This is a genomic window from Erythrobacter sp. SDW2 (assembly GCF_021431965.1).
In the GTDB taxonomy this organism is placed as follows: Bacteria; Pseudomonadota; Alphaproteobacteria; order Sphingomonadales; family Sphingomonadaceae; genus Parerythrobacter.
On sequence record NZ_CP090370.1, the window covers coordinates 2,790,001 to 2,899,755 of the forward strand.

A 109,755-nucleotide genomic window follows, 5' to 3' on the forward strand; every position below is an offset into this window, starting at 1 on the left:
ACAAGGGATGATGCGGCTATCGCGCCAATTGTCTTCATGCTGGAGATCGGTCTTGGCCAGCGCTCCGATCAGGCTGTCATCACCGATCAGGTCTTCGGGCAAACGCAATCCACTGCCGCGCAGGCGGGCGACGAAATCGCCACTCAGTGCATAGAGATCGCCGAACATGCCATGCTGCTCGACAATGCTGCGCTGGTAGGCCCGCGCCTGGCGGCCGTTGGCGGGCAAGCCCGAGGCCGCGTTGGCTCCCGGCGTGGCGAGGCCTTCGATCAGCGCTTCGATCGAGCCGGGAAGCACTTGCGCATCGCCATCGACGAAGATGAAGGCATCGCCCCCGACCCCGGGCGTGTCGAACATGATGCGGTTCCAGCTGCGTGCCTTGCCACCCTGCTGCCAGTCATGCACTCTCGCCCCCGCAAAGCCACGGGCAATCTCCGCCGTGCGGTCGGTTGAGCCATTGACCACCACATGCACGGCCATGCCGGGCTCGGTGCAAGGAAGGCTGGCAAGGCAGGCGCCGATCCGCGCTTGCTCGTTGTGTGCCATTACCACCACGCAGGCGCGCGGCTTTTCGGCGAGAGCAGGATCACGCGGTTGGTCGGTCACTCGGCGCCCTTACTCGATTCCCGCTGGAGCGAATATCGGATTAACCTTCCATGGTGTCACGAAATGTATCGGTTTGGTCCGCCGCGACGAAAGTGATATTCTCGGGATCATGCGACGGCCACCACGGCAGGCCGCGCGGGAGAGGAACGCAATGCGCAAACGGCTCCTTGGATGTGCAACCCTGTTGGCAGTCGCTCCGCTCATGGCTGCAAACAGCGGGAATTTCCCGCCGGCTGCAGAAGCGCCCGCAACCGAAGTCGTCGCTCCTGACGTCTTGCAGGCCGAGCGCGATCGCTACGAGCGTCTGACCGTGCCCGTCACCATCGACGGAAATGGGCCGTTTCGTTTCATGGTCGATACCGGTTCGCAGGCAACGGTTGTCAGCCGGACGCTATCCGAGCAGCTCCAGCTGCCGCCCCTGGGCAAGGCCACGCTGGTGGCGATGGGCAGCCGGCGCCAGGTCGACATGGTCCAGCTCGACGGGCTCGAATTCGCCGGGCGGCTGTTCGACAATCTCGAGGCTCCGCTGCTGGAAGCCTACAATGTCGGTGCCGATGGTATCCTGGGCCTCAACTCGCTGCAGGATATGCGCGTGCTGATCGATTTCAAGGAAGACCGGCTGACGGTCGCCGATGCGGATTCGCTGGGTGGCAATCGCGGGTATCAAATCGTGGTCCGCGCCCGGCGGCGGTTGGGCCAGATGATCATCACCAATGCCAAGATCGATGGCGTCAAGGTCGCGGTCATCATCGACACCGGGGCGCAGAACACGGTCGGAAACATGGCGCTCAAGAGTAAGCTGCGGGCAAGGGGCGACGTGCTGGTCCAGTCGACCGACGTTAACGGGGTCAAGCTCTACGGCAACCTGGGGTACGCCAAAGAGATGACCATTGGCGGGCTGACCATGGCAGGAATACCGATCACCTTTGCCGACAGTCCGGCGTTCGAAGCGCTTGAGCTGGAAGACAAGCCGACGCTGATCATGGGTATGCGCAATCTGCAGAATTTCGAGCGGGTCGCGATCGATTTTTCGACCGGCCAGGTGCTGTTCGATTTGCCTTCGGGCTCGCACACCACACTGCCTTATCAGCGGCAGTTCTTCCCCACGCGCATTCCGGGGCAATAGTGTGGCCATTGCGCCGGTGGGCGCAAGCGCCCATCTTGCGCGGCAATGGCGCACCCGCTTCCCACATCCGACGATAAAGATCCGAGCCCCGGCGATGTCGATGGCTGGGGCACGATGCGCCGTTTCATCCCCTACCTCTGGTCCGAGGGTCGATCTGACCTGAAGCTGCGTATCGTGGGTGCGTTGGCGCTCGTGCTGCTGACGAAGGGCATCATCCTCGCGACCCCGCTCGCCATGAAGCGGGTGGTCGACACCATGGCTTCGCAAGGCGACGCGCTGCTGTGGGTGGCGCTAAGCTTCGTCATTGCCTTCACCGCCGGGCGTTTCCTCGGCGGGGCCTTCGACCAGGTCCGCAATATCGTGTTCGAGCGGGTCGGGCAGGAAGCGACACAGAACCTAGCCGAGGACACCTTCCAGCGGCTGCACAATCTGTCGCTCCGCTTCCACCTTTCGCGCCGCACGGGCGAGGTAACCAAGATCATCGAGCGCGGAACCAAGAGCATCGACACCATGCTCTATTTCCTGCTGTTCAACATCGTCCCGACGATCATCGAGCTGATCGCGCTGGGAGTGATCTTCTACACGCTGTTCGGGTTCGAGCTGGTGCTGGCGACCGCGCTGACGGTGGTGGTCTATATCGCCCTGACGCGCTGGATCACCGAATGGCGCACCGCGCTGCGCAAACGGATGAACGATCTCGACGGCACGGCGCTGGCCCGCGCGGTCGATTCGCTGCTCAATTACGAGACGGTCAAATACTTCGGCGCCGAGCGGCGCGAGCAGGAACGCTATTCGCAAAGCGCGAAGGCCTACGCCGAAGCCGCCATCAAGTCGGAGAACTCGCTCGGCTTGCTCAACATGACGCAGAGTTTCGTCATGAACGCGCTGATGCTGTTTGCGCTGGGTTTCACGGTCTACCAGTGGAGCCTCGGCAAGCTGACCGTCGGCGACCTGGTGGCGGTGCAGACCTATCTCACCCAGCTGTTCCGTCCGCTCGACATGCTCGGCTTCGTCTACCGCACGATCCGGCAGGGGCTGATCGACATGGCGGCCATGTTCCGCCTGATGGATACCGCGGTCGAAGTCGAGGACGTGCCCGGCGCCCCCGCCCTCATCGCCAGCCCCCCGACCATCGCCTTCGAGGACGTGGTGTTCGGTTACGATCCTGATCGCACCATCCTCCACGGGCTCAGCTTCGAAGTGCCCGCCGGGGCGCGGGTCGCCATCGTCGGGCCGAGCGGCGCGGGCAAAAGCACCATCGGACGGCTGCTGTTCCGGTTCTATGACCCGCAGGCCGGGCGCATCCTGATCGCCGGGCAGGATATCGCCAAGGTGACCCAGGAATCCCTGCGCGAGGCAATCGGGATTGTCCCGCAGGACAGCGTGCTGTTCAACGATACGCTGGGCTACAACATCGCCTACGGCCGGGACGGCGCCAGCCATGACGACGTCGTCGCCGCCGCCCGCGATGCCGCGATCCTGCCTTTCATCGAGAAGCTGCCCGAGGGCTTCGAAACCCAGGTCGGCGAGCGCGGGCTGAAGCTCTCAGGGGGCGAGAAGCAGCGCGTCGCCATTGCCCGCACCCTGCTCAAGAACCCGCCGATCCTGCTGTTCGACGAGGCCACCAGCGCGCTCGATTCGCGCACCGAGCAGGATATCCTCGCCACGTTGCAACGTGTCAGCCGCGACCGGACGACGCTCGCCATCGCGCACCGGCTATCGACGATTGCCGATGCCGATACGATCCTGGTGCTCAACGAAGGGCGGCTGGAGGAACAGGGCCGCCACGCCGACCTGCTGCGTAAGGGCGGGCTCTATGCCGAAATGTGGGCGCGCCAGCAGGCCGAAGGCGACACGCTGGTGGAAGCGGCGGAGTAGCTATCCGCTCGACGGGAATCGCTGGAATTGCGGTAAGGCGTGAAGGGTTGCCTCCCACTCGAGCGCATCGGCCATCTGGACGTGCTTGTCCGGCGGGTAAGATTCGGGCTCGTCGAGCGTGGCGGTCTGGATATCGACGGCACCGGGCGAGACGTTCTCGCTGACATACCAGAGCCCGGTGCCGCACCGGTCGCAGAAGTAGCGTTCGACATCGGGGGACGAGCGGTAAAGCGCGGGCTCACCCTGTTCGATGGCGAAATCGTCCGCCGCCACCCCGATCCACGCGACCCCGGTCGCGCCGGCGCAGCGGCGGCAATCCTCGCAGTGGCAGACCGACGAATGCCGCACCCCGCCCTGGAACTGGTACACGACCGCGCCGCAATGGCACCTGCCTGTGGGCATTTCCTGTCCTCCACGCTGTCAGCGCAGAGAATGCTGCAATTCCTTGAGCAAGGCCAGCGCTTCGTCGGCCCGATCGGCCGGAACGAAGGCATGATCGTGGCGCAGCGCCGCGACCATGTTGCAGGCGATTCCGGCCCCTGCCAGCGCGCCGGAAACGGCCGCGGTCAGGCCGACGCCGTCGAGCGCGGAATGCACCCGCAAGGTGATGCGCGCATAGGGATCGGCCTCGATCTCGTTGGCGAGCGCGACCTCGTGAGGGACAATCAGCGACAGCCCCTCCTCCTCGCGGAAGGTGGCGAGCGCGTGGCCCATCAGCTGGAACACCACCTCGGGGTCCTCGCCACCGACGAAGCTCCAGAGCCGAGAATCGAGCACCGGGTCCATTCCGGCGATCATCGCAGCGGTATCGGCGACCGGTTCGCTCACAGGATATACTTCGACAGGTCGGTGTCCTGCGCAAGGCCCGCCAGCCGCTCCTTCACGTAAGCGGCATCGATGACGATGGTCTCGCCCTGGTGATCCTCGGCCTCGAAGCTCAGTTCCTCGAGCAGGCGCTCCATCACGGTCTGCAGGCGGCGGGCACCGATGTTCTCGACGCTTTCGTTGACCTGCGCGGCAATGGTCGCGACCTCGCGGATGGCGTCTTCGGTAATCTCCACCGTGACGTTCTCCGTCCCCAACAGCGCGCCGTACTGCTCGACCAGGTTGGCGCGGGTCTCGCTGAGGATGCGAACGAAGTCCTCCACCTCGAGCGCGCGCAGTTCGACCCGGATCGGCAGGCGGCCTTGCAGTTCCGGCAGCATGTCGCTCGGCTTCGAAACATGGAACGCGCCGCTGGCGATGAACAGCACGTGATCGGTCTTCATCGGGCCGTATTTGGTCGCCACCGTGGTCCCTTCGATCAGCGGCAGCAAGTCACGCTGTACGCCTTCGCGGCTGACGGAGCCGCCGCGCACATCGCTGACCGCGATCTTGTCGATCTCGTCGAGGAAGACGATCCCGTTGGTCTCGGCATTTTCCAGCGCGACCCGGGCGACATCGTCCTGGTCCATGCGCTTCTCGGCTTCCTCGTCCACGAGGCGATCCCATGCATCGGGGACCTTGAGCTTGCGCCGCTTCTTGGGCGGGCCGCCAAACGCCTTGCCCATCATTTCCGACAGGTTGATCATGGTCGCCCCGCCGCCCATACCGGGGATGTCCATCTGCATATTGCCGACTTCGGCAACTTCTACCTCGACCTCGACATCGTTCATGGCGTTCTGGACGATCCGCTCACGGAAGCTTTCGCGGGTCGCCTCGCTCGCGTTTTCGCCCACGAGGGCATTGAGCAAGCGGTCCATCGCCGCCTTGCTCGCTGCATCGCGCACCGCCTCGCGGCGGCGGTCCTTCTCCAGCCGGATCGCTTCTTCGACCAGGTCGCGGGCGATCTGCTCGACATCGCGGCCGACATAGCCGACCTCGGTGAACTTGGTCGCCTCGACCTTGACGAAGGGCGCGTCGGCCAGCTTGGCCAGTCGCCTGCTGATCTCGGTCTTGCCGCAACCGGTCGGCCCGATCATCAGGATGTTCTTGGGAGTGACCTCGTCGCGCAGTTCGACGCCGAGCTGCATCCGCCGCCAGCGATTGCGCAGCGCCACGGCAACAGCACGCTTGGCGTCGCGCTGGCCGATGATATGCTCGTCGAGAGCGGCAACGATGGCTTTGGGGGTAAGTGCTTCGGTCATATGAAGAAGTACAATTCCGTTCGGTTCGAGCGAAGTCGAGAACCCTGCGCTTGCCGTGTCTCGACTTCGCTCGACACGAACGGGTTTGGGGAGGCTACACGACTTCTAACGTCACCTGGTCATTGGTGAAAACGCAGATATCCGCCGCCACGGCCATGGCCTTGCGCGCTATCTGTTCGGCATCGGTTTCATAGTCCGCCAGGGCCTTGGCCGCAGCGAGCGCATAGTTGCCGCCGCTGCCGATCGCGGCAATCCCGCCTTCGGGTTCCAGCACGTCGCCATTGCCGGTCAGCACCAGCAGCACATCCTTGTCCGCGACGATCATCAGCGCTTCGAGGTTGCGGAGATACTTGTCGGTGCGCCAGTCCTTTGCCAGCTCCACCGCGGCCCGCATCAGCTGTCCATTGTACTGGTCGAGCTTCTTCTCGAGCCGTTCGAACAGGGTAAAGGCATCCGCCGTCGCGCCGGCGAACCCGGCGACAACCTTGCCGTCACCGATCCGCCTGACCTTGCGGGCATTGGGCTTCATCACCGTGTTGCCCATCGAGACCTGACCATCGCCCGCGACGACAGTCTTGTCGCCGCACTTGACGCCGATGATGGTGGTGCCGTGCCAGGGCGTCAGCCCGTGCGCATTGGGAGTATTGTCCATGCCGCGCGATATGGGGCGCGGATATGGCGGGTCAAGTGAGCCCGGCCGGAAGCGTCAGCCGCCGCCCGGTGCCCCGGCACCGGGTGCACCAACGGTGCCGATGTTGCCGAACAGGTCTTCCAGGAAGCTGCGCTCGCGGCCCAGCGTCGGGGTTTTGTCGCCATCGGGCGAAAGATAGACCACCTGGTCGATCCCCGTGGTATCGGCAGCGATAACATTGCCCGCGGCATCGAACTTCACCGCCAGCACCTGATGGGTCTGGATCTTGGTCCGCACGAACGGCCTGCGGCCGGTCACGCTTGACACATAGTACCAGGTCGGCTCGCCGAACTGACTGGTGAAGGTCGGACGGCCCAGCGTCGCTTCGACGGACTGCTGGTTGTCGATACCCGGCTGGACCGAATTGACCAGCAGCTGGTCGACGACATAGCCTTGGCTTTCGCGGATCGTGCCGCAACCGCTGGACGCAAATGCCAGCGAAAGCACCAGCGCCGCGCCTGCAACCTTGCCAAGAACCATCGAAAACCTTCCTTCGTATTCGCTTGGGAGCCAGCGCCTCTTTCGCTGCGCGGCGCTTTCCCTATATCGGCGGCAAGCCTTAGGGCGAAGCGCGGCGCACTGCAACGCCGCATCACCGATTGGCTGTGCGTGAGGTGTGCTTGCGCAGCGCGGCTTGAATTGTCGCTGAACGCAAGCGTCTGGATAGAGGGATACGATGAAGCTGCTGAGCCGCCTGTTCCACCGCGAGCCCGACCCGAAAGAGGCGCTGCGCCCGTTGTGGCACGAGCTGGTCAAGGTCGCCCGCAGCCGCGAACTCTATGCCGAATGCGGCGTGGCCGACACGCTGGACGGACGGTTCGACATGCTTTCGACCGTGCTGGCGGTGGCGATGCTGCGGATGGAACGCGATGTCGAGACCCTGCCAGCGTCCGCCCGGCTGACCGAACTGTTCGTGGACGATATGGACGGCCAGCTGCGCGAGGCGGGCATCGGTGATCCGACCGTGGGCAAGCAGCTCGGCAAGCTGGTCAGCGCCCTGGGCGGCCGCTGCGGCGCGCTGCGCGAAGGGCTGGCGCAGGACGACGACGCGGCGCTGGTGGCGGCGATCGAGCGCAATGTTTCCTTCCGCGAAGGCGGTTCGGCTGCCTGTGTCGCGCCCAGGCTGCGCCGCTTTGCGGCAAGCCTCGATGCGCTCGACTACGAGCAATTACTGGCTGCGGAGCTGCGCCTGTGAGCGCGGCCGAACTGAGCCGCCCGATCAAGCTGCGGGCGATCAAGAATGATACCGTTCTGGTCGAAGCGGACGAAACCGAACGCGCAGCGCTGGCCACCCGGCTCGGCCTCACCAGCATCGAGTCGCTCCGGTCCGAAGTCACGCTCGATCCCGACGGGGCCAAGGTCGCTGCCACTGGCTGGCTTCACGCCGAGCTGACGCAGGCCTGCGCCATATCGTTCGAAGACTTCCCCGTCACCATAAACGAACCGCTGGCGTTGGTATTCGTCCCCGCGCAGGCCGAGACCGCCCCGGCCTATGACGAGGAAATCGAACTGGGGGCCGAAGATCTCGACCAGATCGAATATGAAGGGGACAGCTTCGACCTCGGCGAAGCAATCGCACAAAGCCTCGCGCTGGCGATCGATCCCTATGCCGAAGGACCGAACGCCGATGCCACGCGCGCCAGGGCCGGGATCATCACCGACGATACGCCAGGGGGGCCGCTGGCCGATGCGCTGGCGGCGTTGAAGAAGAACTGATCAGAACGGAATATCGTCGTCGAGATCGTCGTAGTTCGAGCCGCCGCCCGAACCGCCCGAACCGCCACCACCCTGGTTCCAGCCGCCGCCCTGGTCGCCGCCGCTGTAGTTGCCGCTGCCACCGCCGCCCGAGCGCTGGTAACCGCCACCACCGCCGCCCTGCGCTCCGTCCAGCATGGTCAGCGTGCCGTTCATGCCGCGTAGCACCACTTCGGTGGTGTAGCGGTCCTGACCGTTCTGGTCCTGCCATTTGCGGGTCTGCAGCTGGCCTTCGACATACACCTTGCTGCCCTTCTTGAGGAAACGTTCGACCACACCGACGAGACCTTCCGAGAAGATCGCGACGCTGTGCCACTCGGTCCGCTCCTGCCGCTCGCCGGTGTTGCGATCCTTCCACGTCTCGCTGGTGGCGATGCGCAGGTTGGCGACCTTGCCGCCGTTCTGGAAGCTGCGGATTTCCGGGTCGGCACCCAGGTTTCCGATCAGCATGACTTTGTTCAGAGACCCGGCCATCGATATTCCTTCGCGTTACAGTCCGAGCGCCACCGCGCTCCAATAGGTGATTCCCGCGAAGACATAGGCCAAGCCAAACAGGTAGGCCAACATGAACAAGGGCCATTTCCACCCATTCGTCTCGCGCCGGGCGACAGCGATGGTGGAGAGGCATTGCGGCGCGAAGACGAACCACGCCAGGAATGCCAGCGCGGTCGGCAGGCTCCAGCGCCCGGCCAGCGTTGCGGCGAGGCCTTCGGCAGCCTCCTCCTCGTCATCGGCATCGATGGCATAGGTCGTCGCGAGCGAGGCCACCGCCACTTCTCGGGCGGCCATGGCGGGAACGATGGCGAGGCTCATCTCGCGATTGAAGCCGATCGGTTCGAGCACGACATGCAGCCCGCTCGAAATCTGGCCGGCAAAACTCGCATCGAGCTGGCGCTCGCCTTCGCCCGCCCTTGGGAAAGTCAGCAACAGCCACAGGATCACCGTCGCAGCGAAGATGATGGTCCCGGCGCGGCGCAGGAACACCCAGGCCCGCTGCCACAGGCCGATCAACAGGTCCTTGAGCAGGGGCATCTGGTAGCGCGGCAGCTCCATGATGAAGCCCGAAGCGTCGCCCTTGGTGACCGAGCGGCGCAGCACCAGGGCCACTGCCAGAGCGCCGAGAATGCCCGCAACATAGAGCACGAACAGCACCAGCCCCTGCAGACCGATGACTGCGAATCCCTCGGGCCCTACGGTGGCCTTCGGAATAAAGGCGGCGATGATCACCGCATAGACCGGCAGCCGGGCCGAGCAGGTCATCAGCGGGGCGACGAGGATGGTCGTCAGCCGGTCCTTGGGATCGGCGATGCTGCGGGTCGCCATGATGCCCGGAATGGCGCAGGCGAAGCTGGACAGCAGCGGGATGAAGCTGCGGCCGGAGAGGCCGACGGTCGCCATCAGCCGGTCCATCAGGAAGGCTGCGCGGGCCATGTAGCCGCTCGCCTCCATCACCAGGATGAAGGCGAACAGGATCACGATCTGCGGCAGGAACACCACCACCGAGCCGACCCCGGCAATCACGCCCTCGGTGATGAAGTCACGCAGCAGACCTTCGGGCAGCGAAGCGGTGACAAGGTCTGACACAGCGCCTGCCGCACCGTCGATGGCATCGGCGAACGGCGTCGCCCAGGCGAACACGGCCTGGAAGATCAAGAACAGGATCGCGAACAGGATGACCGGGCCGATCCACGGATTGAGCAGGACCTTGTCGAGATTGCTCTCGATCACATGCCGCGCGGAGGAGGACAGAATCGTGCCCTTGGCGATATTCTTGGCCTCCAGTCGCCGCTCGGTCAGGTCGAGATGCGGGCGAGGATGGGGTTCCGATGCGCTGACGGCTGCGACCGCCGCGACAAGCTCGTCCAGCCCGCGGCGGCGCACCGCCACCGTCGGCACCACCGGAACGCCGAGTGCCTTGCCCAGCGCCTCGGGATCGAGCGTAAGGCCGTCCCGTTCCGCCAGGTCGATCATGTTGAGCGCCACCACCGTCGGGCGGCCAAGCGCAATCACTTCCTGTGCGAAGACGAGATGCTGTTCCAGGTTCGCAGCGTCGAGCACCACCACCAGCGCATCGGGCCGGCGCTGGCCCTCCTGCTCGCCGAACACGACCTTGCGGGTCACCTCCTCGTCGGGGCTGGCAGCATCGAACGCATAGCTGCCCGGCAGGTCGAGCAGTTCGACCGGCTCGCCCGAGGGGAGCACCAGCCGCCCGGCCTTCCGCTCGACAGTCACGCCCGGATAGTTGGCGATCTTCTGCCGCGCGCCGGTCAGCTTGTTGAACAGCGCGCTCTTGCCCGCATTGGGATTGCCGACGAGGGCGATGGTTCGCGGCGTTGTCATGGGGCGCTTAGTCCAGTTCGATCGAAACGGCGGCGGCATGCACCCGGCGCAGCGCCACGGTCATCCGGCCCAACTGCACCGCCAGCGGATCACGCCCGCCGAACACCCCGCGATGGGCGACGGACACTTGCACCCCGGCATCGAAGCCCAAGGCACGCAGACGCTTCCCGTCATCTTCGGGAATCCCGACCCAATCGATCGAGGTAATGGTGGCACTGCGGCCCGGTTCGAGCGCTTCGAGAGTCATGTGCGACCCGCTGCCAGATGCGCGGCGTTATTGCAACTAATTCTCAATAGTGAGTCGGATCACTGTGCGGGATAGCGCAACCGGCCGAGGAAACGCGTGACGCTGAAGGTCTCTCGTTCGCTGTTGAGCAGCTTCGCCTTGACCTGCTCGAACTTCATCACGCCTTCGATCCGGCGGTCGAGGAAGGCGCGCGTCTCGGCCTTGCCTTCGCTCTCGTCGTTGATGAATTGGGTCAGCGTCGCGGCGTAGATGCCGGCAAGGATCGTGCGCTTGGTGTAGTGGTTGTAGTCGGTCGCCGTGTCGCCGGCGAGCCGCCACATCAGGTCGGCGCTGCGCCAGCCGATCCGCAAGGCCTCGGCGGCGTTCTGTGGCATGGCCATGATCGCCATGGCGCGGCGCACGGCCTCTTCCTGCCCTGTCACCGCATCGAGCCGGAACTGCACCAGCGTGCGGATGCGCTCGCGAATCTTGAGCTGGCCCAGCTTTTCCCGCGGCCATTCCGCCGCCATCGTCGCATCGACGCCATCGATCCAGGCGCGGATCATCTCCATAGAGCCGCCCTTGAAGGCGAGCCGGGCGACATCGATATCGACGCCTTCGATCTCCGCAGCCATCACCAGCGCCGCGTCGCTCCACCCGTCGAACACGGCCGAATCGGCGATGGCCGGAGCGAGTGCGAGGCGCAGCTCGTCGAGCGTAAGGTCGGCCGCGTTTTCGATCATGCGATCAGAGCCCCGGTCCATAGGTCGAGGCGGTCTGCCCCTTCCTCTTCTCGTCGGCGGCTTCCAGCTCGGCAGTCAGCCGCCGGTCAGCCATGATTTCGATATAGTCACGCGCCGAGCGCCCCGAGTTGTCGTTGCGGTCAGGGTCGGCCCCATTGGAGAGCAACAGCTTGATCATCGCAAAATCGCGCCGGTGCGTAGCGGAGATCAGCGGGGTTTCCCCCAGGCTGTCCTGCTCGTCGATGCGCGCGCCGGCCTTGAGCAGCGCCTCGACCCCGTCGACATTGCCCTTGGCCGCGGCCAGCATCAGCGGCGTCACGCCCTTCTTGTTGGCGAGATTGGGGTTGGCACCATTCTGCAGCAGGAACTTGATCCATTGCGCATTGCTGTCACGCCCCGCGACGATGATGAGCGCGGTGTCGCCGGTTACGAGATCCCGCGTGTTGATCAGCGTATTGCCCGGCTGCTGGACGAATTTGGTCACCAGCGTCCCGTCCTCGTCGCGCACGGCCTCGAGGAATTCATGGCTTTCCGTGTTGAACTGGGCCGAGGCAGGCGCAGCCAGCGCGGACACCATCAGGCCGAAGGCAAGAACCGATTTGCGAAAAACAGGCTGCGACACCTTTGCACACTCCGCTAGAATTCTATGTGAGGGGGTGACTCGCCCCTTGGACAAACCCTGATAGCAGAGGCTGAACGCTTTCGCCATGCCCGCCCCCATTCGCTTTCTCGCCCTTCCCGCAGCGCTGGCGCTCGCCGCCTGTTCCTCCGCCCCGCCCCCTCCCGGCCCCACGACCGATGGCGTCGACATGCGCGACGGTACGATCGGCGGCGACTTCACCCTGACGGGCAGCAAGGGCCAGAAGGTCAACTGGGCGGATTTCAAGGGCAAGTACCGGATGGTCTATTTCGGCTTCACCAATTGTCCGGCGATCTGCCCGACCGACGTGCTCCGCATGTCGCAGGGGCTGGAATTGTTCGAGAAGGAGCATCCGGAGCTCGCCGCCAAGGTGCAGCCGATTTTCATCAGCATCGATCCCGAGCGTGACACGCCCGAAAAAGTCGGCGAGTTCGTCGGCAATTTCCATCCCCGCCTGGTCGGGCTGACCGGCTCGCCGGAAGACATCGCCGCTGTTGCCAAGGCCTTCGGTACGAGCGCACAGAAGGAATCGCCCGACGAGACCGGTTTCTACAATGTCGCCCATTCGACCTTCGTTACCTTGTTCGGCCCCGATGGCGAGCCGCTCGGCATCCTCCCTACCGACAAAGGTCCGGAAGGCCTCGCCCGAGAACTGGAAGCATGGATTCGCTGAGGGACCGCTTCTGGGAACTGCCGCTGGCGGCTCTCACCGAACCCGAATGGGAGGCGCTGTGCGACGGTTGCGGCCGCTGCTGCCTGCACAAGATCGAGGATGAGGATACCGGCGAGATCGCCGCCACCAATGTCGCCTGCAAGCTGCTCGACATACCGACGGCGCGGTGCAGCGACTATGCCAATCGCAAGGCCTTCGTGCCCGATTGCCTGCGGCTGACGCTCAGGATTGTCGAGGATGTGCAGTGGCTGCCGCGTACCTGCGCTTATCGCCTGCGCGCCGATGGCGACCTGCTGCCCAGCTGGCATTACCTGATCAGTGGCGACCCGATGGCAGTGCACACCCGCGGCGCCGGGATCGCCGGGCGCGCGGTGTGCGAGACCCGCGCCGGGCCGCTCGAACACCATATCGTCGAGTGGGACGAGACCGATTGGGACGAGGAGGAATGATCGACTGGCTCCGCCGCAATCCGGCCGATCTGACGGTGAGCGTGGGGGACGCCACGCTACCGGTCGAGATCCGCCGTCACCCGACCGCGCGGCGGATGGTTCTGCGGCTGGCCGACGATGGCGCGAGCGTGCGGGTCACCTTGCCGCGCTGGGGCCGCACCGTCGATGCCGTCGAATTTGCTGCAAGCCGCACCGATTGGCTCGCCTCGCAGCTGGCAGGACGTCCTCGGACCTGCGCGCCGCAGGCAGGGGGAACCTTGCCCTATCGGGGCCGGCACTTGCGGATCGCCTGGGAGCGCGCCCACCCGCGCAAACCGCGTGTCGAGCAGGGGCATGTCCTGCTCGGCGGACCGGAGGAAACCCTCGGGGCACGTCTCAAACGCTGGCTGCAGGCCGAGGCGCGCGAGGCTCTTTCCGACGATCTCGCCTGGTACGCCGGCCGCGCAAACCTGCCCGCCCCGCCGCTGTCGCTCAGCAATGCACGGCGGCGCTGGGGCAGTTGCTCGGTGACCGGCCATATGCGGATCAACTGGCGGCTGATCATGGCCCCCGACCATGTCCGCCGCTCGGTCGCGGCGCATGAGACCGCGCACCGGCTCCATTTCGACCATTCCCCCGCTTTTCATGCGGCACTGGGCAAGCTGTTCGAAGGCGACCTCAAGGCCGCCGACCGCTGGTTGAAAGACCATGGCCGCAGCCTCTACGCGCCGTTCGGCTGACGACTCCACTGGCATCACTGCGCTCCTGCCCCTATGTTGGCGCGCATGAGCATGCTCACACGCTTCAACCCCACCGGCGGCATCGCCGATTTCTGGAACGAGTTCCGCAAACCCACGCCCTATCGCTGGCCGATCCTCTTCGTGTCCTTCGCGATCCCCCTGTGGGGTCTCTACATGCTGGCGCAGGAACGCCACCTCATCCCGCCCGAGCGACCGACCATCGAATACATCACCAGTTTCGAGCCGGGCCGCACCGACGAGGAAATCATCGCCTCCAATATCGAGAACCAGAAGCGCAAGGAGGCCGAGGCTGCCCGCATCGCTGCGCTGGAGGAAGAAGCCAAGGAAGCCTACCGCGCGCTGGGCCGCGCAACCGGCGTCGATGTCGACGCGATGGAGCGCAAGATCGCTGAAGAGAAGGCCCGCGAAGAAGCCGCGAAAGAGGCCCGCCGCAAGGCGGCCCAGGCGGCAGCGGAGAAGCGCGAAGCAGCACTGCAAGGCAGCGAATGAGCCTAGCCGGGCGGGGGGACAGCGACTGGCTCGCCGCCGCCGCACGGCTGGCTGCGCGTGCCCGCCCGCTCAGCCGCCCCAATCCCGCCGTCGGCTGCATCATCGTCAGGCACGGGATCGTTGTCGGGCGCGGCTGGACCCAATCGGGCGGCCGCCCCCATGCCGAGGCTGTCGCCCTGGATCAGGCCGGAGAGAAGGCGCTGGGCGCGACCGTGTATGTCACGCTGGAGCCCTGTGCCCACCGGTCCGAACGCGGGCCCTCGTGCGCCGACCTGCTGATTGAGGCCAAACCTGCCCGTATTGTCATAGCCGAGATCGACCCCGACAGCCGCACTGACGGTGCTGGTGGCGAACGCCTGCGCAAGGCAGGTATCCGAGTCGATCACCTGCCCATCCCCGAAGCTCACGCCAGCCTTGCCGGTTTTCTGATCCGCCAGCGGCTCGGACGTCCGCATGTGACGCTCAAGCTGGCCATGTCGCTCGACGGCTGCATCGCGCTGGCGGACGGGACCAGCCAGTGGATCACCGGCGAGGAGGCCCGCGCCCACGTCCATTCGCGCCGGGCGATCGCCGATGCGATCCTGGTCGGCGGCGGCACTTGGCGGGCCGATCGACCGCGGCTCGACGTGCGACTGCCCGGTCTCGGACATCGCAGCCCCCATCGGATCGTGCTGACACGCGGCGACGTGCCGCCCGACGTCCGGCGCATTGCCGCGCCAGCGGACATCGCTGGGCTTGATAGCGTGCAGTATCTATATGTCGAAGGCGGGGCCAGGACTGCCGCGAGTTTCCTGGCCGAAGACCTCGCCGACCGAATCGAAATTTACCGCGCCCCGATCGTCATCGGCGATGGCTTGCGCGCCGTGGAAGCGCTTGCCGTCGCGGACCTCGCCTCGACCCATGGCCGCTGGCAACTCGCCGAGCGCCGCCAGCTTGGCAGCGATTGCTTCGAAGCCTATGCGCGGGCCAGGACTTAAGGAGTTCCCATGTTTACCGGCATCGTCACCGCCATCGGCACCATCGCCAGCGTCGAGGAAAAGGGCGACCTGCATATCCGCATCGCCTGCCCCTATGACCCGCATAGCATGGCCATCGGCGCATCGATCGCCTGTTCGGGCGTGTGCCTGACGGTGGTCGAACGCGGCGGAGAGAAAGGCGATGCCTGGTTCGCGGTCGATGTCTCGGGCGAAACGGTGAGCCGCACGGCGCAGGACCAATGGACCGAGGGCCGCAGGCTCAACCTCGAACAGGCGCTCAAGCTGGGTGACGAACTCGGTGGACACCTCGTTACGGGCCATATCGATGCCGTTGGCCGCGTGGCGAAAATGCAGGACGAAGGCGGCTCTATCCGCATCGACATCCGCGCGCCTCAAGCCATTGCGCCCTATGTGGCAGAGAAAGGCTCGATCACAGTCGATGGCGTCTCGCTGACGGTCAACAGCGTGGCCGACCAGCCCGATGGCGATGTGATCTTCGCGCTCAACATCATCCCTCACACCGGCGAAGTGACCACGCTCGGCACGCTGGCAGAGGGCGACGCGGTCAATCTCGAGATCGACGTGCTGGCACGCTACCTGAAGCGGATGGAGAGTTTGCGGGGGTAGCAAATCTCTCTCCGCTTGCAGGAGAGCTACGGAGACTTGCGAACTTTTTCGCCAGTCGAAGTTGAGAGGGGGCTGCGCCGCCTGAGGCGGGAGTTGCCCTGCCGAGCCCTCTCCCTACCCTCTCCCGCAACAGGAGAGGGCAAGTAGTTCGGCTCGCTTCTTTTTCCCTAATCCGTCACGGAACACAAAATGGAACCCCTCCTCACCTCCACCGCCGTGGTCGCGCTGGCCGAGATCGGCGACAAGACCATGCTGCTGGCCATTGTGCTGGCGACGCGGTTCCGCAAGCCGCTGCCGATCATCCTCGGCATCCTGGTGGCGACACTGGCCAACCACGGCATCGCCGCCTTCCTCGGCCAGACGGTTGCCGGGCTGCTCGAAGGGGCATGGTTCCGCTATGCGGTGGGCGCGGGCTTCATCGCCATGGCGGCATGGACGCTGGTGCCCGACAAGCTGGATCATGACGAGGAGCCCGAGCCGCCCCGCTTCGGGGCTTTCCTGACCACCACCATCGCCTTCTTCATCGTCGAGATCGGCGACAAGACCCAGGTCGCGACCATTGCGCTGGCGGCGCAGTTCCGGGATGTGCTGCTGGTGACAGTCGGCACGACGGCGGGAATGATGCTGGCCAATGTGCCCGCGGTGTGGTTCGGGCAGAAGATCGTCGACGTCGTGCCGCTGAAGGTGGTGCGAACCATTGCGGCCGCACTCTTCCTTGCCATCGGTATCTGGGTGATCGCGGAGGCAGCGGGCTGGCTTTGAACGAGACCTAGTCCTGGGCCAAGGGGCCCGCGGCAAAACTGTCGCGGGTAATTTCGTAGATCACATGGCGATGCGCCACCCCGGCCATCACGGTGATGTCCTCGCGGTCCGTCAGCACGCCGCCGATATTGGCCATGGCGCGGCGCGAGATGACATTTGTTTCGCCGACACGAAAGTCGACCCGTTCGACAGATTGCAGGGCGTGCTCGAGCATCAACCGCTTCATCTCGGCATTGTAGCCCCCGCCCCACAGCCGCCGCGCAAGGAAGGTCCAGCCGATCTCGACGGAACCGCCATCAGCGGGGTCGTAGCCCTGAAAGCGCGAGGAGCCGACGATGGTGCCGCTGGACTTCTCGATCACCGTCAGCGCCCCGCCCTGCGCCAACGCATCGGCGAAGAAAGCGCGGAACACAGGTTCCTGCCACCGGTCATTTGCCGGATGCACCGCCCAAACCTGCGGATCAGAGGCGACCGCGAAGAGCCCGTTCCAGTCCTCTTCGCCCAGAGGCCGAAGCAGCAGCCGCTCTCCTTCGAGGACCGGCTGCCGTTCCATTCAAGCGGTCACTTCTGCCAGGGCGGAAATGAACTTGTCGATATTGCCGACTGTCAGGCCAGCCACGTTGATGCGGCCCGAACCGGCCATGTAGACTGCGTGCTCGTCGCGCATGCGCTGGATCTGTTCCTTGCCCAGCGGCAGAATGGCGAACATTCCGCTCTGGCGGCCCAGTGCGGTCAGGTCGAGACCGGGCACTTCATTGTCGGCCTGGGTCAACCTTTCGCGCACCCAGCGCAGCCGCGCGCGCATGCTTGCGAGCTCGTCGAGCCAGATCCGGGTCATGTCCTCGTCGCGCAGGATCAGGCGGATTGCCGCACCACCGTGGTCAGGCGGCATCGACCAGTTGGCGCGCGCCAGCGCCGCAGCGTTCGACATCGCCACCGGCAAGTGATCCTTGGTGTCGCTCTTGACGTAGAAAGCACCCACCCGGTCGCGATAAACGCCGAAGTTCTTGTCGCAGCTATAGGCCACCAGCGCTTCGGGCACCCGGGCCAGCAGCCCGCGCATTCCGGCAGCATCCTCGTCCAGCCCGTAGCCGAGCCCGTGGTAGGCGAAGTCGACAATCGGCAGCACCGGGCTGGTCGCGAGCACGTCGGTAATGGCCGCCCAGTCATCCGCGCTGTAATCGACACCGGTGGGGTTGTGGCAGCAGCCATGGATCAGCACCGCGTCGCCCTCACCGGCATCGGCCAGCGCGCCGAGCAAGGCATCGAGATTGGCACTGCCGTCAGCGCTGGCGTGCTCGAACGCGACAACCTCCAGATCGAGATCGGCGAGGATCTGGGCATGGTTGGGCCAGCTCGGCACGCCCATCAGGACACGCTTGACGCCGCCCTTCTTGGCGAGCGCGAAGGCAAGGCGGCACGCGCCGGTCCCGCCCGGGGTCTGCATTCCCTCGATCCGTCCGCCCATGGTGGCATCGGCGCCGAAGATGTAGGGCATCAAGCCGTTGACGAAACCCAGGTCGCCTTCCGGGCCGAGGTAGCCCTTCGAATCCTGCTCATCGACCAGCTTCTGTTCGGCGAGCTTGATCGCCTTGAAAACGGGCGTCGCACCGTCGTCGGTGCGATAGACCCCGACACCGAGGTCGATCTTGTCCGCCCGCGTATCGGCGGCATAGAGCTTGATCAGCGCCAGCAGCGCGTCGGGGGCTTGGGTTTGGAGAGCGTCGAGCATGGGCGGGCTATTGCCCGCGTGGGGCAAGGCTCGCAACCTGAATTCGTATCGATCCGGCCTTCGTCGGCCGCGATTTTTCTAGTGCGCCCAGAAGGCCCGATGCCCCGGCATCTAGAACGGGAGCCAGCGCTGCTTCTTGGAAAACTTCATGTAACCGGCGTTGACGCCGAGCCGCAGCCCCGCGCCAACGCGGATCGGGATCAGCACCACGTCACCCTTGCGCAGGTAGCTCGCGGTGACCCCGCCAACCAGATAGGCCTGCCCCTCGCCCGCCGGGTAGCGTTCGTAGAGCTCTTCGGTGTCATAGAGGTTGTAGACCAGGACGAAGGTGTTGCCGGCGTTGGCCCCGACATCGAAACCGATCGAAGGGCCCGTCCAGTATACGGGTTTCTCGCCTTCGACCTTGTGGAACAGCGTACCCGAACCATAGCGGGCGCCGACGATGAATGCGCCGCCCGCCTCGCGTCCGACGATATAGCCGTTGGGTTCGCCCTGCTCGGCGAGCAATTTCTGGATCATCTTGGCGAGACCTTCGGCACCCTTGCCGAACACCCCCTCGGCTGCACCGATCAGGTCGTCCTCGCCATAGGTCGTCTTCTCGACCTGCTGCGCGCCGGCGGTGCTGGTCGGGTCGGTTACCGTCTGCGCGCTCCAGCCTTCCACTTCGCCGGGGTTGGACCAGCTGGGCGCAACCGGAGCTTCGTCTTCCGGTACCCGGTTTTCGAACGTCGGACCAGCATCGGCGGGCGCGGCATAGACCGAAGGCTCGCCCGGCTGTTCGGCCAGATCGCCATCGATCGCGCTGTTGGGATCGATCGTCTCGACCGGCTGCGCGGCCAGCGGAGCCGCTGCCATGGCCAGGCAGGCCGCAACGGCGGCGATGGTCGAGCGGATGGAGCGCATCAGCGTAGTCATTTTCGATCCTGGTTCGGAGCTGCATGCCCCTCGCGCGTCAAAAGAATCCTTCTGCCCTTACGCAGCAATGAACGAACGACGAAGCGAATCGAAAATGCGGCAAGGCGAGTCGATTTCACGGCCATTCCATCGAATTCGGCCTGCTTTGCCCCTGGCGCATTGTTCCCCTTGCCCCGCGCCAGACCCCTAGCTATAGCGCGCCCCTCGCAGCCGCCCGTTGGCAGGGCCAGCGCGCATGCGGAGACGTGGGTGAGTGGCTGAAACCAGTTCCCTGCTAAGGAACCGTACTCGAACTGGGTACCGAGGGTTCGAATCCCTCCGTCTCCGCCATTTCTTTCCCGCTTGGAAAGCGTGAAACATGGCCCGCTCCATCGAGATCGTCGAAGTCGGCCCGCGAGACGGTTTGCAGAACGAAGCAGCGACTGTCTCGACTTCGGACAAGGTCGAGCTTATCCGCCGCGCCACCGGCTATGGCGCGAGGCGGATCGAGTTGGCGAGCTTCGTCAATCCCAGGCGCGTGCCGCAGATGGCCGACGCCGAAGACGTGGTGGCCGCGCTCGGCATGACCGAGGGCGTGACGCGGATCGGACTGGCACTCAATGAGCGCGGCGCAGAGCGGGCCCTGGCCTGCAGGATCGACCAACTGGGCGCAGTGGCAATGGCGATGCGATCTTCGCCCGGCTGGCAGAGGCGATGGGCGAACCGGAGCTGGCGCGCGATCCGCGCTATGCCACCCATGCCGCGCGCGGCCAAAATCAGGCTGAACTGGACGAACGGATCGAACGCTGGACGCTGACGCTCACGGTCGACCAGCTCGAAGCGCTGATGATCGAGTATTCGGTCCCCGCCGGGCGGGTTTACACCGGCAAGGAAATGTTGGCCGAGCCTCACTTCGCCGAACGCGACGCACTGATATCGGTCGAACACCCGCAACACGGCAGCAACCGGATGCAGGCGCCGATGCCCAAGCTGTCCGACACGCCGTCCGGCTTGCGCCGCCGCGCTCCGGATTTCCCGGGCCAGCACAATACGGAGGTCTAGGCGAACTGCTGGGCCTCGGTCCCGATGCGCTTGACGAACTGCGACTTCGCGGGATTATCTGATTCAGCAACCGACCAGCAGGAATTTCCTCGATGACCGCACACCCGCGCTATCCGCACGTCTTTTCGCCGCTCAAGGTCGGGCGCACCACCGTCAAGAACCGCATCCTGATGGGTTCGATGCACACCGGCCTGGAAGACCTGCCCGACGCCGGCGAGCGGCTCGCGGCCTATTTCGTCGAGCGCGCCAAGGGCGGCGTTGGCATGATCATCACCGGCGGGATCGGCCCGCATCCGACCGCCGGATTCGGCGCGAAGATGCTCGACGACGATGACGCTGCGATGCACCGGCAAGTGACGGACGCAGTGCATGACGCTGTGCCCGATGTTAAGATCGTCATGCAGATCCTACACACCGGACCGTTGGCGGGTACGCCCGATTGCGTCTCGCCTTCAGGCGTCAAGTCCCGGATCGGGCGGCACCAGCCGCAAGAGCTGACCGAGGAAGGCATCGAGGAGCAGATCGCAGCCTTCGCCAATTGCGCCCGGCTGGCGAGGCAGGCGGGATACGACGGGGTCGAGATCATCGGCTCTGCCGGCTATCTGATCTCCACCTTCCTCGTCGAGAAGACCAACCTCCGCACAGACAAATGGGGCGGCACGTGGGAAAACCGCATGCGCTTCCCGGTCGAGGTGGTTCGCGCGGTACGCGCGGCAGTGGGCGAGGACTTCGTCGTCATCTTCCGCATTGCGGCGATGGACATGCTGCAGGGCGGCATGGCGTGGGAAGAGGTGGTGAGCCTCGCCAGGGCGCTGGAGGCCGAGGGCGTGGACGTCATCTCGACGCACTTCTGCTGGCACGAAAGTTTCGTCCCCACCATCGCCACCATGGTCCCGCGGGCGGCCTTCACCCAGGTGACCGGGCGGCTACGCAGGGAACTCGGCATCCCGCTCATCACCAGCAACCGGATCAACATGCCCGATGTGGCCGAGGAGGTGCTGGCACGGGGCGATGCCGATCTGGTCAGCATGGCGCGACCGATGCTGGCCGATGCCGAACTGGTCAACAAGGCGTTCGACGGGCGCGAGGACCAGATCAACACCTGCATCGCCTGCAACCAGGCGTGTCTCGATCACACCTTCACCGGACGCCTGACATCCTGCTTGGTCAATGCCCGGGCGTGCCGGGAGGTCGATATCAGCATCGAGCCTGCCGCTGCGCGCAAGTGCATCGCGGTGGTCGGAGCCGGGCCTGCCGGTCTCGCCTATGCCACCATTGCTGCCCAGCGCGGGCACTCCGTGACCCTGTTCGACGCGGCGGACGAGATCGGCGGCCAGTTCAACCTCGCCAAGCGCATTCCGGGCAAGGAAGAGTTCCACGAAACCCTGCGCTATTTCGCGCGGATGATCGAGGTGCACGACGTCAGGCTTCGGCTCGGCACGCGGGTCGATGCCGACATGCTCAAGGACAAGGGCTTCGACGAGGTGGTGGTGGCGACCGGGATCAACCCGCGCACGCCCGGCATCGAAGGCATCGATCACCCCAAGGTGGTCCGCTATATCGATGTCATCCGGGGGCAAGCCGAAGTTGGCCGGAAGGTCGCGATCATGGGGGCGGGCGGGATCGGCTTCGACGTTGCCGAACTGATCAGTCATGAAGGCACCAGCGCGGCGCTCGATATCGATGTCTTCGCCCGCGAATGGGGCATCGATTTCAAGAACCATCCGCGCGGCGGGGTGACCGGGATCGAACCGCAGGTCGCCAGCAATGGCCGCGAAGTGACCTTGCTGCAGCGAAAGACCACACCCGTGGGCCAAGGACTGGGCAAGACCACCGGGTGGACCCACCGCCTGACGCTTCAGCGGCGGGGGATCAGGATGGTCTCGGGTGTCGAGTACGGCAAGATCGACGATGCCGGGCTCCACTGCACCATCGGCGGTGAACCGACGGTGCTCGATGTCGATACGGTGATTGTCTGTGCCGGACAGGAGCCTGAGCGCAGCCTTTATGACGCCCTCGTCGCGGCCGGGGTCCGGACGCACCTGATCGGCGGCGCCTTCGAAGCCGCCGAACTCGATGCCAAGCGCGCGATCCAGCAGGCAACCGAACTGGCGGTGGCGGCCTAGGCACACGCCAGCCCAACCGACGGATGCGCACGGATGCGTGATTGCATCGAGGCTGGTATCACCTCTGCCATTGGATTCGCGGCCAGGCATCGCTAGAGCGCGCGCGACACGATCGAATATCGGAGAGGAATAATCATGCGCCAGGTCGATCACTTTATCGCCAAGGGACCTGGGGGTGAGAGCCCTGCCCCCACTCGCAAGCACCGGATCTGGAACCCGTCGACCGGCGAAGTGCAGGCCGAAGTGGCGCTGGGCAATGCAGCGCTGTTGGCGCAGGCAGTCGAGGCCGCGAAGAAGGTCCAGCCCGAATGGGCCGCGACCAACCCGCAGAAGCGCGCCCGGGTGATGTTCGAGTTCAAGCGGCTGGTCGAACTGCACAAGCAGGAGCTGGCCGAGCTGTTGTCCAGCGAACACGGCAAAGTGGTCGATGACGCCCATGGCGACGTGCAGCGCGGGCTTGAAGTGATCGAATTCGCTTGCGGCATCCCCCAGGCGCTCAAGGGTGAATACACGCAAGGCGCAGGTCCCGGCATCGACGTCTATTCGATGCGCCAGCCGCTCGGTATCGGTGCGGGGATCACCCCGTTCAACTTCCCGGCGATGATCCCGATGTGGATGTTCGGCATGGCGATCGCGGCGGGCAACGCCTTCATCCTCAAGCCCAGCGAGCGCGATCCCAGCGTGCCGGTGCGGCTGGCCGAACTGTTCCTGGAGGCTGGCGCGCCCGAGGGGCTGTTGCAGGTGGTGCACGGTGACAAGGAAATGGTCGACGCCATTATCGACCATCCCGATATCGCCGCCATCAGTTTCGTCGGTTCGAGCGATATCGCGCAGTATATCTACGCCCGCGGCACCGCCAATGCAAAGCGCGTGCAGGCCTTCGGTGGGGCCAAGAACCACGGCGTGGTGATGCCCGATGCCGATCTCGACCAGGTGGTGAACGACCTTGCCGGGGCCGCATTCGGCTCGGCTGGCGAGCGTTGCATGGCGCTGCCGGTTGTCGTCCCTGTCGGCGAGGACACGGCCGACCGCCTGCGCGAAAAGCTGATTCCGGCAATCCGCGCGCTGCGGGTCGGCATCTCGACCGACAAGGACGCGCATTACGGCCCTGTCGTCACCCCCGAACACAAGGCGCGGGTCGAAGGTTGGATCGACACCGCTGAAAAAGAAGGTGCCGAGGTCGTCATCGACGGGCGCGGTTTCACCTTGCAAGGCTACGAGAAGGGCTTCTTCGTCGGTCCGACCCTGCTCGACCGGGTGACGCCCGCCATGACCAGCTACCAGGAGGAAATCTTCGGCCCGGTCCTCCAGATCGTCCGCGCCCATGATTTCGAGGAAGCGCTGCGGCTGCCGAGCGCGCATCAGTATGGCAACGGCGTCGCCATCTTCACCCGCAACGGCCACGCCGCGCGCGAATTCGCCAGCCGCGTCAATGTCGGCATGGTCGGGATCAATGTGCCGATCCCGGTCCCCGTCAGCTATCACAGCTTCGGCGGGTGGAAGCGCTCGGGCTTCGGCGATATCGACCAGTACGGGATGGAGGGCCTGCGCTTCTGGACCAAGACCAAGAAGGTCACCCAGCGCTGGCCAGACGGCGGCGGGGACGGTAGCAATGCGTTCGTCATTCCGACGATGGGATAGAGCCGATGGGTCGCCATTTCCTGATCGCCGCCAGTTTGTTGGCCCTCGCCGCCTGCTCTTCCGAGCCGGAGCCGCAAGAGACGGCGGATGATTTTGCCGACCGCATCGGCACCGGCCAGCCGCTGGCACCTGACGCGACGCCGACCAGTTCGCTCAAGCCCGGCCCCAAGGCCCCGATGGCGAAGCTCGGCGCGCCCAAGCCCGTTCCGGCCAAGTTCCAGGGCACGTGGGATTTCGTCGACGGCGATTGCAGCGCGCAGTCCGATCTGCGCATCCGCGTCGGCACCAACAGCGTGCAGTTCTACGAATCGACCGGCGTGGTGAACGGCTTCGAGCAGCCGGACGAGAACACCGTCATCCTCAACCTCTCGATGGAAGGCGAAGGCGAGAAGTGGGAGGAACGCTTCCGGCTGGCGCTGGTTGATGGAGGCAAGTTCCTCGAGGCGAGCGAACAGAGCGGCTATGGCGCGGGGCAGGCGATGCGGCGCAAGCGCTGCGGATGATGGAGGCAATCATGAAGCATCTGGCAATTCTCCCGTTCGCGGCGCTGGCGATGGCCTGCGTACCCGTGGCTGAACCGGGCGAACCGGCCCCGCCGACCGAGCAGATGCCGGGCGACGATGGCGCCTGCAATGCCGATGGCGCGCAGCAGTACATCGGCCAATACGCCAGCAAGACGGTGGGCGAGCAGATCGTCGCCGCGACCGGTGCGCGCATGTTCCAGTGGGTTGGGCCGGGCATGGCGGTGACGATGGATTATCGCCCGGACCGTGTGCGCGTCAGCTACGACGAGCAGTACAACATCACGTCGATCCGCTGCGGCTGACGATGCGCCAGCGTGCCAAATCCGGCTCGCCCTATGAGGAACAGTTCGGCTTTTCCCGCGCGGTTCGCGAGGGCAACCGGATCGTGGTTGCCGGAACAGGACCGATCGAGGATGACGGTTCCACAACCCGTGGCGATGCCGCCGATCAGGCTGCGCGGTGCTGCACACTGATCGTGCGGGCCATAGAGCAGCTGGGCGGCACCGCGGCGAATGTGGTGCGCACGCGAATGCTGCTGACCGACTCATCCGATCAGGACGCCGTCGGCGCGGTCCATGCGCGCTTTTTCGGCGAGGCCGCGCCGGCCGCAACAATGCTAGGCGTGGCATGGCTTTGCCGACCGGAATGGAAAGTCGAAATCGAGGCCGAAGCAATCGTTCCGGACTAGACCGCACAGCCCTTCCCTCGCCCTTTTTGCGGCGCTAGAGCCAAGGTCATGACCGGACAATTCCAGCTCACCGACGACCAGCTCGCGATCCAGGAAATGGCGCAGCGGTTCACTGCCGACAACATCACCCCCTTCGCCGCCGAATGGGACGAGCAGCACCACTTCCCGCGCGACGTGATCAAGCAGACCGCCGAACTCGGCTTCGGCGCGATCTACGTCAGCGAGGAAAGCGGCGGCATCGGCCTCGGCCGGCTGGAGGCGGCGCTGATCATGGAGGCGATGGCCTATGGCTGCCCCGCGACCAGCGCCTTTATCTCGATCCACAATATGGCCGCGTGGATGATCGACGCTTTCGGCGGGGCCGAGGTCAAGGCGAAGTACCTGCCCGACCTCGTCACCATGGAGAAGATCGCCAGCTATGCCCTGACCGAGCCGGGCAGCGGCTCCGATGCGGCGGCGCTCAAGACCAGCGCAAAGCTGGACGGCGACCACTATGTGCTCAACGGCACCAAGCAGTTCATTTCGGGCAGCGGCGTCAACGACGTCTATGTCTGCATGGTCCGCACCGGCGACCACAAGTCGAAAGGCATCACCTGCCTGGTGGTGGACAAGGACACCCCTGGCGTCAGCTTTGGAGCGCCCGAGCGCAAGCTCGGCTGGAACGCCTCCCCCACCGCGCAGCTGATCTTCGAGGACGCGCGGGTGCCGGTCGCCAACCGTGTCGGCGACGAAGGCGAAGGCTTCCGCTTCGCCATGATGGGGCTCGATGGCGGACGGCTCAATATCGGCGCCTGTTCGCTCGGCGGGGCGCAGCGCTGCCTCGACGAAGCCATCGCCTACACCAAGGAGCGCCAGCAGTTCGGCCAGCCGGTGGCCGATTTCCAGAACACCCAGTTCATGCTGGCCGACATGGCGACCGAGCTGGAGGCGGCCCGCGCCCTGCTCTATCTCGCCGCTGCCAAGGTCACCGACGGCGCGCCCGACAAGAGCCGCTTCTCCGCCATGGCCAAGCGGCTGGCGACCGACAGCGGGAGCAAGATCGTCAACGACGCGCTGCAGCTGTTCGGCGGCTATGGCTATCTCAAGGATTATCCGATCGAACGCTTCTGGCGCGACCTCAGGGTCCATTCGATCCTCGAAGGCACCAACCAGGTGATGCGGATGATCGTCGGGCGGGACCTGCTGCGGCAATGACCTGCCCCCCAAGAACCTGCCTCGCGATGACCGCGCTGGTGGTGCCGGACTATGACGAGGCCATCGCCTTCTTCACCGGCGCGCTGGGCTTCACGCTGGAGGAAGACAGCGACATGGGCGGCGGCAAGCGCTGGGTCGTGGTCAGCGGCGATGGCGGCGGCAAGCTGCTGCTCGCCCGCGCGGCCAATGACGCACAGCGTGCTGCCGTGGGCAGCCAGACCGGCGGGCGCGTGGGCTGGTTTCTCAACACCGAAGATTTCGCCGCTGCCCATGCGCGGCTGATCGAACATGGCGTGGCATTTAGCGATGGCCCGCGCCACGAATCCTATGGCACAGTGGGAGTCTTCAGCGATCCATGGGGGAATCGCTGGGACCTGATCCAACCGAGCAAGGCGGCATGACCGAAGACGTCCTGATCCACAAACACGGCCGCGTCGGCCATATCAGCCTCAACCGGCCCAAGGCACTGCACGCGCTGACGCTGGAGATGTGTCACGCCATGAGCGCGGCGCTGACGGCCTGGGCCGATGACGACGAAGTCGAAGCGGTCATCCTCGACCATTCCGAAGGGCGCGGTTTCTGCGCCGGGGGAGATATCGCTTTCCTGCGCAGCTCGGCCCTCAACGATGGCGGCGCGAGCGGGCGCCGGTTCTTCCACGACGAGTACCAGCTCAACCACCAGATGTTCACCTATGCCAAGCCCATCGTGGCCTTCATGGACGGCATCACCATGGGCGGCGGCGTGGGCATTTCGCAGCCGTGCAAATTCCGCGTCGCAACCGAACACACCCGCTTTGCCATGCCCGAAACTGGCATCGGTCTGTTCCCCGATGTCGGCGGCGGCTGGTATCTTTCCCGGCTCGGCGGGCGTCTGGGGCAATTCCTCGCCCTGACCGGCGCGCGACTCGACGGAGCGGAATGCCTGTGGACCGGCCTCGCGACCCATTACGTGCCGAGCGAGATGCTGGCCGAGATCAAGGCCCGCATCGTCGAGCATCCGGACCGCATCTCCGGCATCCTTTCCGAGCCGGTCGGCACCCCGCCCAAGGCCCGGATCGAAGGCAATGCCGACAAAATCGCCAAGCTGTTCGCCTCCGATCGCTATGAGGACATTCTCCTCGCGCTGGAAAAGGACGACAGCGACTGGGCCCGGACCGAGCGCGATACGCTGGGCACCAAGAGCCCGCAGACCTGCAAGGTCGCCTTGCGTCAACTGGCGACAAGCGCGCAGCTGACCGATTTCGCCGACAACATGCGAATGGAATATCGCATCGCCAGCCGCGTGCTGGTCCGCCCCGACTTTGCCGAGGGCGTCCGCGCGGTGATCGTCGACAAGACCGGCGACCCCAAATGGGACCCGGCGACACCCGAAGGCGTGACTGACGAACTGCTCGACAGCATTTTCGCGCCGCTTCCCGCCGAGGAAGAATGGGTGCCGCTGCAGTAGTCGTCATCCCAGCGAAGGCTGGGATCGCTGTCCGCCTGGTCGGACATGATCTGAAACGACCCCGGCCTTCGCTGGGGTGACGGAGTAAAGAATGGCTTACGAAACGATCCTCACCGAAACCGACGGTGCCGTGACGATCATCACGCTCAACCGGCCGCAGGCGTTGAATGCGCTGTCGAGCGTGGTGCTGGAGGAACTGATCGACGCTTTCGCCGCCTATCAGGCCGACGACAGCCAGCGTTGCGCGATCCTGACCGGCAGCGGCGACAAGGCGTTCGCCGCCGGGGCCGACATCAAGGAGATGGCGGACAAGGCGGCGGCTGACTTCTTCCTGCAGGATTTCTTCGCCCGCTGGACCAGCCATCTGGTCAAGACCACGCGCAAGCCGTGGATCGCGGCCGTCAACGGCTTTGCCCTGGGCGGCGGCTGCGAGCTCGCCATGATGGCCGATTTCATCATCGCCAGCGACAATGCCAAGTTCGGCCAGCCCGAGATCAAGCTGGGAGTCGCTCCCGGCATGGGCGGCAGCCAGCGGCTGACCCGCGCCGTGGGCAAGGCCAAGGCGATGGAGATGTGCCTGACCGGCCGCATGATGGGCGCGGAGGAAGCCGAGCGCAGCAATCTCGTCGCCCGCGTCGTGCCCCATGCCGAACTGATGACCGAAGCGAAGAAGACCGCTGCCCTCATCGCATCGATGCCGCCGATGGCCGCGATCGCGAACAAGGAAATGGTCAACGCGGCCTATGAGATGACGCTGGACCAGGGCCTGCTCCACGAACGCCGCCTGTTCCAGATTCTGACCGCCAGCGAGGACAAGACCGAAGGCATGGCCGCCTTCATCGAGAAGCGCGAAGGCGTGTGGAAGGGGCGGTAGCCATCTTTCCCTCTCCCCTTCAGGGGAGAGGAGGGAGCGCCGAAGGCGCGGAAGGAGAGGGGCCAGTGGCGCGAAAGCTCGCTGCGCTCGCCCCCTCTCCCAACCCTCTCCCCTGAAGGGGAGAGGGCTCAAGAGGAGAGTGACATGAAAATCGCCTTTATCGGCCTCGGCAATATGGGCGGCGGAATGGCCGCCAACCTTGTGAAGGCAGGCCATGACGTTCGCGCCTTCGACCTCAGCGAGAGCGCAGTGGCCAAGGCGCAGCAAGCGGGCTGCGCCACATTCGACAGTGCCACGGAAGCGGTGCAAGGGGTCGATGCAGTCGTCTCGATGCTGCCCAACGGCCAGATCGTCAAAGGCGTCTACACCAGCGAAGTGATCGGTCACGCACCGACCGGTGCGATCCTGCTCGATTGTTCGACCATCGACGTCGCCACCGCGCGCGAAGTTATCGCGGCCGCCGAAGGTGCAGGTTACGACATGGTCGATGCCCCTGTCAGCGGCGGGATCGCGGCGGCCAATGGCGGCACGCTCACCTTCATGGTCGGTGGAACCGACGCCGCATTCGGGCGCGCCAAGCCGATCCTCGAAGCCATGGGTAAGGCGGTCATCCACGCCGGGGCGGCGGGCAACGGGCAGGCGGCCAAGATCTGCAACAACATGCTGCTCGGCATCCATATGATAGGCACCTGCGAGGCCTTTGCCATGGCCCAGAAGCTCGGGCTCGATGCGCAGACGTTCTACGACATTTCGTCTGTCTCCAGCGGCCAGTGCTGGTCCATGACGAGCTATTGCCCGGTCCCCGGCGTGGGCCCGGCAACCCCGGCCGACAATGACTATGAGGGCGGTTTTGCCACCGCACTGATGCTCAAGGACCTGCGGCTGGCGATGGAGGCAGCAGAATCCTCCGGTGCGGCGACGCCGATGGGGGCACGGGCGACCTCGATTTACGAGGACTTCGCCGGTGCAGGCCACGGCGGGCTCGATTTCTCGGCCATCATCAAGATTTTGTGATTGGGGAATGGTTGCACCGCGACTGCAACTGCGCTTGGGGTGGGCGACCTGAAGGGCGCGAGGCAGCCGCGGTGCAGCTCAGTCTGTAACCATTCCATCCCTCGATTGACAGTATTAACTCAGGGTTCGACGCGACTATCCCCCGCTTTGACGCAAATCTCGTCGATCACCCTGTTCAGCCACACCCGTGGCGCCTCGCGCCTTCCGAGCGGAGCGACGAACTCCTGTCCCCTGGCGACGCTTTGCAGTCGCCCGTCGGAGAGCCAACGGTCGGTGCGGTCATGGTAGGTAAGCTCGCCGCGCCGGAGCCAGGCGGGGCGTTGCCACAGGCTGGGCGGACCATCCGGCACCGTCAGCCGAAGCTGGTCGCTAGCACGCGATGCGGTGCGTCCCTCGCCGCGGTAGATGACATCGTTGGAAGCGTGCATCCCCAGCGCATGGGGATGGCCGAGCGCCGATAATTCGGCGCGCCGCCGGCCGTCGCAGCGGGCAAGGTCGATGATCTCCTCGATCCGCAAATAACCGAAGATCCGATGGTGCGGCTCGCCCCTGGCCTCTTCGCGGAACAGGCCGAAGAACAGGAACACGTCGCCTTTGCGAACGCCCTGATTGGCAAGATGCGTCTGTGCCGCGCCGCACTGGCCGAACAGGCAGGTGCCATCGGGCAGGAACATCGGGTCATGGTGGCAAGGATCGTCTGCCCGAACCTTGCCCCGGCTGGCGTGCTCGACAGCATTGCCCAGCCCCAGATCCGCATAGCTGGTCTGCGACCAGCCACCGCTGGGGATGGGCAGGGTGACCGGGCGGCCATTGACTATCGGCGAAGCGCCCCCACCTGCGGCGCTGTCGAACCCCTTGCGGCTAAAAATGATACGCATCTGTGAAACGATGTTTCCGGTGTAAAGCTAACCGCGCTTGCCTCGCGGCAAACTTACGATAGGAAGCCGCTCAATGACCAGGCAAGCCCTCCCGATCAAGTCCGCTAGTCCGTTTGCCGAGCCGCGCGGCTGAGCGGAAGCGGGCTATGCGGCGTATCTTCCAGAACATGGGCTGGCTGCTCGGCGGGCGCGGCCTCAACGCGGTCTTGAGTCTGGTCTACCTCGCGCTGGCGACACGGACGCTGGGCCTGGCCGAATTCGGGCATTTCGCCATCATCGTGGCGCTCGGCCAGACGGTCACCGGCCTGGTCAATTTCCAGACCTGGCAGTTCGTGGTGCGCTGGGGTGCCGGGGCCGACGGTCCGGCCCGTGCGGCAGGCTTCGCCGTCGCGCTCGATCTGCTGTCGGCCACAGTCGGCACCCTTGTCGCGGCAGGCCTGGTTGCCAGCGCCCCGCTGTGGCTGCCCTTGCCGGAGGAACTGCTGTGGGTCGCCTTCGGCTATTGCGCCATTTCGCTGCTCTCGATCCGCTCGACCCCGACAGGCTTGCTGCGGCTGCGATTCGAGTATCGCAGGGCGACCACAGCAGAGGCGGTTCAACCGATTGTGCGCGTCACCGGGGCCATTCTGGCATGGTTGTTCATGCCCACCGTGACCGGCTTCATCCTCGCCTGGGCAGCGGCGGAGGTGGCGGTTTCGATCTCCTTGTGGATCGCCGCGCTGAAAGGACACAAGCCCGATTTCAGCCAAGTCAGCCTCACCACCATCCCCCGCGCCAATCCCGGCGCGTGGCGGTTTGTGCTCTCCACCAACGCCCTTGGTAGCCTGCAGGTCGCGGGCAAGCAGGTCATGATCCTGCTCGTCGGAGCCATCGGCGGCGAGGCCTTTGCCGGGGGATTCCGCGTCGCCAGCCAGCTGGGCCAGGCGCTGGTGCAGCTGGCGCAGACCGTGTCCAAGGCGATCTATCCCGAACTGGTCCATGCGCAGGACCGCGCGCTGCAGATTGCCCGGCGGATGGCCAATATCGCGCTGATTGGAGGTGCCTTGGCGGTGCTGGTCGCGATCTTCGTCGGACGCGAGGCGCTGGTGCTGATCGCGGGCGAGGAATTCCGCATCGTTTACTGGGCCATGGTCATCCTCGCCGTCGGCGGCGCGGTTGAGCTGGTCGGGGCGAGCCTTGAATCGCTGCTCGTCAGCGCCGGGCGCGCCGGGACGGCCTTCCTTGTCCGCGCGGTGCCGATGGCGATTGCTTTCGCCGTGCTGGAGACCGCAATGGGCTGGCAAGGCCTCAAAGGCGCAGCGCTGTGCATGCTCGGCGCCAGCGCATTGGCGGTGATCGGCTTCTGGGTCGCGATCCTCGACCAGGCCAGGATCAGCATCGAATTCGACGGGGAAGAGAAGAGGCCGGCGGAGTAATCCCCGCCGGCCCAATAGCCTATTCGCCCTCGCTCCACGCCAGCACCGGCTTGCGTGCTGCGGCTGTCTCGTCGAGGCGGCGACGCGGGGCATAATAGGGCGCCTGCTTCAGGCTCTCGTCGCCGGCCCTGGCCCGCTCTGCCACACTGCGGAAGGCACCGATGAACTGGTCGAGCGCGGCCTTGCTCTCGGTCTCGGTCGGTTCGACCAGCATGGCGCCGTGCACCACCAGCGGGAAATAGACCGTCATCGGGTGGTACCCTTCGTCGATCATTCCCTTGGCCAGGTCGAGCGTGGAGAGGCCGTTCTCGAACCCGCGATCGCTGAACAGCGCCTCATGCATGCAAGGCCCACTGGCGGCGAAAGGCGCGTCGAGTACGTCCTCGAGACTGCGCAGGATGTAGTTGGCGTTGAGCACCGCGTCTTCCGCTACCTGCCGCAATCCGTCTGCTCCGTGGCTGAGGATATAGGCGAGCGCGCGGGTGAACATGCCCATCTGTCCATGGAAGGCAGTCATGCGGCCGAACGACTGTAGCGGCCTGCCAAAGTGCTCACGCGCAAAGGCATCGGCTTGCTCTTCCTCGACCAGATGCACCACGCCGTCCTTGGTCCGCGCGGTATAGGGCAGCGGGCCGAACGGGCTGAGCGCTTCGCTGAGTACCACCGGGCCGGAACCCGGGCCGCCTCCGCCATGCGGGGTGGAGAAGGTCTTGTGCAAATTGATGTGCATGGCATCGACGCCGAGATCGCCCGGGCGCACCTTGCCGACAATGGCGTTGAAATTCGCCCCGTCGCAATAGACGAAGCCGCCGACGGCATGGACCGCGTCGGAAATCGCCTTGAGGTCGCGTTCGAACAGGCCGCAGGTGTTGGGGTTTGTGATCATTACCCCGGCGACATCGGGGCCCAGCCGGGCCTTCAGGGCTTCCAGGTCCACGCGGCCTTCGGGCGTGGCAGGGATATCCTCAACACGGTAGCCAGCGAAGGCAGCGGTGGCAGGATTGGTGCCATGCGCACTTTCAGGGACGAGGATGACCTCGCGGGCATCGCCGCGCGCTTCGAGCGCGGCGCGGATGCACAGGATGCCGCACAGCTCGCCGTGAGCCCCGGCCTTGGGGCTCATCGCCACGCCATGCATGCCGGTCAGCTCGATCAGCCAGTGCGCCAGCTCGTTCATCACCTCCAGCGCGCCCTGCACGGTCGAGACCGGCTGGAGCGGGTGGACATCGGCAAAGCCGGGCATCCGCGCGACCTTCTCGTTGAGGCGCGGGTTGTGCTTCATGGTGCAACTGCCGAGCGGGAACAGGCCCAGATCTATGGCATAGTTCTGGCGGCTGAGGCGGGTGTAGTGCCGCACCGCCTCAGGCTCGTGCAGGCCCATGAGGCCGATCGTTTCCGTTCGCTCGAACCCGCCGAGACGGTTCGGGCCGGGCTGGATTTCGGGCAGGTCGACGCCGGTCTCGTCGGCATGGCCGATTTCGAACAGCAGCGGCTCTTCCAGCATCAGCGCGCGGTTGCCGGTGGTCGTCGCCGGGCCGGAGTGCATGCCGTCAGAGCTGGCCGGGGTCATTTCGGGCTTCCACCCGGATGCGTTGGGAGCGTTCATGCCAGCACCTCCTCAAGAGCTGCACCGAGGGCTTCGATATCCTCCTCGGTGGTGGTTTCGGTGGTGGCGACGACCAGCGCTTCCGCCAGCCCGTCGACACCGGGGAACAACCGCCCGAGCGACACGCCAGCGAGCACGCCCTTGTCGGCCAGCTTGCGCACGACTGCGCGAGCATCCTGCCCCAGCGTCACCGTGAATTCGTTGAAGAAGCTGGCGTTGAGCACCTTCACCCCGGGCACCTTTGCCAAGCGATCGGCGGTGAGGCAGGCCAGGCGATGGTTCTCCGCCGCCAGTTGCCGCAAGCCCTTCTCGCCCAGCAGCGACATGTGGACGCTGAAGGCCAGCGCGCACAGGCCGGAGTTGGTGCAGATGTTGCTGGTCGCCTTCTCGCGGCGGATATGCTGCTCCCGAGTCGAGAGGGTGAGGACGAAGCCGCGCTTGCCCTCGGCATCGACGGTCTCGCCGCACAGCCGCCCCGGCATCTGGCGCACATGCTTCTTGTCACGCACCGCGAACAGGCCGAGGTAGGGCCCGCCGAATTGCAGGCCGACCCCGATCGACTGGCCCTCGCCGACGACGATATCCGCACCCAGCTCGCCGGGCGACTTGATCGCGCCCAGGGCGACCGGTTCGGTGTTGACGGCAATCAGCAGCGCGCCATTGGCATGCGCCGCTTCGGCCACCGCCGAAAGGTCGGAGATGCGGCCGAGGATATCGGGATATTGCACCACAACGCAGCTGGTCGTCTCGTCGATCCGCGCGATCAGGCCTTTGAGGTCGGCCTCGGGCTGGATCGAAGGCTGCGCGTCGGCAATCTCGTCCTTGGTGAACTTGGCCATGGTCCTGACGACCTCGGCATAGTGGGGGTGAAGCGCGCCCGACAGAACGACGCGGTTGCGCTTGGTCACCCGGCTCGCCATCGCCACCGCTTCCCAGCACGCGGTCGAGCCGTCGTACATCGAGGCATTGGCGACTTCGCAGCCATAGAGCCGCGCGACCTGCGTCTGGAACTCGAACAACATCTGCAGCGTGCCCTGGGCGATTTCCGGCTGGTAGGGCGTGTAGGCGGTCAGGAACTCGCCGCGCTGGATGATATGATCGACCGTTGCCGGGACATGGTGGCGATAGGCCCCTGCCCCGAGGAAGAACGGCGCATCGGCGGCGGCAAGGTTCTTCTTGCTGAGCGCGCGCATGTGCTTCTCGACCGCCATCTCGCTGGCGTGCATCGGCAGGCCAGCGATGGGGCCGCTGAGGCGCGCTTCCTCGGGCACGTCGACGAACAGGTCGTCGATCGAGGACGCGCCGATTTTGGCGAGCATATCGCCACGGTCGGTATCGGTCAGGGGTAGGTAACGCATGATAGCTTGGTCACTTCCTAAACAGTGATGCCAGTCCCAGGATCTTCGGATCAGCCAAGGTTTCTGACCGATCAGTACAAACGGCGATAATTTCTGCTTTGGGATCGCTTACGCACTTCCCGGTGAATGTCGCTGCGACGACAACTTCTTGGCCACGGAACCGTTCGGCTGCGTAATCAAACTCATCCGACTTACCGATGCTCAGCCAATAGCCATCAGCAGCCCTCAAACTACAGCTAAGCGGTTGGCAATCAGAGAGGGTGCCGATGACGTTGATACGTTGCCCTTCCAGCTCTGAAGAATGGTCGACGACTTCGGAAACGGTAAAGGTATTTTCAGCCCGACCCGGCGCGATGCACCCGGCAAGCGCCAAAGAGGCAAGGAGAACCACCCCGTCCCGCATTACAGCTCGTCGCAGAACGCCTTGTAGGCCGCCGCGGTCGGTATCGGTCAGGGGTAGGTAACGCATCTAAATTCCCTCAAATTTGACTATTATTGGTTCCAAATAGCCAACTCGATCAACACATATTGTGTTTTTGTCATTCCTACATGTCACAACAACCTTCGCTTTCAAAAGTATTTTACCTTCTTCTGGCAAATGAACACCCTTGTCTGTTTTGATTGCATGAGCCGAATTATTGATAACGCCTCTTTTAGCTTGTGATCTATGCGCAAAAAGACCGCAGACTTGATATTCAATCTCGCATCCGCCTACCCAACCGCGCACCCAGATTTCTTGCCCGTCCAATACCTCAAAACGAGCAAGCAGACTGGGAACCGTAAGTGCGCGCGCAGTCAGGCCGAGATCAGTGGTTTGGCATGCCCCCAAAAGTGCCACCAGAGAAAGAGCACCCCCGCGCATCAAAGCTCGTCGCAGAACGCCTTGTAGGCCTTGGCGTCCATCAGCCCTTCGAGCTCGGCCTTGTCGGCCACGGTCATGCGGAAGAACCAGCCGTCCTCTTCGGGCGAGGTATTCACCAGCGCCGGATCTTCCTCGAGCGCGGCGTTGGCTTCCATCACTTCGCCGGTGATCGGGGCGTAGACGTCGCTCGCGGCCTTGACGCTTTCGACCACGGCAGCCTCGCCGCCCTTTTCGACCGTGGTGCCGACTTCGGGCAGTTCGACGAAGACGATATCGCCCAGCTGGCCCTGCGCGTAATCGGTGATGCCGACCGTGGCGAGATCGCCTTCAAGGTCGATCCATTCGTGTTCGTCGGTGAAATAACGGGCCATGCCTACTTGCTCCCTCGATAGTAGCGGTGGGGTACGAACGGCGTCGGCACCACCGTGGCGGCGAGACGCTTGTTCCTGACTTCGATTTCCAGCGCGGTGCCCGGTGCGGCGTGTTCGCTCGCGATAGTGGCCATGGCGATGGGATAGCCGAGCGAGGGCGAAAAGCCGCCGCTGGTGACGATACCGACCTTGGCCTCGCCCGCATAGACCTCTGCGCCTTCGCGCGCGGGCATGCGGCCCTCGACCTTGAGGCCGACCCATTTGCGCGCCGTGCCTTCCGCGATCTCGCGGTTGATTCGCTCTGCCCCTGGATAGCCGCCTTCGGTCCGGCGGCGCTTGTTGATCCCGAAGATGAGCCCCGCCTCGATCGGTGACGTCTCGGGCGAAAGATCGTGGCCGTATAACGGCAGACCCGCCTCCAGCCGCAGACTATCGCGCGCGCCCAGTCCGATGGGCTTCACTTCAGGCTCGCCGCACAGCAGCGTGGCGATCTCCTCGGCCGCCTCTGCGGGCAGCGAAATCTCGAACCCGTCCTCGCCGGTGTAGCCAGCGCGGGCGATGGTCACATCGTGCCCGGCGATGGTAAAGCGGCCAAACTTCATGAAGGTCAGCACCGAGAGCGGATATTCCCCCTCGGCATGGCGCGCCAGCGCGTCCGCCGCCTTGGGCCCCTGCAGCGCCAGCAGGGCGCGATCGTCCAGATGGTTGAGGGTGATCTCGTCGGGCAGAAACTCGCGCAGATGGCCGATATCGTCCCACTTGGTCGCACCGTTGACGACGAGGTAGAGCGCCTCGGGCCAGCGCGAGACCATCAGGTCGTCGAGCACGCCGCCGTCCTCGTCAAGCAGCAGCGAGTAGCGCTGCTGGCCGAGCTTCAGCGTTGAAAGGTCGATCGGCAGCACCGCCTCGACCGCCGCATCGAGATCCGGCCCCGACAGCAGCAGCTGGCCCATGTGGCTGACGTCGAACAAGCCTGCGCTCGTGCGGGTCCATTCGTGCTCGGCGACAATCCCTTCATACTGGATCGGCATTTCATAGCCGGCGAAGGGCACCATTCGCGCGCCTTGCGCGCGGTGCCAGGCATCGAGCGGCAGCTTGCCCGGCTCGATCACTTCATCGTCGGAATCGATATCGATATCGCTCATTACAGTCCCCGAACCAGCGCCATCCCGGGATCGAGACACCGCACCGCCCCCTCTGTCGGGAAACCTGAGAGCTTCATGCCGCGCGAACGCCGCACTTCTTCCTTCGGTGGCCGCTACGCTTGGCAGCAACGCTTTCCAGAGTGTCAGCCGGTCCAGCGGTCCTTTGGCCTGAGAGATTCCGGGGCGGTTGCTCCTTCGGCGCCCTGCCCGAAAGGCAAGGTCTCTCCCGCTGGTCCGTCCGGCAGAATCGCTCCTGCCGGAAGACGATTTGCGCATGGGCGATTGCAATCGCTGCGTCAATCGCACAGCCGTGTCGATAGCGAAGAAATTGCGCAGCGAAAGGTGTGCCGCTAGAGGGCCGATATGACAACGACCACGGCGCCTGCGCGGCACTCCATTGTCGGTGAGCGGGCGATCTGGTTCTGGGCCGGATGTGCCGCCATCAGTGCGGGCATCGTGCTCCATCTGCCGATGCTGGTTCACGCGCACCACATGATGGGCAACCGGCTGGTCGGCATGCCGATGGACCCTTGGATGCATCTGGGTATGGCGCTGATCCTGCTGGGTGTGCCGCTGGCTTGCTGGGGCGCGCTGCCGAGGCATCGTGCGCCCCATGGCAGCGAGGCCGGTACCAGTTACGAGGCGCCCGATACGACCCAGCTCAACCGGTGGCACGCGGGGGTTCTTGCGGTGCTGACGCTCGGCCTCGTCATCGATGTAATGAAGCCTGCCACGCTTGGATTTGTGCTGCCGGGACTGCGCAACGAGTATGGCATCGACCCGTCGACAGCCGCCTTGCTCCCGCTGGTTGCGCTGACGGGGACAACGGTCGGCTCGTTCGTTTGGGGCTGGCTGGCCGACGTCTACGGCCGCCGCGTATCGATCCTGCTCTCGACCATCCTGTTCGCCTCGACCGCCATCTGCGGGGCCATGCCCTCGTTCGAGTGGAACCTAGTCATGTGCTTCCTGATGGGCTGTTCGGCCGGGGGCATGTTGCCGGTAGTCTATACGCTGCTGGCAGAGGTCATGCCGCCGCGCCATCGATCCTGGGTGCTGGTGCTGGTTGGCGGGACGGGGCTGATCGGCGGCTACCTGGCGGCGAGCGCGGCCGCCCACGCCTTCGAGCCCCAATTCGGCTGGCGGGTGCTGTGGCTGCAAGGCTTTCCGAGCGCGCTGCTGCTCCTGGCGCTGGCCCGTTTGATCCCGGAATCGCCGCGCTTCCTGGCCGAACAGGGCCGCGATGCGGAACTGGCTCAGATGCAGCAGCGATTCGGTATCGTTCCCCGGCCCCGGGTCGATGCACCAGCTGATGCCGATATCGCGCATCACCGTCACGGCCGATTGACCGCTGCCCTCTCAATTGCGGCGCTGGCCTGGAGCTTCGTCAATTTCGGGCTGCTGCTGTGGCTGCCGAGCGATCTGCAGGAACGCGGTTACAGCGCCGAGCTAGCCAGCGGTATCCTTGCCAGCTCGGCATTGCTAGCCCTGCCGACGATCGTGCTGGCCGCTTGGCTATACAGCCGCTGGAGCAGCAAGTGGACGCTGGTCGGCACGGTGCTGCTGACGCTGGCCGGGCTCGTCGGCGCGCTGCTGCCGGCGCCTGTGCTGGCATCGCCGCCGGTGCTGATCGCGGTGATCGCCACGTTGATCGTCGGCACCAACGGGATGATCGCCGTGCTGCTGCCGTATACGGCGGAGAACTACCCGCTGGGTGTCCGCGGGCGGGCGACCGGGTTGGTGGCAGGGGCGAGCAAGTTCGGCGGCGTGGCCGTACAGGGTTTTGCCTTGATGGGCCTGATCCCGACGTTGGGCGGCGCAGCCGTGGCCTTGCTGGCACCCATGGGGGTTTCGGCGGCGCTGATCGCCTGGGCGGGCCGCGAGACCCGCGGGCGCAGCTTGCGCGAACTGGAAGCCTGATCCACGCCTAGTCGAGATTGGGCCGCAGCCAGCGTTCGGCCTGTTCCACGCTGACACCGCGCCGATTGGCATAGTCCTCGAGCTGGTCTCGGCCGATGCGGGCGACGCCGAAATACTGGCTCTCAGGGTGCGCGAAATAGAACCCGCTGACGGCCGATGTCGGCCACATGGCGAAGCTTTCGGTCAGCGTCAGCCCGGCGTTTTTCGGCGCATCGAGCAGGTCGAACAGGATCGGCTTGAGGCTGTGATCGGGGCAGGCCGGATAGCCCGGCGCAGGGCGGATACCGCGATACTGCTCCTTGATCAGCGCTTCATTGGTCAGCTGCTCGCCCGGGGCATAGCCCCACAGCGTGGTGCGGACATGCTGGTGCAGCCGCTCGGCAAAGGCTTCGGCAAAACGGTCGGCCAGCGCCTTGAGCAGGATATCCGAGTAATCGTCCTTGTCTGCCTGGAAGCGGGCGATATGCGGTTCGATGCCGTGGATGCCCACAGCAAAGCCGCCGATCCAGTCACCCGCCGGATCGATGAAGTCGGCGAGGCAGAAATTGGCCCGGTCGCGGCTCTTCTTGACCTGCTGGCGCAGGAACGGGAGCACCACGTGCTCCTCCTGCTCGGGCAGGTGGATCGTGACATCGTCGCCGTCCCGCGCGCAGGGCCAGAAGCCGCACACGCCCTTGGCAGTGAGCCACTTCTCCGCGACGCTCCGGTCAAGCATCGCCTGCGCATCGGCAAACAGGCTGCGCGCGCTTTCGCCCACCACCTCGTCGTCGAGGATGCGCGGATAGGTGCCGTGCAGTTCCCAGGCGCGGAAGAACGGGGTCCAGTCGATGCATTCGCGCAGGTCTGCCAATGACCAGTCGTCGAACACATGCACGCCGGGTTGCTCCGGCGGGGCGGCCTTGTCGCTCAGATAGGCGTCGTAGAAATTGGCCCGCGCTTCGTCGAGCGTGAACAGCTCGCTCTGCCCCTTGCCTTCGCGCACGTCGCGGACATGCTGGTAGTCGGCGGCGGTGGTTTCGACGAATTCGTCGCGCTGGGTGTCGCTCAGCAAGCGGCTGGCGACGCCGACCGCGCGGCTGGCGTCGAGCACATGGATCACCGGGCCTTCGTAGGCGGGATCGATCCGCAGCGCGGTGTGGACCTTGCTGGTGGTGGCCCCGCCGATCAGCAGCGGCATGGTCATCCCCGCGCGCTGCATTTCCTCGGCCACCGTGACCATCTCGTCGAGCGAGGGGGTGATAAGGCCCGACAGCCCGATCATGTCGGCCTGGTTCTCGTTCGCGGCCTTGAGGATGTCCTGCCAGGGAACCATCACGCCCAGATCGACGACGTCGTAGCCGTTGCACTGCAGCACCACGCCGACGATGTTCTTGCCGATATCGTGGACGTCGCCCTTCACGGTGGCCATGATGATCTTGCCCTTGGCCTTGCGGTCCTCCTCGGGCAGCAGGTCTTTCTCCGCCTCGATGAAGGGGATGAGATGGGCGACCGCCTTCTTCATCACCCGGGCAGATTTGACCACTTGCGGCAGGAACATCTTGCCGCTGCCGAACAGGTCGCCGACAACGTTCATGCCGTCCATCAGCGGGCCTTCGATGACCTCGATCGGGCGACCACCGCGCCCGGCCGTTGCAGCGCGCAGTTCCTCCGTATCGTCGACGACATGCGCGTCGATGCCCTTGACCAGCGCATGTTCCAGCCGCCGCTCGACCGGCCAGCCGCGCCATTCCTCGGCCTCCTTCTCGGCCCTGGCGTCCTTGCCCTTGTAGCTTTCGGCCAATGCGATCAGCCGCTCGGTAGCGTCCGGGCGGCGCATCAGGATCACGTCCTCTGTCGCCTCGCGCAGCGCCGGTTCGATATCGTCGTAGATATCGAGCTGGCCCGCATTGACGATGGCCATGTCGAGCCCGGCGGGGATGGCGTGATAGAGAAACACCGAATGCATCGCCCGGCGCACGGTCTCGTTGCCGCGGAAGCTGAAGCTGAGGTTGGAGAGTCCACCGCTGGTGCGCGCATAGGGGCACGCGGCCTTGATCTCCTGCACCGCTTCGATGAAATCGAGGCCATAGCGGTCGTGCTCCTCGATCCCCGTCGCGACAGCGAAGATATTGGGATCGAAGATTATGTCCTCAGGCGGGAAGCCGATGCCGGTCAGCAGCGCATAGGCACGCTGGCAGATCTCGACCTTGCGCGCTCTGGTATCGGCTTGGCCCGTTTCGTCGAAGGCCATCACGACCACCGCCGCGCCATAGTCCATGCACTTGCGGGCATGTTCGAGGAACGGCTCCTCGCCTTCCTTCATGCTGATCGAATTGACGATCGGCTTGCCCGAAACACATTTCAGGCCCGCCTCGATCACCTCCCATTTGGAGCTGTCGATCATCACCGGCACCCGGGCGATGTCAGGTTCGGCAGCGATCAGCTTGAGGAAGGTCGTCATGGCGTGGACCGCATCGAGCAGGCCCTCGTCCATGTTGACGTCGATCACCTGCGCGCCGTTCTCGACCTGCTGCCGCGCGACTTCCACGGCGGCGGCATAGTCGTCCGCCATGATCAGCTTCTTGAACGCCGCTGATCCGGTGATGTTGGTGCGCTCGCCGATATTGACGAAGCGGGCGGTCGAAACTGTGTCGGTCATGTCAGGCAGCAATCGTAAAGGGTTCGAGCCCCGCTAGCCGCATGTCGCGTGCGACCCTGGGCACGCGGCGGGGGCTGAGGTCCTTCACCGCATTGGCGATCCGGGCGATGTGATCGGGGGTGGAACCGCAGCAGCCGCCGAGGATGTTGACCTGCTCGTTCTCCGCCCATTGCCGCACCAGCCCCGCGGTCGTCTCGGGTGCCTCGTCATATTCGCCGAGCTCGTTGGGCAGCCCAGCATTGGGATAGGCCAGGATCAGCGTATCGGCGATGCGCGAGAGCAGCTGGACATGCGGGCGCAACTGCTCCGCGCCGAAGCTGCAATTGAGCCCGATGGTCACGGGCTGCGCATGGCGCACCGCGTTCCAGAAGGCCTCGACCGTGTGCCCGGAGAGGTTGCGACCAGACAGGTCGGTCAGCGTCATCGACAGCATCAGCGGCACTTCGCGGCCCAGTTCGCGCTCCAGCCGCTTGACCGCGAAGATGCCGGCCTTGGCGTTGAGCGTATCGAAGATCGTCTCGATCAGGATGAAGTCCACCCCGCCCTCGACGAGCGCGGCAGCCTGTTCGTGATAGACGTCGGCCAGCCCGTCGAAGTCGATCTCGCGGAAACCGGGATCCTCGACATCGGGGCTGAGCGAGAGGGTCTTGTTGGTCGGCCCGATCGCGCCCGCGACGAAGCGGAGCCTGCCGTCGAGCTTCTCGTATTGGTCGGCCAGCTCGCGTGCGATGCGGGCCGAGGCGCGGTTGATGTCGCCCACCAGCCCTTCAGCCGCATAATCGGCCTGGCTGATGCGGTTGGCGGAGAAGGTGTTGGTCGAAACCACGTCCGATCCGGCATCGAGATAGGCACGGGTGATGTCCTCGATCACATCGGGCCGCGTCAGCGCGAGGATGTCGTTGTTGCCCTTCTGGTCGGACTTGAGGCCTAGATCGCCGGCATAGTCCTCTTCCGACAACTTGCGATTCTGGATCTGCGTACCGAACGCGCCATCGAACACCAGCACGCGCTTGGCGGCTTCGGCCTGCAATTTTTGGCGCGGGGTCATGCGGCATCTCCCTTGGGCCGCATGCCGAGCATGTGGCAGATGGCATAGCTTAACTCGGCCCGGTTGAGGGTGTAGAAGTGGAACTGGCGCACGCCGCCGGCATAGAGGCGACGACACAGCTCGGCAGCGATGGTCGCGCTGACCAGCTGGCGCGCCTCGGGGCGCTCGTCGAGCCCCTCGAACAGGCCTTCCATCCATCCAGGGATGGCCGTTCCGCACAGGCCCGACATGCGCTGCACAGCGGCGAAGCTTATCACCGGCATGATCCCCGGAACGATTTCGCCCTTGATCCCGGCCGCCGCAGCGCGGTCGCGGAAATCGAAGAAGCAGCGGGTGTTGAAGAAGAACTGGGTAATCGCCCGCGTCGCCCCGGCATCGAACTTGGCCTTGAGGTTGTCGATATCGGCCTGTGCATCGGGGCTGTCCGGGTGGACTTCGGGGTAAGCGGCCACGGAGATCTCGAAATCGGCCACCTGCTTGAGACCGGCGATGAGTTCCACCGCATTGCCATAGCCGCCGGGATGCGGAGTGTACTTGCCCGAACCGTCAGGCGCATCGCCGCGCAGGGCAACAATGTGCCGAATGCCCTCTGCCCAGTAATGGCTCGCGACTTCATCGACTTCCTCGCGGCTCGCACCCACGCAGGTAAGATGCGCCGCCGCCGGAATGCCCGCCTCGTTCTGGATCCGCACGACCTGCTGGTGGGTGCGCTCGCGCGTGGTCCCGCCCGCGCCATAGGTGACCGAGGCGAAGCGCGGCCCGAGGGGCTTGAGCGTTTCGACGCTCTGCCACAGCGTTTCCCCCATCTTCTCGGTCTTGGGCGGAAAGAATTCGAAGCTGACCTCTATATCCCCCGGCAGGCCGGAGAACAGGGGAGCCTCGAGCGCGAGCTGGCCCTCGCGCATCTGCTGGACGGTCGGGCTCATCAGGCCGGTTCCTTGCGGGGTGAGGGGATGGTTTGCGTGGCGCGGGTGCCGAGCCAGACCTTGACGATCAGCTCGCCGCCCTCGAGCGCCATCGGCTTGGCAGGCGTGAAACCAGCATGCTGCAGCAGCTCGCGCATCTGCCTGTCGGCAAAGCCGAGGCGGACATGCTGGTACCGCTCGCGCAGTTCCTCGCGGGTGTGGGCGGCGAAATCGACGATGGCGATGCGGCCGCCGGGTTTGAGCACCCGTGCCGCTTCGGCCAGCGCCCGCTCGGGCTCGGCGGTGAAGTGGAGCACCTGGTGCAGCAGCACGGTGTCGAAGCGCGCATGGGCAAAGGGCAGGCCGAGGAAATCGCCCTGCACCAGCTCGACCCGGTCGGGCGGCAGGTGCTGCAACTTGGCGCGGGCGACGCGCAGCATCTCGAGGCTCTTGTCGAGCGCGACGATATGATCGGCGCTGGCGCCGAACAGTTCGGCCATGCGCCCGGTGCCGGTCCCGATGTCGAGCAGCTCGCCGAGCGGGGCCTTGCCCAATGCCGCGACCAGCGCCTGCTCCACCGCATCGTCCGGCGTGTGCAGGCGGCGCAGCTCGTCCCAGCTCTCGGCATTGGCGGCGAACCAATCGGCAGCGCCTGCCTCGCGCGCCTGCCGGATCGCCGCGAGGTGGCGCCGGTCCTGCGCACATTGGCGCTCGAATTCCTCGTCGTCGGCCTCGGCTGCCACCAGCACGCGCGCCACCGCCTCACCCAGCGCACCGCTCTCGGCATCGGCCAGCCGCGAACGCAGGAACACCCAGCTGCCCTCGCGTCGCCGCTCGGCGAGGCTGGCATCGCACAGGATGGCGACATGGCGAGAGACACGCGGCTGGCTTTGTCCTAGAACCTGCGCCAGCTCGCCCACGGCAAGCTCCATCGTGCCCAGCAGCTGCATGATCCGCAGCCGGGTCTGGTCCGCCAGAGCGCGCATGGTGGCTTCGAGCTTCATCGCTACCTGCATATAAAGATATCGTTATATGTGCAAGTCCGCTTCGCACTTGTTCGCGCTGACGCAGCAATGTTACGTCTTGGCCCGTCCCAAGGAGAGGTTTCATGCAATACGCCCAATTCGGCCGCTCGGGCCTCACCGTCTCGCGGCTGTGCCTCGGCTGCATGAGCTTCGGCGATGCTGCCGCCGAGGGACATGACTGGACACTGGGCGAGAACGAGGCCCGCCCCTTCTTCCGCCAGGCGCTCGAGGCCGGGATCAATTTCTTCGACACCGCCAACATGTATTCGGGAGGCACGAGCGAGGAGATCACCGGGCGAATCCTCAAGGACATGGCCCGCCGCGACGAAATCGTGATCGCGACCAAGGCGCATTTCCGCTGGCGCAACGCGCCCAACACCGGAGGCCTCTCCGCCAAGGCGTTGATGCATGCGGTGGACGACAGCCTGCGCCGGCTCGGCACCGACTATATCGACCTCTACCAGATCCACCGGCTCGACCCGCTGACCCCGATGGATGAGATCGTCGAGACGCTCGATGCCATCGTGCGCAGCGGCAAGGTCCGCTACCTCGGCGCCTCCAGCATGCATGCGTGGCAGTTCCAGAAGCTGCTGCACATCGCCGACAAGGCGGGCCTGAAGAAATTCATCTCGATGCAGAATTACGTCAACCTGCTCTACCGCGAGGAAGAGCGCGAGATGCTGCCGCTGTGCCGCGACTACGGAATTGCGGTGATGCCATGGAGCCCGCTCGCCCGCGGCAAGCTCGCCCGGCCTGCTGACGCCGAAAGCACGGCGCGTTCCGAAACCGACCGTATCCAGTCGCTGCTCTACAGCCGCACGGAGGAGGCCGACCGCAAGGTGATCGACGCGGTCGAGGCCATCGCCAGCGAGCGCGGCGTGCCAATGGCGCAGGTGGCGCTGGCGTGGGTGCTGCAGGTGCCGGGCGTCACCAGCCCGATCATCGGCGCGACCAAGCAAAGCCACATCGGCGATGCGGTGGCGGCGCTCGACATCGAATTGACGGAAGCCGAGTTGAAGGCGCTGGAAAGCCCCTATGTGCCGCACGCAGTGGTGGGGATGTTCGACCTGCCGGGGCCGGAGTTGAAGGTGAGCCTGGTGTAAAGGAAATGGTGCCGCTTACGTGACTCGAACACGTGACCCCATCATTACGAATGATGTGCTCTACCAACTGAGCTAAAGCGGCACTCTTGCAGTGCTGAAGGTGGAGGCCCGAGCCGGAATCGAACCGGCGTGCAAGGATTTGCAGTCCTCTGCGTAACCACTCCGCCATCGGGCCGAGCCCGCGCCTGCCACTGCCGCAGCGCGCGGGAAGCGGCCCCCTAGCGCCCTTCACGCGCCAGTTCAATGGCCATTCCGCGCCCGGGCGCCGTTGGCGAAGGAAGGGTGGCGATTTGCAATCCCTTCGCTATGGACCGTGGCCATGTCGATTGCCGCACTGCTTGCCCCGATCACTGCCGAAGGCGGTCCCGTCACTCTCCCGGCCGAGGGCTGGATGCAAGGGCGCACGCTCTATGGCGGGGCGGGTGCCCTGGTCGCCTATACGGCCGCGACGCGGGCCTTCCCCGATCTGCCGCCGCTGCGTTCGGCCCAGGTCGGCTTTGTCGGGCCGGTCGGGACAGAGATAGCCACGCGGGTCGAGATGGTGCGGCAGGGACGCAATGTCGCGATCGTGCGCAGCGAGCTGCTGGTCGAAGGCAGCGTCGGGCTGACGGCGCTGTGGGTGTTCGGGACGGAGCGCGAGCCCAATGCGGTGCATCCTGCGCCAAAGGTCGAGCCCTGGCCGGGCGCTCCGGAGGAATACGAATCGCTCCCCGTGCCGCCGGGCAACCACTTCATCGCGCGCTATGACATCCGCCGGGCGCAGGACACCAGCGGCCCCGGTGCGCCGCTGGTGCGCCGATGGTTCCGCCTGCGCGAGCCGGAGGCGCTCGATCCGGTCTCGACCATGATCCTGATGGGCGACACGCTGCCGCCGGGCTCGATGCGGGCGATGCAGCGGCAAGGGCCGTTCAGCTCGATCAACTGGTCGTTCAACGTGCTCGACCCTGTGGCGACTACGCGCGACGGGTGGTGGCTGGCCGAGACCGCCAGCGACCATGCCGACCACGGCTATTCAAGCGAGCGGCTGCGGCTATGGAATGCCGGGGGCCAGCAGGTGCTGGCCGGACAACAGGCGATGGCGATCTTCGGTTGAGCCCTAGACGTCGGCGTAGCTGGCCTTGCGCTTCTGCATCCCGGCTATCACGGCCTCGATCTGGTTGGGCTTGCGGATGACGGCGTCCTGCTCGACGCTTTCGGCCATCAGCAACTCGGCGCCGCTGGCATCATACATCATGTTCGTGATGCGCTTTGCCGCCTGCATGGCGTGGGGATTCCGGTCGGCGATCACGCGCGCGAGATCGATCGCCTTGCCGAGCGGATCGTCGCTGACGTGCGTCGCAAGGCCCAGGGCTTGGGCTTCCTGGCCCGTAAATTCGCGATTGGTGTAGATCAGCTCGCGCAGCACATCGTCGCGCACCAGCCCGCGCCACAGCGGATAGCCGCCCATGTCCGGCACCAGCCCCCATTTCATCTCCATGATGGCCATGCGAGTGGCGGGGTGGACCACGCGGATGTCGGCCCCGCTGGCGATCTGCAGCCCGCCGCCGAAGCACACGCCGTGGATGGCGGCGATCACCGGCACCTTGAGCTTGCGCCACTGGGTCGCGACCTGCTGCGCGCGGTTGGAATCGCCATGCGTACGGTCCGCCAGCGTGCCGCCGGCGGGGCTGTTGCCCGAATTGGCATTGCCGAAGTTCGACAGGTCGAGCCCGGCGCAGAACGCCCGCCCCTCGCCCGAAAGCACCACCGCGCGCACGCCGGGCTGGGCCTGCAAGGCGTCGCCCGCCGCGATCATGGTTTCGAACATCGCAGCGTCGAGCGCGTTCATCTTGTCGGCGCGGATGAAGCGCACCTGCGCGACACCGTCATCCTCGAGCGTGATCGAGACGCGATCGTTGGTCTGGAAGTCCATGGAAATTCTCTCCTGCAACTGCTTGTGCGGAAGAGTTGCCGATCAGGACTGGTCTGTCCAGCCTCTACCTAGGTTCAGGCGAGCATTCCCGCGGCAGCCATGCTGAAGAAGCGGGTGCGGGTGAAGATAAGGTGGTCGATCAGCGTCAGCTCCAGAGCCTCGCCCAGTTCCTGCAGCCGGCGGGTCGCCCGGATATCCTGCGGGCTGGGATGGCATTTGCCGGACAGGTGATTGTGCGCCATGATCAGGCCCCCTGCACCGATGGTCAGGGCGCGAAGAACCAGCGGTCGCGCCTTGAGCACCAGCTGGTGCTCGCTGCCGATGATCAGCGTTTCGTCATGCAGGTAGCGCTGCTCGCTATCGCAATAGACGATGTGCAGGCGCTCTTCTGCTGCGGTATCGAACCGGCTATGCAGGTAGTTCAGGAACAGCGGGTCGGCCAGCGACGAGGGCATGCCCTGCAGCTTGTCGGCGATGACGCCGGCAAAGGCGCTCTCGGCCACGACGGGTGCCTGCATGCCCATCACGAATACCTTGCCTGCCGCGTTGCCGGGGCGACGGGGCGCCAATCGCGATAGCGACCGAGAATGCCGGCCCGCTTGCCGTGCCGGGCGATCCCGATCGCGAGGATGATCAGCTGGAACCAGAACGGGATGGTGAAGAGCAGATAATACGAAAGGCTCGACACCGGTTCCGCAACGCCCCTGACGATGTGCGAGGTAAAGGCCACCAGCTGCGCCGCGGCGATCGCCAGCGGATAGAACCGGTTGGCTCGCAGCGCGATCGTCACCAGCACGACCAGGCCCGCCGTATCGAGCGTGAAATGCCACAGGTCGAAATGGTGGAACGAGCGCGACGGGCCGAACCACGCATGGTAGCCGAGTTCCGCCGCGATCATCCCCACCAGAGTGCCGGCGCAGGCCCGCTCCGGGCCGCCTCCCTTCCACAAGGCAGCTACCAGCAGCAGCACGGCAAAGGCGTTCTGGATCGAAGTCCTGTTGTCTAGGAACAGTTCGAACATCGACCTTGCAGGCTCGCTCCCGTCAGGCAGTGACGGGAACGGCCGGCTCCTCGATCGCGCTCGGGGCAATATAGGTCTCGCCCTCTTCCTGGCCCGGCCCCATGTATTCCCGGCTGACCTTGTTCAGTTCCTCATGGACGCGCAGGAGGTTGGTCGACATGGCCAGGGCCTGCTGTTCGGCCTGCATCAGGCGCAGCATGGCCTTCTGCGCGGCATCGACACCGACTTCCGGGTTCTGGCGAGCCCTGAGAATGACCTGCTTCAGCTTTGAGCAGGCGATCATGGCCTCGTCGGTGACGGCTTCCGCTTCGCGGATGTGCTTGCGGATCAGTTGGGCATCTTCAAGAATGCGTTCGGACATGACAGTGGCTCCGGTCAGAGAGGCGGCCTGCTCGTCTCCGCCTGGACAGCTTGTTCACGGGTTCCGAACTGTTTGCCGCCCGACGCCTCACTCACGGAGAGTGCCGCCGTCACCACCAGAATGACCAATACGATGAACGCAAAGGCCAAACCGATGATGACGGCTAGGCGATAGAGGACAGCATGATCGCCGTCGAGCACCCCGGGGACGACCCGGGGCTCGTTTCTGACCATCCATGGCGCCTCGATCGCAAGTGGCGCCACATCGGCCAGGACGAACTCCCCGGGTGCGACCCGGTCTTCTGGTTCGTCGATTCTTTGCCTTTGCGGCACTTCAGAATTTATCGATGCAGTTTTTCTGTAGGGTGCAGCTTCGCCCGCAGCCTCTGTTTCAGCCCTGTAGGAATCGCACAGGTCGTTGAGGTTGGAGACCTGGTAGACATCCTTAAGTGCACGGATATGCTGGTTTACCCGGCTTTCGGAAACGTCGAGTTCAGCCGCGATCAGCTTGATCGGCATCCGCCGGTCGAGCCTGACCAGAACATCCTTTTGCCTATCCGTAAGGGAACGGAAGCGGGGCGACCCCATGGCAGCACACTCCTAACTACAGCCTGTCGTTAAGCGAATTCCGCCGAATCGGCAAACGAATCGCTAACATTGAAGAGGCGGAACCGGGCCTAATCCGGTCCGCTGAGGCGCGCGCGGTCAGACGGCGCCGGCGTTGACGCCCTTGTTGGCGAGATAGCGCTTAATGTTGCGCGCCGCCTGGCGCAACCGCTGCTCATTCTCGACCATGGCAATTCGGACGAAACCTTCACCCTCTTCGCCATAGCCAACGCCGGGCGCCACGGCGACTTTGGCGTGGGTCAGCAGTTCTTTGGAGAACTCCAGGCTGCCCATATGTGCCAGCGCCGGCGGTAGCGGGGCCCAGGCGAACATGCTGGCCGGGGGCGGCGGGATATCCCACCCGGCCCGGGCGAAGGATTCGACCATCACATCGCGCCGCTTGTGGTAGATCAGCCGGTTCTCCTCGACCACGTCCTGCGGCCCGTTGAGCGCCGCGCAAGCCGCAGCCTGGATCGGGGTGAAGGCGCCGTAGTCGAGATAGCTTTTCACCCGCGTCATGGCGGCGATCAGCTGCTGATTGCCAACGGCAAAGCCCATCCGCCAGCCGGCCATGCTGTAGGTTTTCGACATGGAGGTAAACTCCACCGCTACGTCCTTCGCGCCCTTTACCTGCATGATCGAGGGGGTCGGCTTGCCGTCGAACCACAGCTCGGAATAGGCGAGGTCGGAAAGGATCCAGACCTGGTTCTCCTGCGCCCAGGCGACCAGCCGTTCGTAGAATGCCAGATCGACCGTCTCGGCCGTCGGGTTGGAGGGATAGTTGACCACCAGCACGCTGGGCCGCGGGACGGTGAAGGCCATCGCCTTGTCGAGGCTGCGCCAGTAATTCTCGTCAGGCGTGGTCGGCACGCTGCGGATCGTCGCTCCGGCAATAATGAAGCCGAAGGTGTGGATCGGATAGCTCGGGTTCGGGGCCAGCACCACGTCGCCAGGCGCGGTGATCGCGGTGGCGAGGCTGGCGAGTCCTTCCTTCGAGCCCATGGTGACGACCACTTCGCGCTCCGGATCGAGCTCCACCCCGAAGCGGCGGGCATAGTAATTGGCCTGTGCCTTGCGCAGCCCGGGAATGCCCTTGGACTGCGAATAGCCATGTGCATCGGGCTTGGCCGCGACTTCGCACAGCTTGTCGATCACATGCTGCGGCGGCGGACGGTCGGGATTGCCCATGCCGAGATCGATGATGTCCTCACCCGCCGATCGCGCCGCATGCCGCATCGAATTGACTTCTGCGATGACATAGGGTGGCAAGCGCTTGATGCGGTAGAAGTCGGTATTCATGGGATCCCTGTGTGTTCCTCGCGCCCTGCAGTCTTGCAGGAAAGCCCTAGTGACGCAAAGCTGAAGGGCGCGCAATCGAATGCGCGGTTGGGCGCAACAAAGTGCCACTTGCGGGCAGGGTCACGAACGCGCAAGAATCGCAGGGCAGGAGAATCTCGCATGAGCGAAACGAATGATCCCACCGGTGCCTTCTCGAAACTGTTCGACCTGCAGGACGAGGCTGCCCGCTCGATCTTCGGGCAAATGATGCCCGGTGCCATGCCGACCGGCCTGCCAAGCCTCGCCAGCCTCGGCGAGGCCGGCGAATGGGCCAAGAACGCCAGCACCATGCAGGCGATGTGGCTCTCGTTCCAGGCCGAGCAGGCCGCCAAGCTCAGCAAGGAACTGCCTGACCCGACGCGCTGGATGGCCTATCTCGACAGCTTCCACAAGCGGATGCCGATGGTCGATCTGTCGGCGCAGAAGGCGTTCTGGGGAGAAGCCCTGCAGATGTGGCAGGGCGTGCTGGGCCAGTTCGGCGGGCGGTTCGGTGACAATTCCGAGGCCAGGCCCGAGCTCCCCCGCAAGGACAAGCGCTTCCGCGACGAGCGCTGGAGCAGCAACCCGGTCTTCGCCCTGATCCACCAGTCCTACCTGCTGATGGCCGAGCAGCTGGAGGGCATGGTCGACCAGATCGACGGAGTGGACAAGGACAAGCGCGAACAGCTGCGCTTTGCGGTCAAGGCGGTGATCGATGCGCTGAGCCCGGCCAATTTCGCCGCCACCAACCCGGTGGTGCTGGAACGCACGCTGGAAACCAGGGGCGAGAACCTGGTCAAGGGCATGCAGCACATGCTCGACGACATGCGCCGCGGCCAGCTGACCCATACCGACCCCGACGCCTTCAAGCTGGGCGAGAATATCGCGGTGACACCGGGCAAGGTCGTGCACGAAACCCCGCTCTACCAGCTGATCCAGTATTCGCCTTCCACCGACAAGGTGATCGAGACACCGCTGGTGATTTTCCCGCCGTGGATCAACCGGTTCTACATTCTCGACCTCAACCCGAAGAAGAGCTTCATCCGCTGGGCCGTCGAGCAGGGGCTGACCGTCTTCGTAGCCAGCTGGAAGTCGGCCGATGCCTCGATGAAGGACGTGGTGTGGGACGACTACATCCGCGCCCAGATGGATGCGATCGATCATATCCGCGCGCGGCTCGACGTGCTGAGCGTCCACACCATCGGTTATTGCGTGGCCGGCACCACCCTCGCCGCGACACTGGCGATTCTGGCCCGGCGCGGCGAGCAGGACAAGGCGAAGAGCGCGACCTTCTTCACCGCGCAGGTCGATTTCTCCAAGGCCGGCGAGCTGCTGCACTTCATCGACGACAAGCAGTTCGCCGCGATCGAGGCGCTGTCGGGCGGAGGCTATCTCGACGGGCGCTACATGGCGGCAACCTTCAACCTGCTGCGCGGGACGGATCTGATCTGGAACTACGTCGTCAACAACTACCTGCTGGGCGAGGACTATCCGGCGTTCGACCTGCTGCACTGGAACGGCGACGTCACCAACCTGCCGGCCAAGTGGCACAAGGCCTATCTTGAGCAGCTCTATCGCGACAATCTGCTGGTCCAGCCGGACGCGCTGAGCGCCGACGGGACGCCGATCAACCTGTCGCTGGTCTCGGTCCCGACCTATGTCCAAGCCGGCAAGGAAGACCACATCGCGCCCGCCGAGAGCGTATGGAAGATCCGCGACCACTTCACCGGACCCATCCGTTTCGTGCTGGCAGGCTCCGGCCATATCGCCGGGGTGGTCAACCCGCCCGACAGCGGCAAGTACCAGTACTGGATCAACGAGGACTCCAACGTCGAATCGCTCGAGCAATTCCGCGAAGGTGCGGTCGAGCATCCCGGCAGCTGGTGGCCCGACTGGATCGAATGGATCCGCGCCCAGGGCGGCAAGACCGTCAAGGCTGATGGCAAGCGCAAGCCGGGTGAAAGCAAGGGCGATATGGTGATCGAGGACGCGCCCGGGCGCTATGTCATGAGCCGCTGATCGCCATTACAGCTTTGCTTTTCCATACCTTTTCGGTTTATTGTGCACTGCACAAAAAATCCTTGACTTCGCAGCCGCAATGCCTATTTTGTGCACTGCAACATAGAACTGCAGACCAAATTTCAAGGATACCGCCATGGCCGATAACGCCACCAGCAAGATCGATGCCGCTGCCGAGAAGGCCTTTGCCGAAGCAGCTGCCAAGAATGTCAGCGCCGCGAAGGTCGAGAAGGCTGTCGAGGCAGATCCCAAGCCTCCGGTGAAGACCGACGCTGTTGCCAAGGCCGTCGCCACCCCGGCGAAGAAGGCTCCGGCCAAGAAAGTTGCTGCCAAGAAGCCGGCAGCGAAGAAAGCTGCGACCAAGCCTGCCGCCAAGAAGGCGCCGGCAAAGAAAGTCGCTGCCAAGACCGCTCCAAAGAAGGCTGTCGCCGCCAGTAAGGCTGCGCCGGTCACCTCCACCGTTTCCAAGATCAAGGACACCATCATGGCTACCGACACCACCAAGATCACTGAAGCTGCCAAGACCTTTGCTGCCGACGCGCAGACCCGCCTCAAGGGCGCCTACACCAAGGGCTCCGAGCTGGCCGGCGAAGTCGTCGAATTCAACAAGGCGAACCTCGAAGCCGTCGTCGCTTCGGGCAAGGTCCTGGCCGCCGGCATGCAGACCATGGCCCGCGAAGGCTTCGAAGAGAGCAAGAAGGCTGCTGAAGTCGTGACCGCCGACGTCAAGGCGCTGACCGCCGTCAAGTCGCCGACCGAGCTGGTCAAGCTGCAGGGCGAACTGGCCCGCCGCAACTTCGACGCTGCCGTCGCTTTCGGCTCGAAGAGCACCGAAGCCTGGCTGAAGCTCGCCAATGAAGCTTTCGCCCCGATCTCGACCCGCTACAGCGAAGCCGCCGAGAAGTTCTCGAAGGCCGCCTAAGCGTCGCAAGAACAGCTTGCCAAGAAACAGCTAGACAGCCGGGTAACCTCTCCTCTCCCACCCGGCTGGATACTGGAAGGGCTGGATAGCGAAAGCTGTCCGGCCCTTTTCTATGTCCGGTGCCGCAACCGCTCCCGCCGGTCAGTCTTCCTTAAGCACCAGCCGCCATCTTGCATCACCATCTTGCATCAGCGCGCACCGATACGATATTGCAGACCCGATGACCGAACACCCCGCCCTGCCCCTGGACCTTGTCTCCGCCGCCATCCGCATGGCCGGCGCGGACGACGCACAGGGCGGCGACGGTGACGGCGACAGCCAGGTCGGCATCGCCACCAAGACCCGGGCCAAACCCAAGAAGCCGAGCCAGTACAAGGTGCTGATGCTCAATGACGACTACACCCCGATGGAATTCGTGGTGATGGTGCTCAAGCGTTTCTTCCGCATGGATCTCGACCAGGCCACGCGGGTCATGCTGCATGTCCACCAGAAGGGCGTCGGCGTCTGCGGGATCTTCCCTTACGAAGTGGCCGAAACCAAGGTGAACCAGGTGATGGACTTCGCCCGCCAGAACCAGCACCCGCTGCAGTGCACGCTCGAGAAGGCCTGATCGATCTTCCTGCACGACAGGGCATGACCTTGCCGGGATTTGTCGCTAGAGCCACTGGTATAGCCACCTGAACCACGCGAGCGACGAACCTTTCCGGTGTTCAAATTCCTTCCTTCCATCGACCGGTACATCCTGCGGCTGACCATCGTGCCGATGATGTCGGTGTTCGTGCTGGCGGCCTCGCTGCTGCTGCTCGACAAGATGCTGCGGCTGTTCGATTTCGTCGCGGTCGAAGGCGGCCCGATCGGCGTCGTGTTCAAGATGCTCGGCGCGCTGATCCCCGAATATGCCAGCCTCGCCATCCCGCTCGGCCTGCTGCTCGGCATCCTGTTCGCTTTCCGCAAGCTGGCAACGACCAGCGAGCTCGACGTGCTGCGCGCCGTCGGCATGAGCTATGGCCGGCTCCTGCGGGTACCCTATGTCATCACCGCCATCCTGATCGCGGTCAACGTGGCGCTGGTGTTCTATATCCAGCCGGTCAGCCGCTACACCTACGAGCAACTCGAATACGAGTTGCGCTCGGGCGCCTTGGGCGCGTCTATCAAGGTCGGCGAGTTCACCGGCCTCGCCGACCGCATGGCGCTGCGGATCGAGGAAAGCGAAGACAACGGCCGCCAGCTCAAGGGAATCTTCGCCCGCGTCGCCAACAGCAAGGGGCAAGTGCTGTCGATCAGTGCCCGGCAAGGCCAGTTCCTCTCCACCAGCGACAGCCCCGACACGATTGTCCTGCGGCTGACCGACGGCACCATCATCCAGGACAGCGGTGAAGAGACGCCGCGCGTGCTCAGTTTCACCCGCCACGATTTGCCGATCGACCTCCCCAAGATCGACGAATTTCGCCAGCGCGGCGATGCCGAGCGGGAATACATCCTGCCCGAACTGCTCAGTATCGGCTGGGACAGCGGCGAAACCCCGATCAAGCGCGACGCCAGCCAGGCCAGCTTCCATTTCCGGCTGGTCGAGGTCGTCATGATGCTGCTGATGCCGCTGCTTGCGGTGGCACTGGCGGTTCCGCCCAAACGATCGAGCAGCGCGCTCGGCGTGTTCATCTCCATCGTGATGGTGGTCGCCTATCACAAGGTGAACCAGTACGCGGAAGATATCGCTGCTCTGGGGCGGGTCGATCCGATCCCCGCGCTGTGGGGGCCATTCGTGGTCTTCGCCGCCCTCATCCTGTGGATGTACTGGACGCTGGCGCACAAACCAGGCGGACAGCCGATCGGCGCGCTCGAGAACGTCTTCGCCAAGCTGTCCAAGCGGATCGGCAAGCTGTTCCGCCGCCGTCGCCACCGGGCCGACGATTTCGCCTCGCCCGCCGCGCCAGAACCAGCCGAGTAGGTCCGGATGCATCTCGACTTCTTTCCGTCGCGCACGCTGACGCTGTACCTCGCCAAGATGTTCATCGTCCGCATTCTGGCGGTGCTGGTGATGCTGGTGCTGGTACTGATGATGCTCGACCTGCTGTCGACCAGCGGCGACATTCTGAAGGTACCCGGCAACGGCCAGGGCGAGCTGTGGACCTATGCCACCCTGCGCATCCCGCAGCTGATCCAGCGATTCCTGCCCTATTCGGTGCTGCTGGCGACGATTATTGCGCTGATCACCCTGAACCAGAACAGCGAAGTCATCGCCATGAAGGCGGCCGGGCTTTCGGCCCATCAGGTCCTTGCCCCGCTGCTGCTGACGGCGCTGCTCGTTTCGGTGAGCAGCTTCGTCTTCAACGAGCGGGTCGTGACCCGTGCGACCGCGACGCTCAAGGCGTGGGAGGCGACCGAATACGGGGCCTTGCCGCAGGAGGCCAAGGTCAAGGCCAATGTCTATCTGACCGACGGGACCAATATCCTCACCGCCAGGACCGTGACCGGCAGGGGCAATGCCATCAGGCTGGGCGATGTGACCTGGTACCGGCGCGGCCCCGGTGGCAGCATCGAGCAGCAGATCCGTGCCCCGCGCGCCAGTTTCGTCAATCCCGGCTGGCGGCTCGAAGAGGCCGAGCAGTTCGATGTCACGACGGCCGCGACAAAGCAGGTCGAAACCATCGTGGTCGGCAAGGCGCTGAGCCCGGCCCAGATCGAGCTGGAAACGATCGACCCCGATGCGGAGCCGTTCTGGAACCTCGGCGGTGCCATCGATGCCTATGAGGCGACCGGCCGCCGGACCAGCGAATTGCGCGCCAAGTGGTGGCACAAGCTGGCGGGGCCACTGAGCGCTTTCCTGATGCCCTTGCTCGGAGCGGTCGCGGCGTTCGGCCTTGCCCGCTCGGGCCAGCTGTTCGTCCGCGCGGTGATCGGCATGGCGCTGGGCTTCGCCTATTTCGTGGTCGACAATGCCGCGCTCGCCATGGGCAGCTTCGGTGGCTACCCGCCGTTGCTCGCCGCCTGGGCGCCGTTTTTCCTGTTCCTGCTGGTGGGCGAAACGGTGTTGATCCGGACCGAGGAATGAGCGACTTCACGCTGCGGCTGGCGCTGCCGGGCGATGCCGAGGCGTTCCACCGGGTCGAGGATGATGCCGCCGGCCTGCTGCGCGAAGAGCCCTCGCTTTCCGGTGTGCCGATCCCGCCAACCGCATCGGTGGCGGATCACGCCAAGGTGATCGCCAAGGGACGTTCGCTGACCGCATTGGTGGGCGACGAAGTGGTCGGTTTTGCTGCCGCCGCCCCGGTGGGGCGGGAACTGCACTTGCACGAGCTGAGCGTCGCCCGGGCACACCAGGGCCGCAAGATCGGTGCGACCCTGCTCGAGGCGCTTGCCGTCGATGCCCGCAATTCGGGCTACCGGGCGATCACGCTCAACACCTTTCGCGACATTGCGTGGAACGCGCCCTTCTATGCCCGTCATGGCTTCGTCGAGGTCGAGAATTTCGAGGGCCGGCCGCATCTGGCGGAGTCGCTGGCCAGCGCCACCGCAGTCGGCCTCCCGGCGGAGCGGCGTTGCGCGATGATCCGGTTTCTGGAGTAGAATCTAGCGCGCGGTCATGGTGCTGCGGGCGATCCGGCTCACCAGATGCAGCATGCCGGGATGGTTCGCCCCTTCGTAGGCCGAACCCCGCCCGAGCTCCCGACGCAGGCGGCGATGCGCCTCGGGCAGGTCGTGATAGGGCATCGAGGGCATCAGGTGATGCAGCGCATGGTAACGCAGGCCCACCGGTGCCCAGATCTCGGCCGCAATGCCGGGCGGCGGCACGTTGACGCTGTCGAGGAACTGTGCGGTGACGGTCATGGCTTCGCCATCGTTCTCCCACAGATGCGCCACCAGCGTACGCAGTTGGTTGAGCACGGCGGTAAGCGAAAGGACCGCTCCAGCGGTGAGCAGCGGCGCCCAGCCGAAAGCGAAGATGCTGCTAATCAGCGCCCATGACCACAACATGCCGCCGACTTCCTGCCACATTACCCGGCCGCGGAAATCCCCTTCGGGCGGGCGGCGGCGGAAGTCGGGGTTGATCGACAAGGCGCTGGCGCGCTCCCACACCAGCTTGCGGATCGGCGGCACAATGAAACCGAGCGGCACGAGCACGGCGAAGCGGATGATGAGGCCGACCGGTGCCAGCAGCGCCACCAGCACGAACACCGGCAGACTCCATGGCTTCATCAGCGCCAGCGGCAGGTACTCGGGGTCCTCGATCGTGCCGTACTGGGTGCGCTTGTGGTGCAGCGTGTGGACGTTCTCGTACATGAAGGACGGCACCAGCAGCGGGATGCCGACCAGCAGGTTCCAGCCCAGCCGGAAGCCGGGCAGTGCGTCGCGGTGGATATGGGTCAGTTCATGGATGAACATCAGCGCACGATAGAACGCCAGCGCACCGATCAGGCCAAAGGCCAGCTTCAGCGCCATACCGCTGGCCAGGATCGCACCGGCAACGCCGGCATATCCGACGACGGCAGAGGCAATCATGTCGGGCCAGTAGATTGCACCCTTCGCTTCTCCCAGGTCCTTGGTCAGGTCGCGGGCGGCACGCAGCATGTCCTTGTCGTCGGGCAGCTGGGCGTGCCAGCTGCCGGCTGCAGCCTTGAGCGCGGGTTGCGCAGGGTCGAGAGTCTGTTCGATGCTCATGGTATCTGTCTCGTGGGGGCCATACCGCAATCTGCGGACAAAGGACAACGCGGCGTTCCTACCAGAGTAATCGACGCCGTCGCTTGACTTGGAGCAAATAGCGCACACAGGGAAACCACAAGCTGAACGAGGTTGCGCGACTGTGAGCACCAGCCAGATAGATATTCACCCCGTCACCGACAAGGCCGGGCGCAAGGCCTTCGTCAGACTGGGCCGGGCCTTTGCCGCGCGCGAGCCGCATGCCGTGCCGCAGCTGTTCTCCGAGATGATGGAGTTGATCGACCCGGACACCAACCCGTTTTTCGGCCATGCCACGGCGCAGCTCTTCATTGCTTATCGCGACGGGCAGCCGGTCGGGCGCATTTCGGCCCATATCGACCATCTCGCCCTCGAAATCCCGCCGGAACAGGGGATGGGTCCGGGCACCGGCATGTTCGGCTATTTCGATGCCGAGGATGCCGCCGTCGCGGCCGCCCTGCTGGCCCACGCCGAGCAATGGAACCGGGACCAGGGCATGACCAGGGTGCTTGGTCCGATCTCGATGTCGATCTGGGAAGAGCCGGGCCTGCTGGTGCGCGGCCAGGACCATTCGCCGATGATCATGATGGGGCACCACCCGGTCCACTACAAGGGATGGATCGAGGCCGCCGGTTTCACCAAGGTCAAGGCGCTGCAGACCTATGACCTGGACGTCACCCACGGCTTCCCGCCGCTGATCCAGCGTATAGTCCAGTCGGGCGAGCGCAATCCGCGGATCAATATCCGCCCGGTCGATCTCGACCAGTTCGAGCGCGAGATCGAAATCGTGCTCCGGATCCTCAACGATGCCTGGTCGAAAAACTGGGGCTTCATCCCTTTCACGCCGGAAGAAGTCGCCTATGCCGGCAAGAAGTTGAGGCAGATCATCCACCCGGAAATCAATCGCATCGCCGAGCTGGACGGCAAGCCGGTCGCCTTCATGCTGACCTTCCCGGACATCAACGGCGTGCTGAAGAAAGTGGACGGCAAGCTGCTGCCATTCGGCTGGTTCCACCTCCTGCGCTGGCTGCGCAAGCCGGTCAACGCGGGCATGCGGGTGCCGCTGATGGGAGTGGTCAAGGAGCTGCAGAATTCGCGGCTCGCCAGCCAGCTCGCCTTCATGATGATCGAGGACATCCGCCGCGTGGCTATCAGCGCATATAATACACAGCGGGCCGAGATCGGCTGGATTCTCGACGACAACCAGGGGATGGTCGCCATCGCCGACGCCATTGGCAGCAAGGTCAACCGCGAGTACTGGATTTTCGAAAAGGCACTTTGAAAGCCGCCCTAAAGGTGAAGGCCCCCGCTCCGGGTCGGGAGCGAGGGCCTTACGGGATCGTATCACTGCCGTTTGGACGGGAGGGGGGTCGCGGCGGTGATAACAGGAAAATGCACCGCTGTGCCGCTGGTTCCCGAAGTGCGAAAAAAATTCTCCCGTGCTCTCGCGAATTCGCGGGCCGCTGGCGGAACCGACCGCCGTACGGTTCGTTTGATGTCCAAATCTTCAAGGGAAGGGAATCCATGTCAGTATCGCAATTGGTCGCCAGCCATCTCCCGCTGTTGCGTCGCTATGCCCGCGCCCTCAGCGGATCGCAGCAAACCGGCGACACCTATGTCCGTGCCACTCTGGAAGCGGCGCTGGCCGACGATGGCCTGCGCGGGGAAATCGCCGAGGGTCGCGTAGCGCTCTATCGCGCCTTCACCGCACTGTGGTCGAGCAGCGCGCTGGAAATCGAACCCGTCGGCGGCCAAGCAGGCGGTCACGAGGCTGCTGCCAGCGAGCGTCTGGCGTCAGTCACCCCGCTGTGTCGCCAGGCGTTGCTGCTGACGACCCTGGAGGACTTCTCGGTCGAAGAAACCGCGACCATTCTCGACATGTCACCCGAGCAGGTCGAAGATCTCGTCCGCGAGGCCGTGGCGGAAATCGACCGCGAGTCCACCACGCGCGTCCTGATCATCGAAGACGAGCCGCTGATTGCGATGCAGCTGGAAGACCTTGTGCGCGGTCTTGGCCACGACATCGCCGGGACGGCTGCGACCCGCACGCAAGCAGTCGATGCGGTAGGCGAAGTGACGCCCGGCCTTGTCCTCGCCGATATCCAGCTTGCCGATGGCTCCTCCGGTCTCGACGCGGTCGACGATATCCTGCAGCAGTTCGATGTGCCGGTGATTTTCATCACCGCCTACCCGGAACGTCTCCTGACGGGTGACCGGCCCGAGCCGACCTACCTCGTTACCAAGCCGTTCCAGGAAGCCAGCGTCCGCGCGGCGATCAGCCAGGCGCTGTTCTTCAACTCGAGCAAGCCGCTCTGATCATCCGGCTGTATTAAGGCCGGCGCCAAACCGGGCGCCTGACCGGTCCGATCAAGCCTGGCGAGGTGCGCGGATTGCGAACTCGCTGGGCTTGCGGACCGGAACGCGCAGCACGCAGCGCACACCCTCTTCTGCAAAATCCAGTTCGACGGGGTGGCGCAGCTCATGTGCCACGATCCGTTCGATCAGCTCGGTGCCGAAGCCACGCGGCCGCTCGGTCGGCACCCTGGGTCCACCGCTCTCGCGCCACTCGACACGCACGGTATCGTTGTTCTCGCGCTGCCAGTTTATCGAAACCATGCCGCCCTCAGCGCTCAGGGCGCCATACTTGGCGGCATTGGTCGCCAGTTCGTGGATCGCCAGCCCGAACGACAGCGCATCGTTGGGCGCCAGTTCGACGTCCGGCCCGTCGAGCTCGATCATGCTTGCATCGCTGCTGGCATAGGGCGCCATTTCCGCGACCACCACCTGGCGCAGGGGCGTGGTCCCCCATTCGGACTGGGTCAGCAGGTCATGGGTCGCCGACAGCGCCCGGATGCGCCCGTCGAGACCCTGGGCGAAATCGTCGAGATTGTCGGTCCGGCGCCGCGTCAGGGCGATGATCGAGAGGACATTGGCAAGCGTGTTCTTGACCCGGTGATTGAGCTCGCGGGTCAGCGAATTGCGGATCGAGTTCTGCTCCGCGTAATATTCGATGGCTGCGAGATCTTCCTGCGCCTGCTGGGTCAGCAGCCGCGCCACCAGCATCGACAGGCTGGCCACCGCGAGCCCGAACAGCAGCGTCAGCATCGACATGGAAGTCAGCGAGTTGCCATCGGCCGATTGCACTTGCACGGTCATTGGCCGGTTGCCGACCATGATCCGCACTTCGCTCGTCTGCCCGACGCCGTTGGCCTCCTGATGTGTCGCGATGAGATTGGCACCAACCCGGGGACCATCGAACAGCCGCACGGTGCGCTGCCCGATCAGCCCCGAATACATGGCGCCGTTGAGAAATTCCTGCCCGTCGAAAGGGCTGTAGATGAAGCCGCGCAGGGCGCGCTCGTCGCCGGCCTGGCCGTAAACCGGCATGAAGATCACGAACCCCGGACGCGGTCCGTCTCCGCCACTGACAAGGATGACCTTGCGCGATGCGATCGGCTCCTGATTGCGCGCGGCTGTCTCCATCGCTTCCCGGCGCACGGGCTCCGAATACATATCGAAGCCGATCGCGCGCTGGACCCGTTCGGAATCGGGCAGGCTGTAGGCAACCGGAACGAAACTCGGCAGCTTCGGCGCGGCAGGCATGCGGTAGACCCGGACCTTGCGGCCCAGTTGCCGCCCGATCCTGGCCTCGAACTCGGGGGCCGATTCCGGCGCGATAACCTCCGCCCAGCCGATCCCGCCGGAGAGCCGGTACTGGTCATCCAGTCGCAGTTCTTCCGCAAAACGGCTGAAGAGGGCGAGCGGAACGGCATCGACGGTGGCGAACAGGGCGGCTCCGGCGCGCAGATAGGCGCTGGAGGTGCTGGCGCGACGTTCCAGCGTCGCACCGATGGTTCCGGCAACCTGGTCGATCTGGACCTGTTCGCGCCGACTTTCGCCCCGCTCGATGGCGAAGACGCTCAGCAGGGTCACGCTGGCGACGAGCAGGAAAATCGCCACCGGCACTGCGCGCGGATATTGTAGCAGCCAGCGGCCCGAGCGACCGACAGTGGCAGGTGCCGTCGAGGCCAAACTAGCTTCCCTTTTCTGTATCGTGGGCGAACCACCCTCAATGTGGGAACCAAGCACGTTGCGTTTCGTTCCGATACCCGAGATGACAATAATCCACCGTGCGCGGATCGGTACGGGCAAGGACGATCAGAAAACCTATGAGTTCACAACCACCTGAAAAGCCCGGAGCAGTTGCCGGACGCAAAGCCGGCAAGCCGGAGTGGGCCGACGGCCTGCGCCAGCTGTACGATGCCGTGGTGGACGAGCCGCTTCCCGACAGCTTCAAGGACCTGCTGGCGCAATTCGACAAGCCCGCCAAGGGACGAACTCCCGATGGCGGGAGCGACGCACGATGACAGAGCCAAAACGCACCGCGACAGAGCGGGCGGACTTCAAGCGCGAACTCGAAGACGTTATCCCGCACCTGCGCGCGTTTGCGCGCGGCCTGTGCGGACGGCCGGACATGGCCGACGATCTCGTCCAGGAAGCGCTGATGAAGGCCTGGGCCGCCCAGGACCGGTTCCAGCCGGGTACCAGCATGCGGGCCTGGACCTTCGTGATCCTGCGCAACGCCTATCTGACCGACATGCGCCGCAACCGTTTCCGCGGCGAGTATGACGAGGGCGTGGCCGAACGCATCCTGACGGCCCCTGCCGGACAGGAAGAGCCGATCCACCTCAGCGACATGCACCGTGCGCTGCTGACCTTGCCGGCGGAACGGCGCGAAGCGCTGTTGCTGGTCGGCGCGGGCGGGTTTTCCTACGAGGAAGCCGCCGAAATCTGCGGCTGTGCGGTCGGCACGATCAAGAGCCGGGTCGGGCGCGCCCGCGCTGCCCTGACCGACATGCTCGACGAAGGCAGCATTCCCCAACGTTCGACCGATGACGAGATCGCCCAGGACGCCATCCTTGATGAGCTGGAACTGGTCGCGGCTGGCGGCGGCGTTTCCGAACCCACGCGCTGACTGCCGGCAACGGCATCATGAAAAAGGCCCGCCCTCCTCGCGGAGAGCGGGCCTTTGTTGAGTCTGTCGGCGGGATCAGGCCGGATAGGTCCAGGTCGTGCCGCGGGCGAGATTCTCTGCTGCGAAGCCCCAGTTGAGCTTGCCGCCCTCGGTCACTGCCTTGAGATAGGCAGGGCGCGCGTTCTGGTGGTCGAGGTAGTAGGCGTGTTCCCACAGATCGATAACCAGCAGCGGCAGGACGCCGTCCTTGTCGGCGAGCGTATCGCCGTCATGGGTTTCCTCGATGGTCAGCGCACCGTCCTTGACCGCCAGCCAAACCCAGCCGCTGGCAAAATGGCCGGCGCCGCGATCCTGCAGCTGCTTGAGCAGTTCTTCGGTCGAGCCGAAGGCGCTGTCGATCATGCTCTTGAGCTCGTCGGTCGGCGTGCCGCCGTCTTCGGCCAGCGAATGCCAGTAGAAGCCGTGGTTCCAGCTCTGCGCCGCGTTGTTGAACAGGCCCTGGTTGGTGCCGCGCGCGGCAGCGATGATCTCTTCCATCGGCTTGTCGGCAAGGTCCGTGCCTTCAATCGCGGCGTTCATCTTGTCGATATAGGCCTTGTGGTGCTTGCCGTGATGGAACGACAGCGTGTTGGCGGACACGGCTGGTTCCAGCGCGGTGTCGGCATAGGGCAGCGGGGTTACGTCGAAAGCCATTGGTGATCTCCCGTTTGAACTGGTTCGGAAAGTGGGTCTGGTTGTGGAACGCTTCAACCGGCGTCAGGTTGCAAATTTGCGGATTTTCCGCGGTTGAGGAAACCGGCAAGCGCGACGTTCATCGTCACATTGCCGATGGTGCGCATGATATCGGGCAGCATCTCGACCGCGACCAGCAGCGCCAGCGGCTCGATCGGGATGCCCATGGCAAGCGCGATCGGGCCGATCGAAATGACGAAGCTGATCGATCCGGGCAGGCTGACCGATCCGACACTGATGATGAAAGCCACCGCGATCCCTGCAGCGAGGACCGGCAGGGTCAGCTCCACTCCGGCAAGATGGGCGATGTAGAGCGCGACGGCGAGGTTCATCGCCGGGCTGGTGGCGCGGAAAATGGCCACCGCCAGCGGCAAGGTGAAATCGGCCACTTCCTCGCGCACGCCCAGCCGCCGGGCGCTGTCGAGCATGGCCGGCAGGCTGGCGAGCGAGCTCTGCGTGGAAATCGCCACCGCCTGTGCGGGCAGGACCGAGCGGATGAAGTTCGCCGGTGCAATGCGGCCGCCCAGGATCGCCAGCAGGTAGGCGGCCAGGAGCACGATCCCGCCGACCGCCGAGACGATGACGATATAATGCGCCAGCGTGGCGAAGGCACCGCCCCCGGCCTCGGCGGCCACGCCCACGGCCAGGGCAAAAACCCCGACCGGTGCGACCCACAGCACCCAGCCGATGATCGTCAGCATGGCGTTGGCGAGCGCCGCGAAGAAGGCCAGCATGGTCGCCTTCTGGCCCGCCGGCAGCCGCGCCACGGCGATGGCGAACAGGGCGAAAAAGATCGTCAGCGGCAAGGTCGAGGTCTCGGCAGCCGCGGCAATGATGTTGGGCGCAACGAGCGATTCGATGAAGGCGGCGATAGTGGGGACTTCCTGCCCCTGCAGCGCCGGTGCGCGCAGCAGGTCGGCCGCACCCGGCGGCGGCGGGAAGGCTTCCAGCAACAGGGGCGTGGCGATGGTCGCGGCGAGGCCGCTGAACACCAGCAATACTGCCACCGTCACGATCATCGTCAGCGCGGTCCGCCCGGCACTCGCCGCCGCGATCATCTTGGCAATTCCGATCACCAGCAGCGCTGCAACCAGCGGAATAATCGTCATCTGCAAGGCCCGGAGCCATAAAACGCCGATGGGTTCGGTCAGCTTGACCAGCGGGTCGATCATGCTGGTCGGGGCCAGCATCCAGCCCAGCAGCAATCCCGCCAGCAGGCCGCCAAAGGTCCACCACACCGGCAGGCGGATGGTGACGAGGCCTCCTTCGCCCGTCGCGGCAGCGCCCGGTTGTGTCTCGCGTTCGGTCAAGCAATGGCTCCCCTGCACTTCGCCCTTCCCTTTGCGGGCGCTTGCACTCTAAAGCGCGTGGCAAATCGCGGCACATGCCGCAACCTCCAATTCTGCCCAGGGGACGCGACTTGGCACGCAAATTCTTCGGTACCGACGGTATTCGCGGCGAAACCAATGTCGGCAACATGACCGCCGATGTCGCCATGAAGGTGGCGCAGGCGGCAGGCGCCTATTTCCGCCGCGGCGACCATCGCCACCGCGTGGTGATTGGCAAGGACACGCGTCTTTCCGGCTACATGATGGAATCGGCGCTGGTCGCAGGCTTCACCAGCGTCGGCATGGACGTGATCCAGACCGGCCCGCTGCCGACCCCGGCCATCGCCATGCTGACCCGCGAAATGCGCGCCGATCTGGGCGTGATGATCTCGGCCAGCCACAACCCCTATCGCGACAACGGCATCAAGCTGTTCGGGCCGGACGGGTTCAAGCTGTCGGACGAGACCGAACTCGCCATCGAGGCGCTGCTCGAACAGGAACCGCAGCTGGCCCCCGCCGCCGAGATCGGCCGTGCCCGCCGGATCGAGGACTCGCGCGGACGTTATATCCACGCTCTGAAGCAGTCGATCAGCACCGAGACGCGTTTCGACGGACTCAAGGTGGTGGTCGATTGCGCCAATGGTGCCGCCTATCAGGTTGCTCCGTCCGCCATTTGGGAGCTTGGCGCGGACGTCGTCGCGCTGGGCGTCAATCCCGACGGCACCAACATCAATGACGGGGTGGGTTCGACCTCGCTCGATGCGATCAAGGCCAGGGTGGTCGAGGAAGGCGCCGATGTCGGCATCGCCCTAGATGGCGATGCCGACCGGCTGATCGTGATCGACGAAAAGGGCAACGCGGTCGACGGCGACCAGATCATGGCGCTGATCGCCAGCCGCATGGCGGAGAAGGGCGTGCTGCGCGGCGGCGGCGTCGTCGCCACGGTGATGAGCAACCTGGGGCTGGAGCGTTATCTTGCCGGCAAGGGACTGACACTGGAGCGGACCAAGGTCGGCGACCGCTACGTGCTCGAGCGGATGAAGGAAGGTGGCTTCAACATTGGCGGCGAGCAATCGGGGCACATGATCCTGCTCGATCATGCCACCACGGGCGACGGCACCGTGGCGGCGCTGCGGGTGCTGACCTCGCTGGTGCATTTCAAGAAGCCGGCCAGCGAAGTGCTGCATGTGTTCGACCCGGTGCCGCAGCTGCTCAAGAACGTCCGCTTCGCCGGCGGGAAGCCGCTGGACGACGCGGCGGTCAAGGCGGTGATCGCCGGGGCGGAAGCGGAATTGGCGGGCAAGGGTCGGCTGGTCATCCGCCCTTCGGGCACCGAGCCGGTGATCCGGGTGATGGCAGAGGGCGACGATGCGACGCAGGTTGAATCGATTGTGGACCGCATCTGCGACGCGGTGAAGGCGGCCGGCTGATGCTGGAAATGCGCCCGGATTGCGAACGTTGCGGAACCGATCTTCCGGCCGAGTCCCCCGGAGCTTTCATTTGCAGCTTCGAATGCACCTTCTGCGCCGAATGCGCCGACGCGCTGGACGATCGCTGCCCCAATTGCGGCGGCGAACTGATGGACCGGCCCACAAGGACAAGGCAGTTGCACGAAACATACCCGCCCTCGGCCGATCGGAAATTCAAGGGGTGAGCGCCCGTCCGCCTCGCATCCTTGTCATCGCCGGATCTGACAGTTCGGGCGGCGCGGGGATCCAGGCCGATATCAAGACCGTCACCATGCTGGGCGGCTATGCCATGACCGCGATCACCGCGGTGACGGCACAGAACACCAGGGGTGTGACCGGCGTCGAGACCCTCGCCCCTTCTTTCGTCGCCGCGCAGATCGATGCCTGCTTGACCGACATCGGGGTCGATGCCGTCAAGATCGGGATGCTCGGCAATGCCGACATTGCCGAAGTTGTCGCCGACCGGTTGGAGGACCTGCCCTGCCCGATCGTATTCGATCCGGTGATGATCGCCACCAGCGGCGCGGTGCTGGCGGACGAAGCGACGATCGATGTGTTCGAATGGCTCATGGAACTGGCGACCCTGACAACGCCCAACGTGCCGGAACTCGCCGCGCTCGGCGGGCATGGGGCGATGGCGGCGCGCGGTGCGCCCTACCTCGCCAAGGGCGGCGATGCCGACGGGCCGATGCTGGAGGACAGGCTGGTCCGCCCCGGGCAGGAGGATGTGGTCTGGAACGAGGCCCGTATCGTCACCCGCCATACCCACGGCACTGGCTGCACGCTCGCCAGTGCCATCGCAACGCTGCTGGGTGCAGGACAGCCGCTTGAAGACGCGGTCGCCCAAGCGCGCCGGTTTGTGCGCGAGGCGCTGCAGAACGCCCCCGGTTTCGGCAGCGGATCAGGCCCGCTTGGCCATCAGGCGGTTCGGCCGGACTAACCCTTGATGTCGTAGAACGCGGCGATGTGGGCCCAGGCCTCTTCTGCCGTTTCGCACCAGGTGATCAGGTCAAGGTCCTTGCGCGAGATCGTGCCCTCCTCGGCCAGGGCATCGAAATCGACCACCCGGGTCCAGAAATCCTTGCCGAACAGGATGATCGGCATCGGCTTCATCTTGCCGGTCTGGACCAGGGTCAGCAGCTCGAAGAATTCGTCGAACGTGCCGAAGCCGCCGGGGAATACCGCCACCGCCTTGGCCCGCAACAGGAAGTGCATCTTGCGCAGCGCAAAATAGTGGAAATTGAGCGCGAGGTAGGGGGTAACGTAGCGATTGGGCGCCTGCTCATGCGGGAGGATGATGTTGAGTCCGATGCTCTCGGCCCCGGCATCGCTCGCGCCCTTGTTGGCTGCCTCCATGATCGAGGGGCCGCCGCCCGAGCAGACCACGAACTGGCGCTGGCCATCCTCGACGATCGATTTTTCGCTGACCAGCCGGGCAAGCTTGTAGGCCTCGTCGTAATACTTGGCCTTGGCCGCGAGGTTGTTCGCCACCTTCTGCTCGAATTCGTCGCGCTCCTTGGCCGCTTCGACCAGCGCTTCGGCCTCCTCGGGCGCAGGGATGCGCGCAGAGCCGTACATGACCAGAGTGGAGCCGACGCCGGCTTCCTCCAGCAGCATCTCGGGCTTGAGCAGCTCGAGCTGGAAACGCACGGGGCGCAGTTCCTCGCGCAGCAGGAAGTCGGTGTCCTGAAAGGCGAGACGATAGGCCGGGTGCCGCGTCTGCGGTGTGTCGGTCGGGCTTTTCTGGGTGAAGCGCGCCTCTTCCTCGGCGTGATAGAAGCGGCGGTCGCTCAGGTGGCGTTCGTGCGAATTGTCAGTCATTGGGCCAGCAACTAGGCGCAAGCCGTGACCGGAGCAAGACTCACGGAAAGCCCACTACAAAACGAAGGCAAGCAGTCCGAAGGTGACCGTGCCGACGCCCAGCCCGATGCTGGTCGCGCGGCGATAACCAGGCGCCATCCAGCCGACGATCAGGCCGCCCAGCACCACCAGGAACAGCACCACTGCCGCCAAGATCTGGTAGTATCGGTAAAGCGCGGGACCGTGGCCCTTGTGCAGTTCGATCAGCGCGTACTGCAGGTCGGGCTGGTTGAGCTTGGCGGTCCATTCGCCGTCCTCCTGCTGGAAGCTCACGAAATCGCGGCTGGTCGGGCGGGTGGTAATCGAATCGCCACCCATCCGCAGGTAGTCGAACTGGATATCGAGCTTATTGGCGGCGAGGATCCGGCGCACATCGTTCTCGATCGTCGGGCTTTCGGGATCAAGTGTGGTCCCGGCCGGCAGCGCCAGCGCGGTTTCCTTCACCTCGCCCTTGAAATCGAGCAGATACGCCGCGCCGGTATAGGCGACGAGGATAAACAGCGGAGCCAATAGTCCCGCCGCCCACAAGTGGCATTTGACGAGGAAATTGCGGGTCTTGGCCTTGCTCATAGGATTTTCCTGGCTTTCAAATACAATTGATAATCAATTGCAATAAGCCGTTGCCGCCACAACCCGCCCAAGTCAATCGCCAAAGTGTTTCGGCCAGTCGCAGTATCCCTTCAGGCGAAGGCCTCCCAGGCGAGATCGCCGCTATAGCGCTGTGCCATGCGACCTTCCCCGTCCAACGCCACAAGGTGCAGCCAGCGGTTGTCGAACAGCGCCCTGACCTGCGGGTGGCGGGCGAGGATCGCGCTCATCGCTTCCGTCGGAGCCTCCACGCAGACCGTCAGCCGGAGGGGCTCGTGGGCAAAACTCTCACCATCATGGACCGATTGCCAGGCCAGTCCGGCGCGCAGATTGCCGCCATTGCCTTCGACCACGCCGATGCCGCCGACCACATTGTGGAGCAGCTTGTTGCCCGACCCGAAGGCCGCCGGCGCGACGCAGGATCCATAGTATTGCAGGCTGATCCAGCTCGCGACCACCACAGGTGCGATCAGGATCAGTTCGAGCACCTCGAAGCTGTGGGCCTCGTCCTTGCGCCAGTCGTAATCGTGGAGGAAGGCCTTGCCAGCAAGCGAGCGACCGCTGGTGCGATGGCGCGGCGCTGCGACGAAGGCCTGGCACCCGGCCAGCGCCCATTCCGGCCGGACCTCCGCCCAGTTGACCGAACGAGCGGGGATGTCGTCGGCCGATGTTGCCCGCGGCAGGCGCAGCGCCCGCTCCATCCGGCACTGTCGGCCTGCCTCATCGAGCCAGCGGCGGACCTCCTCAAGGCCTGTCACGCCATCGCTATCGTACAGCGTAACCCGGTCGGTGGTGGTATCGTGCAGGGCGGCAACGAACACGGTATCTGCTGGAATGGCGATCCCGCGCTCGGCAATTCCGGCGCGCACTGCCGGATCGTTGAGCAACCCAGCCAGCAAGCGTGCGTTGACTTCGCCCGAATAGCCTCCGCAAGCTCCGCAGTGCAGCCCGCTCGCATGCGGGTTGTTGACGACATTGGCGCCATGCCCTGCCAGCACCACAACCGGAGCAAAGCCGCTGGTCAGCGACATGGCCCGCAACACGGTCGCAGCAGCATCGATGCGCGCATCCAATGGCAGCGAAGGGTCGAACCGCGGGGTCGGACCTCCAGGCACCTTGTTTGCGTTGAGCCCCAGAGCGTCGCGCACCAGCTTGCCGAGATAGACCGGACCGGTTGCCTCGACGAAAGCGAAGGAAGAGACGGCCGCCAGCTTGAACCGGCCCCATGCCCGCTTCGCGCGCGCCCTGTAGCGTGCGGCGAGGTCCTGTGCCTCCAGCGCCGGGTCGGCGGTGCTGGACGTCACACGCGGGTTGAGGAGGACCGGCAGGCGGCGCTCCTTCTCGTCGGAAGCAAAGCCGCGGTGTTCGGTTGCAAGGCCGAAGAACCCCGCGAAACCGATCGTGCGGATCGAAGGGTCGAGAGCCTCCAGAGCCCGGCGGAACACCTCGGAACGGACATCGATACAGAACGCAGCCTGCAGGCTTGGGCGGCCTTCCGACGGCGCCGCTGGCCCTTGCGCCAATGTCGCGGCCAGGCGTTCCTGCGCCGACCGCTCGGCAGCCTCCTGCAGAATCTCGTCGATCACCAGTTCCGGATCGGTCTCATGGGGTTGCCTGAGCCGCTTCCTGGCCGCTGCCCAGGGTCCGGCGAGGCCGGGATCGTATTGCTCGAGCAGCGCGACTTCCCACTGCAACCGGACTGCCAGCAGGTCAGACAAAGTCGCGTCATGTTTTCCGGCCAGTTCCGCCTGCCACAATTCGTAGCGGGCGAACTGGGCCCAGCCGCCGAGCGAGAGCAGCAGCGTGTGGAAATAGATTTCAACCTCCTCCGGTTCGATGCCGAGCATGGTGACGGCCTGCTCGATGGCAGCCAGAGGATCCTGCGGCGCCTCGGCCACGCGCCGGGCGAAGCCCTTGAGCCCAAGGATTTCGGGCGCGAGATCGTGGGTCGCAAAGCTTCGCCAGGCGGCCCAGGCAGAGCGTCCGCGCAGGACCGGCCACAAGGCCTGTCCGCGATCGAAATAGCCGGCCGCCCAGGTGCCGAAACGGTCGGCGATGATCGCGGGCCAGTCGATGCCGCTCGCTTCCGCTGCCAGGGTGGCGATGGTGACCGGGGGCGAGAGCGAGGCACCATCCTGCAGCACAGCTTCACGAAGCCGGGCGATGCTGGCGGGCTTGCCGGCGTGGGAAGAAGCTTCGAGCGCCGCTTGCAAGTGCCTGTCGGCAATAGTCCCAGCGGCGATCTGGTCCGCATACCACTGGCGCGGCATGGTTACGGCGATCCCGCCGGCCCGGGCGAGGCGACTGCCGGTCTGGGCCAGCGTGTCACCGGTTTGGCCAAGAAAGGGATTGACCGCGACCGACGAGGCGAGCGGCCAGCTCGGCGGGATCAGGCGGATGGCGGCATCGACAGCCAGTGCTAGCGGCGAGAGGGCGAAGTGCGTGGACGCGTCTTGGTGGGTCATGACCATTTTGCCTTCCCGGATCAGGAGTTGTGCCGGATCGACCAGTTGGCGATCAGGCGGTCGAACATGGCGTTGGCATAAAGCCCGTTGGACAGGTGGACCCGCAGGCCCACGGCGGCCGGATGAGTCGCCCACAGCGGGAACAACGCCTGCGCCACCGCGACAATCGCGAAGCTCACAACCGCGAGCGCGATGAGCCACCATTCCAGCGGGCCGGGCGCAGGGGTTTCCGGCAGCACCCCGGCGGTCAGCCATTCGGTGCCGCGCTGAAGCATGAAATAGGCCAGCGAGGTCGCAACGGCGTAGATCGCGGTGCGGCGGGTCAACTCGCGGGGCGCGCGGTCGGCCAGACCCTGGGCCAGCATGTAGGCCACGCCGAAGATCAGCATCGCCCCGAGCGCAATGGCTTGCGGCGACTTGTCCGAGAGACCGAACAGCGCGCCGATCACTGCGTAGATGCCCAAAGCGAGGGCGAAGGAAAGCGCCACCGCCTTGCCATCGGGGATCGCGATCGGACCGGGGCGACGGATGGATGCAACCACTTCGACGGCCGTGCCCGAGGCAAGGAAGGCATGCGCCTTGTACAGCGAGTGCGCAACGATATGCAGCAAGGCGAGCGGGAACAGCGCCAGCCCGCACTGCAGGATCATGAAGCCCATCTGGGCGATGGTCGACCAGGCGAGCGAGTTCTTGACCGCCGACTGGCCGAGCATCGCCAGTCCGCCGAGCAGGGCGGTAAAGCCGCCGACGAACACCAGCACCGCCAGCACGCCCGGGGCGAGCAGCATGACGTCGGCAAAGCGAACCAGCAGGAAGCCGCCTCCATTGATCACCCCGGCATGGAGCAGGGCGGAAACCGGGGTCGGGGTCTCCATGACTTCGGTCAACCAGCCATGGGCAGGGAACTGGGCGGACTTCAATACGGCCGCCACCGCCAGCAGCGCCGCTGCGCCAGCTGCCCAGCCGCCGCCGGAGCCGTCGCGCGCCGCGCCAAGCATTGCAGCGATGTCACTCGTGCCATAGGCGACGGCCAGCAGGATGGCAGCCCCGACCAGCGCAGCATCGCCGACACGTGCGACAATGAATTTCTTGCGCGCGGCGCGCTGGGCCGCCGGCCGCTCCCGATAGAACAGCAAGAGCCGGTGCAGGAACAGGCTGGTGCACACCCAGGCCAGCGCGAACAGGATGAGGTCGCCTGCCTGGACCAGCAGCATGACAGCAGCGAGAGTCGCCGCCATCCAGCCGACGAACGCGCCTTGCCGATCCTCGCCGTCGAGATAGCTCGCTGCGTAGCGAAGCACGACCCAGCCAATGAATGTCACCAGCAGCAGCATGACCGAACTGACCGTGTCGAAACGGAGCGCAAGTCTGATGTCGCCGAAGTCGGCCAGCACGCCGGTCCAAGAACCCTCCATGGCGAGGCGGATCGTCGCCACAAGAGCGGCAGCGAGAGCCAGCAGGGACCCGGCCTCCGCCGCACGAAGCAGCTGGATCGGTCGGCGGCCCGGGCTGGCGACAGCAATCAGTGCCACCATTGCCATCACCAAAGGCGCTGCGAGGGAAATCAAATTTGCAGACATGGTTGCGGATCCTGCGACATCGAGCGTGTTGCCGGCCCGATAGCTGCGGATGAGACTTGCAAAAAATTCATTGTTCTTGGATTATCGTTCTATATTATAGAACGATATGGCCGAGCTGAATTTCCATCACCTGCGCTATTTCCACACCGTTGCGCACGAGGGAAATCTGACGCGGGCGGCGCAGCGGCTCAACGTTTCGCAGTCGGCCGTCTCGACCCAGATCCGCCAACTGGAAGACCGGTTGGGGCATGCGCTGTTCGAGCGGCGCGGACGGGTGCTCGTGCTTACAGAGGAAGGGCGGGTGACGCTGGACTATGCCGATTCCATCTTTGCGACCGGACAGGAGCTGCTGGCGACGCTTAGCCATGGCACGCACCATCGCCGCGGATTGCGGGTCGGATCGCTGGCTACGCTCTCGCGCAATTTCCAGCTCGCTTTCCTCCGCCCCTTGCTGGGCCGGGCCGATGTAGAGATCATCGTCCGGTCGGGCAGCGCGGGCGAACTCTACAGCGCGCTCGCGGCGCTTCAGCTGGATGTGGTTCTGACCAACCAGCCGCCACCGCATGACGCACTGACGGTCTTTCGCACGCGTCGCCTCGATGAACAGCCGATCAGTCTGATCGGTGTTCCGGCCTTGTGCCCGCCACACGGATCATTGGTCGAGCGCCTTCAGGAAGCCCCGCTCATCCTGCCCGTGACTGCCTCGGCGTTGCGCTCGGGGATCGACCTGCTGATCAACCGGTTGGGGATTTCGGTCCAGATTGCCGCCGAGGTCGATGACATGGCGATGTTGCGCCTGCTCGCCCGCGAAGGTGCGGGCCTTGCGGTCCTGCCGCCGATCGTGGTGCGCGATGAACTGTCGAGCGGCGTGCTGATCGAAAGCGCGCGCCTGCCCGACATCAGCGAGACCTTCTACGGCGTCACGGTCGACCGGCGATTTCCCAATCCGCTGCTCGATGGCTTGTTTGCGACCACGGCGTGACCGCTGGACCTGGGGGGATACTGAGGGGAATTGGATGCCCCGTGAGGATTCGAACCTCAATAGACGGAGTCAGAGTCCGTAGTCTTACCATTAGACGACGGGGCATCACGCGCAGCAGCGGGCTTGGAATCGGCCCGGACCTGCTGGGAAGGCCGCGCATCTAGTTTCCCCCTTGCGCCTCGTCAAGGCCGCTGAAGGTGCTATCGGGCCCACCCCCTTGCCCAGAAGGCCGGTCTGCACTAATTCTGTCGGCAAGTCCTCGCGTCCATCCGGCGCGAGAGGAAGAAAGAGACAGTGGAAACTATGGCGGATGTTTCTCCGCCGGACAGGAATAAGGGGGCAGGCCGCAAGGGGAACAAAAGGTCCGGCAAGGTAGCCGATTTTCGCTACAAGAGTTCCCCGCCGCCCGATGCCAAAAACAAGGAACGCCGCTCCGCCCGCGACGCTGCTCGCGATGCCGGCAGGGGAGGCCGTGCGCGGGCCATCGGCCACGGTGGCCAGCAGAACGCATCCAGGGCTCCGCATCAACGCGTCCCCCAACAGCGCCCGCAACGGTCAGGCCCGCACCATCGGCAGGCCTACGCCGCACTCGACCTAGGCACCAACAACTGCCGCCTGCTGATCGCACGCCCCACGGGCGAGAACTTTACGGTGATCGACGCTTTCAGCCGGGTCGTGAAACTGGGTGAAGGGCTGGCGCACAGTGGCCGACTGTCCGACGAGGCGATGGACCGCGCGCTGGGCGCGCTCAAGATCTGCTCGGAAAAGCTTCAGCGGCGCAATGTATGGCTTGCCCGCTCGGTCGCGACCGAGGCCTGCCGCCGAGCAGAAAATGGCGCCGAGTTCATCGCCCGCGTGCGCGAGGAAACCGGGATCGTCCTGGACATCATCACCGCGCAGGAAGAGGCGCGGCTGGCTGTCCTCGGTTGCCATATCCTGCTGGAGCAAGGTGACGGGCGCGCGGTCATCTTCGATATTGGTGGCGGCTCGACCGAGCTGGTGCTGATCGAACCAGACGGACGTGCTGTCCCGCGGATCCTCGACTGGCAAAGCGTGCCATGGGGGGTCGTTTCGCTCAGCGACATGGTACCGCGCAGGGCTCGCGGCGAAGAAGCCCGGATCGCGCGCTACTCGGAAATGCGCCGCGTGGTGGGGGAAAGTTTTGCCCCCTTCGCCGAGCGCGTGGCCGAGGCGGCCCGGCAACCCGATATCCGCCTGCTGGGCACCAGCGGCACTGTCACGACTCTCGCAAGCCTGCATCTGGAACTGCCGCAATATGATCGGCGCGCGGTCGACGGTCTGATCGTGCCGTCCGCCTCGATGCGCGACATTTCGACCCGGCTTTCCGGTATGAGCGTGGAAGAACGCTGCACCCTGCCCTGCATCGGCAATGACCGGGCCGAGCTGGTCGTGGCGGGTTGCGCAATCCTTGAAGCGATCCTCGACATCTGGCCGGCGCAGAAGCTGGGTGTCGCGGACCGCGGCATCCGCGAGGGTATCCTGCGCAGCCTGATGGCGGCGGACCAGAACCTCGCCTATGAGCGCACCGCATGACCAGAGGTACCAGGGATCCGGGCAAGCGGGTCAAGACCGCGCGGGGCCGGACAGCGTCATCGAACCGCTGGCTGGAGAGGCAGCTCAACGACCCTTATGTCAAGCAGGCCAAGGCCGAAGGGTACCGCAGCCGCGCGGCCTACAAGTTAATCGAACTCGACGAGAAGTTCGGGTTGCTGAAGGGCGCGCACAGGGTGGTCGACCTCGGCATTGCGCCGGGCGGCTGGAGCCAGGTCGTTCGCAAGAAGCGGCCCAAGGCGGCGGTCGTCGGCATCGATCTGCTGGAGGTCGAACCGATCGAAGGTGTCACTATCTTCCAGATGGACTTCATGGCCGATGAAGCCCCTGCGGCGCTCGAGGGCGCGCTCGACGGGCGGCCCGATTTCGTCATGAGCGACATGGCCGCCAACACAGTCGGTCACAAGCAGACCGACCATTTGCGCACCATGGGGCTGGTCGAAACTGCGGCGCATTTCGCCATCGAGACGCTGGAAGAAGGCGGGACGTTCCTCGCCAAGGTGCTGGCGGGCGGGACCGATGCCGACCTGCTGGCGCTGCTGAAGAGGCACTTCAAGACCGTCAAACACGCCAAACCCCCGGCGAGCCGCAAGGGCTCGTCGGAGTGGTATGTTGTCGCTCAGGGGTTCAAGGGGCGCTAGCTGCGCCCCTTGGCTGCGGGGTTATTCGACGACGGCCTCGACCGGAGTCTCGCCCGCGGGCGCTTGCGCCGCATCGCCTGCCGGGATTTCACCGGGCGTAGCAGCATCACCCTCGCCGCCCTCAGCGCTCTCCGCGGCGTCAGCCACGAAGGTGGGGACCGGCAGGTTCGAACCCATCGAGTTCATATAGAGCGCCACGGCCGCACGATCTTCGATCTTGGAAAGACCGGCGAAGCTCATCTTGGTGCCCTTGGCAAAAGCCGCCGGGCTCTTGAGCCACTCGTTCATGGTGTCCCAATCCCAAATGCCGCCCTTGCCGGAAAGGGCCGCCGAATAGGCGAAGCCCGGCACGTGCTTGCCGATCGGCTGGCCCATCACGCCCCACAGGTTGGGTCCGATGCCATTGGCGCCGCCCTGCTCGATGGTGTGGCACGCGCTGCACTTTGCGAAGACCTTCTCGCCCGCAGCGGCATCGACGCCTGCCATGTTGACCGCTTCGGCCATGGTCATTTCAGCCGCGCCACCGCTTTCCTCTTCGCCGCCGGCGATGAAGAAGCCGGCCTTGCCCTCTTCCAAGTGCTCGGCCTTGTCGGCGTGGAAATACTTGCCGCTCAGGATCGAGAGGCCGAGGGCGACGATGCCCGAAAACAGGATCCAGCCGAAGATGGTGTTGCGATTGTCGGTCATGCGATGAGAATCCGCGCGCTTTCGTGGGTGTTGAGTTTGGGGGGCGCTCTAGTCAGCCCGGTGCCTTTTCGCAAGGGCCAAGCGGCGCGTCCTGCGCGCGTCGGAGCGGCGAGCCTTGCAAAGGCGGCAAGCGGAAGTGCTTGCCGTGCAAACTTGCCCTCGCTACCCGCGCCCGGCAATGCTGAGTTTTCCCGCTCCTGCGCTCGCCATGGTCGAGCAGATGCGTGCTGCTGCTGCGGCCGATCCGGCGCGCACGATTGCCCTGCAAGGGGCGCCGGGCGCCAATTCGCACCGCGCCGCGCGCGAATATGCGCCCGAGATGCTGCCGCTGCCCTGCTTCAGCTTCGAAGATGCGATCGAGGCGGTCCAGACCGGCATCGCCGCTTGCGCCATGATCCCGATCGAGAACAGCCAGAACGGGCGCGTGGCGGATATCCACTTCCTGCTGCCGGACAGCGGGCTGAAGATCGTCGACGAACATTTCCTGCGGATCGAGCATGCGCTGATGGGGCTGGGCCAGGGTCCCTTCGAAGCCGCATTTTCGCATCCGCAGGCACTGGGCCAGTCGCGCATTTACCTGCGTGAGCGCGGGTTGGTGCCGCTGAGTTTCGCCGATACGGCAGGCGCGGCGGCGCATGTCGCCGAGCGCGGTGATCCGAAATTGGCGGCAATTGCTCCGGCCCTGGCAGCCGAACTCTACGGCCTCGATATCGTCGAACACAATGTCGAGGACGCGCATGACAACATGACGCGTTTCGTCGTGCTGGCCCGCGACCCGATCGATCCCGCGAGCCTTGCCGGCACGCCTGCCATGACCACCTTTGTCTTTACGGTGAAGAATATTCCCGCCGCGCTTTACAAGGCGATGGGCGGCTTCGCGACCAACGGCGTCAACATGACCAAGCTGGAAAGCTACCAGCAGGGCGCCAGTTTTTCGGCCAGCACTTTCTATGCCGATATCGTGGGCGCACCCGGGGATGCGGCAGTCGATCGGGCGCTGGAGGAACTGGCGTTCCATTGCACCGAACTGCGAATGCTGGGTTCATACCGCATGGCGCGCCCGAGGGGATAGGCCCGGCGGCCAAATCGCGGGTTGCGTGGCGCTGGCCGCCATGCCACCAACCCCTCTGTGACAACGGGTCGGGGCAATCTGGAACGGGCTGACAGCAGCTGGCGCGATATTCGTGCCGATGCCGATATCCAGTTCGAACCCATTCCACCCAGGCCGCCGCCCGAGCCGCCCGCATGGATCAAGGACCTGCAGGAATGGCTCGAGTCGATCTTTGGCCCGGTCGGTCGGGCGCTGGTCGAGGCCTGGCCAGTGCTCAAATGGGCCCTGTTGGCGATGGCGGTGCTGTTTGTCGCCTACCTGCTATGGCAATTGCTCTCCCCCTACTTCCTCCGGCCCGGCAGCGATGCCGGGGACGACCTTGGCTGGCAACCCGATCGGGCCGAGACGCTGGCGCTGCTGGAAGATGCCGACCGACTGGCAGAAGCGGGTGATTATGGCGCAGCCGTGCACCTGCTGCTCAATCGCAGCGTCGGCCAGATCGCCATTGCCCGCCCCGACATGGTCGCGCCGAGCAGCACCGCGCGCGAGCTTGCCGGCCAGCCAAGCCTGCCCGACAAGGCGCGGGCCGCATTCGGGGTGATTGCCACTGCGGTCGAGCGCAACATCTTCGCCTTGCAGGAACTCGGGCGCGACGACTGGCAACAGGCCCGCGGGGCCTATGCCGATTTCGCGCTTGAGCGGCTGCGCTGATGGCCTCGGCAGCCTTTCACGCGCGGCCCGCCGCTTTCTCCAAGCGCAGCGTGCTGGCCTTGGTGCTGGTCGGCACACTGGCGTTCCTCGCCCTGCTCTATTTCATCGGCACCGACCGGATGGGCGGCAGCGAGAACAACGGGCAGGCCCATGCCGCCGCGAAGGGACTGACCGGCTATGCCGCCTTGGTGCGGTTACTGGAGGAGGAAGGGTACCAGGTCAGCACCTCTCGCAGCGAAGCGATGCTCGACGAGCCGGCTCTGCTGGTGCTGACACCGCCGCAATGGACCAATGCCGAGGATCTGGCCGAACTGATCGAGAAGCGCCGCGCCTTTGGCCCGACACTGGTGATCCTGCCCAAATGGTTCACGGCCCCGACCGACGACGAGAAGGCCAAGCCCGGCTGGGTCGTGCTGGGCGGAGCCGGAGCGGACTTCTGGGATCTGGCGATCAATGACAAGACCATCGAGACCAGGCTGACCGAGAGCAAGAAGGCCGAGCGCCGGGTCTGGCAAACCGCAGGCGGGAGTACCGGCGAGCTTCCCGCCAGCACGGCGGTCCAGTATCTCGACAACAACGCCTCGCTCGGATCGCAGCCACTGGTCACATCGCGCGGGCGGGTGCTGGCCGCATTGTTCGAGCGCGGGAGAGGGTCGGCCGATAGCGCGCAGGACCCCTCGTACATTGACGAGAATATCGGTTTCGAACGCTGGCGCGCAGCGGAACGCGAAGCCTGGCGCGTGACCGTGGTGGCGGAGCCCGATCTGCTCAACAATTGGGGCATGGCCGATGCCGCCCGCGCCCGCGCCGCGCTGGAAATCTTCGAGAGCGCCAGCGGCGGGCAGAATCTGCCAATCGTGTTCGACCTCACCACCAACGGCCTGGGCCAGTCCCGCAATCTGCTGAGCCTGGCCTTCGAGCCGCCGTTCCTCGCCGCGACGCTGTGCCTGCTGGTGGCGTTGCTGCTGGTCGGCTGGCGCGCCTTTCGCCGCTTCGGCCCGCCGCTCGCCGAAGACTTCGCCTTTGCCTTCGGGAAGGCGCAACTGGTCGAGAACGGCGGCGGCGTGATCCAGCGCACGGGGCGGATGCACCTGCTGACCCGTCCCTATGCCGCGCTGGTGGAAACCCGCATCGCCGGCAAGCTCGGCCTCAAGGGCGGGGGCCGCGAGCTGCTCGACGTGGCGCTGGCACGGCGCGGGCTCGAGCCCGTGGCCCCGCGCCTCGCCGCGCTGGAAAGCGCCCGCCGCACCAACGACATCATCCGCGCCGCGCGCGCGCTCCATTCGCTCGAAAGGACCATCACCCGATGACAGATTCTCCCGTGGCTCTCGAGGCCCTGCGCCGGCTGGCCGACGGTGTCCGCGCCGAAGTGGCCAAGGCCATTGTCGGGCAGGATGCGCTGGTCGATCACCTGCTGATCGCGCTGATGAGCGAAGGGCATGTCCTGCTGGAAGGTCCCCCGGGCACGGCCAAGACCTTCCTTGCGCAATGCTTCGCCCGCGCCACCGGGCTCGATTTCGGACGCATCCAGTTCACCCCGGACCTGTTGCCGGGCGATATCCTCGGCTCCAATCTGTTCAACTTCCAGACCAGCACCTTCACGCTGACGCGCGGCCCCATTTTCACCGAGCTGCTGCTGGGCGACGAGATCAACCGCACCCCGCCCAAGACGCAGGCGGCGCTGCTGGAAGCGATGCAGGAACGGCGGGTGACGCTCGATGGCGAAACCCATGCCCTGCCCGACCGGTTCATGGTCGTCGCGACGCAGAACCCGATCGAGAACCAGGGGGTCTATCCCCTGCCCGAGGCGCAGCTCGACCGCTTCCTGTTCAAGCTGCTGGTGCCCTATCCCGACGAGGCCGAGGAAGCGAAGATCGTCGCCCGCTTCTCGGTCGAGCAGGGGCCGGTCAAGCCGGAGAAGTTCGGGATCGCCCCGGTCGGCGATGCCGCGGCGCTGGGCCAGGCCATCGGCGCGGTCAAGACCGTGACGCTGGCACCTGATAACATCGACTATGTCGTGCGGCTGGTGCGGGCGACGCGCGAGCATGCCGATCTTTCGACCGGAGCAAGCCCTCGTGCCGCCGTTCTGCTGGCCAATGCCGCCCGCGCCCGCGCCGCGCTGGAGGGGCGCGATTATGTCGTGCCGGACGACATCAAGCTGCTCGCCACGGCCGTGCTGCGTCACCGGCTGACGTTGACCGCCGCCGCCGAGATCGAGGGGCGCGCGGTCGAGAGCATTGTCGACGAACTGGTCACAGGGACCGAGGCGCCGCGCTAGGCCCGGATGCTCAAGCGCTTCCCTCTTGTCCCCACCGCGCGTGCGGCCTGGCTGGCGGCTCTCGCCGCCCCGGCAGCACTGCTGGTGGCGGTGCTGGCCCCGCAGGCCTGGCTCGTCACACCGGTCGCGGGGGCGGCGCTGCTACTGGCGGTACTGGTGGACGGTTTGCTAGCGGGTCGGCTGGTGGAATGGCGAAGTCTTGCTCCGACCGATGTCGAAGTGGGCGAGCCCTTTGCGCTGACCGTCCTCGCCGAATTCGGCACCGGCGTGCCGCGCAGGGTCGATGTCGCATGGCAATGTGATCCACGGCTTGCCCCGGGCGGCGTCGCAACCGCCGAGCTGAAACGCGCCCCGGGATCGGATTGGCAGGGCGAAGCCAAGCTCGCCCCCACCCGGCGCGGGACTGGTGCAATCGAGCGCCTGTGGCTCAATTGGCAAGGGCCGCTCGGGCTGGGTGCGCGGCAGATCAGCGCACCGCTGGACAGCGAAGTGCGTATCTGGCCCGACCTTGCTCCGATCCGGTCCAAAACGCTCGAGGCCTACCTGCGCGATACCGAGATCGGCATGATTGCCCGCCGCCAGCGCGGCCACGGCACGCAGTTCGAATCGCTGACCGAGTATGACGCGGGCATGGACCGCCGCCGGATCGACTGGAAATCGAGCGCCCGCCATTCGAAGCTGCTCGCCCGCGAGAACGAGAGCGAACGCAACAACCAGATCGTCTTCGCCTTCGACTGCGGCAAGGCCATGTGCGAGCCGCTGGATGGCGTGCCCCGGATCGACCGCGCCGTCACCGCCGGGCTGACCGCCGCCTATGTCGCGCTCAAGGGTTCGGATCGGGCGATGCTGTTCGGCTTTGCCCGCCGGCCCGAAGTGATGACGCCCTTCATCAGCGAAACGCGCCTGTTCCCGCGCTTGCAGGAAGCCGCCGCCGCGCTCGATTACCGTGCCGAGGAGCCCAACTTCACCCTCGGCCTCGCCACACTTTCGGCCCGGTTGCGCCGACGCTCGCTGATCGTCCTGTTTTCCGAGTTCACCGACCCGACGAGCGCGGAGATGATGATCGAAAGCATTGCCCGGCTGGTGAACAAGCATGTCGTGGTCTTCGTCACTTTCGAGGATGCCGAGCTGGAAGCGCTCAAGAATGCCGCGCCCGACAGCATCGGCGCCATCGCCGGTGCGGTCACCGCGCAAAGCCTCTCGCAGCAACGCCAGCTGGTCCTCGAGCGGCTGCGGCACATGGGCGTCGATATTATCGAAGCGTCCCATGACAAACTCGGCTTCGCGGTGATCGACCGGTACCTCCGCATCCGTCGCAGCGAAGTGATCGCCGGATGAGAGGGCCAGGTATCCTCGGCCTGTTCGGTAACAAGGACGTGGCCGCGCCGCCCGATATCGAGGCCGCGGCGCTGCGCTCCGACCGCTTCCGGCTGGAACGCGAAGGCGACTGGCGGCGGCTGGAGGCTATCGTCACCCGGCTGGAGAAGGGGCGCCTGCGCTCGATCGCGGACGCGGATATTGCCGAGCTGCCCGCGCTCTATCGCACCGCCGCCTCCAGCCTCGCCGTGGCGCGCGAGACCTCGCTCGACAAGGCGACGCTGACCTATCTCGAAGGGCTGGTGCTGCGTGCCTGGTACCAGGTCTACGGCCCGCGCCGGGGCTTCATCGCCTGGTTGCGGCAGTTCCTGACCGGGGGGTGGGCCCGAGCCGTGCGCGAAGTCTGGCTCGACATCTGCATCGCGCTGGCCGCCATGATCGCCGGAACGGTGGCAGGCTGGGTGCTCGTCGCGCGTAACCAGGACTGGTACTACGCGCTGGTCCCGGTGCAGATGGGCGGCGTCCGCGCCCCGGGAGCGAGCCGCGAAGCGCTAGCGGAAACGCTCAAGATCGAAAGCGAAACTGGCGGCCTGTCGCAGTTCGCCGCCTACCTGTTCTACAACAACGCCAGCGTCTCGATCCTCGTCTTCGCGTTGGGCTTTGCCTTCGGCGTGCCGAGCCTGATGCTGCTGGTGCACAACATGGCGCTGCTCGGCGCAATGTTGTGGCTCTACAACTCGGTCGGGCTGATGCCCGATTTTCTCGCGTGGCTGGCAGTTCACGGGACGACCGAGCTTTCGGCGATCCTGCTGGCTGGAGCGGCAGGGCTGCACGTCGGGCGGCACATGGCCTTCCCGGGTCGGCGCAGCATCTTGCAGGCGACCGCCACTGCCGGACGGCGTGCAGGCGTGGTGATGGTGGGCGTGGTCATCATGCTGATCTTCGCCGCCGTGCTGGAGGCGTTCCCGCGCCAGCTGGCCGGGAGCCAGATGCGGACCATCATCGGCGTTGCCATGGCCTTCGTGTGGTTGTTCTATTTCTCCCTTTCAGGCCGTGACTGGCGACGCAAGGAAGCGGCATGAGCGCGGCCCTCTCCGCACCGCCGACCAGGCGCCGGCGCGAACTGGTCACGCCCGAGGGAATAGCCCTGCCCATCACCATCGCCTCGCGCGGGTCACGCCTTGTGGCGCTGGTGATCGATTACACTGCGATGATCCTGCTGATGATCCTGCTGTCCTATGCGGCCTGGTATATCGTCGGCAGTTTCGAGGGGCTGAAGAAGACGACCTCGGAGGTGGGCGAGTTCGTGATGGTCGTGGCCCTGCTGACCTTCTTCGTCATCTGGAACGGCTATTTCATGTTTTTCGAGATGGGGCCGCGCGGGGCGACACCGGGCAAGCGCATTCTCAAGATCCGGGTGGCATCGCGCGACGGCGGGCGGCTGACCCCTGAAGCGGTGGTGGCGCGCAACCTGTTGCGCCAGATCGAGATTTTCCTGCCGCTGTCCTTTCTCAGCATTGCCGGTAGCGGCGAGAGCGGTGCGGGCGGCTTTGCCGGGGCGCTCTGGTTCCTCGTCTTCATGCTGTTCCCCTTCTTCAACCGCGATGCATTGCGCGCAGGCGATTTGATCGCCGGCACCTGGGTGCTGGAGGCGCCACGGGTGCAGCTGGCAGAAGCCATGTCGGTCGACCAGGCGGATGCCGCCCTGCCGCAATACCGCTTCGACGAAGCCGAGCTGTCGATCTATGGCGAACACGAGCTCAAGACGCTGGAGGACGTGCTGCGACGCGGAGACCCGAACGCGATGGCGACCGTGCAGCAGGCCATCCTGCGCAAGATCGGCTGGGAAGGCGGCGCCGGGCACGAACGCGAATTCCTCGAAGCCTTCTACCGGGCGCTGCGGGCCCGGCTCGAAGGCGAGATGCGCTTCGGCAAACGCAAGCGGGACAAGTTCGACGACGCGTAGGTCCTGCCTTGCAACCTGTTTGCGAGCCGCGCCGCATTGGCGTATGCTTGGATCGAAAAGGTTCGTGTCATGAAACAAGCACCGCAGATCTACGATTACCTGAGCCGCGCGGAAATCGCCGCATTCTCCGAGAAATCGGACCTGCGCGCTTTTGCCACGCTGGCGGTGCAGGTGGCGCTATTCGCCGGTGCATTCGCCTTGGCGATCCTTTGGCCCAACCCTCTGACCATCGTGCTTGCGATCCTGCTCCTGGGCGGGCGGATCCAGGCCTGGGGCGTGCTGACCCACGACTGCGCCCATGGCGCGTTCTTCAGGACCCCGTGGCTCAATCAGTTCGTCGGCCGCTGGATTGTCGGGGCAGCGGGGCATGTGCCGCTGGAAGCCTATCGCCGCTATCACCTCGAACATCACCGTTTCGCCGGAACGCCCGACGATCCGGACAAGTGGATGGTCAAGAACTACCCGATCACCCGCAGCTCGCTGAAACGCAAATTCACCCGCGACCTGACCGGGCGGACCGGCTTTCGAGACCTGATGCGTGAAGTGAACGGATTTACCTTCGCTGCCAACGGGCCGACGCTGGTGTTCCACCTGCTGCTGGTCGGAACGCTCACCGCGCTGGGCGCGCCTTGGGCCTATCTGCTGTTCTGGGCGGCGCGGCTGTTCGTCTATCCGGCGATCCACCGATTGCGGCAGATTTCGGAGCATGGCGTGGTGCCCGATCGCGACGTGCTCGATGCGCGGCTCAACACCGGCACCACCATCCCGCGCTGGTGGGAACGGCTGTTCATCAGCCCCTGCAATGTGAACTACCACCTGGAACACCACATCTTCGCCGCCGTGCCGCCCTATCGCCTGCCCGCACTGCACCGGACGCTGGCAGAGCGTGGCTATTACGAAGGGCATGACTGCATCGCCCACGGCTTTGGCGAAGTGCTGCGCAAGGCGACCCGCCCGGATGAAGTGCCCGCCGCGGTATGAACACGCATCCTGCCGACCTCACGCAATTGTCGAGCGCCGAGCTGACCCGGCTCGAGCGGGACATCGCGCGCAAATACGCCGGCAAGGTGCCGTGGGAGACGGTCATCTGGGGCCTCGCCATTCCCCCGGTCTGGGTGGCGAATTTCATCGTGACGATCATGGGCCTCTGGCCGCTATGGGCGGGCTTCCTCGCCTCGACCGTGCTGCTGATGTTCACCTATGCCCCCAACCACGATGCCCAGCATGACATCATCGGGCGGCCGGGCACCAGGTGGCGCGGGCTCAACGAATTCCTCGGCCACTGGACCAGCTGGCTGCTGGTGCTGCCGTTCAACACGCTCAGGGTCACCCATCTCGATCACCATCGCCACACCAATGACGAGCATCTCGACAGCGACATCACGACCCATGCGCCCAACGCCTTTGCCGCGGTCTGGGAATCGATCCTCCAGCGCCAGCCCCATGGCAAGCGGGCGCAGGACTATCGCGCCAGCCTCGAACGCGCAGGGCGCGAGGACCTCGTGAAGCTGACCGCGCTCTACAAGCTCGGTTTCTTCATCGCCCTGTTCACGCTGGCGTGGAACGGGCTGGCGATCGAAGCCTTGCTGCTGATCTGGCTGCCTTACCAGCTGGCGATGACCTACATCATCTTCTTCCTCAGCTGGGCTCCGCACAGCCCCGGCATGAGCCAAGGCAAGTATCGCGACACCAAGAGCTGGAAATCCGTGCTGGGCGATCCTCTGTCGATGTGGATGGGCTACCACGTGGTGCACCACCTGCACCCCTATATCCCGCTGTTGAAGACCAAGCCGGCCTATTGGGAAATGCGCCCCATCCTTGAAGCACGCGGGGTCAAGCTGGGGATGTAGTGCCGACTTTGGCGACCGCTATTTCTCGTCGTCGTAGATCGCCACTTCGTTGGTGCCCTCGCTGGTCGCGCGGCCGCGGTACATGCCTTCGGTGTTGAAGCTGAACACCGCCGGGCCGAAGGGCGAGACCACGATGACCCCGCCGGTGCCGCCGAGAACCTCGACATCGGCCATCACCGCATCGGCCACCGCCTGCACCTCGTCGGCCGAGAGCGGTTCGCCCGAGGCTTTTCTGGTGCTCTCCCAGGCGAAGCGCAGGCCGAGACAGATCGAGCGAGCAACGCCGGCGCGGATGAAATACTCGCCGTCGCCGGTGGCGGAGACCGCGCAATCGCGATTGTCGGCATAGGTGCCCGCGCCGATGATCGGGGCATCGCCGATCCGGCCCCAGCGCTTGCCGGTCATGCCACCGGTGGAGGTACCTGCCGCGACATTGCCTTCGAGGTCGAGCGCCACAGCGCCGACCGTGCCGAACTTGATATCGACATCGAGCGCGGAAATCTTCTCCACCTTCATCCGCTCCAGCGACATGCGGCGCCATTCCGTGGCGAAATAGCTGGGATCGACCAGTTCGAGACCATGCTCCCCGGCGAACTCTTCTGCCCCTGCGCCGCTGAGGAACACATGCCGACCATCCTTCATTACTTCCAGCGCGAGCAGGATCGGGTTCTTGACCGTCTTGACCCCGGTCACCGCCCCGGCGGCGCGGGTGCGCCCGTCCATCACCGCGGCGTCGAGTTCATTGGTCCCCTCCCAGGTGAAGACCGCACCCTTGCCGGCGTTGAAGCGAGGATTGTCCTCCATGATCACGATCGCCGCCGTCACCGCGTCCATCGCGGTGCCTCCGTTCCCGAGGATTTCCGACCCGGCATCGAGCGCTTCCTGCAAGGCGGCGCGGAAGGCCGCGTCCTGTTCGGGCGTCATGTCGCTACGGGTCAGCGTACCAGCGCCGCCGTGGATGGCGAAGGACCAGCGCGGTTCCATCGGATCGTCTTCCTCCTGCGCCGAAGCGGTGGTGGCGAGGCTGGCGAGCGCAAGACCCGCAAGGCCGGTGATGAGGGTCGTCAGCGTTTGCATGGCCATGGCATAGCACGCGATTGCGTTGCCGCCAGAGGGCAATGTATGGCCCTGCGCCATGATCCTGCGCCCTGCCACTGCCGCCGATGTGCCGGCCCTCGCCAAGCTCGGCCGCGAAAGTTTTGTCGCCGCCTTCGGGCACCTCTATTCGGAAGCGAACCTCAACGCTTTCCTGGAGATGGTCTTTTCCGAGGAGGCCGTACGGGGCGAAATCGAAGGGGAGGAATGCACCCACTGCTTCGCTGACGATGGCACCCGCCTGCTCGGCTATGTCAAGCTGCGCTATCCCAGCTGGTACGCCGGGGATTCCCCGACCGGAGTCAGCAACCCCATCGCGCTGGGCCAGCTCTACACCCAGCCCGATTGCACGGGCCAGGGGATCGGCGCGGCACTGATGGAATGGGCCATTGCCGAGGCGCGCAGCCGGGGCCATGATGCGATCCAGCTGTCGGTCTGGGCCGAGAATTTCGGCGGCCAGCGATTTTACCAGCGTTACGGTTTTGCCAAGGTGGCCGACATCGACTTCTGGGTCGGCGACCACCGCGACGAGGAATACCTCTACGAGCTGAGGCTCGATTGAGGCCACCACAAGGGAGAGAGACGATGGGCAGCTTCGGAGCACAGACCACCGCCGACGAGGTGCTAGCGGACAAGGACCTGCGCGGCAGGACCGCCTTCGTCACCGGCGGCTATTCGGGGCTGGGCCGGGAAACCGCCCGCGCCATGGCGGCCAGGGGAGCGCATGTCATCATCGCCGGGCGCGATGCCGGGAAGGCCGAGGCCGCTGCGCAGGAACTGCGGGAAACGGTCCCGGGCGCACAGGTCGACGCGATCACCTGCGACCTCGCCTCGCTCGCCTCGGTGCGGGCCTGCGGCGAGGAAGCGCGCAGCCGGTTCGACCGGATCGACCTGCTCATCAACAACGCTGGCGTGATGGCCTGCCCGCACGGCGAAACCGCCGATGGGTTCGAAATGCAGTTCGGGACCAATCACCTCGGCCATTTCGTGCTCACCAAAGAACTGATGCCGCTGGTCGAGAAGGCTGCCGCAGCCGGCAGCGATACCCGCATCGTCAATCTGTCCAGCCGCGCGCATTTCATGGACCGGGTCCATCTGGACGATCCGAATTTCAGGAACCGGGATTACAACAGCTGGCTCAGCTACGGACAATCGAAGACCGCCAATGTGCTGTTCACCGTCGGCCTGCAGCAGCGCTTCGGGGACAAGGGCATCACTGCGGTGGCGGTGCACCCCGGCGGCATCCAGACCAATCTCGGTCGCCACATGACCGAGGAGGACCGCGCTTTCATGCGCAGCCGGATGAAGGCGCGCAGCGACGAGGAAATGCTCGCCGCCTTCAAGACCATCCCGCAAGGTGCCGCCACCACCTGCTTCGCCGCGACCGATCCGGAGCTGCAAGGGCGTGGCGGGGTCTATTGCGAGGATTGCCATGTGGCCAAGGTCGATGACGAGAACCCCACCGAAGGCGTGCGCAGCTACGCGCTCGATCCGGCCACGGCGGATGCGTTGTGGAGCTTGTCGGAAGAGCTGACGGGGACGCGCTTCAGCGCTTGATTCTTGCCGCTGTAACCCGGTTCGCTGTCCCGACGAATAGCCGCCCATGACCCCGGGCGAGGACCAACGGTGATTGCCGACGAAACCACGCTGGCGCAATTGATGCGGCAATCGCAGCAGGGCGACAAGCACGCCTACACTGTGCTGCTCGGCGAATGCGCGGGCTGGCTGCAGCGCTATTTCCGCCGCCGGGTGCCGCCGCACCAGCTCGACGATCTGGTGCAGGACGTTTTGCTCGCGCTGCATCACAAGCGGGCCAGCTGGGACGGAGCCCGCGCCTTCCTGCCCTGGCTCGCCGCTATCGCGCGCTATCGCTGGGTCGATCACCTGCGCAAGGTATACCGCAGCGAGACCGACCAGCTGGAAGACTGGGACGCGCCGGAAGAGAGCAGCGAAGAGGCGGTACTCGCGCGGCTCAGCCTCGAACGGCTGTTCGTGAACCTGCCGCCGGGGCAGGTCGAAGTGATCGAGCTGGTCAAGATCGAGGGTCTCTCGATCACCGAGGCCAGCGCCCGAACCGGCCAGAGCGAAAGCCTGGTCAAAGTGAATATCCATCGCGGGCTCAAGAAGCTCGCGGCCATGATCGAAAAGGCAGAATGACAATGAACCGGTCCAACCAGGCGCTGATCGCGCAGCTTGCCGAAGACCTAACCCCCATTCGCCCCATGCGCATGCGCAGCGGACTGGCGCTGGTGGCGGCGGCGACCGCCGGGACATTGCTGAGCGTCTGGCTGGCGGCAGGCTTCTGGAGCGGGATGCTGACCGGTGAGGCCGCACCGTTCTTCTTCGTCACCCACGGGCTGCTGCTCATGCTCGGGCTCGCCAGTGCCACGGCCGCCATCGCGCTGGCACGGCCTGCGGTCGGCAACCGGCAGGATGCGCCCAAATGGGCCGCCGCCATGGTCGCGGTGCTGCCGTTGACTGCGCTGGTGATCGCCTTCGTGACCGGTGCAGGCCTCGCCGGGCTGGCCGATGAGCACAGCATACATTGCCTGACCTCGGGCGTGGCCACCTCGGCGCTCAGCTTTGTCGCGCTGGGCTATTGGCTCAAGCGTGGGGCACCGGTGTCGACACAGACGGCCGGCCTCTTCGCCGGGATCGCGGCAGGCGCCATCGGCAGCTTCGCCTATGGCATCACCTGCCCCATCGACGGCGTCGCCCACCTGGGGCTTTGGCATGTCCTGCCGGTGCCGATCTGCGGCGCGCTGGGTCGGCTGGTCCTGCCACGGCTGATCCGCTGGTAGCCGCCGCCGTCACAGCCATTTCCACTTCCAGAACATGAACAACTGCACCGCCAGGATCGCCGTGCAGACACCGCTGAGGATCCAGAACGCCTGCGGGTGATCGCTGCCGGGTATGCCGCCGATATTGCTGCCGAGCAGCCCCGTAATGAAGGTCAGCGGCATGAAAATGGTGGCGACGGCCGTCAGCACAAACGTGGTCCGCTGCGAGCCCGACACCGCCCGGGCGCGCAGGTCGTCGAGCATCACCACTGCGCTTTCCTTGCTGGCGTCGATGTCGTCGAGATCGCGCCGCAGCCGGTGGATCGCGTCGGTCATCGCCCGCCGGTCATGGTCCTCGAACCAGCCGGGCGCGTCGCGGCCGATCGATTCCAGCGCGACATGCATCGGCCCCATGTGCCGCTTGAGCGCGAGGCAGGCGTGGCGGATCTCGGCGATCTGGTCGATCAGGGCCGGGGCCTGCATCATCCCGCCATCGTGGTCGCAGGCGTCGATCTGCTCGTTGAGGTCGATGATGACGTGATCGACCCGGGCGATGATGTGCTCGACCAGTGTCGTGACCAGTGCCCCGGCGTCGGTCGGCCCCTTCCCCGCATCGACATCCGCGAGAATCTCGCGCGGGGATTGCAGCGGCAGGCGGCGTAGAGTGACCACCCGCTGGCCATCGCTCCACAATTGCATCGAGACCATGTCCTCGGGTTCGGCGCCGGGATTGAAATTGATCCCGCGCAGCGTCGCCACCAGCGTCTCGCCTTCACGGAAGGCGCGCGGGCGGGTGGCATCGCTGGTCAGAAGTTCGGCGGTCGGATCGGGGATGCCGAAGCCGCCACGCAGCAGTTCCGCAACCCCGGCCTCGTGGCGGACGAGATGCACCCACAGCACTTCGCCCGGAGCGGCGGGCTGCCAGGTGCTTAGCATGTCCCAGCCGATCGGGCGGCCCCCGCCCTTGCCATCGAGCACCCGGGCGAACAGCAGCGGGCCATTGTCGGTGCCATCGGGAGCGGGAGCATCGGTCATCATGGCGTCCTTCAACCCGCAAACCGGCGCAGAGGCAAGTCCGCAGCCCAATCAGTCGAGCAATGAACCCGCTTCGACGAACGACCTTGCGCCGGGTGGCGGATTGGCGCACCCCCTGCCGCACAGATTTGCCGGAGAGAACCCATGCGCCATTTCGTTTCCGCCCTCGCCATCGCCGGGGCTCTTGCCTGCACCGCGCTGAGCGCTGCCCCCGCCTATGCCCAGGACGACACCGCCACCGCTGCGGCACCCGCCAGCCCGGCATGGGTCGAAACCTCCAACGCCTACACCCAGAAACTGATCGCCTTCGACGCCAGCTTCTCGCCCGAGGGCGCATCCTCGACCGGTTACGAGCAATATGACGGGCTGGCATTCGACCTCGCCGCCGACCGCGACGAGCGCTATCTCGCCGGGGCGCGAGCGCTGCGCGCCGAATTCGTCGCCGCTCTCGGCACAGAGAGCGATCCCTATGTGAAGCAGGATCTCGAGATCCTGATCGGTTCGCTCGACGAGAGCATTGCCGGGGTCGAGCTCAACAGGAAGCTCATGCTCGACTGGACCGACGTGCCCGAGGCGATCTACTTCGGCGTCTCCAACCTGCTTGACGAGCGCATTTCGCCCGAGCGGCAGCAGAAGGCCGTCGAACTGCTGCAGCGCTACACCGGCACCTATAAAGGCACCACCGCGCTGACGGAGCAGGCCAAGGCGCGCTTCCTCGCCAGCCAGGGTGACGGCAAGACCGGGCCCTATGATGTCGAGGTGCGCGATGCGGTCGCAAAGTATCCGACCTATGCCGCCGGCATCCGCGAGCTGTTCACCCGCTTCAAGGTCAAGGGCGCCGACAAGGCGCTGAAGGCGATGGATGCGCAGTTTGCCGATTACGGCCAGTGGACCACTGCCACCGTGCTGCCCGCCGCGCGCACCACCGCGCCCATGCCCCGGGAACTTTACGCACTGAACCTGCGCCGCGTGGGCATCGATATCGACCCGCAGGAGGCGATGGCCCAGGCCCGGCGCGGCTATTACGAGTTGCGCGCGCAGATGGATGCGCTCGCGCCCGAAGTCGCGGCCAAGTTCGGCTTCGCCGAGACCGACTATATCGGGGTGCTGAACCAACTGAAGAAACAGACCATCCCCAACGACCAGATCGAGGCCTACTACCGCGACATCAACGCCAAGATCGAGGAGAAGATGGTCGCCGCAGGGATTGCCACCCTGCCCGATACCCAGCTCCAGATGCGGCTCGCCAGCCCGGCCGAAGCCGCAGCCCAGCCTGCGCCGCACATGTCGCCGCCGCGGCTGATCGGCAACACCGGCGAGCAGGGCCAGTTCATTCTTACCGCCGGCAACCCGACCGCGGGCGACGGTGACGCCTATGACGATTTCAACCACCCCGCCGCCGCCTGGACGCTGAGCGCGCACGAGGCGCGGCCTGGCCACGAGATGCAGTTCGCCGCGCTGGTGAAGCAGGGCGTCAGCCTCGCCCGGCTGCTCTATGCCTTCAACAGCACCAATGTCGAAGGCTGGGCGCTCTATGCCGAGGCCGAGATGCTGCCGCTGGAGCCGGTCGAGGGGCAGTTGATTGCCTTGCAGTTCCGCCAGCTTCGCGCCGCGCGGGCGATGCTCGACCCGATGCTCAATTTGGGCATGATCAGCCGCGAGGAAGCGGGCCGGGTGCTGCGCGAGGAAGTCGGCTTCTCGCCCGGCATGGTCAAGCAGGAGCTGGACCGCTACCAGTTCCGCGCCCCGGGCCAGGCGGGCAGCTATTACTACGGCTATCGCAAGCTGATCGACCTCCGGGTCGAGACCGAGCTGGCGCTGGGCGAGAAGTTCGACCGGCTCGCCTTCAACAATTTCCTGCTGAGCCAGGGCATCATCCCGCTCGACCTGATCGCCAAGGCCGTGCGCGAGGAGTTCGTGCCGGCGCAGCTGGCGAAGTAGGAACTTCACCCTCGTCATCCCGGGCTTGACCCGGGATCCCGCTTTTCTTCGGACGCACCAGCAAAGGGCAGCGGGACCCCGGATCAAGTCCGGGGTGATGGGTTGAATTCTGGAGCGTTTCCTACCCGTGACCTAGCTGCTAGGAAGGGACCATGAGCCGCTCTCTCCCCAAACTGCAAAGCTGTCGCCATATCGGCGGTGCAACAGCAACTGTCACACCCTACATTTCTCCGTCAGGACAGTGTGACATGTGTGACATCCGGTCAGGAAACCAAGCGTGAGTATGAATGCCATCCGCCCCTGGCGCACGGTCATGCGCCGCCAGAGCCGCCAGATCATGGTCGGCAATGTTCCCGTCGGCGGCGATGCGCCGATCACGGTGCAGACCATGACCAACACCCCGACGGAAGATGCGGTGGCGACGATCGACCAGATCCGCCGCTGCGAGGAGGCAGGGGCGGATATCATCCGCGTTTCCTGCCCCACCGAAGAGGCCACGGCGAGCTTCCGCAAGATCGCCAAGGCGTCGCGCGTGCCACTGGTTGCCGACATCCACTTCCACTACAAGCGCGCGCTCGAGGCGGCGGATGCAGGCGCGGCCTGCCTGCGGATCAATCCCGGCAATATCGGCTCGTCCGAACGCGTCGCCGAAGTCGTCCGCGCCGCCAAGGCCAATGGCTGCGCGATCCGCATTGGCGTGAACGCCGGCAGCCTCGAGAAGGACCTGCTGGAGAAATACGGCGAGCCCTGCCCCGAGGCCCTGATCGAAAGCGCGCTCGACCATATCAAGCTGCTGCAGGACCACGATTTCCACGAATACAAGGTGGCGGTGAAGGCGAGCGACGTGTTCCTCGCCGTTGCCGCCTACCAGGGCCTCGCCGAAGCGGTCGATTGCCCGCTGCATCTGGGCATTACCGAGGCTGGCGGGCTGATTGGCGGGACGGTCAAGTCCTCGATCGGCATCGGCAGCCTGCTGTGGGCGGGCATCGGCGACACCATCCGCGTCTCATTGAGCGCCGAGCCGGAGCAGGAGGTCAAGGTCGGCTTCGAAATCCTCAAGGCGCTCGGCCTGCGCACCCGCGGCGTGCGGATCGTCTCCTGCCCGAGCTGCTCGCGCCAGGGCTTCGACGTCATCCGCACGGTCGAGGCGCTGGAGAAGCGGCTCGAACACATCAAGACCCCGATGAGCCTTTCGGTGCTCGGCTGCGTCGTCAACGGCCCGGGCGAAGCGCGCGAGACCGACATCGGCCTCACCGGCGGTGGCAAGGGCAAGCACATGGTCTATCTCAGCGGCGTGACCGACCACCATGTCGAAGACGCGGCGATGCTCGATCACCTCGTGGCGCTGGTCGAGAAGAAGGCCGCAGAGATCGAGGACGGGATGAGCGACGCGGGCGAAGCGACCGAGGCGGCGGAGTGAGGTTGGCACTGGGCGCCGCTGCGCTGACCATTTCGGTTGTGCCCACCTTGGCGGTGGCGGAGGAATCTCTCGCCGATGTGGTGGAGATACGCCCGGATGCGGTTCCATACGACGCTGAAATCGACGCCACAGCCGCCGTCGATGCGGCGCTGTTGCAAGCGGCGGATCGTGGCACGCTGGTCATGATCGTGCTCGGTGCCAACTGGTGCCATGACAGCCGCGCGCTGGCCGGATGGCTTCAGACCGAACGTTTCTCCGCACTGGTGAGCGAGCGCTACGAAGTGGTCTATGTCGACGCGGGCCACCCGCAAAGCGGCGAGGGTCGTAACCTCGACATCGCCGCGCGCTTCGGGGTCGAGGATATCACGGGCACGCCGACGCTGCTGATTCTCGACAGCAAAGGCCGCCAGCTCAACGCCGACACCGCCAAGAGCTGGCGCAACGCCGCCAGCCGCAGCGAAGACGAGATTTACGAGGAATTGGCTGGCTTCACCGCGGCTTTGGCGGGGGCCTGACCGCTGCTCCACGTTGTCCACCACGCCGACTACATGGCCCCGCGCCCGGAGCGGGGGACGTTCCGGTTCGACAAGTACTTCCTCGTCATGGAAGCACTCCGGGCCAGCGGCCAGCCCATCACCGAACACGCGCCCGAACCGATGCCGCGCGCATGGCTCGAGGCGGTCCATTGCCCGCTCTATGTAGAGGAGGTCTTCAGCCTCTCCGTCCCGCGCGAGAAGGAGCGGCGGATCGGCTTCCCGGTTACCGCGCATATCCGCGACCGGGTGCGGCACACCAATGGCGGCACCTGGCTCGCCGCAAAGCTGGCGCTGGAGCACGGCTATGCCGCCAACAGCGCGGCGGGGAGCCATCATGCGCTGCATGACACCGGTGCGGGCTATTGCGTGTTCAACGACCTGGCGGTTGCCGCCAATCGCCTGATCGCCGAGGGCGATGCGCGCCGGGTGCTGGTGGTCGATCTCGACGTCCACCAGGGCGACGGCACCGCCAGCCTGACCGCCGGACGCGAGGATATCGTCACCTTTTCCATCCATGCGGACAAGAACTTCCCGGTGCGCAAGGCGCGCTCCGACCATGATGTCGCCTTGCCCGACGGGACGGGCGACGAGGCCTATCTGGCTGCGCTGGCGCAGCACCTGCCGCCGTTGCTGGACAGGGTCCGCCCCGATCTGGTGCTCTATCAGGCCGGGGTTGACCCTCATGGCGAAGACAAGCTGGGGCGATTGGCACTGAGCGATACGGGGCTGGAGGCCCGCGACCGCTATGTCGTCAACCAGGCGCGCAGCCGCGGCATGCCTGTCGCGAGCGCGCTGGGCGGCGGCTACGGCGAGGACCAGCGTGCGGTAGCGGCGCGGCATGCCCGCTCGATGCTGGCGATGGCCGCAGAAAACACACGCTTCGGCGCTGGGCGGCTTGCCAAGGCAAGCATTGATTCAGCCAACTGCGTCTAACATGAACAGCATGAATCGTCGCAATCTTCTCAAGGGCACTCTGGCACTGGGCGCGCTCTCCGCGCTGCCGGTAAAATTGCATGCGCAGGTCGCGCCGGGCAGCGTGCGGGATCGCAAGCTTTTCGCACTGGCCAAGGAGCAGCTCGAAAAGGCCGGCAGCGTGATCTGGAAACAGGATGTAGTCGGGATCGCCGACTTCGGCCTGCGTTCGAGCGAGCCGCGCTTCCACTTCGTCCATCTCGAGCAGCAACGGGTCGAAAGCTTCCGCGTCAGCCACGGCACAGGTTCGGACCCGGAGCATGACGGCTGGCTCAAGACCTACTCCAATGTCGAAGGTTCCAACGCCACCAGCAAGGGGGCCTATGTCACCTGGGAATGGTACAAGGGCCGCTATGGCACCTCGGTCCGGCTCGGCGGGCTGGACGAGACCAACAACAACGCGCTGCAACGCTATATCGTGATGCACCGCGCCGCCTATGCCGAGCCCGAGCATCTGGCGCGCTACGGCCGGCTGGGCCGTTCCAACGGCTGCTTCGCGCTGAGCGAGGAAGACTTCCGCACCGCGCTGCTCACCCTGTCAGGCGGACGGTTGCTCTATGCCGACAGCCTGGGTTGGGCCGAAGACGGCAGCCTGGTGACCCGCCCGCAGCCGGGCGACCTCGCGCTGCTGCTGCCAGAGGACCCGACTGGCGAGGACCTCGCCAACCCGGGCGTTTACTAGGAAAGCCTACGGCGCGGCGTCGCGCAGGTCGTCTTCGATGACAATGACCTGCTCGTCGGTCACGCGCGGACGGTTGGCCACGCGGGCGGCGTTGAAGCTCGCCACCACCGCATCGTCGCGGCCATAGATGTCCTTGAAGGTCGAGAGCTTGCCCTCGATGTCCGTCGCCATGGTGAAATAGGTGATGTAGACCGGCATCGGCTTCTGGAACGCGACGCGGGTGTACTTGCCGCTGTTGAGCAGGGCGAGGCCTTCATCGGCGGTGATGCCCGCTTGCAGGATCGCCAGAGTCAGCGCCAGCTTCACCGCGTCTTCCGTGCGGATACAACCATGGCTCAGCGCCCGTTCGGTCGCGCCGAACAGGTGACGGCTGGGCGTATCATGGACGAAGATCGCGTGCCGGTTGGGCATGTCGAGCTTCATGCGGCCGAGCGAATTGCCCGGGCCCGGCTGCTGAACGACGGTAACGAAGCCATTGGCGCCCCGGGTCGCGGTATAACCGGCCGACTTGGCCCAAGCCGGATTGCCCAGCACCTTCGCGCCCAGCCCTTCGCCCTTGACGATGCTCTGCGGCACGGTCCAGGTCGGGTTGAGTACGACGCCTTCGACCAGCTCGGCAAGCTGTGGCGTGGCCGTTCTTCCCGGTTTGCCGACGACGGTGCGGAAGGTGGCCATGATGTTGTCATTGACCGTCAGGCGCAGCTGGTACTCCGGCACGTTGGTCATCAGGTACTGGCCGCCGAGATCGCGCGGCAACCAGCGCCAGCGGTCCATATTGGCCTGGATCTGCTTGTACTGCGACGTGCCCGGGGTCGCAGCGGCGAGTGCCTGCTTGAGCACGGCGTAGTCGGGATGCAGCGGGGCGAGGCCCTGCAGCGTGCCCATCAGGTCACCCGACTGGAGCGCCTGCTTGAGCACCGTCGCCGACGGCATGCGGTCGGCATCGGGGTCCATCACGAACCACTGCTTGCGGCCCGACATCGGGGTCCGCCCGTCGCGCATGTCCTCGATCAGCCAGATGTAGCGCTGGCTCGCACCGGCATCGAGCGCTGCGCCGGGACCGGCTGCGATCAGCGCCTGAAGCCCCGGCGCGTCATAGTCGGCCGGACGCAAGCCTTCCGCATCGATCTTCTCGATCAGGGTGACGAGGGCGGTGGCTTTCTCCAGGCTCCAGCCCTGCACAGCGGGGTCAACCTGCTTGGCCGCAGGAAACTCGTCCTTGAAGGCTTCGGCAACGCTGCCCTGGGTCGGAGTGTCATACTCGGCCTCCAGCGGCGGCTGTTCGGCAGCGATCGCGGGCGCGGTCTCCGGCGGCAGGAGGTCCTCGGGGGCGTCCTGCGCTATCGCCGCCATCGGCAGCGCCAAGCTTGCACCTAGCAGGAGAACGGATTTCACCACCGACTTCGTCATCACACTTCAGCCCCAGTATCGCACGGCCAGAACCATTTGCCGCCTTGGTCACGGCAATTTTGCCGCATTCACCATCGTCCTTCAAGCATGCTCGCTTTCCGCAAGCTGAATTCACTTGCAAGCGTGACGCGAAAGCCATCCCCGCTTAAGGGCGCGCTATGCACCGCGACCACCCCCTGATGCCGTTCTTCCTGACGCTGGCCGGCGTCGGCATGCTGTCGCTGATGGATGCTTTCATGAAGGGCGCATCGCTGGCGGTGGGTGCCTATAGCGCGGCGTGGTTGCGGTCTGCCTTGGGGCTGGCGCTGGTCGCCCCGGTGTGGCTGGGGATGGGTGGCAAGTGGCCGCACAGGCCCGCCTTGCGGCTCCACCTGCTGCGCGGGACGGTGTCGGCCTTCATGGCGCTGAGCTTCTTCTACGCGCTGACGAAGCTGCCCATTGCCGAGGCGATCGCCATCTCCTTCATCGCTCCGCTGATTGCGCTCTATCTCGCGGCGGTGTTGCTGGGCGAAAGGATCAAGCGAGAGGCGATCTTTGCCTCTATCCTCGGCTTCGCGGGCACGCTGGTGATCATCGGTGGCAAGCTGGGCCGGGAACAGGCCACGCAGGAGATGTGGTGGGGACTGGCGGCATTGCTGTTTTCGGCGCTGCTCTACGCCTGGAACTTCATCCTGATCCGGCAGCAATCGCAGCTGGCGGGGCCGGCAGAGGTGGCGACCTTCCATAGCGGAGTTTCGGCTGTGCTACTTGGTCTGGCAGCACCTTGGCTGTTGGTCCTGCCTGAGGCCGAAGCAGCCATGCATATTGCGGCATCGGCCCTCCTAACCGTCTGCGCAGCTGCGGCTCTCGCCTGGGCCTATGCCCGGGCCGAAGCGCAAGCGCTGGTCCCCATCGAATATTCGGGATTCCTCTGGGCCGCGCTGTTCGGCTGGCTGTTTTTCCGCGAGGCGGTGACTGTGCCAACCATCGCCGGCACAGTCTTGATCGTGATCGGTTGCTGGATCGCTGCGCGCGCACCGACCGAGCAAAGCACGATCTGAGAACCGGGAAATGGCCGCTCCCCTGCCCCCAGGAGGAGCGGCCGCCGGGCAGGCTCGAAAGATCCTGCCAGCCTTTTGGCCGGTCAGGAAGTAGGCGACCCGAAGTACCCGGCATCTGGCCCGGTAGCGTGACGCCGGGCGTTTAGCTCTTTGCAGACAGGGCCTCCTTAGCGGCTGCCTGCACCAGCCTTCACAGACTGTGCGTCAGGCGGGCTATCCGAGAATATCACGGCAGCAGCAAAGTTCGCCGCCACCAGCAAAACAGCGGACAGCACGCTTGTCCTGAATTGGGCATGCACGCGCTTGGTGTGGCTATCGCTCTGGACGCCCTGTTGCCCCGATGATGTCAGAAGTGTCACTGCGTCGCGCTCATTACGCTGACGTGGCACGCCATTGGCGCATTTTACGGCTATGAACCAGTAAACAGTTGTAACAGCCCCACCGCATGCGCCGAACCTTGACCTGCGGCGCGCAAAAGCGCAGGGCGCAGGCGAAATCCTCGGGCGCAGCGCGCGTGCCGCGCCGCCCCTCCATGAACCGCTCAGAAAGGACCCCGGATGACCCAGGTCGGCAAGGACACGCTCGGAACCCGCAGCACGCTCAGCGTCAATGGCAAGGACTACGCCTATTATTCCTTCGCCAAGGCCGAAGCGACCATCGGCGACGTGTCGAAGCTGCCGTTCAGCATGAAGGTCCTGCTGGAAAACCTGCTCCGTTTCGAGGACGACGGGTTCACGGTCTCGACGGCGGACATCCAGGCCATTGCCGACTGGCAGAAGAACCCCGTCACCGGCAGCGAGATCCAGTATCGCCCGGCCCGCGTGCTGCTCCAGGACTTCACCGGCGTCCCTTGCGTGGTCGATCTGGCCGCCATGCGCGATGCCATTGCCAAGCTCGGCGGTGATACCAGCAAGATCAATCCGCAGGTGCCGGTCAACCTGGTGATCGACCACTCGGTGATGGTCGACGAATTCGGCCACCCCAAGGCCTTCGAAAAGAACGTCGAACTCGAATATGCCCGCAATGCCGAGCGGTACGACTTCCTCAAGTGGGGTTCCAAGAGCTTCCGGAACTTCTCCGCCGTGCCTCCGGGCACCGGTATCTGCCACCAGGTCAACCTGGAGCATATCGGCAAGGGCGTGTGGTCCTCGGTCGACCAGGATGGCACCAATGTCGCCTATCCCGACACCTGCGTCGGCACCGACAGCCACACCACCATGATCAACGGCCTCGGGGTGCTGGGCTGGGGTGTCGGCGGGATCGAAGCCGAGGCCGCCATGCTCGGCCAGCCGGTCTCCATGCTGATTCCCGAAGTGGTCGGCTTCAAGCTGACCGGCAAGATGGCCGAAGGCGTGACCGCGACCGACCTGGTGCTGACTTGTGTGCAGATGCTGCGCGAAGTCGGCGTTGTCGGCCGTTTCGTCGAGTTCTACGGCCCGGGCGTTTCCAATCTCAGCCTCGCCGACCGTGCCACCATCGCCAATATGGCGCCCGAATACGGCGCGACCTGCGGCTTCTTCGGGGTCGACGACAAGACGCTCGACTACCTGCGCCTGACCGGCCGCGACGAGGATGCCATTGCCCTCGTCGAAGCCTATTCGAAAGAACAGGGCATGTGGTTCACGCCGGAGAATGAGCCGGTCTTCACCAAGACCCTGTCGCTCGACGTCGGCGCTGTCGTCCCCTCGCTTGCCGGGCCCAAGCGGCCGCAGGACAAGGTTATCCTCCCCGAGGTCGACGAGCTGTTCAACAGCGACCTCAGCAAGGTTTATGGCAAGTCGGCCCCGGCCCGCGTCGCTGTAGACGGCAAGGACCACGACATCGGCGACGGCGACGTGGTGATCGCCGCTATCACCAGCTGCACCAACACCTCCAACCCGGACGTGCTGATCGCCGCCGGCCTCGTCGCCAAGAAGGCGCATGAGAAGGGCCTCAAGCCCAAGCCCTGGGTCAAGACCTCGCTCGCTCCCGGATCGCAGGTGGTGACCGACTATCTGGTCAAGGCCGGGCTGCAAGAGCATCTCGATGCGATCGGCTTCGATCTCGTCGGCTATGGGTGCACCACCTGCATCGGCAATTCCGGCCCGCTGGCCGAGCCGATCAGCAAGGCGATCAACGGCAATGATATTGTCGCTGCCTCGGTCCTTTCCGGCAACCGCAACTTCGAAGGCCGCGTCTCGCCCGACGTGCGTGCCAACTTCCTCGCTTCGCCGCCGCTGGTGGTGGCCTATGCCCTGAAGGGCACGGTGACCGAAGACATCACCACCACCCCGATCGGGCAGGACCAGGACGGCAACGACGTCTTCCTCAAAGATATCTGGCCGAGCAATCTCGAGATCGCGGACCTGCGCGCCAATTCGATCGACCGCGACATGTTCGAAACCCGCTATGCCGATGTCTACAAGGGCGACGAGCATTGGCAGGCCATCAAGGTCGAAGCCAGCGACACCTATCGCTGGAACCCGACCAGCACCTATGTCGCCAGCCCGCCTTACTTCGAAGGCATGACCATGACCCCTGCCCCGTTGCAAGACATCGTCGATGCCAAGCCGCTGGCGATCCTGGGCGATTCGGTCACCACCGACCACATCAGCCCCGCAGGCTCGATCAAGGCTGACAGCCCGGCCGGCACCTATTTGCAGGAACATCAGGTCGCCAAGGCGGACTTCAACTCCTACGGTAGCCGCCGCGGCAACCATGAAGTGATGATGCGCGGCACCTTTGCCAATATCCGCATCAAGAACGAAATGGTCCCGGGCGTCGAAGGCGGCTTCACCAGCTACAATGGCGAGCAGATGGCGATCTACGACGCCGCCATGAAGCACAAGGCCGACGGAACGCCGCTGGTCGTGATCGGCGGCAAGGAATACGGCACAGGCTCGAGCCGCGACTGGGCGGCCAAGGGCACCATCCTGTTGGGCGTGCGCGCAGTCATCGTCGAGAGCTTCGAGCGCATCCACCGCTCCAACCTCGTTGGCATGGGCGTGCTGCCGGTGCAGTTCAAGGACGGCGACACCCGCGAGACGCTGGGCCTCACCGCCACCGACAGCTTCACCATCCACGGCATCGCCGACATGGTCCCGGGCCAGGATATCGAAGTGGCAGTCACCCGCGAGGACGGCACCAGCTTCAGCTTCACCGCCCGCTCGCGCATCGATACCGCGAACGAGATGGAGTATTACCGGCACGGCGGCATCCTCCACTACGTGCTGCGCAACCTCGCCGCGAACTGAGGATACCCACAAATACGGGGCTGGACCATGTGTTCAGCCCCGGTCCACTCTGCGTCGCGCAATTTCGCGCTGCGAAGGAGTGGGACCATGCGAACAAGATTGACCCTGATTGCCGCCCTGGCATGGGCGGCCGCGCCGCTGCAGGCACAGGAGGCACCTGACAATCTGCTGATCGACTACGCTGCGTTCGAGAAGCTGACAGCGGAAGTCGCGCCCTATCGCGAGACACGGCGGATCCCGCTGACGCAGTTCCTCAGCCTCGCACAGCAGGAAGGCGTGATCCTGCTCGACGCGCGCAGCGAGACCGCTTTCGCGCTTGGGCACATCGAGGGCGCGATCAACCTGCCCTTTTCCGACTTCACCGACGAAAAGCTGGTCAAGGTACTGGGCGATGACAAGGACCGCCCGATCCTGATCTATTGCAACAACAACTTCAGCGACAATGTCGTTCCGGTGGTGACCAAACGTGCCCCGCTGGCGCTCAATATCCCGACCTTCATCAACCTCTATGGCTATGGCTACACCAATATCTGGGAGCTCGCCGATGTGGTCGAACGACGCGATGTCGCGTGGGTGAGCTCTATCGCAGAGCAACCCTAGCCTGTAGTCTTCAAGAAAAAGGGGGCGCATTCCTTGCCGGAACGCGCCCCATCAGTGGTGTCTCGTAAGACCGTTCGAGCGGAAGTTACTTCTTCTTCCACTTGCGGCGACCGAACACGGCCGCAGCGCCGAGGCCGAACAGGATGGTCATCGGCGGAGCCGGGACCGGCGTGCCGCTGGTCGATCCTGAAGTCGATGAAGACGAGCTGCTCGACGAGGAACTGCTGCTCGACGACGAGGAAGACGACGAGCTGCTGGTCGAACTGGTCATGTTGCCCGAGCTCGAACCCGAGGTCGAAATGCCGCCGCTCGAAGAACTGCTGCTCGATGAGGAGCTGCTCGACGACGATGAGCTGGAGCTGCTCGACGAGGAAGACGAGCTGGAACTGGTCACATTCCCTGACGTGCTGGAGACATTGCCCGAAGTCGTGGTGGAGGTGACGCCGCCGGTGGTCGAGGACGAAGTGCTCGTCACCCCGCCGGTGGTGCTGGTCACACCGCCAGTCGAGGTCGATGTCGAACCGCCGAAGCTAGAATTGTCAATGTCGATATCGATCACGATGCCGCCTGTCGACGAGCTTTCGCCGCCCGACGAGCTGGAGGTCGAGGTCGAACTGGCTACGCCGCTGGATCCCGAAGTTGTCGTCGTCGAGGTGATCACGACGCTGCCGCCGCTCGAGCTGCCCCCTCCGAAGAAGCCGCCGAAGAACCCTCCGCCAAAGCCGCCACCAAAACCGCCGCCGCCGCCGACAACGGTCACACCGCCGTCACCGCCGCCGCCACCGACGAAGCCGCCGCCGACAGGGAAGACCGCCGGAGCAACCGAGACCACCGTGGTGGTGGCGCCACCGCAATAGCCAGCGCCCCCCGAGGTGTAGACCGTGCGCAAGGTGCCGCCATAGCTACCGCCGTAAGCCCCACCGGCGTAGTCGCCCTGGGCTCCGGAACCGCTGCCATAGGGACCGCCAGCGCCGTATGCGCCATCTGTGCCCGCTCCGGCTCTATAGTCGCTGTCAGAGCCGCCTGCGCCCATCGAGCCGGCGGGCACACATTCTACCACGCGTTCGATCGTTCGCTCCTTGCGCTTCACGGTCTTGACCACCTTGCGCTTCTTGGGCGGGGCTTCCTTGATGTAGCGGACGGGCGCGGACTTGACCGACTTCGCCTTGTAATCGACCGTCTCCGCCTGCGGTTCTGCGACACGCACCGCACCGCCTGCCAGCAAGGCACCGCCTGCTGCGGTTGCTGCCAGTTTCGCCAGGGCCATTTTTACCGACATGGGCAAACTCTTTTGTTCCTGCTGGGGCTTTCCTCACATCCGGCGTTTCCGGTGTGGGCGTATCCCCGTCTTGCCCTTGGAACATTCGCACCCTTCAAGCGGCAATCACGTTAACCACGAAAAGGCCGTTCCGGATCGATTTTTTGCCTCCGGTCAGGGAGTTGGCTAACGCCTTGTCCCGCAATGGCACCGAATCCCGGGCAAAGCTTGCCGGATGGTTAAGCCTCGTCGCCGAACAGGCCGGTTTGCGAACCGGCGGGCGGCCTCCGTTCGAGATGCTCCCACCCGCGATCGTTAAGGCAACGCCCGCGTGCGGTGCGGGCCACCAGCCCGAGCTGGATCAGGAACGGCTCGACCACTTCCTCGATCGTGTCGCGCGGCTCGGCGAGGCCCGCCGCCAGCGTCTCCACCCCCACCGGGCCGCCCTTGTAGATATCGGCGATCATGGTGAGATAGCGCCGGTCCATCGCATCGAGGCCCAGCCGGTCGACCTCCAGCCGGGTCAGCGCCGCATCGGCGATGGCGGCCGTGACGGTGACGGCCTTCTCGACCTCGGCAAAGTCGCGCACCCGGCGCAGCAGGCGGCCCGCGACACGCGGCGTGCCGCGCGAACGGCGGGCAATCTCGCGCGCGCCCGCAGGATCGATGGGGAGGCCCATCAGCCCGGCACCGCGGGTGACGACCTTCTCCAGCTCGTCCTCATTGTAGAAGTTCAGCCGGACCGGGATGCCGAAGCGGTCACGCAGTGGCGTCGTCAGCAGGCCCTGCCGCGTGGTCGCCCCGATCAGGGTGAAGGGCGGCAGATCGATCCGTACGCTGCGCGCACTCGGTCCCTCGCCGATGATCAGGTCGAGCGCGCGATCCTCCATCGCCGGATAGAGCACTTCCTCGACCACCGGATTGAGCCGGTGGATCTCGTCGATGAACAACACATCATGCGGCTCAAGGTTCGTGAGCAGCGCCGCCAAGTCGCCCGCCTTGGCGATCACCGGCCCGCTGGTGGCGCGGAAACCCACACCCAGCTCGCGCGCGATGATCTGCGCCAGCGTGGTCTTGCCCAGCCCCGGTGGACCGAAGAACAGCGTATGGTCCATCGCCTCGCCACGGCTGCGCGCCGCCTCGATGAACACCGCAAGATTGCCCTTCGCCGCCGCCTGCCCGACGAATTCGGCGAGCGACTTGGGCCGCAGCGCCGCGTCCGGGTCTTCCGGCTGCCGCTGGGGCGTGTGGAGGGGGATGGGGTCGGTCATTTTGCTTTCGACGCGAAACTACAACTTACTTTGCCGTTCTCAGGATCATGCATTCGAACAAAAAGGTGTCTATTCTCAACCGGTAGCGAGACGACGTGATGGTTCAGACCATTTAAAAGACGCTCTACCCACGACTTCACGAAATCTTGGTTCAGCTCTGACAATCTGGGCTTCTGAAGCACGTCGAGTTTCCAAACATGAAGCACCCCGTCGCATGTCACGTAGGCGTCCTTCAGCGCCTTGTAATCGAAAACAGGTGAATGCTCATATACCTGCTCAATGCAGCCAGCGACCCACGCCCCGCCTGATATCGGTCGCGGAAAGCAACGCGGGTTCATGTTTTGAATCACCTTAAAGATAATCACCTTAAAGATTTTGTCGGCTCGATATTCCTTCTGGAACCGGCGGAATGGAAAAGCAGGATCAGCAGCCTGAATCACAAGCATGCCTCTGGAAAGCAATTCGCAAACCTTCCTCAATTGGAGATACAGACCTTCAAACATAAAATGGGAGTGTCGGTTTTCACTTGCGTTGGAAGGTGGACGAAGATGCCAAGCAACTTCGGACATCGTGGTGACCCGAGCCTTCAACTCCTCCATTATATCACAGTAAAGTGGTGCTAGCTCATGCTCGGTCATCATACCCCTCAAAACGGGTTCACCGAATAACCCTGCCCCTGCAATACAGCATGTGCCGTCATTGCGCTCAGGGCCAGTTCCACGCCGGGGAGCATCTCGTCCTTGTTCACCCCTTGCGCGCCGGAGCTCTGGCCGCAGACGATGAAGCGCACACCCTGGTCGATCATCTGGCGCACCGCCTCGGCAGACGGGTTGACCTCGCCCTTGCCGCGCGCGGCCCAGGCTTCGTCGGTCAGCAGGTCGAGCACCGCCGGGCCATGGATCACCACCGCGGCGAGGTTCTTCATCGGCTCGATCCCGATCCGGTCATGCATGTTGATGAAGCGCGCGGCGGATTCGAACCCGCGGTTGAGCTTGCCCTCCTCAGCCGGGCGGGCGACGTCGAAGGCGACCTTGAACTCCATCCCCTCGGGGATCTGGAAATCGGCATCAGGGATGTCGGCGACGGGCCCGAAATCCTCAAATACCGGTCCCATGGTGAAGGCCGACATATCCTGCGCGGCTGCGGGGACGGTAAAACCGAGAGCCAGTAGCGCCAGCCCCAACCTTCGAGTGAAATCCCATCCCGTCATTTCGACATCATCCCTCTTCACCAAATCTGATTGCTCGCCAGTCGGGGGCCTTGCGAGCGCGCTTCAGTCGCCCCTCGTTCCGCGACGAAGGGTAGCTCAGGATGTAGAACCCGGGGAGATCACTACCACGGATCTGGACATACCCGATCCCCCGACCCTCATCATCGAGGGTATCTCCCCATGGGAGCGCCAAGCACGAGGCACCCTCCAGCCAGCCATCCGGCACAATAAAACGGAGCTGCGCCCCTTCGCCAAAGCCTGCGGAGTCCTCGACAACGACACTTTCAAGTGCCACCAACGTGTGTTCCTGCCACAGTCCATTGACGATCCGCACCTTGACGACCGTGAAACCCTCGACCGCTGCAGGCGGGGCACTCAGGATGATGGGCCGCGGGTAAGTGCAGGCCAGTGCTGCCGCAGGAGCAAGCATCCAGAACGCAGCCATTGCAGCAAGAAGGCGGATCCAACCGAGCATCACCCCGCCGCCCTCTTCAGCGCCACGCGGATCAGCTCGCCCTCGCTCGCGCCTTCGCCCAACTCGCCTTGCGCCAGTGCCACGGCGCGGGCGGCGACGGCTGGTTTGAAGCCGAGGTTTTCCAGCGCGCTGACGGCGTCGGCGCTGTGGCTGCCCGCGCGCGTGATCGTGACACCCGCCACACCGCCGGACGAGAGCAACGCGCCCGCCTTGTCCTTCAGCTCGTTGACGATCCGGCCCGCCAGCTTCGGCCCCACGCCGTTGGCGCGCGCGACCATCGCGGCATCGCCATTGGCGCAGGCGGCCTGCAACTCGCCGGCGGACAGTGCCGAGAGGATCGCCAGGCCGACCTTGCTGCCCACCCCCTGCACCTGTGTCAGCAAGCGGAACCAGTCGCGTTCGGCGCTGTCGGCAAAGCCCAACAGCCGCATGTCGTTTTCGGATACCTGCAGGTCGGTGTAGACGGTGCAGGCCTCGCCCACCTCGCCCAGCGCGCTGAGTGTCTTGGTCGAGCAATGGACCAGATAGCCCACGCCCGCCACGTCGATCACCGCCCAGTCGGTGCCGGTTTCTTCGAGCAGGCCCTTCAGTTTGGCAATCATGATTTGTTCCTGCCGCAAACAGACGGTGATTGCCAGCGACCGTTGTGCCTTGTCCGCAGGGTTGGACCAATTGTGTTCCGTGCAAAGGCGCTAAGCCGCGAAGATACTGTTCTGGCGGCGAAGCCGCACTTCCAATCCAGATTTGCGATTGCCGCAAGCCCGGATGAGAGTGCAGGCTTCGCCAGAGGCACCCTGTCTTCGCGCCTTGGCGCCTTTGCGCGAACCAAAAAATCCTATGCCCATGATGTTGGACAGCCGCATGATCTTGCGCCAAACCGCCAGCATGAGCTGGAACACCTTCGGGCGCGTGCTGCGCATGACCACCTGGGGCGAGAGCCATGGCCCGGCCATCGGCTGTGTGCTCGACGGCTGCCCGCCGGGGATTGCCCTCGGTGTAAGCGACATCCAGCCCTGGCTCGATGCGCGCCGTCCGGGGCAGAACCGCTTCACCACCCAGCGGCAGGAGCCGGATCAGGTCCGGATTCTATCGGGTGTCTTCGAAGGCAAGACCACCGGCACGCCCATCAGCCTGCTGATCGAGAATGTCGACCAGCGGAGCAAGGATTATTCCGAAGTCGCCAAGGCCTATCGCCCCGGCCATGCCGACTATGCCTATGACGCCAAATACGGTTTTCGCGACTATCGCGGGGGCGGCCGCTCCAGCGCGCGCGAAACCGCCATGCGGGTGGCGGCCGGCGCGGTGGCGCGGCTGGTGATCCCGGAAGTCAACATCCTCGCCTATGTCAGCGAAATCGGCGGCGATGCAATCGATCCGGCGAAATTCGATGCGGGCGAGATCGGCAACAACACGTTCTGGTGCCCCGATGCCGCCGCGGCGCAACGCTGGGAAGCGCTGGTCGATGGCGCGCGCAAGGCGGGTTCTTCATTGGGTGCAGTGGTGGAATGCGTCGCCACGGGCGTGCCCGCCGGGTGGGGCGCGCCGATCTATGCCAAGCTCGATGCCGATCTTGCCGCCGGGATGATGGGCATCAAC

Annotated in this window: 114 protein-coding genes, 4 tRNA genes and 1 riboswitch (2 of these 119 cut by a window edge); of the genes, 67 read left to right on the plus strand and 51 right to left on the minus strand. The window is 65.1% G+C overall.

Features of this window, described 5'->3' with window-relative positions:
* A protein-coding gene (locus LY632_RS13600; protein WP_370636539.1) for a glycosyltransferase crosses the window boundary here: on the minus strand, positions 1-606 show its 5' portion. It extends 309 nt beyond the left edge of the window; only the first 606 of its 915 coding nucleotides appear in the window; it begins with the start codon at positions 604-606; the stop codon falls past the left edge of the window.
* A gap of 202 nt (positions 607-808) precedes the next feature.
* Here LY632_RS13600 and LY632_RS13605 point away from each other — a divergent pair, with 202 nt between their 5' ends.
* Positions 809-1,732 (plus strand): retroviral-like aspartic protease family protein, encoded by a 924-nt coding sequence (locus LY632_RS13605; RefSeq protein ID WP_234091656.1) that lies wholly within the window; start codon positions 809-811, stop codon positions 1,730-1,732.
* Between the two features lie 45 nt (positions 1,733-1,777).
* On the plus strand, positions 1,778-3,610 hold the full coding sequence (locus LY632_RS13610; protein WP_234091657.1) for an ABC transporter ATP-binding protein/permease: 1,833 nt from the start codon (positions 1,778-1,780) through the stop codon (positions 3,608-3,610).
* Here the strand turns inward: LY632_RS13610 and LY632_RS13615 are convergent, their stop codons facing one another.
* The 5 genes from LY632_RS13615 to LY632_RS13635 form a co-directional block, all read right to left on the minus strand.
* Positions 3,611-4,012, minus strand: coding sequence for a GFA family protein (locus LY632_RS13615; protein WP_234091658.1), 402 nt, complete (start codon positions 4,010-4,012; stop codon positions 3,611-3,613).
* An 18-nt stretch (positions 4,013-4,030) separates the two neighbouring features.
* A complete protein-coding gene (locus tag LY632_RS13620; protein ID WP_234091659.1) occupies positions 4,031-4,438 on the minus strand; it encodes an ACT domain-containing protein in 408 nt (135 codons plus the stop codon).
* The gene (gene hslU / locus LY632_RS13625) at positions 4,435-5,736 is read right to left on the minus strand and encodes an ATP-dependent protease ATPase subunit HslU (protein ID WP_234091660.1); all 1,302 of its coding nucleotides are present in this window, start codon (positions 5,734-5,736) and stop codon (positions 4,435-4,437) included. Before hslU ends, LY632_RS13620 begins: the two co-directional genes overlap by 4 nt.
* Positions 5,737-5,830: 94 nt before the next feature.
* Positions 5,831-6,388 (minus strand): ATP-dependent protease subunit HslV, encoded by a 558-nt coding sequence (hslV, locus tag LY632_RS13630; RefSeq protein WP_305040818.1) that lies wholly within the window; start codon positions 6,386-6,388, stop codon positions 5,831-5,833.
* 54 nt (positions 6,389-6,442) lie between these two features.
* Positions 6,443-6,907 (minus strand): outer membrane protein assembly factor BamE, encoded by a 465-nt coding sequence (locus LY632_RS13635; protein ID WP_234091661.1) that lies wholly within the window; start codon positions 6,905-6,907, stop codon positions 6,443-6,445.
* 196 nt (positions 6,908-7,103) lie between these two features.
* Here LY632_RS13635 and LY632_RS13640 point away from each other — a divergent pair, with 196 nt between their 5' ends.
* Positions 7,104-7,622, plus strand: coding sequence for a ubiquinol-cytochrome C chaperone family protein (locus LY632_RS13640; protein ID WP_234091662.1), 519 nt, complete (start codon positions 7,104-7,106; stop codon positions 7,620-7,622).
* Positions 7,619-8,143 carry a DUF177 domain-containing protein gene (locus LY632_RS13645; RefSeq protein WP_234091663.1) on the plus strand — a complete coding sequence of 175 codons (525 nt, stop codon included), beginning with the start codon at positions 7,619-7,621 and terminating at the stop codon, positions 8,141-8,143. The genes LY632_RS13640 and LY632_RS13645 overlap by 4 nt, the downstream gene beginning before the upstream one ends.
* Here LY632_RS13645 and ssb read toward each other — a convergent pair whose 3' ends face one another.
* Genes ssb through LY632_RS13670 form a run of 5 tightly spaced genes read right to left on the minus strand, consistent with a single transcriptional unit; the run spans position 8,144 to position 12,068 of the window.
* Entirely contained in the window at positions 8,144-8,656 is a 513-nt protein-coding gene (ssb, locus tag LY632_RS13650; RefSeq protein ID WP_234091664.1) for a single-stranded DNA-binding protein, read from the minus strand.
* A gap of 15 nt (positions 8,657-8,671) precedes the next feature.
* Positions 8,672-10,522: a ferrous iron transporter B gene (locus LY632_RS13655; protein WP_234091665.1), complete on the minus strand. Its 1,851-nt coding sequence runs from the start codon at positions 10,520-10,522 to the stop codon at positions 8,672-8,674.
* Positions 10,523-10,529: 7 nt separating this feature from the next.
* Positions 10,530-10,769, minus strand: coding sequence for a FeoA family protein (locus tag LY632_RS13660; protein WP_234091666.1), 240 nt, complete (start codon positions 10,767-10,769; stop codon positions 10,530-10,532).
* A gap of 59 nt (positions 10,770-10,828) precedes the next feature.
* Positions 10,829-11,491 (minus strand): COQ9 family protein, encoded by a 663-nt coding sequence (locus LY632_RS13665; RefSeq protein WP_234091667.1) that lies wholly within the window; start codon positions 11,489-11,491, stop codon positions 10,829-10,831.
* Between the two features lie 4 nt (positions 11,492-11,495).
* The gene (locus tag LY632_RS13670; RefSeq protein ID WP_234091668.1) at positions 11,496-12,068 is read right to left on the minus strand and encodes an ankyrin repeat domain-containing protein; all 573 of its coding nucleotides are present in this window, start codon (positions 12,066-12,068) and stop codon (positions 11,496-11,498) included.
* A 130-nt stretch (positions 12,069-12,198) separates the two neighbouring features.
* Here LY632_RS13670 and LY632_RS13675 point away from each other — a divergent pair, with 130 nt between their 5' ends.
* The 7 genes from LY632_RS13675 to LY632_RS13705 all read left to right on the plus strand — a co-directional run bounded on the left by LY632_RS13675 (position 12,199) and on the right by LY632_RS13705 (position 16,848).
* The gene (locus tag LY632_RS13675) at positions 12,199-12,804 is read left to right on the plus strand and encodes an SCO family protein (RefSeq protein WP_234091669.1); all 606 of its coding nucleotides are present in this window, start codon (positions 12,199-12,201) and stop codon (positions 12,802-12,804) included.
* Complete coding sequence (locus tag LY632_RS13680; RefSeq protein ID WP_234091670.1) at positions 12,792-13,253, plus strand: YcgN family cysteine cluster protein; 462 nt, start codon at positions 12,792-12,794, stop codon at positions 13,251-13,253. Before LY632_RS13675 ends, LY632_RS13680 begins: the two co-directional genes overlap by 13 nt.
* Entirely contained in the window at positions 13,250-13,972 is a 723-nt protein-coding gene (locus LY632_RS13685) for a M48 family metallopeptidase (protein WP_234091671.1), read from the plus strand. Before LY632_RS13680 ends, LY632_RS13685 begins: the two co-directional genes overlap by 4 nt.
* 45 nt (positions 13,973-14,017) lie before the next feature.
* On the plus strand, positions 14,018-14,482 hold the full coding sequence (locus tag LY632_RS13690) for a hypothetical protein (protein WP_234091672.1): 465 nt from the start codon (positions 14,018-14,020) through the stop codon (positions 14,480-14,482).
* Entirely contained in the window at positions 14,479-15,459 is a 981-nt protein-coding gene (gene ribD / locus LY632_RS13695; protein WP_234091673.1) for a bifunctional diaminohydroxyphosphoribosylaminopyrimidine deaminase/5-amino-6-(5-phosphoribosylamino)uracil reductase RibD, read from the plus strand. The genes LY632_RS13690 and ribD overlap by 4 nt, the downstream gene beginning before the upstream one ends.
* Positions 15,460-15,468: 9 nt before the next feature.
* Positions 15,469-16,086, plus strand: coding sequence for a riboflavin synthase (locus tag LY632_RS13700; protein WP_234091674.1), 618 nt, complete (start codon positions 15,469-15,471; stop codon positions 16,084-16,086).
* 189 nt (positions 16,087-16,275) lie between these two features.
* Positions 16,276-16,848, plus strand: coding sequence for a TMEM165/GDT1 family protein (locus LY632_RS13705; protein ID WP_234091675.1), 573 nt, complete (start codon positions 16,276-16,278; stop codon positions 16,846-16,848).
* Between the two features lie 7 nt (positions 16,849-16,855).
* Here LY632_RS13705 and LY632_RS13710 read toward each other — a convergent pair whose 3' ends face one another.
* The 3 genes from LY632_RS13710 to LY632_RS13720 all read right to left on the minus strand — a co-directional run bounded on the left by LY632_RS13710 (position 16,856) and on the right by LY632_RS13720 (position 19,495).
* Positions 16,856-17,401: a GNAT family N-acetyltransferase gene (locus LY632_RS13710; RefSeq protein ID WP_234091676.1), complete on the minus strand. Its 546-nt coding sequence runs from the start codon at positions 17,399-17,401 to the stop codon at positions 16,856-16,858.
* Positions 17,402-18,580: an aromatic amino acid transaminase gene (locus LY632_RS13715; RefSeq protein ID WP_234091677.1), complete on the minus strand. Its 1,179-nt coding sequence runs from the start codon at positions 18,578-18,580 to the stop codon at positions 17,402-17,404.
* Positions 18,581-18,691: 111 nt separating this feature from the next.
* Entirely contained in the window at positions 18,692-19,495 is an 804-nt protein-coding gene (locus LY632_RS13720; RefSeq protein ID WP_234091678.1) for a DUF1134 domain-containing protein, read from the minus strand.
* A 239-nt stretch (positions 19,496-19,734) separates the two neighbouring features.
* Between LY632_RS13720 and LY632_RS13725 the strand changes: the two genes are divergently transcribed.
* The 13 genes from LY632_RS13725 to mmsB all read left to right on the plus strand — a co-directional run bounded on the left by LY632_RS13725 (position 19,735) and on the right by mmsB (position 30,044).
* A tRNA-Ser gene (locus tag LY632_RS13725) sits at positions 19,735-19,825 on the plus strand.
* Between the two features lie 28 nt (positions 19,826-19,853).
* Entirely contained in the window at positions 19,854-20,291 is a 438-nt protein-coding gene (locus tag LY632_RS13730; protein WP_370636540.1) for a hypothetical protein, read from the plus strand.
* Positions 20,189-20,536: a CoA transferase gene (locus LY632_RS13735; protein ID WP_234091679.1), complete on the plus strand. Its 348-nt coding sequence runs from the start codon at positions 20,189-20,191 to the stop codon at positions 20,534-20,536. Before LY632_RS13730 ends, LY632_RS13735 begins: the two co-directional genes overlap by 103 nt.
* A gap of 92 nt (positions 20,537-20,628) precedes the next feature.
* On the plus strand, positions 20,629-22,662 hold the full coding sequence (locus LY632_RS13740; RefSeq protein WP_234091680.1) for an FAD-dependent oxidoreductase: 2,034 nt from the start codon (positions 20,629-20,631) through the stop codon (positions 22,660-22,662).
* Between the two features lie 135 nt (positions 22,663-22,797).
* Positions 22,798-24,303, plus strand: coding sequence for a CoA-acylating methylmalonate-semialdehyde dehydrogenase (locus tag LY632_RS13745; protein ID WP_234091681.1), 1,506 nt, complete (start codon positions 22,798-22,800; stop codon positions 24,301-24,303).
* Positions 24,304-24,308: 5 nt separating this feature from the next.
* A complete protein-coding gene (locus tag LY632_RS13750) occupies positions 24,309-24,806 on the plus strand; it encodes a hypothetical protein (protein ID WP_234091682.1) in 498 nt (165 codons plus the stop codon).
* 11 nt (positions 24,807-24,817) lie between these two features.
* A complete protein-coding gene (locus LY632_RS13755) occupies positions 24,818-25,129 on the plus strand; it encodes an I78 family peptidase inhibitor (protein WP_234091683.1) in 312 nt (103 codons plus the stop codon).
* A 2-nt stretch (positions 25,130-25,131) separates the two neighbouring features.
* Complete coding sequence (locus tag LY632_RS13760; protein WP_370636541.1) at positions 25,132-25,515, plus strand: RidA family protein; 384 nt, start codon at positions 25,132-25,134, stop codon at positions 25,513-25,515.
* A gap of 48 nt (positions 25,516-25,563) precedes the next feature.
* The gene (locus LY632_RS13765) at positions 25,564-26,709 is read left to right on the plus strand and encodes an acyl-CoA dehydrogenase family protein (protein WP_234091684.1); all 1,146 of its coding nucleotides are present in this window, start codon (positions 25,564-25,566) and stop codon (positions 26,707-26,709) included.
* A gap of 26 nt (positions 26,710-26,735) precedes the next feature.
* A complete protein-coding gene (locus tag LY632_RS13770) occupies positions 26,736-27,110 on the plus strand; it encodes a VOC family protein (protein WP_234091685.1) in 375 nt (124 codons plus the stop codon).
* Positions 27,107-28,156, plus strand: coding sequence for an enoyl-CoA hydratase/isomerase family protein (locus tag LY632_RS13775; protein ID WP_234091686.1), 1,050 nt, complete (start codon positions 27,107-27,109; stop codon positions 28,154-28,156). Before LY632_RS13770 ends, LY632_RS13775 begins: the two co-directional genes overlap by 4 nt.
* Positions 28,157-28,247: 91 nt before the next feature.
* Complete coding sequence (locus LY632_RS13780) at positions 28,248-29,030, plus strand: enoyl-CoA hydratase-related protein (protein WP_234091687.1); 783 nt, start codon at positions 28,248-28,250, stop codon at positions 29,028-29,030.
* 144 nt (positions 29,031-29,174) lie between these two features.
* Entirely contained in the window at positions 29,175-30,044 is an 870-nt protein-coding gene (gene mmsB, locus LY632_RS13785) for a 3-hydroxyisobutyrate dehydrogenase (RefSeq protein ID WP_234091688.1), read from the plus strand.
* A gap of 119 nt (positions 30,045-30,163) precedes the next feature.
* On the opposite strand, the gene LY632_RS13790 is transcribed toward mmsB, so the two are convergent.
* Positions 30,164-30,922: a hypothetical protein gene (locus LY632_RS13790; protein WP_234091689.1), complete on the minus strand. Its 759-nt coding sequence runs from the start codon at positions 30,920-30,922 to the stop codon at positions 30,164-30,166.
* Between the two features lie 146 nt (positions 30,923-31,068).
* Between LY632_RS13790 and LY632_RS13795 the strand changes: the two genes are divergently transcribed.
* Complete coding sequence (locus tag LY632_RS13795) at positions 31,069-32,337, plus strand: lipopolysaccharide biosynthesis protein (protein ID WP_234091690.1); 1,269 nt, start codon at positions 31,069-31,071, stop codon at positions 32,335-32,337.
* Positions 32,338-32,356: 19 nt separating this feature from the next.
* Here LY632_RS13795 and gcvPB read toward each other — a convergent pair whose 3' ends face one another.
* Genes gcvPB through gcvT form a run of 6 tightly spaced genes read right to left on the minus strand, consistent with a single transcriptional unit; the run spans position 32,357 to position 37,679 of the window.
* A complete protein-coding gene (gene gcvPB / locus LY632_RS13800) occupies positions 32,357-33,943 on the minus strand; it encodes an aminomethyl-transferring glycine dehydrogenase subunit GcvPB (RefSeq protein ID WP_234091691.1) in 1,587 nt (528 codons plus the stop codon).
* Positions 33,940-35,301 carry an aminomethyl-transferring glycine dehydrogenase subunit GcvPA gene (gcvPA, locus tag LY632_RS13805; protein ID WP_234091692.1) on the minus strand — a complete coding sequence of 454 codons (1,362 nt, stop codon included), beginning with the start codon at positions 35,299-35,301 and terminating at the stop codon, positions 33,940-33,942. Before gcvPA ends, gcvPB begins: the two co-directional genes overlap by 4 nt.
* A gap of 10 nt (positions 35,302-35,311) precedes the next feature.
* Positions 35,312-35,770 (minus strand): hypothetical protein, encoded by a 459-nt coding sequence (locus LY632_RS13810; protein ID WP_234091693.1) that lies wholly within the window; start codon positions 35,768-35,770, stop codon positions 35,312-35,314.
* Positions 35,771-36,163: a hypothetical protein gene (locus LY632_RS13815; protein ID WP_234091694.1), complete on the minus strand. Its 393-nt coding sequence runs from the start codon at positions 36,161-36,163 to the stop codon at positions 35,771-35,773.
* Complete coding sequence (gcvH, locus tag LY632_RS13820; RefSeq protein ID WP_234091695.1) at positions 36,163-36,534, minus strand: glycine cleavage system protein GcvH; 372 nt, start codon at positions 36,532-36,534, stop codon at positions 36,163-36,165. Before gcvH ends, LY632_RS13815 begins: the two co-directional genes overlap by 1 nt.
* A gap of 2 nt (positions 36,535-36,536) precedes the next feature.
* Positions 36,537-37,679 (minus strand): glycine cleavage system aminomethyltransferase GcvT, encoded by a 1,143-nt coding sequence (gene gcvT, locus LY632_RS13825; protein ID WP_234091696.1) that lies wholly within the window; start codon positions 37,677-37,679, stop codon positions 36,537-36,539.
* A gap of 146 nt (positions 37,680-37,825) precedes the next feature.
* Positions 37,826-37,918, minus strand: a riboswitch (glycine riboswitch).
* Between the two features lie 124 nt (positions 37,919-38,042).
* Between gcvT and LY632_RS13830 the strand changes: the two genes are divergently transcribed.
* Positions 38,043-39,596 (plus strand): MFS transporter, encoded by a 1,554-nt coding sequence (locus tag LY632_RS13830; RefSeq protein ID WP_234091697.1) that lies wholly within the window; start codon positions 38,043-38,045, stop codon positions 39,594-39,596.
* A gap of 7 nt (positions 39,597-39,603) precedes the next feature.
* Here the strand turns inward: LY632_RS13830 and metH are convergent, their stop codons facing one another.
* The 4 genes from metH to LY632_RS13850 are packed head-to-tail and all read right to left on the minus strand — an operon-like array spanning position 39,604 to position 45,191.
* On the minus strand, positions 39,604-42,234 hold the full coding sequence (gene metH / locus LY632_RS13835; RefSeq protein WP_234091698.1) for a methionine synthase: 2,631 nt from the start codon (positions 42,232-42,234) through the stop codon (positions 39,604-39,606).
* Between the two features lies 1 nt (position 42,235).
* Complete coding sequence (locus LY632_RS13840; protein ID WP_234091699.1) at positions 42,236-43,282, minus strand: homocysteine S-methyltransferase family protein; 1,047 nt, start codon at positions 43,280-43,282, stop codon at positions 42,236-42,238.
* Complete coding sequence (gene metF / locus LY632_RS13845) at positions 43,279-44,208, minus strand: methylenetetrahydrofolate reductase [NAD(P)H] (RefSeq protein WP_234091700.1); 930 nt, start codon at positions 44,206-44,208, stop codon at positions 43,279-43,281. The genes LY632_RS13840 and metF overlap by 4 nt, the downstream gene beginning before the upstream one ends.
* Entirely contained in the window at positions 44,208-45,191 is a 984-nt protein-coding gene (locus LY632_RS13850; protein ID WP_234091701.1) for a metalloregulator ArsR/SmtB family transcription factor, read from the minus strand. The genes metF and LY632_RS13850 overlap by 1 nt, the downstream gene beginning before the upstream one ends.
* A 104-nt stretch (positions 45,192-45,295) precedes the next feature.
* Between LY632_RS13850 and LY632_RS13855 the strand changes: the two genes are divergently transcribed.
* The gene (locus LY632_RS13855) at positions 45,296-46,315 is read left to right on the plus strand and encodes an aldo/keto reductase (RefSeq protein ID WP_234091702.1); all 1,020 of its coding nucleotides are present in this window, start codon (positions 45,296-45,298) and stop codon (positions 46,313-46,315) included.
* Between the two features lie 6 nt (positions 46,316-46,321).
* Here the strand turns inward: LY632_RS13855 and LY632_RS13860 are convergent.
* Both LY632_RS13860 and LY632_RS13865 read right to left on the minus strand, forming a co-directional pair.
* Positions 46,322-46,397 (minus strand) — tRNA-Thr (locus tag LY632_RS13860).
* Positions 46,398-46,416: 19 nt separating this feature from the next.
* Positions 46,417-46,490 (minus strand) — tRNA-Cys (locus LY632_RS13865).
* Between the two features lie 144 nt (positions 46,491-46,634).
* On the opposite strand from LY632_RS13865, the gene LY632_RS13870 reads away from it, so the two are divergent.
* The gene (locus tag LY632_RS13870) at positions 46,635-47,408 is read left to right on the plus strand and encodes an acyl-CoA thioesterase II (RefSeq protein ID WP_234091703.1); all 774 of its coding nucleotides are present in this window, start codon (positions 46,635-46,637) and stop codon (positions 47,406-47,408) included.
* Positions 47,409-47,411: 3 nt separating this feature from the next.
* Here LY632_RS13870 and LY632_RS13875 read toward each other — a convergent pair whose 3' ends face one another.
* From LY632_RS13875 to LY632_RS13900, 6 genes are all read right to left on the minus strand, one after another.
* Positions 47,412-48,227, minus strand: a complete 816-nt coding sequence (locus LY632_RS13875; RefSeq protein ID WP_234091704.1) for a crotonase/enoyl-CoA hydratase family protein — start codon at positions 48,225-48,227, stop codon at positions 47,412-47,414.
* A 74-nt stretch (positions 48,228-48,301) separates the two neighbouring features.
* Positions 48,302-48,745, minus strand: coding sequence for a JAB domain-containing protein (locus LY632_RS13880; RefSeq protein WP_234091705.1), 444 nt, complete (start codon positions 48,743-48,745; stop codon positions 48,302-48,304).
* Between the two features lie 5 nt (positions 48,746-48,750).
* A complete protein-coding gene (locus LY632_RS13885; protein ID WP_234091706.1) occupies positions 48,751-49,248 on the minus strand; it encodes a hypothetical protein in 498 nt (165 codons plus the stop codon).
* A 22-nt stretch (positions 49,249-49,270) separates the two neighbouring features.
* On the minus strand, positions 49,271-49,609 hold the full coding sequence (locus LY632_RS13890) for a hypothetical protein (RefSeq protein ID WP_234091707.1): 339 nt from the start codon (positions 49,607-49,609) through the stop codon (positions 49,271-49,273).
* A gap of 14 nt (positions 49,610-49,623) precedes the next feature.
* The gene (locus tag LY632_RS13895) at positions 49,624-50,196 is read right to left on the minus strand and encodes a hypothetical protein (protein WP_234091708.1); all 573 of its coding nucleotides are present in this window, start codon (positions 50,194-50,196) and stop codon (positions 49,624-49,626) included.
* Between the two features lie 117 nt (positions 50,197-50,313).
* Entirely contained in the window at positions 50,314-51,513 is a 1,200-nt protein-coding gene (locus LY632_RS13900; RefSeq protein WP_234091709.1) for an LL-diaminopimelate aminotransferase, read from the minus strand.
* Between the two features lie 159 nt (positions 51,514-51,672).
* Here LY632_RS13900 and LY632_RS13905 point away from each other — a divergent pair, with 159 nt between their 5' ends.
* The 6 genes from LY632_RS13905 (at position 51,673) to LY632_RS13930 (ending at position 58,039) form a co-directional block, all read left to right on the plus strand.
* Positions 51,673-53,550, plus strand: coding sequence for an alpha/beta hydrolase (locus LY632_RS13905; RefSeq protein WP_234091710.1), 1,878 nt, complete (start codon positions 51,673-51,675; stop codon positions 53,548-53,550).
* A gap of 136 nt (positions 53,551-53,686) precedes the next feature.
* Positions 53,687-54,472 carry a phasin family protein gene (locus tag LY632_RS13910; RefSeq protein ID WP_234091711.1) on the plus strand — a complete coding sequence of 262 codons (786 nt, stop codon included), beginning with the start codon at positions 53,687-53,689 and terminating at the stop codon, positions 54,470-54,472.
* Positions 54,473-54,692: 220 nt separating this feature from the next.
* The gene (gene clpS / locus LY632_RS13915; protein WP_370636543.1) at positions 54,693-55,082 is read left to right on the plus strand and encodes an ATP-dependent Clp protease adapter ClpS; all 390 of its coding nucleotides are present in this window, start codon (positions 54,693-54,695) and stop codon (positions 55,080-55,082) included.
* A 153-nt stretch (positions 55,083-55,235) separates the two neighbouring features.
* Complete coding sequence (locus LY632_RS13920; protein WP_370636580.1) at positions 55,236-56,420, plus strand: LptF/LptG family permease; 1,185 nt, start codon at positions 55,236-55,238, stop codon at positions 56,418-56,420.
* 6 nt (positions 56,421-56,426) lie between these two features.
* Positions 56,427-57,524 (plus strand): LPS export ABC transporter permease LptG, encoded by a 1,098-nt coding sequence (lptG, locus tag LY632_RS13925; protein WP_234091713.1) that lies wholly within the window; start codon positions 56,427-56,429, stop codon positions 57,522-57,524.
* Positions 57,521-58,039 carry a GNAT family N-acetyltransferase gene (locus LY632_RS13930; protein WP_234091714.1) on the plus strand — a complete coding sequence of 173 codons (519 nt, stop codon included), beginning with the start codon at positions 57,521-57,523 and terminating at the stop codon, positions 58,037-58,039. Before lptG ends, LY632_RS13930 begins: the two co-directional genes overlap by 4 nt.
* A 3-nt stretch (positions 58,040-58,042) precedes the next feature.
* Here the strand turns inward: LY632_RS13930 and LY632_RS13935 are convergent, their stop codons facing one another.
* Entirely contained in the window at positions 58,043-59,131 is a 1,089-nt protein-coding gene (locus tag LY632_RS13935; protein ID WP_234091715.1) for a fatty acid desaturase, read from the minus strand.
* Positions 59,132-59,273: 142 nt separating this feature from the next.
* Between LY632_RS13935 and LY632_RS13940 the strand changes: the two genes are divergently transcribed.
* Together LY632_RS13940 and LY632_RS13945 are read left to right on the plus strand one after the other, a co-directional pair.
* Entirely contained in the window at positions 59,274-60,431 is a 1,158-nt protein-coding gene (locus LY632_RS13940) for an N-acetyltransferase (RefSeq protein ID WP_234091716.1), read from the plus strand.
* A gap of 242 nt (positions 60,432-60,673) precedes the next feature.
* The gene (locus tag LY632_RS13945) at positions 60,674-61,465 is read left to right on the plus strand and encodes a response regulator (RefSeq protein WP_234091717.1); all 792 of its coding nucleotides are present in this window, start codon (positions 60,674-60,676) and stop codon (positions 61,463-61,465) included.
* Positions 61,466-61,516: 51 nt separating this feature from the next.
* On the opposite strand, the gene LY632_RS13950 is transcribed toward LY632_RS13945, so the two are convergent.
* Positions 61,517-63,181, minus strand: coding sequence for a CHASE domain-containing protein (locus LY632_RS13950; protein ID WP_234091718.1), 1,665 nt, complete (start codon positions 63,179-63,181; stop codon positions 61,517-61,519).
* Between the two features lie 137 nt (positions 63,182-63,318).
* Here LY632_RS13950 and LY632_RS13955 point away from each other — a divergent pair, with 137 nt between their 5' ends.
* Both LY632_RS13955 and LY632_RS13960 read left to right on the plus strand, forming a co-directional pair.
* Positions 63,319-63,516, plus strand: coding sequence for a NepR family anti-sigma factor (locus LY632_RS13955; RefSeq protein WP_234091719.1), 198 nt, complete (start codon positions 63,319-63,321; stop codon positions 63,514-63,516).
* Positions 63,513-64,124, plus strand: coding sequence for a sigma-70 family RNA polymerase sigma factor (locus tag LY632_RS13960; protein WP_234091720.1), 612 nt, complete (start codon positions 63,513-63,515; stop codon positions 64,122-64,124). The genes LY632_RS13955 and LY632_RS13960 overlap by 4 nt, the downstream gene beginning before the upstream one ends.
* A 75-nt stretch (positions 64,125-64,199) precedes the next feature.
* Here LY632_RS13960 and LY632_RS13965 read toward each other — a convergent pair whose 3' ends face one another.
* Positions 64,200-64,817, minus strand: coding sequence for a superoxide dismutase (locus LY632_RS13965; RefSeq protein ID WP_234091721.1), 618 nt, complete (start codon positions 64,815-64,817; stop codon positions 64,200-64,202).
* Between the two features lie 53 nt (positions 64,818-64,870).
* Positions 64,871-66,166, minus strand: a complete 1,296-nt coding sequence (locus LY632_RS13970; protein ID WP_234091722.1) for a dicarboxylate/amino acid:cation symporter — start codon at positions 66,164-66,166, stop codon at positions 64,871-64,873.
* Between the two features lie 110 nt (positions 66,167-66,276).
* Between LY632_RS13970 and glmM the strand changes: the two genes are divergently transcribed.
* Genes glmM through thiD form a run of 3 tightly spaced genes read left to right on the plus strand, consistent with a single transcriptional unit; the run spans position 66,277 to position 68,593 of the window.
* The gene (glmM, locus tag LY632_RS13975; protein WP_234091723.1) at positions 66,277-67,614 is read left to right on the plus strand and encodes a phosphoglucosamine mutase; all 1,338 of its coding nucleotides are present in this window, start codon (positions 66,277-66,279) and stop codon (positions 67,612-67,614) included.
* A complete protein-coding gene (locus LY632_RS13980) occupies positions 67,614-67,838 on the plus strand; it encodes a DUF1272 domain-containing protein (RefSeq protein ID WP_234091724.1) in 225 nt (74 codons plus the stop codon). Before glmM ends, LY632_RS13980 begins: the two co-directional genes overlap by 1 nt.
* On the plus strand, positions 67,835-68,593 hold the full coding sequence (thiD, locus tag LY632_RS13985; protein WP_234091725.1) for a bifunctional hydroxymethylpyrimidine kinase/phosphomethylpyrimidine kinase: 759 nt from the start codon (positions 67,835-67,837) through the stop codon (positions 68,591-68,593). The genes LY632_RS13980 and thiD overlap by 4 nt, the downstream gene beginning before the upstream one ends.
* Here the strand turns inward: thiD and LY632_RS13990 are convergent.
* The 4 genes from LY632_RS13990 to LY632_RS14005 form a co-directional block, all read right to left on the minus strand.
* Positions 68,590-69,474, minus strand: a complete 885-nt coding sequence (locus LY632_RS13990) for an LOG family protein (RefSeq protein WP_234091726.1) — start codon at positions 69,472-69,474, stop codon at positions 68,590-68,592. The genes thiD and LY632_RS13990 overlap by 4 nt on opposite strands.
* A 54-nt stretch (positions 69,475-69,528) precedes the next feature.
* Positions 69,529-70,083 (minus strand): PepSY domain-containing protein, encoded by a 555-nt coding sequence (locus LY632_RS13995; RefSeq protein WP_234091727.1) that lies wholly within the window; start codon positions 70,081-70,083, stop codon positions 69,529-69,531.
* A 110-nt stretch (positions 70,084-70,193) separates the two neighbouring features.
* Positions 70,194-72,566 carry a YbcC family protein gene (locus LY632_RS14000; protein WP_234091728.1) on the minus strand — a complete coding sequence of 791 codons (2,373 nt, stop codon included), beginning with the start codon at positions 72,564-72,566 and terminating at the stop codon, positions 70,194-70,196.
* A 20-nt stretch (positions 72,567-72,586) separates the two neighbouring features.
* Positions 72,587-74,146 (minus strand): proton-conducting transporter membrane subunit, encoded by a 1,560-nt coding sequence (locus LY632_RS14005; protein ID WP_234091729.1) that lies wholly within the window; start codon positions 74,144-74,146, stop codon positions 72,587-72,589.
* 106 nt (positions 74,147-74,252) lie between these two features.
* Between LY632_RS14005 and LY632_RS14010 the strand changes: the two genes are divergently transcribed.
* Positions 74,253-75,128, plus strand: coding sequence for a LysR family transcriptional regulator (locus LY632_RS14010; RefSeq protein WP_234091730.1), 876 nt, complete (start codon positions 74,253-74,255; stop codon positions 75,126-75,128).
* Positions 75,129-75,159: 31 nt separating this feature from the next.
* On the opposite strand, the gene LY632_RS14015 is transcribed toward LY632_RS14010, so the two are convergent.
* Positions 75,160-75,233 (minus strand) — tRNA-Gln (locus tag LY632_RS14015).
* A 198-nt stretch (positions 75,234-75,431) separates the two neighbouring features.
* Here LY632_RS14015 and LY632_RS14020 point away from each other — a divergent pair.
* Both LY632_RS14020 and LY632_RS14025 read left to right on the plus strand, forming a co-directional pair.
* Positions 75,432-76,682, plus strand: a complete 1,251-nt coding sequence (locus LY632_RS14020; RefSeq protein ID WP_234091731.1) for a Ppx/GppA phosphatase family protein — start codon at positions 75,432-75,434, stop codon at positions 76,680-76,682.
* Positions 76,679-77,341 (plus strand): RlmE family RNA methyltransferase, encoded by a 663-nt coding sequence (locus LY632_RS14025; protein WP_234091732.1) that lies wholly within the window; start codon positions 76,679-76,681, stop codon positions 77,339-77,341. Before LY632_RS14020 ends, LY632_RS14025 begins: the two co-directional genes overlap by 4 nt.
* A gap of 21 nt (positions 77,342-77,362) precedes the next feature.
* Here LY632_RS14025 and LY632_RS14030 read toward each other — a convergent pair whose 3' ends face one another.
* Positions 77,363-78,028, minus strand: a complete 666-nt coding sequence (locus LY632_RS14030; RefSeq protein ID WP_234091733.1) for a cytochrome c family protein — start codon at positions 78,026-78,028, stop codon at positions 77,363-77,365.
* A 178-nt stretch (positions 78,029-78,206) separates the two neighbouring features.
* On the opposite strand from LY632_RS14030, the gene LY632_RS14035 reads away from it, so the two are divergent.
* From LY632_RS14035 to LY632_RS14075, 9 genes are all read left to right on the plus strand, one after another.
* Entirely contained in the window at positions 78,207-79,100 is an 894-nt protein-coding gene (locus tag LY632_RS14035; protein WP_234091734.1) for a prephenate dehydratase, read from the plus strand.
* A 57-nt stretch (positions 79,101-79,157) separates the two neighbouring features.
* A complete protein-coding gene (locus tag LY632_RS14040) occupies positions 79,158-79,790 on the plus strand; it encodes a hypothetical protein (protein ID WP_234091735.1) in 633 nt (210 codons plus the stop codon).
* Positions 79,790-81,100, plus strand: coding sequence for a DUF4350 domain-containing protein (locus LY632_RS14045; protein ID WP_234091736.1), 1,311 nt, complete (start codon positions 79,790-79,792; stop codon positions 81,098-81,100). Before LY632_RS14040 ends, LY632_RS14045 begins: the two co-directional genes overlap by 1 nt.
* Positions 81,097-82,068: a MoxR family ATPase gene (locus LY632_RS14050; protein WP_234091737.1), complete on the plus strand. Its 972-nt coding sequence runs from the start codon at positions 81,097-81,099 to the stop codon at positions 82,066-82,068. The genes LY632_RS14045 and LY632_RS14050 overlap by 4 nt, the downstream gene beginning before the upstream one ends.
* A 6-nt stretch (positions 82,069-82,074) precedes the next feature.
* Positions 82,075-83,406: a DUF58 domain-containing protein gene (locus LY632_RS14055; RefSeq protein ID WP_234091738.1), complete on the plus strand. Its 1,332-nt coding sequence runs from the start codon at positions 82,075-82,077 to the stop codon at positions 83,404-83,406.
* A complete protein-coding gene (locus LY632_RS14060) occupies positions 83,403-84,467 on the plus strand; it encodes a stage II sporulation protein M (protein WP_234091739.1) in 1,065 nt (354 codons plus the stop codon). The genes LY632_RS14055 and LY632_RS14060 overlap by 4 nt, the downstream gene beginning before the upstream one ends.
* Positions 84,464-85,351: an RDD family protein gene (locus LY632_RS14065; RefSeq protein ID WP_234091740.1), complete on the plus strand. Its 888-nt coding sequence runs from the start codon at positions 84,464-84,466 to the stop codon at positions 85,349-85,351. The genes LY632_RS14060 and LY632_RS14065 overlap by 4 nt, the downstream gene beginning before the upstream one ends.
* A 69-nt stretch (positions 85,352-85,420) precedes the next feature.
* Complete coding sequence (locus tag LY632_RS14070; protein ID WP_234091741.1) at positions 85,421-86,332, plus strand: fatty acid desaturase family protein; 912 nt, start codon at positions 85,421-85,423, stop codon at positions 86,330-86,332.
* Positions 86,329-87,201, plus strand: coding sequence for a fatty acid desaturase (locus LY632_RS14075; protein ID WP_234091742.1), 873 nt, complete (start codon positions 86,329-86,331; stop codon positions 87,199-87,201). The genes LY632_RS14070 and LY632_RS14075 overlap by 4 nt, the downstream gene beginning before the upstream one ends.
* Positions 87,202-87,219: 18 nt before the next feature.
* Here the strand turns inward: LY632_RS14075 and LY632_RS14080 are convergent, their stop codons facing one another.
* On the minus strand, positions 87,220-88,284 hold the full coding sequence (locus LY632_RS14080) for an isoaspartyl peptidase/L-asparaginase family protein (RefSeq protein WP_234091743.1): 1,065 nt from the start codon (positions 88,282-88,284) through the stop codon (positions 87,220-87,222).
* Between the two features lie 52 nt (positions 88,285-88,336).
* On the opposite strand from LY632_RS14080, the gene LY632_RS14085 reads away from it, so the two are divergent.
* From LY632_RS14085 to LY632_RS14100, 4 genes are all read left to right on the plus strand, one after another.
* Positions 88,337-88,858 carry a GNAT family N-acetyltransferase gene (locus LY632_RS14085; protein WP_234091744.1) on the plus strand — a complete coding sequence of 174 codons (522 nt, stop codon included), beginning with the start codon at positions 88,337-88,339 and terminating at the stop codon, positions 88,856-88,858.
* 23 nt (positions 88,859-88,881) lie between these two features.
* Positions 88,882-89,853: an SDR family NAD(P)-dependent oxidoreductase gene (locus LY632_RS14090; protein WP_234091745.1), complete on the plus strand. Its 972-nt coding sequence runs from the start codon at positions 88,882-88,884 to the stop codon at positions 89,851-89,853.
* A gap of 69 nt (positions 89,854-89,922) precedes the next feature.
* Entirely contained in the window at positions 89,923-90,453 is a 531-nt protein-coding gene (locus LY632_RS14095; protein WP_234091746.1) for a sigma-70 family RNA polymerase sigma factor, read from the plus strand.
* A 2-nt stretch (positions 90,454-90,455) separates the two neighbouring features.
* Positions 90,456-91,097 carry an NrsF family protein gene (locus LY632_RS14100; RefSeq protein WP_234091747.1) on the plus strand — a complete coding sequence of 214 codons (642 nt, stop codon included), beginning with the start codon at positions 90,456-90,458 and terminating at the stop codon, positions 91,095-91,097.
* A gap of 9 nt (positions 91,098-91,106) precedes the next feature.
* Here the strand turns inward: LY632_RS14100 and LY632_RS14105 are convergent, their stop codons facing one another.
* The gene (locus LY632_RS14105) at positions 91,107-92,114 is read right to left on the minus strand and encodes a CorA family divalent cation transporter (protein ID WP_370636544.1); all 1,008 of its coding nucleotides are present in this window, start codon (positions 92,112-92,114) and stop codon (positions 91,107-91,109) included.
* A 141-nt stretch (positions 92,115-92,255) separates the two neighbouring features.
* On the opposite strand from LY632_RS14105, the gene LY632_RS14110 reads away from it, so the two are divergent.
* From LY632_RS14110 to LY632_RS14130, 5 genes are all read left to right on the plus strand, one after another.
* The gene (locus tag LY632_RS14110) at positions 92,256-94,052 is read left to right on the plus strand and encodes a DUF885 domain-containing protein (RefSeq protein WP_234091748.1); all 1,797 of its coding nucleotides are present in this window, start codon (positions 92,256-92,258) and stop codon (positions 94,050-94,052) included.
* Between the two features lie 283 nt (positions 94,053-94,335).
* Positions 94,336-95,472, plus strand: a complete 1,137-nt coding sequence (gene ispG, locus LY632_RS14115; RefSeq protein ID WP_234093257.1) for a flavodoxin-dependent (E)-4-hydroxy-3-methylbut-2-enyl-diphosphate synthase — start codon at positions 94,336-94,338, stop codon at positions 95,470-95,472.
* Positions 95,473-95,474: 2 nt separating this feature from the next.
* A complete protein-coding gene (locus LY632_RS14120) occupies positions 95,475-95,987 on the plus strand; it encodes a thioredoxin family protein (protein ID WP_370636545.1) in 513 nt (170 codons plus the stop codon).
* Between the two features lie 33 nt (positions 95,988-96,020).
* Complete coding sequence (locus tag LY632_RS14125; protein WP_234091750.1) at positions 96,021-96,941, plus strand: histone deacetylase; 921 nt, start codon at positions 96,021-96,023, stop codon at positions 96,939-96,941.
* 10 nt (positions 96,942-96,951) lie between these two features.
* Positions 96,952-97,662 carry a murein L,D-transpeptidase catalytic domain-containing protein gene (locus tag LY632_RS14130; RefSeq protein ID WP_234091751.1) on the plus strand — a complete coding sequence of 237 codons (711 nt, stop codon included), beginning with the start codon at positions 96,952-96,954 and terminating at the stop codon, positions 97,660-97,662.
* Between the two features lie 6 nt (positions 97,663-97,668).
* Here the strand turns inward: LY632_RS14130 and LY632_RS14135 are convergent, their stop codons facing one another.
* A complete protein-coding gene (locus LY632_RS14135; RefSeq protein ID WP_234091752.1) occupies positions 97,669-99,072 on the minus strand; it encodes a L,D-transpeptidase family protein in 1,404 nt (467 codons plus the stop codon).
* A gap of 158 nt (positions 99,073-99,230) precedes the next feature.
* On the opposite strand from LY632_RS14135, the gene LY632_RS14140 reads away from it, so the two are divergent.
* From LY632_RS14140 to LY632_RS14155, 4 genes are all read left to right on the plus strand, one after another.
* Positions 99,231-100,112 (plus strand): DMT family transporter, encoded by an 882-nt coding sequence (locus LY632_RS14140; RefSeq protein ID WP_234091753.1) that lies wholly within the window; start codon positions 99,231-99,233, stop codon positions 100,110-100,112.
* A 557-nt stretch (positions 100,113-100,669) separates the two neighbouring features.
* Positions 100,670-103,345: an aconitate hydratase AcnA gene (gene acnA / locus LY632_RS14145; RefSeq protein ID WP_234091754.1), complete on the plus strand. Its 2,676-nt coding sequence runs from the start codon at positions 100,670-100,672 to the stop codon at positions 103,343-103,345.
* Between the two features lie 87 nt (positions 103,346-103,432).
* The gene (locus tag LY632_RS14150; protein WP_234091755.1) at positions 103,433-103,945 is read left to right on the plus strand and encodes a rhodanese-like domain-containing protein; all 513 of its coding nucleotides are present in this window, start codon (positions 103,433-103,435) and stop codon (positions 103,943-103,945) included.
* 143 nt (positions 103,946-104,088) lie between these two features.
* Positions 104,089-104,802: a hypothetical protein gene (locus tag LY632_RS14155; protein WP_234091756.1), complete on the plus strand. Its 714-nt coding sequence runs from the start codon at positions 104,089-104,091 to the stop codon at positions 104,800-104,802.
* 640 nt (positions 104,803-105,442) lie between these two features.
* Here LY632_RS14155 and ruvB read toward each other — a convergent pair.
* From ruvB to ruvA, 5 genes are read right to left on the minus strand one after another with little or no spacing between them, the layout of a single operon-like run.
* Complete coding sequence (gene ruvB / locus LY632_RS14160; protein WP_234091757.1) at positions 105,443-106,474, minus strand: Holliday junction branch migration DNA helicase RuvB; 1,032 nt, start codon at positions 106,472-106,474, stop codon at positions 105,443-105,445.
* On the minus strand, positions 106,471-107,073 hold the full coding sequence (locus LY632_RS14165; protein WP_234091758.1) for a hypothetical protein: 603 nt from the start codon (positions 107,071-107,073) through the stop codon (positions 106,471-106,473). Before LY632_RS14165 ends, ruvB begins: the two co-directional genes overlap by 4 nt.
* 47 nt (positions 107,074-107,120) lie before the next feature.
* Positions 107,121-107,705, minus strand: a complete 585-nt coding sequence (locus tag LY632_RS14170; RefSeq protein ID WP_234091759.1) for a DsrE family protein — start codon at positions 107,703-107,705, stop codon at positions 107,121-107,123.
* Positions 107,692-108,159, minus strand: a complete 468-nt coding sequence (locus LY632_RS14175) for a hypothetical protein (protein WP_234091760.1) — start codon at positions 108,157-108,159, stop codon at positions 107,692-107,694. The genes LY632_RS14170 and LY632_RS14175 overlap by 14 nt, the downstream gene beginning before the upstream one ends.
* A complete protein-coding gene (gene ruvA, locus LY632_RS14180) occupies positions 108,159-108,761 on the minus strand; it encodes a Holliday junction branch migration protein RuvA (RefSeq protein WP_234091761.1) in 603 nt (200 codons plus the stop codon). The genes LY632_RS14175 and ruvA overlap by 1 nt, the downstream gene beginning before the upstream one ends.
* Before the next feature lie 283 nt (positions 108,762-109,044).
* Here ruvA and aroC point away from each other — a divergent pair, with 283 nt between their 5' ends.
* Positions 109,045-109,755, plus strand: partial view of a chorismate synthase gene (aroC, locus tag LY632_RS14185; RefSeq protein WP_234093259.1) — the 5' portion only. 369 nt of this gene lie beyond the right edge of the window; 711 of the gene's 1,080 nt are visible here — the first part of the coding sequence; the start codon lies at positions 109,045-109,047; the stop codon falls past the right edge of the window.

What these genes read in the sequence shown, in the direction of transcription:
- LY632_RS13715 (WP_234091677.1), bottom strand. Translation starts at nt 18,580, where the DNA reads ATGCTCGACGCTCTCCAAACCCAAGCCCCCGACGCGCTGCTGGCGCTG.
- LY632_RS13810 (WP_234091693.1), bottom strand. Translation starts at nt 35,770, where the DNA reads ATGCGTTACCTACCCCTGACCGATACCGACCGCGGCGGCCTACAAGGC.
- LY632_RS13735 (WP_234091679.1), top strand. Translation starts at nt 20,189, where the DNA reads ATGGGCGAACCGGAGCTGGCGCGCGATCCGCGCTATGCCACCCATGCC.
- LY632_RS14035 (WP_234091734.1), top strand. Translation starts at nt 78,207, where the DNA reads ATGCTGAGTTTTCCCGCTCCTGCGCTCGCCATGGTCGAGCAGATGCGT.
- metH (WP_234091698.1), bottom strand. Translation starts at nt 42,234, where the DNA reads ATGACCGACACAGTTTCGACCGCCCGCTTCGTCAATATCGGCGAGCGC.
- LY632_RS13605 (WP_234091656.1), top strand. Translation starts at nt 809, where the DNA reads ATGGCTGCAAACAGCGGGAATTTCCCGCCGGCTGCAGAAGCGCCCGCA.
- clpS (WP_370636543.1), top strand. Translation starts at nt 54,693, where the DNA reads ATGACCGAACACCCCGCCCTGCCCCTGGACCTTGTCTCCGCCGCCATC.
- LY632_RS13920 (WP_370636580.1), top strand. Translation starts at nt 55,236, where the DNA reads ATGATGTCGGTGTTCGTGCTGGCGGCCTCGCTGCTGCTGCTCGACAAG.
- lptG (WP_234091713.1), top strand. Translation starts at nt 56,427, where the DNA reads ATGCATCTCGACTTCTTTCCGTCGCGCACGCTGACGCTGTACCTCGCC.
- LY632_RS14005 (WP_234091729.1), bottom strand. Translation starts at nt 74,146, where the DNA reads ATGTCTGCAAATTTGATTTCCCTCGCAGCGCCTTTGGTGATGGCAATG.
- LY632_RS14060 (WP_234091739.1), top strand. Translation starts at nt 83,403, where the DNA reads ATGAGAGGGCCAGGTATCCTCGGCCTGTTCGGTAACAAGGACGTGGCC.
- LY632_RS13770 (WP_234091685.1), top strand. Translation starts at nt 26,736, where the DNA reads ATGACCGCGCTGGTGGTGCCGGACTATGACGAGGCCATCGCCTTCTTC.
- LY632_RS14070 (WP_234091741.1), top strand. Translation starts at nt 85,421, where the DNA reads ATGAAACAAGCACCGCAGATCTACGATTACCTGAGCCGCGCGGAAATC.
- LY632_RS13660 (WP_234091666.1), bottom strand. Translation starts at nt 10,769, where the DNA reads ATGACTCTCGAAGCGCTCGAACCGGGCCGCAGTGCCACCATTACCTCG.
- LY632_RS13870 (WP_234091703.1), top strand. Translation starts at nt 46,635, where the DNA reads ATGTCGATTGCCGCACTGCTTGCCCCGATCACTGCCGAAGGCGGTCCC.
- LY632_RS14135 (WP_234091752.1), bottom strand. Translation starts at nt 99,072, where the DNA reads ATGACGAAGTCGGTGGTGAAATCCGTTCTCCTGCTAGGTGCAAGCTTG.
- ssb (WP_234091664.1), bottom strand. Translation starts at nt 8,656, where the DNA reads ATGGCCGGGTCTCTGAACAAAGTCATGCTGATCGGAAACCTGGGTGCC.
- LY632_RS13830 (WP_234091697.1), top strand. Translation starts at nt 38,043, where the DNA reads ATGACAACGACCACGGCGCCTGCGCGGCACTCCATTGTCGGTGAGCGG.
- LY632_RS13765 (WP_234091684.1), top strand. Translation starts at nt 25,564, where the DNA reads ATGACCGGACAATTCCAGCTCACCGACGACCAGCTCGCGATCCAGGAA.
- LY632_RS13960 (WP_234091720.1), top strand. Translation starts at nt 63,513, where the DNA reads ATGACAGAGCCAAAACGCACCGCGACAGAGCGGGCGGACTTCAAGCGC.
- LY632_RS13895 (WP_234091708.1), bottom strand. Translation starts at nt 50,196, where the DNA reads ATGGGGTCGCCCCGCTTCCGTTCCCTTACGGATAGGCAAAAGGATGTT.
- gcvPA (WP_234091692.1), bottom strand. Translation starts at nt 35,301, where the DNA reads ATGCGTTACCTACCCCTGACCGATACCGACCGTGGCGATATGCTCGCC.
- LY632_RS13675 (WP_234091669.1), top strand. Translation starts at nt 12,199, where the DNA reads ATGCCCGCCCCCATTCGCTTTCTCGCCCTTCCCGCAGCGCTGGCGCTC.
- LY632_RS13795 (WP_234091690.1), top strand. Translation starts at nt 31,069, where the DNA reads ATGCGGCGTATCTTCCAGAACATGGGCTGGCTGCTCGGCGGGCGCGGC.
- LY632_RS13910 (WP_234091711.1), top strand. Translation starts at nt 53,687, where the DNA reads ATGGCCGATAACGCCACCAGCAAGATCGATGCCGCTGCCGAGAAGGCC.
- ruvB (WP_234091757.1), bottom strand. Translation starts at nt 106,474, where the DNA reads ATGACCGACCCCATCCCCCTCCACACGCCCCAGCGGCAGCCGGAAGAC.
- LY632_RS14065 (WP_234091740.1), top strand. Translation starts at nt 84,464, where the DNA reads ATGAGCGCGGCCCTCTCCGCACCGCCGACCAGGCGCCGGCGCGAACTG.
- LY632_RS13700 (WP_234091674.1), top strand. Translation starts at nt 15,469, where the DNA reads ATGTTTACCGGCATCGTCACCGCCATCGGCACCATCGCCAGCGTCGAG.
- mmsB (WP_234091688.1), top strand. Translation starts at nt 29,175, where the DNA reads ATGAAAATCGCCTTTATCGGCCTCGGCAATATGGGCGGCGGAATGGCC.
- LY632_RS13615 (WP_234091658.1), bottom strand. Translation starts at nt 4,012, where the DNA reads ATGCCCACAGGCAGGTGCCATTGCGGCGCGGTCGTGTACCAGTTCCAG.
- LY632_RS14165 (WP_234091758.1), bottom strand. Translation starts at nt 107,073, where the DNA reads ATGGAGGAGTTGAAGGCTCGGGTCACCACGATGTCCGAAGTTGCTTGG.
- LY632_RS13775 (WP_234091686.1), top strand. Translation starts at nt 27,107, where the DNA reads ATGACCGAAGACGTCCTGATCCACAAACACGGCCGCGTCGGCCATATC.
- LY632_RS13880 (WP_234091705.1), bottom strand. Translation starts at nt 48,745, where the DNA reads ATGCAGGCACCCGTCGTGGCCGAGAGCGCCTTTGCCGGCGTCATCGCC.
- LY632_RS14125 (WP_234091750.1), top strand. Translation starts at nt 96,021, where the DNA reads ATGGCCCCGCGCCCGGAGCGGGGGACGTTCCGGTTCGACAAGTACTTC.
- LY632_RS13685 (WP_234091671.1), top strand. Translation starts at nt 13,250, where the DNA reads ATGATCGACTGGCTCCGCCGCAATCCGGCCGATCTGACGGTGAGCGTG.
- LY632_RS13945 (WP_234091717.1), top strand. Translation starts at nt 60,674, where the DNA reads ATGTCAGTATCGCAATTGGTCGCCAGCCATCTCCCGCTGTTGCGTCGC.
- LY632_RS13780 (WP_234091687.1), top strand. Translation starts at nt 28,248, where the DNA reads ATGGCTTACGAAACGATCCTCACCGAAACCGACGGTGCCGTGACGATC.
- LY632_RS14100 (WP_234091747.1), top strand. Translation starts at nt 90,456, where the DNA reads ATGAACCGGTCCAACCAGGCGCTGATCGCGCAGCTTGCCGAAGACCTA.
- LY632_RS13755 (WP_234091683.1), top strand. Translation starts at nt 24,818, where the DNA reads ATGAAGCATCTGGCAATTCTCCCGTTCGCGGCGCTGGCGATGGCCTGC.
- LY632_RS13980 (WP_234091724.1), top strand. Translation starts at nt 67,614, where the DNA reads ATGCTGGAAATGCGCCCGGATTGCGAACGTTGCGGAACCGATCTTCCG.
- hslV (WP_305040818.1), bottom strand. Translation starts at nt 6,388, where the DNA reads ATGGACAATACTCCCAATGCGCACGGGCTGACGCCCTGGCACGGCACC.
- LY632_RS13740 (WP_234091680.1), top strand. Translation starts at nt 20,629, where the DNA reads ATGACCGCACACCCGCGCTATCCGCACGTCTTTTCGCCGCTCAAGGTC.
- LY632_RS14020 (WP_234091731.1), top strand. Translation starts at nt 75,432, where the DNA reads ATGGCGGATGTTTCTCCGCCGGACAGGAATAAGGGGGCAGGCCGCAAG.
- LY632_RS13815 (WP_234091694.1), bottom strand. Translation starts at nt 36,163, where the DNA reads ATGCGCGGGGGTGCTCTTTCTCTGGTGGCACTTTTGGGGGCATGCCAA.
- LY632_RS13935 (WP_234091715.1), bottom strand. Translation starts at nt 59,131, where the DNA reads ATGAGCATCGAACAGACTCTCGACCCTGCGCAACCCGCGCTCAAGGCT.
- gcvT (WP_234091696.1), bottom strand. Translation starts at nt 37,679, where the DNA reads ATGAGCGATATCGATATCGATTCCGACGATGAAGTGATCGAGCCGGGC.
- LY632_RS14105 (WP_370636544.1), bottom strand. Translation starts at nt 92,114, where the DNA reads ATGATGACCGATGCTCCCGCTCCCGATGGCACCGACAATGGCCCGCTG.
- LY632_RS14030 (WP_234091733.1), bottom strand. Translation starts at nt 78,028, where the DNA reads ATGACCGACAATCGCAACACCATCTTCGGCTGGATCCTGTTTTCGGGC.
- ruvA (WP_234091761.1), bottom strand. Translation starts at nt 108,761, where the DNA reads ATGATTGCCAAACTGAAGGGCCTGCTCGAAGAAACCGGCACCGACTGG.
- LY632_RS13665 (WP_234091667.1), bottom strand. Translation starts at nt 11,491, where the DNA reads ATGATCGAAAACGCGGCCGACCTTACGCTCGACGAGCTGCGCCTCGCA.
- LY632_RS13930 (WP_234091714.1), top strand. Translation starts at nt 57,521, where the DNA reads ATGAGCGACTTCACGCTGCGGCTGGCGCTGCCGGGCGATGCCGAGGCG.
- LY632_RS13990 (WP_234091726.1), bottom strand. Translation starts at nt 69,474, where the DNA reads ATGACTGACAATTCGCACGAACGCCACCTGAGCGACCGCCGCTTCTAT.
- LY632_RS14000 (WP_234091728.1), bottom strand. Translation starts at nt 72,566, where the DNA reads ATGACCCACCAAGACGCGTCCACGCACTTCGCCCTCTCGCCGCTAGCA.
- LY632_RS14150 (WP_234091755.1), top strand. Translation starts at nt 103,433, where the DNA reads ATGCGAACAAGATTGACCCTGATTGCCGCCCTGGCATGGGCGGCCGCG.
- LY632_RS13705 (WP_234091675.1), top strand. Translation starts at nt 16,276, where the DNA reads ATGGAACCCCTCCTCACCTCCACCGCCGTGGTCGCGCTGGCCGAGATC.
- LY632_RS13750 (WP_234091682.1), top strand. Translation starts at nt 24,309, where the DNA reads ATGGGTCGCCATTTCCTGATCGCCGCCAGTTTGTTGGCCCTCGCCGCC.
- LY632_RS14090 (WP_234091745.1), top strand. Translation starts at nt 88,882, where the DNA reads ATGGGCAGCTTCGGAGCACAGACCACCGCCGACGAGGTGCTAGCGGAC.
- LY632_RS13730 (WP_370636540.1), top strand. Translation starts at nt 19,854, where the DNA reads ATGGCCCGCTCCATCGAGATCGTCGAAGTCGGCCCGCGAGACGGTTTG.
- LY632_RS13905 (WP_234091710.1), top strand. Translation starts at nt 51,673, where the DNA reads ATGAGCGAAACGAATGATCCCACCGGTGCCTTCTCGAAACTGTTCGAC.
- LY632_RS13610 (WP_234091657.1), top strand. Translation starts at nt 1,778, where the DNA reads ATGGCGCACCCGCTTCCCACATCCGACGATAAAGATCCGAGCCCCGGC.
- LY632_RS13655 (WP_234091665.1), bottom strand. Translation starts at nt 10,522, where the DNA reads ATGACAACGCCGCGAACCATCGCCCTCGTCGGCAATCCCAATGCGGGC.
- LY632_RS13955 (WP_234091719.1), top strand. Translation starts at nt 63,319, where the DNA reads ATGAGTTCACAACCACCTGAAAAGCCCGGAGCAGTTGCCGGACGCAAA.
- ribD (WP_234091673.1), top strand. Translation starts at nt 14,479, where the DNA reads ATGAGCCTAGCCGGGCGGGGGGACAGCGACTGGCTCGCCGCCGCCGCA.
- gcvPB (WP_234091691.1), bottom strand. Translation starts at nt 33,943, where the DNA reads ATGAACGCTCCCAACGCATCCGGGTGGAAGCCCGAAATGACCCCGGCC.
- LY632_RS13900 (WP_234091709.1), bottom strand. Translation starts at nt 51,513, where the DNA reads ATGAATACCGACTTCTACCGCATCAAGCGCTTGCCACCCTATGTCATC.
- LY632_RS14055 (WP_234091738.1), top strand. Translation starts at nt 82,075, where the DNA reads ATGCTCAAGCGCTTCCCTCTTGTCCCCACCGCGCGTGCGGCCTGGCTG.
- LY632_RS13720 (WP_234091678.1), bottom strand. Translation starts at nt 19,495, where the DNA reads ATGACTACGCTGATGCGCTCCATCCGCTCGACCATCGCCGCCGTTGCG.
- LY632_RS13690 (WP_234091672.1), top strand. Translation starts at nt 14,018, where the DNA reads ATGAGCATGCTCACACGCTTCAACCCCACCGGCGGCATCGCCGATTTC.
- LY632_RS14010 (WP_234091730.1), top strand. Translation starts at nt 74,253, where the DNA reads ATGGCCGAGCTGAATTTCCATCACCTGCGCTATTTCCACACCGTTGCG.
- LY632_RS13855 (WP_234091702.1), top strand. Translation starts at nt 45,296, where the DNA reads ATGCAATACGCCCAATTCGGCCGCTCGGGCCTCACCGTCTCGCGGCTG.
- LY632_RS13875 (WP_234091704.1), bottom strand. Translation starts at nt 48,227, where the DNA reads ATGGACTTCCAGACCAACGATCGCGTCTCGATCACGCTCGAGGATGAC.
- LY632_RS13840 (WP_234091699.1), bottom strand. Translation starts at nt 43,282, where the DNA reads ATGACCCCGCGCCAAAAATTGCAGGCCGAAGCCGCCAAGCGCGTGCTG.
- LY632_RS13995 (WP_234091727.1), bottom strand. Translation starts at nt 70,083, where the DNA reads ATGAGCAAGGCCAAGACCCGCAATTTCCTCGTCAAATGCCACTTGTGG.
- LY632_RS13710 (WP_234091676.1), bottom strand. Translation starts at nt 17,401, where the DNA reads ATGGAACGGCAGCCGGTCCTCGAAGGAGAGCGGCTGCTGCTTCGGCCT.
- LY632_RS14075 (WP_234091742.1), top strand. Translation starts at nt 86,329, where the DNA reads ATGAACACGCATCCTGCCGACCTCACGCAATTGTCGAGCGCCGAGCTG.
- LY632_RS13850 (WP_234091701.1), bottom strand. Translation starts at nt 45,191, where the DNA reads ATGAAGCTCGAAGCCACCATGCGCGCTCTGGCGGACCAGACCCGGCTG.
- hslU (WP_234091660.1), bottom strand. Translation starts at nt 5,736, where the DNA reads ATGACCGAAGCACTTACCCCCAAAGCCATCGTTGCCGCTCTCGACGAG.
- LY632_RS13635 (WP_234091661.1), bottom strand. Translation starts at nt 6,907, where the DNA reads ATGGTTCTTGGCAAGGTTGCAGGCGCGGCGCTGGTGCTTTCGCTGGCA.
- LY632_RS14155 (WP_234091756.1), top strand. Translation starts at nt 104,089, where the DNA reads ATGGTCATCGGCGGAGCCGGGACCGGCGTGCCGCTGGTCGATCCTGAA.
- LY632_RS13640 (WP_234091662.1), top strand. Translation starts at nt 7,104, where the DNA reads ATGAAGCTGCTGAGCCGCCTGTTCCACCGCGAGCCCGACCCGAAAGAG.
- ispG (WP_234093257.1), top strand. Translation starts at nt 94,336, where the DNA reads ATGAATGCCATCCGCCCCTGGCGCACGGTCATGCGCCGCCAGAGCCGC.
- LY632_RS13965 (WP_234091721.1), bottom strand. Translation starts at nt 64,817, where the DNA reads ATGGCTTTCGACGTAACCCCGCTGCCCTATGCCGACACCGCGCTGGAA.
- gcvH (WP_234091695.1), bottom strand. Translation starts at nt 36,534, where the DNA reads ATGGCCCGTTATTTCACCGACGAACACGAATGGATCGACCTTGAAGGC.
- LY632_RS14050 (WP_234091737.1), top strand. Translation starts at nt 81,097, where the DNA reads ATGACAGATTCTCCCGTGGCTCTCGAGGCCCTGCGCCGGCTGGCCGAC.
- LY632_RS14085 (WP_234091744.1), top strand. Translation starts at nt 88,337, where the DNA reads ATGATCCTGCGCCCTGCCACTGCCGCCGATGTGCCGGCCCTCGCCAAG.
- LY632_RS13745 (WP_234091681.1), top strand. Translation starts at nt 22,798, where the DNA reads ATGCGCCAGGTCGATCACTTTATCGCCAAGGGACCTGGGGGTGAGAGC.
- metF (WP_234091700.1), bottom strand. Translation starts at nt 44,208, where the DNA reads ATGAGCCCGACCGTCCAGCAGATGCGCGAGGGCCAGCTCGCGCTCGAG.
- LY632_RS14110 (WP_234091748.1), top strand. Translation starts at nt 92,256, where the DNA reads ATGCGCCATTTCGTTTCCGCCCTCGCCATCGCCGGGGCTCTTGCCTGC.
- LY632_RS14045 (WP_234091736.1), top strand. Translation starts at nt 79,790, where the DNA reads ATGGCCTCGGCAGCCTTTCACGCGCGGCCCGCCGCTTTCTCCAAGCGC.
- LY632_RS13680 (WP_234091670.1), top strand. Translation starts at nt 12,792, where the DNA reads ATGGATTCGCTGAGGGACCGCTTCTGGGAACTGCCGCTGGCGGCTCTC.
- LY632_RS13885 (WP_234091706.1), bottom strand. Translation starts at nt 49,248, where the DNA reads ATGTTCGAACTGTTCCTAGACAACAGGACTTCGATCCAGAACGCCTTT.
- LY632_RS14175 (WP_234091760.1), bottom strand. Translation starts at nt 108,159, where the DNA reads ATGCTCGGTTGGATCCGCCTTCTTGCTGCAATGGCTGCGTTCTGGATG.
- acnA (WP_234091754.1), top strand. Translation starts at nt 100,670, where the DNA reads ATGACCCAGGTCGGCAAGGACACGCTCGGAACCCGCAGCACGCTCAGC.
- LY632_RS13790 (WP_234091689.1), bottom strand. Translation starts at nt 30,922, where the DNA reads ATGCGTATCATTTTTAGCCGCAAGGGGTTCGACAGCGCCGCAGGTGGG.
- LY632_RS14025 (WP_234091732.1), top strand. Translation starts at nt 76,679, where the DNA reads ATGACCAGAGGTACCAGGGATCCGGGCAAGCGGGTCAAGACCGCGCGG.
- LY632_RS14130 (WP_234091751.1), top strand. Translation starts at nt 96,952, where the DNA reads ATGAATCGTCGCAATCTTCTCAAGGGCACTCTGGCACTGGGCGCGCTC.
- LY632_RS13670 (WP_234091668.1), bottom strand. Translation starts at nt 12,068, where the DNA reads ATGGTGTCCGCGCTGGCTGCGCCTGCCTCGGCCCAGTTCAACACGGAA.
- LY632_RS13760 (WP_370636541.1), top strand. Translation starts at nt 25,132, where the DNA reads ATGCGCCAGCGTGCCAAATCCGGCTCGCCCTATGAGGAACAGTTCGGC.
- LY632_RS14080 (WP_234091743.1), bottom strand. Translation starts at nt 88,284, where the DNA reads ATGGCCATGCAAACGCTGACGACCCTCATCACCGGCCTTGCGGGTCTT.
- LY632_RS14140 (WP_234091753.1), top strand. Translation starts at nt 99,231, where the DNA reads ATGCACCGCGACCACCCCCTGATGCCGTTCTTCCTGACGCTGGCCGGC.
- LY632_RS13890 (WP_234091707.1), bottom strand. Translation starts at nt 49,609, where the DNA reads ATGTCCGAACGCATTCTTGAAGATGCCCAACTGATCCGCAAGCACATC.